This window comes from Streptomyces sp. NPDC093085 (genome assembly GCF_040683935.1).
GTDB lineage: Bacteria > Actinomycetota > Actinomycetes > Streptomycetales > Streptomycetaceae > Streptomyces.
Genome location: NZ_JBFBFB010000001.1, coordinates 1,435,527 through 1,547,899, shown reverse-complemented (window position 1 = coordinate 1,547,899; position 112,373 = coordinate 1,435,527). Strand labels below are relative to the sequence as shown.

Sequence of the window (112,373 nt, the reverse complement as noted above, 5' to 3'; positions counted from 1 at the left end):
TCGGCGGGGGCATCGCGGGCGTGAGCGCCGCCGCCGCCCTGCGTTCCCAGGGCTACGACGGCGAACTCACCCTCGTCGACGGCGGCGAGTTCCCCTACGACCGCCCCCCGCTGTCCAAGGACTTCCTCTCCGGCGCCAGAACCCTGGAACAGATCGCCCTCCAGCAGCCGTCCTGGTACGACGACCAGCGCATCCGTCTGATCAGCAACACCAGCGTCATCACGCTGCGCCCGGGCGAGGGCAAGCTGGAGCTCTCGGACGGCATGCTGCTGAGCGCCGACCGCGTGGTGCTCGCCACCGGAGCCGGCGCCGCCCGCCCACCGATCCCGGGCTCGTACAGTCCGCGCGTCTATGTGCTGCGCACCGCCGAGGACGCCAACCGGCTGCGCTCCGCCCTGGTCCCCGGCGCCCGGCTCCTGGTCGTCGGCGCCGGGCTGATCGGGGCGGAGAGCGCCTCCACTGCCGTACGCCTGGGCTGCGAGGTCACCCTCGTCGACCCGCTGGCCGTACCGCTCAGCACCGTCCTCGGACCCGAACTCGCCGCGTGGGTCCACGGTCTGCACGCCCGCAACGGCGTCACGACCCGGCAGACGGTGGTGGAGTCCTTCGCCGACCTCGGCGCCGCCGGCATTGAGGCCCGGTTCGCCGACGGCGGCCCGGCGCACACCTACGACGCCGTCCTGATGGGCGTCGGCATGGTGCCGCGCACCGGCCTCGCCGAACAGGCCGGGCTCAAGGTCGACCGGGGCATCGTCGTCGACACCGGACAGGTGACCTCCAACCCGGCCGTTCTGGCCGTGGGCGATCCGGCCAGGGCCCGGAACGCCTACGGTGTGCTGCTGCCACGGGCCGAGCACTGGGAAGCGGCGCAGACGGACGGAGTCCGTGCTGCCGCCAGCATCCTCGGCGCACCGCTGCCACCGGTGACCACCTCGTGGTTCTGGACCGACCGGCACGGCCGGCACATCGAGGGCGTGGGACACATGGCCTACGCCGCCGAGAGCGTCGTCCGCGGCTCGTTCGACGACGCCTCCTTCTCCGTGTTCGGGCTGCGGGACGGACACCTGGTCGCCGCGGCCGCCGTCGACGACTCCGCCGCCGTACGCGCGGCCCGCCGACTGATCGACCGCCGTGTCCCGGCCGATCCCGGTCGGCTGGCCGACCCATCCGTCAACCTCCGCTCCCTCGTGCGGGGCTGACGTGCCGCAGGACGGAACAGCCCGTACCGACCGCAGGCCCGGAAAGGATCGAATGGCCCCGTGAGCACGAGCACCGAACCAACCCGGCACCGCGCGGGAACGCGGGCCGACCACGCCACCCACTTCGAGGTCGAGCAGTTCTACTACGAGGAGGCCGACCTCCTCGACGCTGGCCGCTACGCCGACTGGCTGGACCTGCTGGCCGAGGACCTCGACTACTGGATGCCGACCCGCACCAACCGGCTGCGCCGCCAGCAGGCGCTGTCCGTGGCGGCACGAGGCGAGGCCGCGTTCTACGACGAGACCAAGGAGAGTCTGGCCTGGCGCATCCGCCGCTTCGACTCCGGCATGGCCTGGGCCGAGGACCCGCCCTCCCGCACGCGGCACCTGGTCACCAACGTCCTGGTTCGGCACATCGACCCCGAGGACGACCCGGACTTCACCGAGAGCGACCTCCATGTGCGCTCCGCCTTCCTGGTCTACCGCAACCGCCTGGAGCGCGAGGAGAACGTGTTCGCCGGCGGCCGCACCGACATCCTGCGCCGCACGCCGGACGGGCTGAAGGTCGCGCGCCGCACGATCCTGCTGGACCAGAACATCCTCCAGGCGAAGAACATCTCCACGTTCTTCTGACCGAGCTCCCACCACCCGCCCCGCCCTGCCGATGGGAATCCTGTGACCGACACCGACCTCGACATCGAACTCGAACAGCACCGCGTGAGCACCTCGATCGGGGAGATCGCCGTCGCGGAGACCGGACAGGGACCGGTGCTCGTCATGCTGCACGGCGGCGGGCCTGGGGCCTCCGGCATCAGCAACTACCACCAGAACCTGGCCGAACTCGCACAGCGCTTCCGGGTCCTGCTGCCGGACCAGCCGGGCTTCGGCGACAGCTACCGCCCCACCGAACAGGACCTCGCCGAGAGGTCGATCACCGAGATCACCACCGACGCCCTGTTCCAGGCCCTGGACTTGCTCGGCGTGGACACCTTCCACCTCCTCGGCAACAGCCTCGGCGGCGCCGCCGCCCTCGCCATGGCCCAACAGCGCCCCGAGCGCGTGACCCGCCTGGTGCTGATGGCCCCCGGAGGCGGGTGGCTGCCGTTCGGCCCCACCCCGACCGAGGGCCAGAAGGAGATGTTCCGCTACTACAACGGCACCGGCCCCAGCGAGAAGAAGATGGGCGCGTTCATCCGCACCATGGTCTTCGACCACAAGCAGTTCGGCCCCGACGTGATCAAGGCCCGCTACGAGGCCTCCCTCGACGAGAGTCACATCGCCTTCTACCACCTCTACAACGCCGCCTTCGCCCGCCGCGGCGGCATGGACCCGCTCTGGCGCGACCTGCACAGGATCAAGGCTCCCACCCTGCTGCTGTGGGGCCGTGACGACCGCACCATCACCCTCGACGGCGCCCAGCTGATGCTCAAGCAGATCCGCGACGTCCAGTTCCATGTCTTCAGCCGCTGCGGCCACTGGGTGCAGTTGGAGCGCCGGCGTGAGTTCGAGCGGCTCGTCGGCGACTTCCTCGCCGAGGGGACCTCATGAGCAATGGCTGGCTGGAGGGATACAGCACACTGATCACCGGAGGCGGTTCCGGCCTCGGGCGGGCGGTCGCCGAGCGGTTCGTGGCCGAGGGAGCCTGCGTCACCATCGTCGACCGGAACGAGAGGCGTCTCAACGGGATGGTCGAGGCCTCGGGGACACCGGAACGGTTTCACACCGTCGTCGCCGACGTCAGGGACTCCGCCTCCCTGCGGGACGCCGTCGCGGCCACCGTGGACCGCTTCGGCAAGCTCGACACTCTCGTCGCCAACGCGGGGGTATGGGACTACCAGCGCCAGCTCACCCGTCTGACAGCGGACGAACTCGACGCCGCCTTCGACGAGATCTTCTCCGTCAACGTCAAGGGTTACCTTCTCGCGGCCTCAGCCGCCTGGCCCGAACTGGTCAGGACCCGCGGCAGCATCATCATGACCCTGTCCAACGCCTCCTTCTACGTCAACGGCGGCGGACCTCTCTACACCGCCAGCAAGCACGCCTGTCTCGGCTTGATGCGCGAACTCGCCTACGAACTCGCGCCCAAGGTCCGCGTCAACGGCGTCGCGTGCGGAGGCATGAACACCGACCTGCGCGGCCCCGAGGCCCTCTCCCTGGACGGACGCTCGCTGTCGACGTCCTTCGCGAAACAGGGCCCCGACACTCCGCCTCCGCCCATTCCCCTGCACGACTCCAGCACCGACCCACGCGACTTCACCGGGTCCTACGTCCTCCTGGCCGCACGTGAACAGAGCGGCCCCATCACGGGTCAGGCGATCTCCGTCGACGGCGGGATCGGGGTCCGTGGTTTCGCCAGCGCCGCAGGCGGCGACCACCTCTGAGCTCGATGAGGAGCCCATCGTGACCACGCCCCACCCACAGAACTCAGGCCTCGGGGTCGACCTGAACCCCGCCGTGGCCGTCGCCGGCAACGCCGGCCATTGCGGGGACTCCGTCGTCCTCGACTATCCCGGTGGCAGCCTCACGTACCGGGAACTGGACGACAAGGCCGCCCGACTGGCCACCGTGCTCGCCGACGGCGGCACCCACAGCGGAGACCGGGTCGCCTACCTGGGGCTGAACAGCACCGCGTTCTTCGTCACCATGCTCGCCGCCTTCCGGCTCGGCGCGCTGTTCGTGCCCGTCAACTTCCGCCTGGCCGAGCCGGAACTCGCCCAGGTCCTCGAAAGCAGCGGCGCGGCGACGATCATCTGCGAAGAGGCGCACCGCGCCGCCGTCGACCGGAGCAGCGGCAAGACCGCGCTCACCCGGTTCCTGCTCGTCGACGACGACCCCGAAGCCCCGGCCCTCCCGGCGACAGGCTGGAAGCCCTGGGCGGCGCTCATCGCCGCCGCCGAGCCCATGGCGACCGTGGCCGCGAAGAAGACCGACGACCCGGCCATCCTGATGTTCACCTCCGGCACCACCGGGACACCCAAGGGGGTCGTGCTCACCCACGGCAACATCTGGTGGAACTCGGTCAACGTCGAACTCCGCCTCGACACTCGGCGTGGCGACCTCACCTACGCGGTGGCACCGCTGTTCCACATCGGCGCCCTGAACAGCTTCGCGCTGCGCACCCTCGCCCGCGGCGGAACCGTCGTCGTACGCCGGACCTTCGAGCCTCAGCAGTGTGCCGAGGACCTCGCCCGCCTGAAGATCAACTCCATGTTCGGCGTGCCGCAGATGTTCGCCGCGCTCGCCCGCGTGCCGGGCTTCTTCGACCAGGACCTCTCCGCCCTGCGAGCCGTCGTGGTCGCGGGGGCCCCGGTGCCGCCGTCGCTGCTCCAGCAGTACGCCGACCACGGTCTTCGGCTCCAGCAGGCCTGGGGACTGACCGAGACCGCGCCGTTCGCCACCCATCTCCCGGCCGAGCGCACCCTCGACAAGTGCGGCTCGGCAGGCATTCCCATGCCGTACACCCAGGTCCGCGTCGTGGACGTCCTCACGCGGGAGTCGGCCGCAGCGAACACGCGCGGCGAGGTCGTCGTCCGGGGCCCGAACGTGGCCGCCGGCTACTGGAACAACCCCGAGGCCACCGAAGCCGCCTACGACAGCGAGGGTTGGTTCCACTCCGGGGACATCGGCTATCTCGACGACGAGGGATACCTGTACATCGTCGACCGCCTCAAGGACATGATCATCAGCGGTGGGGAGAACGTGTACCCGGCAGAAGTCGAGAACGCCCTGATCACCATGCCGGGTGTCCTGGACGTCGCGGTGGTCGGCGTGCCGGACCCCCAGTGGGGCGAGACCGTCGCCGCGGTCATGTCGGTGGCACCCGGCACCCGTGTCACCCTCGACGAGGTACGCGACCATGCGGCCCTCCACCTTGCCCGCTTCAAACTGCCGCGGCGGCTGAAGGTCGTCGAGGTCGTACCGCGCAACGGCTCCGGCAAGCTGGACAAGCCGGTCATCCGCCGGGTCGCGGCTCAGGGGGAGTGACGTGCTCCCCGTTCCGCCCCTACCTCCCATTGGTCTCGCCGGTGACTGGTGCATCGAGGCGAGTTCCCGGAGCCGCCATGCCCAGGATCTTCGGCTGCAGGGCAAGGGAGGGTCCGCAGAGATCCTCTTTGAGCGCTGCGCTGTCGGCCGGCTGCGCGACGCCTATCCGGTCGGCCTGCACGACGTCGAGGTGCAAGTACGTGCTTGTACCGAGGACATGCTGCCGAGCCTGCTGGTTGCGCTGACCGCTGCGCTCGGCCACGCGGATCCCCGATGTCCTCGCCTCGTACTGTCTCGGCCCGCCGCCGACCGCGCGTTCATCGCCGAAGCGGAGTCCGCCGGCTTCCGTCATGTCGTCGATGTCGACCTCGGAAGCGATGAATGCAGCCTGTTGGCCTGGGAACCGTCATGGGCCTCCCCCGCCGACGCCGACCTCGACCGGGTCCCGGGAACTTGAGGCGGAGCCGGGGTTCCCGGGCCTCCAGCAGCCGAGTGGGCGGTTCGTAAGGTGATATCCGTTTCTGGGTGAGATGGCAGCAAGGACGCTGGTGGAGGTCCTGTCGGCATCTGCCTCCTGGAGAAGTTGCCGGTGTCGGCCTCGGTGAGGATCCCGAGTGTGACCAGGCGTTTCAGTTTGGCGCGGGTGCCTTCGACGTTCTTCGGCCGCAGTTCGTGGCCGAGGGCTTCGCAGACGTCCTTGGCCCGTAGCGGCCCGGTCGCGTGGTTGAAGACGGCGAGAATGCGGGGTAGTCCGGGGGCTCGGGCAGCCGGGGGCAGGACAGCGAGAACTCCGCACGCCGGCCGTCGGCATACGGCACGACCGAGCAGTTGCACTCGCCGCCCCGACCACCACCTTCCCCCCGGGAGCGGTTGAGGGCAACGTCACCAGGATCAAGCTGCTGAAGAGACAGATGTACGGCCGGGCCAACTTCGGCCTCCTGCGACGCCGAATCCTCCTGTCACCTTGATCAACTAGCCGCCAACCCCCAAATCAGCGACAGAGCCACAACTTGGTCCAGACCACCAAAGAAGTGCTTACAAACAGAACCATCTTGGTCAGCATCGGCAGACCGACCACCGACAGGCCCGCCAGCGCGATACTGACTTCGGCTCGTCAGGGTGAGGTCGGGTTGCCGAGGGCGAGGCCGGTGCCGGCTATGAAGCCGTCGAGAATTTCGGGCCGGTACTCGAGTCGTTTGAGCCGGTTGCGGACGAGTGCCTCCAAGCGGTCCAGGGCGACTACGGCGAGGTTGGCCAGGCTGCGCTTGACGTGGGCCCACACACCCTCGACCGGGTTCAGGTCGGGCGAGTAGGCGGGCAGCAGGAACACCGTCAGCCTTCCGTGTGTCGATCAACTCTCGCATCGTTCGGGAGACATGGGTGTTGAGCCGGTCCCAGACCAACACCATCGGTGCCTTGATGAGCTGGTGAGTGCCGTGGACCAGAGCCATGAAGTCGCGCTCGCCCATACTGCGGCGCTTGCCCTGCCCACGGGGTGGGCGATCAGCCGATGGCACAGCCGGGTCCGTGAGCCGGGCCGCATCGCAATCAGCCCAGCCACCGACAGCCGCCCCGAGCGGCGTCCACTCACCGTCACGACCGGGGTGTGTCCGCGTCGCCCCCAGGTACGGCCTCGGGGCGGTCGGCGGGTGAAGTCTGCTTCGTCTTCGAAGCAGATGTAGCCCCCGCAGGCCGCCCGGGCCCTTTTACCTCCGCCCAGGTCGCCTCCTTCCACACCTTCACCGCCTCCTCGTCGCGCTCGGCGACCCGCCGCACGGGGACCTGTAGGGAAAACCCGAGCCGGTGCATCAGCCGGGTGGCGCGGGAGACGCTGTAGGAGACGTGGAACTTCCGGCCGATCAGCGTCGCCACCCGCGCAGCGGTCCACACCTGATCCTCCACCCAGCCGTGCACGGCCGGCTCCTCCTCCAGATACGCGGCGAGCTTCTCCAGACAGCGCTGAGACAGACGACACCGTGATCCGCTCGGCCCGCGCGAGACCAGGGCCGCGATCCCGCCGTCCCGCCACAGCTGGTGCCACTGGCAGGCCGACTTCCGGCTCACTCGGAGCCGCTGGGCGACCTCCAGCGGCTTGATCTTCTGCTCGAACAGCCCGGCCGCCTGCCGCCGTTCGGTTTCCCGACGCCGCCGCCCCGCAGAGGTCAGCCCGCCCCCATCCGCATATCTCACACAGCACGAAATACAGCCCGCGCCCCTGGCCCATCAGGCACATCGGCAAAGATCACCCTGCCGAGCCGAAGTCAGTAACGACGGTCAGGCCCGCGAACACGACGGCCGAACCGGCTGTACCGGCGGCAAGACCGGCAGCCTCCTGAGGCCCATGAGCGTTGGCGCGTTCCTCCCGGTAGCGGGAGACCACGAACAGCGCGTAGTCGTTCCAACCGCCAGCCCAGCATCGTGGCCAGCGTCCCAGTGGTCAGGGACAGGCCGAAGACACTCCCCAGAGCCAGGATGGACGCCATGCTGATCCCGACACCGACGACGGCGGTGAGCAGAGGGAGCCCGGCCGCCACGGGGGATCCGAAGGTGACCAGCAGGACGACGGCAGCGAGGGCGATACCGATGGCCTCGGTGGAACCGCCCGCCGCAGGCTGCTCCGCGAGGGCGTTTCCGCCGACCTCGACCGTGAGACCGGAGGCACGGGCCTCGTCGACAGCCCGCTCCAGTGCGGCCTTGCCCGCGTCAGGGAGATCGCCGGCTGCCTCCCTGAAGCTCACTGTCGCGTAGGCGGTGGAGCCGTCCTTGCTCACAGCGCCTGCCGTGAACGGGCTCACGGCATTGGCGACCTCTGGCCGGGCTACGGCTTTCGCCACGAGCGCGTCAACGGCGGCGCGGTTGCCTGGCCCGGTCACCTTCTGGTTACCGGGCGCGACGAACACGATGCGTGCACTGGCGCCGTTGGCGTCCGTGCCGGGGAAACGGTCACCGATCAGGTCGAAGGCCTTTTGCGCCTCGATGCCCGGCATGAAGGACGTGCCGTCGTCGCAAGCAGCCGGGGCCTTGGCGGCGCCGAGGCCGACGGCACCGAGCAGCACGACCCACAACGGCACGACGAGCCAGCGTCGCTGGAAGGCGGTACGGCCCCCATCCAGTAAACGAAGGTAGCCAAGGGAAACGGATCTCCAGGTCTGGGGTCGGGTAGATCACCAGACTCGCCCGACAGAGGGCCCCGGAGCACCGTGCCGACGCTGTCACTTCGGCCTGGTGCCACTGCACGAGACCGCGTGCCCGTACCCTCTTTGAGGAGGAGGACCAGGCTGGACGTAAGGATGACGCCGCTCCGATTTCCGAATGAACGGCTTCGGCACAACTGCTTCACGCCTCGTGTGGGTGCGACGATTCAGAGCGCCAGACGTCCCCAATTTCTCACCCATGACTTTGCTCTGAAGTGCTGCCTCTGCCTCCTCTTGGGTGGTTCACGCAACTTGCCGACCTGCAGCTGCGGCTGGGATTCGCCTGGGGCTGCACAGGCTTACAACGGCTAACACAATAAGTTGAGTTGTCGGTGAGTGATGAGGTGGTGTTTCAAGCCGGCCCGGCCCCGGTCGACCGGCGAGGGGCCCGTGTGGATCCCCCTTGTAGCACTCTGACGTGGGATGAGTCGACCACGCAGCGGGACCGGTCCAGCCGCAAGGCTGCGTTCAGTTCGGCGCGCAGGACCTCGTGGAGCCGCTGCCAGACGCCGGCCTCGTTTCAGTCCCGAAGGCGGCGCCAGCAGGTCATGCCCGAACCGAAGCCCAGCTCCTTCGGCAGGTACTCCCACTGGATCCCGGTGTGCGGCACGTACAGGATCCCGCACAGTACCTCCCGGTCCGGCAGCGGCTTGCGGCCGGGGTATCGGAACCTGCGCTCACGATATGGCAGCAGCGGCTCCAGACGGTCCCACAGCTCATCCGACACGATCCAGGGCGACATCCCCATACCGAGCCGAACGCTCAACTGCCGCCCCGGACACGGCGGTCAGGACAGATACACCTCATTGTGTTAGGCGTTGTCAGGGCGCCGACTTACACGGCGTTTGTCCAGTTCGGTTTCGTCGCGTTCGGTTACCGACCAGGAGCAGCATGATGCCGATGTCCTTGTTGCCTGCCGAGTGCCGGACGAGGCGTTCTGGTCGACGACGATCCACGCGGATTCAAGACAGCGCTCGCAGCTCTCCCCGCCGGGTGCCAACGGCCACGGTATGTGCGTTGCGGGCGCAGACAAATGGGAGCCGACCCATCAGAAACCGCCTCGCCAAACCCTCCAGACTCTGCGGCTACGAACAGTGCCGTTGGCCCTACCCAACCCAGTCGAGGTCTCGCTCAACCGACAACCAAGATCCGGACCATATGCGGGCCAGAGACCACCAGATCCACATCAGCCGTCACATTCGCGCTGGTCAGCGCCATGCAAGCCGTGTACCACCAGCAGACGAAGAATCTTCTGGTGTCGTACTCGCCGAAGAAGCTGGGCTTCTTCTAGGCCGTACAGGCCGGCACGGTCACCCCAAGGGCTGCGATCGCGGCGTGTTCCGTGGGGGGGGAACCCGTCTCCGTTCAGTTGGTGCCCGGCTGGAGGAGTTCGAAGATCAGACGTGCGGCGGTGCGTCGGGCTGCCTGGCGCAGGCGGACCGGAGCCGGGGGGACGTGGAATGGCCGTGGTGCGGCGGTGGCGAGGCGGGGGAAAAGGGCTTCGGCGTTGGTGCGGTTGACGGCTGTCAGCATGCTGGTGCCGACGTTGCTGTCGAGGCCGCTGGTGAAGTACTGCCCGGCGCGGGCTGGTGCGAAGGGCCAGTCGCTGCCGAACAGGATGCGTTCGGGGCGGGCGAAGGCGAGGAGGGTGGGCAGGGCTGCCGGGCTGGAGGACAGGGCGGTGTCGAAGTAGAAGGTCCGGAAGTCGTCAAGGACGTCCAGGGGGCTTCGGCGGGTGTCGTTGGCGAGGGTGACGGCCATGCGGTGGCTGGCGTAGGGGAGGAAGCCTCCGGCGTGGCCGAGGATGAACTTGATGCGGGGGTGGCGGCGAATGATTCCGTTGCGGACCAGGAGGTAGGCGGCCCGGGTGGTGTCGAGGAGAAAGTCGGCGGCGAAAGAGGGCACTCCGTCGACCGGAGGGGCGGGGAGTTCGGCGGGGTGGACGAACACCACCGCACCGCGCTCGTCGAGGGCCTGCCACAGGGGCTCCTGGCCGGGGGTGCCGAGGTAGGTGCCCTGGTTGTTGGCGAGCAGGATGACGCCGTGCGCGCCGAGGGTGTCCAGTGCGCGGACGGCTTCGGCCGTGGAGGCGGAGGGATCGGGCATGGGGAGAGTGGCGAAGTAGCCGAAGCGGCCTGGGTGCTCGGTGGCGACGGTGGCGAGGTGGTCGTTCAGTCGCTGTGCCAGCGCGGTGGCTTCGTCGGGCGCGTCGAGGAAGCTCGTGCCCGGTGTGGAGACGGACAGGACGGCGGTGCGGACGTTCAGCAGGTCCATCGTGTTCAGGGCGGCGGCGGGAGTCCAGTCGGGAAGGGCCCGTCCGCCGGCCTGGGTGACTGCCGCTCTGGTGAGTGCTTCCCGGTAGAAGTCCGGCAGGGCGTGCTGGTGGACGTCGATGCGCTGGGGTTCCGGGTCTGTCACGTGGTCTGCCTCGTCCGTTGATCGGAGTCTTACCAGCGGGTGGTTGCTACGGGATCTGCTGCGCGGAAGGGGACACGGGACTGTCCCAGGTGCCGGGTGGCCGGCCCGTTGCCAGGCGGCCGGGTGGGTCAGGTGCTCCGGTCGGCCATCCGGCGGGCCGCTTCGTGGACGAGCTGGGCATGCAGTTCGAACAGGGGGACCAGGTCGACGGTGTCACCGGTGATCTCCCGTTGCACGAACAGTCCGTCGGCGCCGGCCATCGTGTAGCTCGTCAGTGTCCGCACGGCGTGGTCGTCCAGGGCGGGGAACAGTTCGGGTAGCACCTCGGCGATCCTGGCACGGGCTGTGTCGCGGACCTGGAGGAAGACGGCCCGGCCGCGAGGCTCGGCGGGACGCCGCTCCAGGGCGAGCATGAGGCCGAGCCGCAGGAAGTCGGGGGCATCCATCAGGGATTTCGCCAAGCCGGCCGCCATGGTGGTGATCCGTTCCAGGACGGTGCCTGTTTCCTCGGGTGGCAGGCTCACGGTGGCCAGCCAGGTGTCGAAGCTGCGCTCGATCACCGCGGCGATCAGGTCGTCCTTGTCCTTGAAGTGCCAGTAGATCGAGCTGGCGGGCAGTCCGCAGGCGGCGCTGACCGCAGCGATCGAGGTGCCTTCGTAGCCGCGTTCGCCCGCGATCCGCGCGGCGGCGTCAAGGATGCGCTGCCGCGACTCCACCCCGTTGGCCCGCTTCTTCCGTACCCCTGCCGCTTTCGGCATGTCTTCCCTCCTGGTGCGGTGCGCCCTGCGCGACACCTTGACCGCGAGTCTTCCACCCTCTTAATGTAGCAGTCATTCCAATTGTAGTGATCGCTATATGAAGTATGCGGGTCCGGGACGACAGCGAGGTGGCCGGTGAGGGACGACAGCCAGAACAGCGCCGGGAGCGAGCCGTACGACGTGGCGGTGATCGGCTACGGGCCCACGGGCGTGACGGCCGCGAATCTGCTGGGCGCGATGGGGCTGAAGGTCATCGTCATGGAGCGCGACGGCGAGATCTTCACCCGGGCCCGCGCCATCTCCACGGACGAGGAGGTGATGCGGATCTGGCAGCGGGCGGGGCTGGCCGAGCGGCTCAAGCAGGACATGCTGACCGAGCGGCCCGTGGCGTTCGTGGACGCGGCCGGGCGCTCGTTCATCGACGCCCGTCCCGCCCCGCGCGGCCACGGGCATCCGCCGCAGATGTTCATCTACCAGCCGGCCATGGAGCAGGTCCTGCGCGACGGGGTGGAGCGTTACCCGAACGTGGAGATCCTGCTGCGCCACGAGTGTCTGCGGGTGCGCCAGGACGCCGGTGGGGTGGAGCTGACCGTGGCCGGTACGGCGGACGACTCCGTACGGCGGCTGCGCGCTTCCTACGTGATCGCGGCCGACGGCGGTTCGAGTCTCACCCGCGCCCAACTGAACATCGGCTACGAGGGCCGTACGTACGGGGACCGGTGGGTGGTCATCGACACGAAGATGCTCCGGCCCTGGCCCGAGCACGACAAGCTGCGCTTCCACTGCGACCCGGCCCGGCCCGCCGTGGACTGCCCCACCCCGCTGGGCCACCACCGCTGGGAGTTTCCCCTGCTGCCCGGTGACGACGAGAAGGAGCTGACGACCGAAGCGGCCGTGTACCGGCTGATCGCCCGCTACGGGATCGCTCCGGACCAGGTCGAGATGGCGCGGGCCACCGTCTACAGCCATCACGTCCGTTTCGCGACCCGGTTCCGGGCCGGCCGCGTCTTTCTGGCCGGCGACGCCGCCCACGCGATGCCGCCGTGGATCGGCCAGGGCATGGCCGCAGGGGTGCGGGATGTGGCCAACCTCTGCTGGAAGCTCGACGCCGTCCTGCGCGGGCACCTGCCCGAAAGCCTGCTCGACAGCTACGAAGCCGAGCGCAAACCGCATGTGAAGGAGGTGACGAGACGGGCGGTGCTGGTCGGGCGGATCATCACCGAACGCCGCCCCGCGGTGGCAGCGGCGCGGAACACGGCCGGCCGTGTGCTGAACCGGCTGCCGGGACTCGCGGACCGCTTGCAGGACGCCCACTGGATTCCCGTGGCCCGGTACGGCACTGGGTTCCGGGCCGCTGCGCGGACCAAGGCGTCGGGTCACCAGATTCCCCAGCCCCACGCCATCGGCGCGGACGGCGCCCGCGTCCTCCTGGACGACGCGCTCGGGGGAGGCTGGATGGTGCTGCGCACCCGTTCGGCCGCGCCTCAGCCCGCCTGGGACCGCCTCGGAGTGCCGCACCTGACCGTCACGCCGGCGGACAGCCGTCCGGCCGCCGGCACGGTTGTCGACACCGAGGGGATCCTGTCGCGGTGGATGGGCCGGCACCGCGCGGCCGTACTCGTCCTGCGCCCCGACAGCTATGTCTACGCCGCCGCACCGGCCGGTGCCCTCCTTCCTCCCCCACCTGCCGGTTTCACCCCTGCCGGGGCGTCCAGCCCGGCCGCCATCAGCGCTTGATCGAGGAACGACATGACCACACCCCCCGCCCTGCCGGTGATGCAGGAAACGACGTACGACGTGAACGGGAAGAAGATCTTCGTCGCCGAAACGGGTGACGGTCCGGCGCTGTTGCTGCTGCACGGCGGCGGCCCGGGCGCCTCCGGCGTGTCCAACTATGTCCGCAACATCGGCGCGCTGGCCAAGGAGTACCGGGTCATCGTCCCGGACCTGCCCGGCTACGGCCGCAGCACCAAAGGCATCGACGGCTCCGACCCCTTCGGCTACCTCGCCGGCCACATCCGCGGCCTGCTCGACGGACTCGGCCTGGACAAGGCCCACCTGGTCGGCAACTCCTACGGCGCCTCCTGCGCGCTGCGCCTGGCCCTGGACACCCCCGGCCGTGTCGACCGCATGGTCCTGATGGGACCCGGCGGCATCGGCACCACCAGGGCCCTGCCCGCCCCGGGCCTCAACAGCCTGCTCGACTACTACAAGGGCGAGGGTCCGTCCCGGCTGAAGCTGGAGAAGTTCATCCGCAACTACCTTGTCTTCAACGCCGCCGAAGTCCCGGACTCCGCGATCGAGGAGCGGTACAGGGCCAGCATCGACCCCGATGTCATCGCCGCACCACCGCTGACCCGCCCGTCAGGGCCGGGAGCGGCGCGCACCGTGTGGCGGATGGACTTCACCCGCGACCCGCGTCTGAAGCGGCTGCCGGTTCCGACGCTCGTGATGTGGGGGGCCGCAGACAGGGTGAACCGGCCCTCCGGCGGCCGGATGCTGGCCGCCCGCATGCCCGACTGCGACCTGTATGTGGCCGCCAACACCGGCCACTGGGTGCAGTTCGAACGCGCCGCGCTGTTCAACCGCATGTGCGCCGATTTCCTCGGAGGCCACCGATGACCACCACCGCCTCGGTCTTCGGCGCGGTCCACCTCGGGTACATCGTCATCGAGACGAACCGCTTCGCCGACTGGCGGCGCTTCGGCACCGAAGCCATCGGCATGCACCACGACGCCCTCTCCCGTGACGTCATGCGCTTTCGCCTCGACGGCCAGGAGTGCCGCTTCCTGCTGCGCCGTGGGCCCGCCGAGGACGTCGTCACCACCGGCTGGCACATCGACGACCACACCGCATTCGAACAGATCGAAGCCCGTATCCGCGCCCACGGCGTACCCCTTGTCGCCGGGTCGGACGAGGAGGCCGCCCTGCGGGGCGTGGAGCGCCTGCTGCGCTTCCCGGGCCCCAAGGGCATCACGCAGGAGATCTACACCACCCCGCGGGTATCCGCGGAGCCGCTGCGGATGCTCGCCTCCGGCTTCGTCACCGGCGATTCCGGCATGGGCCACGTCGCCCTGACCTCCACCAGACCGGCGAGGATCCGCGGCTACTTCAACACCGTCTTCGACGCCCGGCTGACCGACTACATCGACGAGACCATCTGCGGAGTCACACTCAAGATCCGCTTCCTGCGCGTCGACGAGCGCCACCACTCCATCGCGGTGGCCGCCACACGCGGCCTGCCCATCGACCCGGTCCGCACCCGCGTCCAGCACCTCAACATCCAGGCCGCCACCCTCGACGATGTCGCCCGCAGCTACCAGCGCGTCCACGAACTCGGCTTCGGCATGGCCCTGTCCGTCGGACAGCACACCAACGACCGCGAACTGTCCTACTACGCCCGGACCCCCTCCGGCTTCGAGTGGGAGGTCGGCTGGAACCCCCTCGTCATCGACGAGAACACCTGGGAACCCAGCACCCACCAGGGCATCAGTGTCTGGGGGCACCTGCCCGTCGGCCAGACCATCGTCACCAAACTCGCCCAGTTCCAGGCGGCAGCCCGCTCCCTGACGCGCCCCGAAAACACCGTGCCCGCGCTCAGCGGCACCGGCATCCCCGACGACTGACCGGCAGGACAGCGAAACACCGCCCACCGCCGCCGCGCAGTCACGCCCCTCCCGGAGGTCTCCGCATGCCCGCACCACACCCGCACACCACACCATCCGGGGGCCGGGCGTGAAGACCCGCGAACCCACCGGCCCTGTGACCGCAGCAGCAGACCTCCTGGCCGAAGCCGCCCGCAGCGCGAGACCGTGCCCGCCGATCCGCCCGCTCCTGGACGCGGGAGACATCGACGCGGCCTACGCCGTACAGCAACTGCACACCGAACGGGCCCTCGCCACAGGCCGGCGGCCGGTCGGACGGAAGATCGGCCTCACCTCACCCGCGGTCCAGCACCAGCTCGGAGTCGACCAGCCCGACTTCGGTGTCCTCTTCGCCGACATGGCCGTCCCCGAGGGACAGCCCGTGCCCGCCGGGCGCCTCCTCCAGCCGAAGGTCGAGGCAGAAGCAGCCCTCGTCCTGGGCACGGACCTCCCCCACCATGATCCGACCGTCGCGGACCTGCTGCGGGCCACAGCCTTCGCCCTGCCCGCTCTGGAGATCGTCGACAGCCGCATCGCCGACTGGGACATCACCATCGTCGACACCGTCGCCGACAACGCCTCCAGCGGCCTGTACGTCCTGGGCGGCACACCGGTTCCCCTGGACCGGGTCGACCTGCGCGCGGTGACGATGACCCTCACCAGGAACGGCGGGACCGTCTCCCAGGGCACCGGCGCCGACTGCCTCGGCAGCCCGCTCACCGCCGCCCTCTGGCTCGCCTCCACCCTCGCCCGCCTCGGCGAACCCCTGCGCGCCGGCGACATTGTCCTGACCGGAGCCCTCGGCCCCATGGCCGCCGCAGCGCCCGGGGACCAGTTCACCGCCCGCATCGACGGGCTCGGCACCGTCAGCACCGCTTTCGCCCCCGCCGCACCAGGAGCCGCAGCATGACCACGAACGTCGCCGTCATCGGATCGGGCAACATCGGCACCGACCTGATCATCAAAATCCTACGCCTGTCCTCATCCCTGAAGATCATCGCCATGGCGGGAATCGACCCGGACTCCGACGGCCTGGCCCGAGCCCGCCGCCTGAAGATCGCCACCACCCACAACGGTGTGGACGGCCTCGTCGCCATGGACGAATTCGCCGACGCGGAGATCGTCTTCGACGCCACCTCGGCCGGCGCCCACCGGCGAGATCGCCCACGGCGACGGCCTGGCAGGCTCCAGCATCACCTACGGCGTCGGCACCCACACCGACTGGGAATGGATCGAAGCCGTCTGCGACACCCTCACCCACGCCATCCCCACCACACTGCTGCTCCCGGGCATCGGCACCCTCCACGACCTGAAGCAAGCCCACGCGCTCGGCATCCGCTCCGTACGCGTGGCGACTCACTGTACCGAGGCCGACATTTCCGCCCAGCACATCACCACCGCCCGCGAACTCGGCATGGACGTCGCCGGATTCCTCATGATGTCCCACATGGCCGAACCCGCCGAACTCGCCCGGCAGGCCAAACTCATGGAGTCCTACGGCGCCCACGCCGTGTACGTCACCGATTCCGGCGGGCGCCTGACCATGAACGATGTCCGCGACCGCGTCCGCGCCTACCGCGACACCCTGGCCCCCTCCACCGGCATCGGCATCCACGCCCACCACAACCTCGGCCTCGGCCTCGGCGTCGCCAACTCCGTGATCGCCGCCGAGAACGGAGCCCGACGCATCGACGCCTCCCTCGCCGGACAAGGCGCCGGAGCCGGAAACTGCCCCCTCGAAGCCTTCATCGCCGTCGCCGACCTCATGGGCTGGGAACACGGCTGCGACCTCTTCCCCCTCATGGACGCCGCCGACGACCTCGTCCGCCCCCTCCAGGACCGCGAGGTCCGCGTCGACCGGGAAACCCTCACCCTCGGCTACGCCGGCGTCTACTCCAGCTTTCTCCGCCACGCCGAGACAGCGGCACACCGCTACAACGTCGACACGCGCGCCATCCTCGTCGAAGCCGGCCGACGCGGCCTGGTCGGCGGCCAAGAAGACATGATCGGCGACATTGCACTCGGCCTCGCACCAGAGGGTACGAACAGCGCTCCTGAGGGCCGCATCCGGTAGGTGACACCCTCAGGAGCGCGAGCTCAGCCGAACTTCCGTGGCGCGGCATCCAGCAGGACCGTCTTCGGCTCCAGGTAGGCCCGCAGTCCCTCCGTTCCGCCCTCGCGTCCGATGCCCGACTGCTTGACGCCGCCGAAGCCGATCGTCCCGTCGGTGCGGGGGCCGTTGTGGCCCACCGTTCCGGAGCGCAGCCTGCGGGCGATGGCGTAGGCCCGCTCCACGTCGTCGGTGTACACCGAGGCGTTGAGGCCGTAGACGGTGTCGTTCGCCTTGGCGATGGCCTCGTCCTCTCCGTCCGCGGCGATGACGGTGAGGACCGGCCCGAAGATTTCCTCCTGCGCGATCACCGACTGGTTGTCGACATCCGCGAACACGGTCGGCTCGATGTAAAAGCCCCGGTCGAGGTGGGCCGGACGGCCGCCTCCGGTGGCCAGCCGGGCACCGTCGGCGCGCCCCTTGGCCAGGTAGCCTTCGATGCGGTCGCGCTGGCGTGCGGAGATGACGGGTCCCATTTCGGTGGCAGGGTCGAGCGGGTCACCGACCCTGGTCGAGCCGAAAGCGCCGACGAGTGCGTCCACGAAGGCGTCATGCCGGTGGCGGTCAACGATCAGCCGGGTGGTGGCGTAGCAGACCTGGCCGCTCAGGTGGCGGGTCGAGGCGGCGACGGTGCGGGCCGCTTTCTCCAAGTCGTAGTCGTCGAGGATCAGCGCGGCCGACTTCCCGCCGAGTTCCAGGGTGACGCGCGCCAGCCGGGAAGCGCAGACGGTCGCGATGCCGATTCCAGTGGCGTTCGAGCCGGTGAAACTCACCTTGTCGACGCGGGGGTCCCGGACGAGGGCGGCGGACGCGTCGCGGTCCGCGGTCACGATGTTGAGCACACCGGCCGGCAGTCCTGCCTCCTCGGCGACCTCGGCGAGTACGTAGCCCGCGCTGGGGGCCTCCGGGGGCATCTTCAGGACGACGGTGCAGCCGGCCAGCAGCGCCGGACCTGTCTTGTAGGCACCGATCACCGCGGGGCCGTTCCACGGAACGATCGCGGCGACCACGCCGACCGGCTCCTGGACGAGCAGCCCGGTACCGCCGCCACCGGTCGGTCCCGGGACGTGCCGTTCCACAAAGGGAAAGGTGTCCGCCATGTCGGCGAAGGACCGGAAGACCGGGCCGAGCATCGAGGCAGACTGGTGGGCGAGGGCCCTGATCACACCGGATTCCCGGGGTGCGAGGGACGCGAGGTCGTCGGTGCGCCGGTCGAGGCCATCGGCGATCCGCCGCAGACAGTCGGCGCGCTCGGCTTGTGTCATACGCGGCCACGGGCCCTGGTCGAACGCCGAGCGCGCCGCCGTGACCGCAGCGGCGACATCCGCCTCACTCGCCTCGGCGACCCGGAATCCCACCTCCTCGGTCGCTGGGGTGATGACATCGAACATGGCGTCGCCGGACGGCTTGGCCCACCGGCCGCCGATGTACAGGCGATCCGGGTGCCGCAGCGAAATATCGACGGCGGGCGTCATTGCCATGAAGGTTGCTCCGTTCTGATCATGCTCTCCTGGTTCGTGTTCGACGCTACGACCGCCCGGCCGGACGATCCATGCAGTAGCGTCCGAGAAAATTGCAGTATCGTCCGAGCATGGATCCGTTGTCCGACGCACTCGACGTATTCGAGCTGGCTTTGACCTCCTCGACACGGTTCGAAGCGGCCGGCCGCTGGGCACTCTCCTTCGACCGGCACGACGAGATCAAGGTCGGGGCCGTACTGTCCGGCACCTGCTGGATCGACGCCGCTGAAACCGGCGCCACGCAACTGTCGGCCGGTGAGTGCTGGCTGCTCGCGGGCGGCCCGAAGTTCACGGTCTCCTCCTCCCCGGGCGTCCCTCCCCTCCCCCAGGAGCAGGCGCTGCCCGGCCCCTGGTCCAGCACCGTGCACTACGCACCGGAGGCCGACACCGACAGCGGACCCGCCAGGCCCAGCGTCATCGTCAGCGGCAGCCTCACCCTCCACAGCGACGCCACCGAACTGCTGCTTGCCTCCCTGCCCACGCTGACCCGGATCTCGGCACACGACGAGGGCGCCAGAGCGATCGGTCCGATCCTCGAACTGCTCAACGGAGAGTCGGCGGTCGACCAGCCCGGCGGCACCGCGATGCGCCGCCACCTCGCACACGTCCTGTTCCTCCACGCCGTGCGGACCGTCTACCGGACCGGCAGGAAGAGAACCGGCCGCGACTGGCTGGCAGCCCTGGCCGACCCGATGATCGGGCGGTCCCTTCAGGCGGTGCACGAAGATCCGGCACGCAAGTGGACCGTCGCCGGCCTCGCCCGGCAGGCCCGGATGTCCCGCAGCGTGTTCGCCGAACGCTTCCACGACCAAGTCGGCCTCCCGCCCGCCGAGTACGTCTCCCGTTGGCGGGTGCGCGTCGCCGCTCACCGGCTCCGCACCGGCGACCACCGCGTGGCGGAGATCGCCGCGGACCTCGGCTACAGCTCCCCGTCCGCCCTGAGTTCGGCCTTTGCCCGACTTCACGGATGCTCACCCGCGCAGTACCGGGCCGCCCGTCATTCCTACCAGGAGCCCTCCTCCGCCTGCGCTGATCGATGACACGATCGGACCGGTGCCGTCGGCCGTGGCGCCCGGGGCTCGGCAAGGTCCGTGCGGTGGCGGAGTGGCCCTTCGCTCGGCCGCACATCCTCACCGATCAGAAGTCAGTTCAGAAGTCAGTGCTGCCTGCACCACCAGCAGACGAGGAATCTTCTGATGTCGTACGCGCAGAAGGAGCCGCGCTTCTTCCAGGCGCCCTCTTCGCCGTATGTCCGGGCGGCGGGGCGGCGGGGCGGCGGGTCAGCGCGGTGCGGGCGCGGCCACGGCCTCGATGCCGGCGGTGAGGAAGGCCATGGCCACGCCGACGGCCTGGTCGCGCTCGGTTCCGTCCGGGGACTGGAAGATCTCGGTGACCATCGCCGCGGCGGCGGTGGCGACGAGGCGGGAGGCGATCCCGTCCGGGGCCCGGCCGGTGGCCTCGGCGATGACGCGGGCCCCCTCCTCCATGGCCGCCGCCATCCGCGCGGCGCGCACCGCCCGCAGTTCCGGGTTGGCCTCGAACATGCGCAGTTCGAGTTCGCGGGTCTCGTCGTGGCAGGCCGTCCCCGCGCGCAGCCAGCCCTCCAGGGCGTGGACGACGCTCTCCCCGGCGGCGCGGTCGCGCAGCGTCTCGGTCAGCCGCAGCGCCGAGGCGTCGAAGTCCGCGAAGGCGATGTCCTGCTTGGAGCGGAAGTAGAGCGTCACCGTGCGCGGGGACACCTCGGCCAACGCGGCGATCTCCGCGATGGTCGTGGCGTCGTACCCCTGCGCGGCGAAGAGTTCGAAGGCCGCGCGCGTGATCGCGGCCCGCCGCTTGGCCTTGCCGCGTTCGCGCAGGCCGTCCCCCGTCGCACCACTGTCCATGACATCAGCATAGCGGCGGGCTGCATTTTTACATCACGCGGTAAAAATGCATTACGCTGTAAAAATCCTGCCGGGCCGGCAGCCGCCGGCCCATGAGACGGAGGAGCCCCGCCATGACCACCGCACCCAGCACCGCACCCGGCGAGTGGAAGATCACCGATATCCCGGACCAGAGCGGTCGCACCGCAGTCGTCACCGGCGGCAACAGCGGTATCGGCATCGCCACCGTGGAGGCGCTGGCCGCCGCGGGGGCCCATGTGGTGCTCGCGGTACGGGACCCCGGACGCGGCGAGGCCGCCGCCAAGAGCGTCGCCGGTAGCGTGGAGGTACGCCGCCTCGACCTGGCCGACCTCGCCTCCGTACGCGAGTTCGCCACCGCGTGGAAGGGTGATCTGGACCTGCTCGTCAACAACGCCGGCGTCAAGAGCACCCCGGAGTCCCGCACCAAGGACGGCTTCGAAACGCAGTTGGGAACCAACCATCTGGGCCACTTCGCCCTGACCAATCTGCTGCTGCCGCACATCACCGACCGTGTGGTGACCGTGTCGTCCGATGCGCACAAGAGGCCGGGCACCCCGCGCATCCACTTCGACAACCTCAACCTGGCCGGCGAGTACGACCCGGTGAAGGCGTACAGCCAGTCCAAGCTGGCCAATCTGCTCTTCACCCTGGAACTCCAGCGCCGCCTCGCCGCCGCGCACTCAGCCGTGCGCTCGCTGGCCGCCCATCCCGGCTGGGCCACTACGGACATCCAGCGCCACGACGGCAACGCGCTGACCCGCACCGTCGTGCGCATGGTCGGCCAGGACAGCAGGGCGGGCGCGCTGCCGACCCTGTACGCCGCCGTCCAGGACCTCCCGGGCGCGAGCTTCGTCGGCCCGAGCGGCCGGGGCGAGCTGCGCGGCGCCCCGGCCCTGGTGGGCCGTACCGCGGCGGCCAGCGACCCGGTGACGGCCCGGCGGCTGTGGACGGTCTCCGAGGAACTGACCGGCGTCACGTTCCCGTAGAACCGTCGAATCACACGGCGGGGCGAGGAGGAAGGCCGCCGCGGCGAGCGGGCGGGCTGGGCGACGCGACGGGCCGACCATGTTCGACGCGCGCCCGCGACCCGTCGTACGACCGGCGCGCCGGTGCCGCTGCTCAGCGCCTCGTCTCGTACCTGGACAGGACCACGCCGCCGGTAAACGTCCGCGTCTCCACCAGGTTCAGGTGCACCCAGCCGTCCAGCGCGGTGAAGAACGGTGTACCCCTGCCCACCAGGACCGGATGGGCGACGATCACGTACTCGTCGATCAGTCCGGCGCGCATGGCCGCCCCGGCGAGTGTCGCACCGCCGATATTCATCGGGCCGCCGTCCTCGGCCTTGAGCCGGGCGATCTCGGTGGCCGCGTCTCCGGTGACCAGACGGGTGTTCCAGTCGGCCTTGCCGATCGTCGAGGAGAACACCACCTTCGGTGTGTCCCGCCAGTTCCGCGCGAACGCGATCTCCGCCGGAGTGGCGTCGGGCCGCTGGTCGCCGGTCGGCCAGTAGGAGCTCATCGTCTCCCACAGCTTGCGCCCGTACAGCGACAGGCTGTTCGCCTGCTCGTGGTCGAGCCACCACTGGAACAGCTCCTCGCTCGGCGGTCCGCTCCAGCCGATGTCGTCGCCCACCGCGGCGATATAGCCGTCCAGGGTCAGGTTCATTCCGTAGATCAGTTTGCGCATGGCCGGCCTTCCGTCCGTGGGTGTCCGGCGTATGGACCGGTGCGGCGCGGAAAACTCATCGGTGCCATCGGTGCGCGATCTGGTCGGCACCCGTACCCGGCTGGTGGCGCGGGCGTCGAAGGCTCCTGCCGAGGACTGGGAACGGTGGAGCCCCACCACCGTCGGTGGTGGGGCTCGGGACCGATGTGCTCCGGCCGTGTCGGAGGTCGAGCCCGTTCGGGGAGTCCGGCCTCCGTGGGTGGTGCCGGCCGAGGCTCAGTGGGGCGGTGTGAGCACACCGTTGATGATGTAGACCGTGCCGTTGGCGGTCTTGATGTTGCCGCAGGTGATGCTCGCGGTGTCGTTCACCTTGAAGGAGGTACCGGACCCGGACGTGGTCAGCGTCGATCCCTCCTTCGTGGTGAAGGTGCCGTGGGGCAGTTGGTCGGGGGTGATCTTCTTGCTCACCACGTGGTAGGCGAGCAGTTTCTTCAACGCCCCGGTGTTCGCGAGGAGTTTGCTCAGCTTTTCTTTGCCGAGGCTCTTGAAGGCCGTGTTCGTGGGAGCGAACACGGTGATGTCGTGGCCCTTGTCGAGCGATTTCGTCAGCCCGGCCTTCTTCAGGGCGCCGGCCAGAGTGGCGAGCTCCGGGTTGTGCGAGACGGCGGTGGCCAGCTTTTCCGAGGCCATCTCCTTGACGCTCCCGGAACCACTCCGGGGCAGCTTGGAGCAGCCCGCGCCGAAGGGCTTCTCCGCGCCCGGTGCGGAGGAGGAGACCGAAGTGCTCGGTGTGGGGGTGTCGGCGGCCGCGGCAGGTGCGGCCAGGACCGCTGACGCGGGGAGCATGGCTGCCGTCACGAGGACGGCGACGTGTGAACGTTTCCTGTGCATGTTGGCTCCTCCAGACGTGCCCGGAAGGCAGGGCACACCATAGGGGACGTCCACGCCGGACCGATGTCTCTCTCCCGGAGGGGAGGACGGCGTGTGTGTGTGGCGGAATCGCGACAAGATCCGCGTTGTGCCGTACCCGATGCCACTGCCGGCGCTCTCGGGCCGCTCACCACCGTAGGCGAACCTGCCTGCCGCCGCACCTCGAAGAGTCCGCGGGGGCGGGTCCCGGGCGGCCGGCAGGGTGCGCGGGCACGGTGATCGCTCCGGCCTCGGGGCGCCGAGGCGTCCGTCATCGCCGGGTGTGGCCACCGGGAGTCTTCTTCGCGGGGAGCGAAGGACGGTGGCGGTGGAAGTGGCAGTGGCAGTGGCGGCTCCCGTAGGGCTCGGCTGTGGGAACTCGCGCGCCGGTACAGGTGTGTTCGGTGTGCTCGCGCCGCCAGGCGTCGGCATCGATCGGGTTCCGCCCGGACGAACCACGCCCGGGCACTGCGGACTTCGCCCCTCCGAGTACGGCATGAGTTCGGGGCACCTCCAGCCCCTCATGTGAGGAATGTGCTCAGGGGTCGACGGTTCCGTCGCGGTGGTCGGGGTGAAGTGGGCTTCAGTCAGCGGAAGGTGCGGAATGTCGCACGGGGCGCGGGGATCGGGGCCGCTGGGCCGGTGGGGGCAGCGCGCCGGCCGCCACGCAGTGGTCCAGGCAGCGGAAGAACAGGTCGCGGTCGACGGGCGGGCAGGTGATCCCGCTGCCCTCCAGGCCGGCCCGGACCCGGTCGGCACGGACGTGACCGAGACGGAGATCGGCCGGGACGGCCGGCCGGGGCGGGCCTCCGTCGGCGGAGGCGGCGGAGGAGGCGGAGGCGGAGTCGAAGAAGGCGAGGGTGGTGGCCGCCACGTCGGCCGAGCGCGGCAGTCGTTCCCGCCACCGGGCGAGCGGCAGGGCCCGTACCGGATAGCCGTACGCGCGTACCCAGTCGTAGACGTCCGCGAGGCGTACCCGGGGCAGGGTGGCGTGGTGGAAGACCGGGCCGGTGGCCGTCGGGTCCGACTGCCCCAGGCAGAGGTGGACGAGGGAACGCGCGACGAAGTCCACCGGGGTCCACACCTCGTCCTCGAACAGCTCCGGGACGATGCCTGCGGGGATGCCCGCGCGCAGCACGCTCCACAGGAAGTCCGACTCGTTGACGTATCCCGTGCCGGCGGGCCCCACCACCCGGCCCAGGCGGTGGACGGTGACGGGGAGACCGCGCTGGGCGGCCTGTTCCAGGAGCCGTTCGGAGGCCCACTTGGACTGCTGGTAGCCGTAGCGCAGTCCCTCGTGGAGCGGGAGGAAGTCCTCCGGGACCTCGGGGCGAAGGCTCGCCGGCGGGGCCACGGAGAGGGTGGAGATGTAGTGCAGGGGGGTCGTGTTGACGGCGGCGAGGCGCAGGAGTTGCCGGGTGGACTCGGTGTTGGCGGCGCGCAGGGTGGCGTAGTCGCGCATGATGCTGACGGTGGCCGCGTTGTGGAAGATGGCGTCGCAGGTGACGGCGAGGCCGGACAGGGTTTCGCGGGGCAGTCCGAGGCCGGGGCGGGCCAGGTCGGCGGGCAGGGCCGTCAGTCGGGCCGCCATCCGGCGGTCGGGCGTGATGCCGTGACGGGTGAGGGCTTCGTGGACGCGGGTGGTGGCTTGGGGCAGGTCGGCGGCGCGTACCGGGCAGACGATCTCGGCGTCCGTGCCGGCCAGCAGCCGGGCCAGCAGGTGCGCGCCCACGAAGCCGGTGGCTCCGGTGAGCAGGATACGTCCGGGCGTGACACGCGGGGTACGGCGGATACCGGGCCGGATGCCCGGATCGAGCTCGGAGTCGGTGAGGAGGGCCGGCGGGAAGGTGGCGGGGGCGCCGGTCGCGGCCTCCGTTCCCGTTCCCGCCCCCGCTCCCGCTCCCGTTCCCGCTTCGGTGAGGAAGCGGGCCAGGGCCGTGGCGGTCGGGTGCTGGAAGAGCCAGGCGACCTTCACATCCCGGCCGAGTTCGACGCCGAGCCGGTTGGCGGCCTGGATGGCCTGGAGGGACTGGGCACCCAGGTCGAACACGTCGTCGTCCACCGTCATGGTGTCGTTTCCCAGGAGCTCTCCCCAGATGCCGGTGATGGTCAGTTCCAGGGGGCTGCCGGTCGTGGGTGCCCGGTGGGCGGGCGGCTCGGCGAGCGCGTTCCGGTCGATCTTTCCGGAGGCGGTGCGGGGCAGCCGGTCCGTGAACTCGATCGCCGAGGGGACCATCGCCGCGGGCAGCGACGCCCGCAGATGGTCTCTGACCTCGGCGGCGGACGGTGCGGGGGCTTCCGCCACGACGTGCGCGGCCAGGCGTCGGGTGCCGTCCGGCAGGGTCCGCCCGGCGACGGCCGCCTCCCTCACCCGGGGATGGGTGAGCAGGGCGTTCTCCACCTCGGCGGGGTGCACCCGGTGGCCGCTGATCTTGAACTCGGTGTCGGCCCGGCCCAGGTAGCGCAGTTGACCGTCCTCGCCGACGCGGACCAGGTCTCCGGTGCGGTAGGCGCGGGGGGCGTCCGGCAGGGCGGTGAGCGGGGCGAAGCGGGCGCTGTCGGGTACGTCCGGCCGGTATCCGTCGGCGAGGGCGGGGCCCAGCAGGTACAGCTCGCCGTCGACCACCGCCACCCGGGTGCCGGGCAGGGGCCGGCCGATGGGGACGTCTCCTGCGGCGAGTTCGGGGGCGTGCAGGTCGGCGACGGTGGCGACCACGGTGGCCTCGGTCGGGCCGTAGGTGTTGAGCAGGGCGACCGAGGTGCCGACCGCCGCGCGCCAGCGCCCGACGCGTTCGGGCAGGGCCGCCTCGCCGCCGATGACGACGGTGCGTACGGTCCCGGGGAGTGCGGTGGCGCCGGTGGAGACCGCGTAGGCGAGTTCGTGCCAGTAGGCGGTGGGCAGGTCGAGGACGCTCACCCGCAGCCGGGCGCAGGCGTCGAGGAAGCCCGGGACGGACTCGGTCATGTCGTCGGCGCGGATCACCAGGGTGGCTCCGGCGCACAGGGTCAGGAAGATCTCCTCCACGCTGGTGTCGAAGTGCGGTGGGGCGAAGTGCAGGACGCGGTCCTCGCGGCGCAGTCCGTAGCGGTGCGTGGCCCCGGCGACGAAGTGGGCCAGCGCGGCGTGCCCCACGGCCACGCCCTTGGGCCGGCCGGTGGAACCGGAGGTGTGCAGGACGTACGCGAGGTCCGCCGGTCCGGGTGGCACGGTGACCGTGGAGGTCCCGGGGTCCCGCTCGTGCGGCGGGGGCAGCGGGAGTACGGCGTGCTCCGCGAAGTCGGCCGCTCTGTCGCCGGTGGTCAGGACGAGCGCGGGGGCGGTGCCGGCCAGCAGGCGGGCCGTTCGGCCGGCCGGCGCCTCCGGGTCGAGGGGACAGTAGGCGGCGCCGGACATCAGCACGCCGAGGACGGCGGTGACGGCGGCCACGCCCCGGGGCAGGGCCACCGCCACCACATCGCCCCTGCCGACCCCTCGGGCGGCCAGCGTGCGGGCGATCTCCCGTGCCGTACCGAAGAGTTGGGCGTAGGTGAGGCTTTCTCCGGCCTGCTCGACGGCGATGGCTCCGCCTCTCCGGGCGGCGTGGCCGGCGATCAGGCCGAGGACCGGGCGTGCCGGGGACGGCAGGGGGCCGCCGTCCAGGACGGGAACGGCCTGGTGTGCCCGGGGCCCGCCGAGCGGCCGGTCCGGGTCGGTGAGCGCCTCGGTCAGCAGGGCGAGCAGGTCCTCCTGGAAGGCGGTTGTCCCGGCCTTCGTGTACAGGTCGGGATGGGTGTCGACGGCGACGCGCACTCCGGTGCCGTCGCCGCGGTCGTAGACGTTGACGGCGAGGTCGTCGACGGGACCGGCGGACACGTTGTGGACGGTGCTGGGATGCCCGGCGAACTTCAGGTCGTACGCGAACGGCATGATGTTCACGCCCGGCCCGGAGAGCCGGCGCCGGCCGCCCACCAGCTTCAGGTCGCGGCGCAGTTGTTCGTAGCGGTAGCGCTGATGGGGCAGTCCGGCGCGCAGTTCGCGCGAGAGGCGGGCGGCGAGAACGCGCAGGCTGTCGTCGGGAGCGACGGGCACGCGCAGCGGCAGGATGTTGCGCACCACCGCGGGTACCCGCAGGGAGACCGACCCCAGGCGGCCCATCGTGGGCAGGCTCAGCACGATCTCCGGTGCCCGGGTGAGCCGGTGCAGGTGGGCGACGGTGACCGCGAGCAGCACCTCCGACCAGGTGACCGACAGTTCCCGGGCGACCGTGCGCAGTCGGTCTGCTGCCGACGGGTCGAGGTCGGTGACATGGCGGTGGAAGGTACGGGCGGGCAGGGCGGAGCGGCCCGCCGGGGTGGCCACGGGCGGGTGGTCGGCGTAGCGGTCGCTCCAGTAGGCCCGGTCCGTGGTGTGGTGGACGGATGCGCGGTAGGCGGCTTCTTCGGCGAGGACGGACTCCAGGGTGCCGAAGCCGCTCTCCGGTACGGGTTCGCCCGCCATGAGGGCGCTGTACACCTCGGCCACACGGCGGGCCACGAGGGAGAGGCCGAAGCCGTCGAGGGCGATGTGGTGGACGCGGTGGTACCAGAGGAATTCCTCCGGCCCCGTTCGCAGCAGGGCGTGGCCGAAGACCGGGCCCCGGGTGAGGTCGACGGGACGGGCCATGTCCTGGTCCATCCAGGCCAGGGCGGTGGCGTGCGGATCGGGTTCGGCGGTGAGGTCGGCGAGGTGGGTGCGCCAGTCACCGGCCGGGGTGTCCGTCTGGCGGGGGCGGCCGGTGTCGTCGGTGTCGAAGGTGACGTTCAGCGCCTCGGTCTCGGCGACGACGTGGTGCAGCGCCCGGTCGAAGACGGCGGGGTCGACCGGGCCGGTGATGCGCAGGTATTCGGCGGTGTTGTAGGCGGGGCTGTCCGGGTCGAGTTGCTGACCGGCCCAGATGCCCTCCTGGGCGGCCAGCAGTGGTCGACGGCCCGTCATGTCCGCCGCCCTTGACGCTCGGAAAGAAGTTGCCACCACTGGGCGAACGTGGTGCGCTCGGCGAGTTCGACGAAGGTCACCGCGGCGCCCGCCGCCTGCCAGCGTTCCAGCAGGGTGACGATGCGCAGCGAGTCCACTCCCGCGTCGAGCGGGCTGTCCGCCAGGTCGACCTCGCCGGGGTCCAGGAACAGGCACTCCGCGAGATCCGCGCGGAAGCCGTCCAGGGTGAGGGGTTCAGGCATGAGGGCTCTCTCTCGTGGCTCGTCCCGTGAAGTGGCGTTTGTGGACCGGTCAGTTGACCTTGCGTGCGGAGTCGCTCCAGAAGCGGTCTCGCAGTTCACGGCGGAGGATCTTGCCGCTGGGGTTGCGCGGGACGTGATCGGTGAACTCGTAACTCGCGGGCAGCTTGAACGCGGCCAGGCGTGGGACGAGGAAGGTGTGCAGGTCCCGGGGACCGGGCCGCTCACCGGCCGCGGGGACGACGAAGGCGTGCACCTTCTCGCCCCACCGCTCGTCGGGGATCCCGACGACGACCGCCTCCCCCACTCCGGGGTGGTGCTCCAGGACGTTCTCGATCTCGGCGGGGTAGACGTTCTCGCCCGCGACCAGGATGGCGTCCTTGATCCGGTCGTGGATGAAGACGTAGCCGTCCTCGTCGAGGAAGCCGGCGTCCCCGGTGTGGATCCAGCCGTCGACCAGGGTCTCCGTCGTTTTGTCGGGCAGTCCCCAGTACGCGACCATCCGTGCGGGGGTGTGCAGGCAGACCTCGCCGACCGCGCCCGGGGGCAGTGCGCGCCCCTGACCGTCGATCACCTTGGCCCGTACCCCCGGGTACGGGCGGCCGGCGGCCTGCATCAGCGGACCGCCCGGGACATGGGCGGCCGGGGGCAGGCAGACGGCGGTGTTGCCGGTCTCGGTGAGCCCGTAGATCTGGGCGAACTCGCAGTCCAGGACGGCGAGGCTCTCCTCCAGCAGGGTCTCCGAGATCGGGGAGCCGCCGTAGACGGTCTTGCGCAGGGTGGTGAAGTCCTCGGTGGTCACCCCGGGTTCGTTCAGCATCATGCGGAGCATGGCGGGGACGACGCAGGCGGTGGTGATGCCGAGGTCGCGGATGAGATCGACGGCCTGCCGGGCGGCGAAGGCACGCATCGCCACCAGGGTCGTACCGGCGTTGAAGTTCTGGGTGGCCCACCACAGGCCGCCGACGTGGAAGCCGGGGATGCCGACCAGGGCGATGTCGCCCGCCCGCCAGTCGATCCAGTCCAGCCCCGCGCTCGCGAGCCCGTCACGGATCGCGAAGAAACTGCGGTGGGCGAGAACGACGCCCTTGGGCAGGCCGGTGGTGCCGCTGGTGTAGAGCTGGGCGACCGGAGTGTCGGGGGTCGGCGCGAACTCCGTTTCGCTGTCCGGGTGCTGGGAACGCCAGGCCTGGATAGACGTGACCCGTACGACGGTCTCCGGTGGCTCGGCGGGCATGCCCGCGACGACCGCGGCGAACTCGTCCTCCAGGAGGAGCAGCCGGGTGCCGGAGTCCTGGAGGATGTGGCTGACCTCGGGGGCGGTGAGCCGCCAGTTGACCGGGACCAGCACGGTGCCGGTCTTGGCGCAGGCGAACAGGGCCTCGTAGTAGTGCTCGGACTCCTTGCCCAGGTAGGCCACCCGGTCGCCGGCACCGAGTCCCGCGGCCCGCAGGGCGTGTGCCATGCGGTTGCTGTGGAGGTGCAGGTCCGCGTAGGTCAGGGCGCGGTCCTCGCAGATCACCGCGGCGGCCTCGGGCCGGCGCGCGGCGTGGAAACGGGTGGTGTGGACGAGGGTGCTCAGTTCGGGGTGGTGGACTCCGGTGCCCCGGCGGCGCGGCGCCGCGGATGTCTCCATAAGACCTCTGCCTCCGGTGGGTCAGGGAACGTTGACGAACGCGAGGGTCGCCTCGCCGTCACACCGGCCGCCGTGGGCGTCCCGGTAGCGGAAGACGGTCTGGGCGTGGAGGAACGGACGGCCGCCTCCGGGGGCGCGCCGGGTCACCGAGCGGAACTCCATCTCCCCCGTGAAATCACGGGGGTCGACGGGCCGCCGGAAGTTCGAGGCGATACGGGCGATGAGGATGTCCGGGAGCTGGTGACGCCAGAAGTCGTCGAGGGTCCACTCCTCGAACCCGGTCAGCAGCCGTTCCTGAACGGACTTGGCGACCAGGTAGTACATCATCTGGTTGTAGGCGATGTTGGCCTCGACCGCGTTCAGATGGCCGGTGTCGTCGATGTAGCAGGACTCCGGTATCACGAACGCGCAGCGTGCGGAGGACAGTTGGGCGGTGGCCGTGACCTCGGCCGACCGCAGGTACCTGCAGTGCGGCTTGTACGGCGTCAGGACCCGGGCCAGCAGGTCCTCGTCAGTGGGATACGACCGCCGGGGCGCGGCGGCGTCACCCCCGACGGCAGGCGCGGTCCCGGTGGCGGAGGCGGTCCCGGTGGCGGACGCGGTCATGCGGCGCGCATCCCGTCGTACAGCCCGCGCTCGTCATGGACGGTGACGCGGTGGGAGACGGTGGGTTCCGGGGTGGTGGTGTGGCGGGCGCGGTGGATGAGGCTGCGGTTGTCCCAGACCAGCAGATCGCCCTTCTCGAAGCTCTGCAGGTGGATGCCTTCGTGCTCGAAGGCGTCGTCGAGCTGGCCGGTGGCCTCGAAGAGCCGCTTGAGCAGTTCCCCGTCGAGCGGTTCGCCGGCCTGGTTCTCGATGCCGACGGTGAAGCCCTCGCTGACGTAGAGGACGGTCTCGCCGGTCATGGGGTGGGTGAAGGTGGTGGGCCGGACGACGGGCGGGGTCTTCGTCTCGACCTCCTCGATGATCTCGGAGATCGGGCGGTAGACGTCGTGCGGGCGGATCTTGAAGTACTTGCGCACCGAGTGCCGGCAGCGCGTCCCGGCGATCTCCTCCCTCAGCTCCCGGGACAGCCGCTCGTACGCCGCGCCCATGTCGATGAAGTACGTGCCCCGGTCTCTCTCCGGGACGACCTGCGGGTGGATGAGGGTGATGCCGAAGGGGTCCGGCATGAACTGGTAGTCGGCGTGCCAGAACTTGCCGGTCTTCGGCACACCTACCTGTCTGCCGTTCTCCGGGACGTTGGAGGAGACGAATATCTCCGGCACATCCGGGTGCTGGTACATCGGCTCGTAGTACGTCTCGGGGCGCCCCAGCCGCTTGCCGAGGGCGAGGAACTGCTCGGGGACGAGGTCCTGGCCCTTCAGAACGGCGATCTTCTTCGTGTAGACGGCCGCCTTGAGGACCTCGATGTCCGCCTCGGAGGCCGTCGTGTGGTCGAAGTCCTCGACGGTGACGCCGAGCGCGGCGCCCGGCTGGTCCGTGATCCGCATGTCTGTCGGTCCTTCCGTTCGGTTCAGACGGTGGTGGTGCGGCGGGAGTCGGTCGCCGGTGGGGAGACGCCCGCCGCAGGCGGCCCCGGTGTTGCGGACCGCGTCCGCGTCGGCGACACAGCGCTCCCCCGGCAGGCCGAGGTCGTCGGCGACGGAGTACGGGACGCGGAGGTCGGCCCGGTGGGGCACGCATTTGGTCGGCCTCGTCGGTCTTCCGGCCGGCTCCGGTCGGCGTCCTCCGTCTGGGGTGCCATGCCGACTCCTCCCGGCCGCCGCCGTCGTGGCCGGCCGCTGGGCCGGTGTCGCAGTAGGAGTCGGGCGAAGCGGCCGGGGAGTTCCCGCGACGTTCCGTCAATTCTTCAGCGCACCGGAGGAGTCGCACCGAGCGCCGTACCGCCGGCGGGCCGAAAGCCTCCTGGTGCTGTGCTCGCCGAGGCCGTGGTGGCCCAACAGCCGTGACGGGCCTCGCGGATACCCGCGGCCGCCGGGACCGCGCGACGGCCACGGCGGCCGGGACCTTCCCGCCCGCGCGGCCGCCCGGGACGCTTCCGTCCCGCACAGGCGGTCGCCTGCCGGGGCGCTCCGGTTCCCGTGCGGTGCGGGGAGAATCGTCACGTGCGGGAGGAGGGCGGAGGCGGGTCCGCGGGGGTTTCACCGTGTCAGCATGGTGGCCGCGGGGCGCACCGCGCATACCCGCCGGATCTTCGTGTTTACCCCACACTCTCCCCGTGTGTGACCGCGGGCCTCCTTCCCGTGTGCGCACCGCGGGCCTCCGTCCCTGGAGTGGCGATGGCAGATCAGCAGCACCCCCGTTCCCGTGTCTCCGCCGTGCTCTGGCGGTGGGTTCCGCCGCCCGCGCTCACCGGGTTCCTGGTGCTCCTCGTCGCCGTGTTCGGGGTCGCGTACGGGGTCGGATCGGCCGTCGGGCCGGTCGCCCCCGGGATGCGCCCCGGTGCGGTCTACGACGACGGCACGCCTACGGAGCGGCAGGACGGCGGCGGGATGGACGACATGCACTCGGGCGGTGGGCGGTGACGGGGGACCCGGCCGGGACTCTGGCCACCACGGATCTGATCGTGGGCGGTATGACCTGCGCGGCGTGTGTCAGCCGGGTGGAGAAGCGGCTGGCCAAGCTGGAAGGCGTCACCGCCACGGTCAATCTCGCCACCGGGCGGGCCAGGGTGACCCATCCCTCCGGTGTCGCCGCGGAGGAGCTCGTCGCCGCGGTCGAACGCGCCGGATACACGGCCGAGCTGCCGCCGCCCCCGGAGCCGGCGGAGGAGACGCGGCCGGCGGGGCCGGAGGCGGCTGACAGCCGCGCGGGACGGGAGGAGCGCGACCGGCTGGTGATCACCGCGCTTCTCTCGGTGCCGGTGCTGGTGCTGTCGATGGTTCCCGCCTTCCAGTTCCGCAACTGGCAGTGGCTCTGCTTCATGCTCACCGCGCCGGTGGTGGTCTGGGGGGCCTGGCCGTTCCACCGGCGGGCGCTGCTCGGGCTGCGGCACTCGGCGGCGACCATGGACACGCTGGTCTCCCTCGGTGTCGTCGCCTCCTTCTCCTGGTCCACGTACGCGCTCTTCCTCGGCGGCGCCGGGGAGTCCGGCATGCGGATGCCGTTCACCCTGCTTCCCTCCGCCGGCGGAGAGGTCGCGCACGTCTATCTGGAGGCGGCGGTCGCCGTACCGCTCTTCGTCCTGACGGGCCGCTTCCTGGAGGCCCGTGCCAAGCGCGGCACGGGGGAGGCGCTGCGCTCGCTCGCCGGGCTGGCGGCCAAGGAGGTGACCGTCCGGGAGAACGGGCAGGAACGGCTCATCCCCATCGCGCAGTTGCGGGTGGGGCAGGAGTTCATCGTCCGCCCGGGAGAGCGGGTCGCGACCGACGGGGTGGTGATGAGCGGCAGTTCGGCGCTGGACCTGTCCCTGGTCACCGGCGAGAGCGAACCCGTCGAGGCCGGTCCCGGCACGGCGGTGATCGGGGCGGCCGTGAACGTGGGCGGTCTGCTGCGGGTACGGGCCACCGCGATCGGCGCGGAGACCCAGCTCGCGCGGATCACCCGCCTCGTCACCGAGGCCCAGGCCGGGAAGGCCAGGGCACAGCGGCTGGCCGACACGGTGGCGGGCTACTTCGTGCCGGTCGTGCTCTCCCTCGCCGCCACCGTGCTGGGTTTCTGGCTCGGCGCCGGGGCCGAGCCGCAGGCGGGCGTCACCGCGTGCGTCGCGATCCTGGTCGTCGCCTGCCCCTGTGCCCTGGGCCTCGCCACCCCCACCGCCCTGCTCGCGGCCACCGGCCGGGGCGCCCAGCTCGGCGTCCTGGTCAGGGGTCCGCAGTCGCTGGAGGCCCTCCGCCATGTCGACACGATCGTCCTGGACAAGACGGGAACCCTGACCACCGGTCATATGACCGTCACCAAGGTCACGCCGGTGCCGGACGGGATCGGCCAGGAGGCCGCGCTGCGGCTGGCCGGTGCGGTGGAGCGGGGCTCCGAGCACCCGCTGGGGCGCGCGATCACCACGTACGCACAGCGGGCGCGCCCCGAGCGGCCACTGCCCGAGGTGACCGGGTTCCGCTCCACCGCGGGCTTCGGTGTCGCCGGCCGGGTCGAGGGCCACCGGGTCGAGGTGTGCACGCCCCGGGACGATCCGGCCGAACCGCTGGCACGGGCGCTCGCCGAGGCCGAGGCCGCCCTCCAGACGCCGGTCCTGGTGCGGGTGGACGGGGCCGACGCGGCCCTCGTCGCGGTGGGCGACGTCCTGCGGCCGGGCAGCTACCGGGCCGTGCGGCGGCTGCGCCGCCTGGGAGTGGAGCCGGTGCTGGCGACCGGCGACCGCGAGGCCACCGCGCGGGCCGTCGCCGCCGAACTCGGCATCACCGAAGCGCACGCCCGCTGCACCCCGGAGGAGAAGGCGCGGCTGGTGCGCCGGCTGAAGGACGAGGACCGCAGGGTCGCGGTCATCGGCGACGGGGTGAACGACGCGGCGGCGCTGGCCGGTGCGGATCTGGGAATCGCGATGGGCAGTGGTACGGACGTGGCCATCGGCGCCGCCGATGTGACGCTGGTACGCGGGGACATCGAGGCCGTCGCCGACGCGGTCCTGCTCGCCCGGCGCACCCTGGGCACGATCCGGGGCAACCTGCTGTGGGCCTTCGGCTACAACGCCGTCACGGTGCCGCTGGCCGCCGTCGGCTGGCTCAACCCGATGGTGGCAGCCGCCGCGATGTCGATGAGTTCCCTGCTGGTGGTCGGCAACAGTCTGCGGCTGCGGGCCTGGCGGCCCTCGGCGCCGCGCGCCGCGCGCACCAGGAGGCCGGGCATCCGAGGAGTGATGGAGCGATGACGAAAACCGGACCACGTCCCGCAGCGGGGCCTGACGAGCGTTCCGCAGCGACGGGATGGCGGCCGACGCGCGAGCGTCTGCGCGACACCTTCCTCGCCGCGGCGGCCCCGGTCGTCGCCAGTGCGGTGGCCCTGGGCGCGCTGACCACCTGGACCAACTCCGGGGCTGCGGGCAGCGGGCCGCGGATCGGGATCAGCGACTCCCGTATCTTCCTGCCGTACGGCGGCGCCCAGTACACCTCGGTCTACTTCCGGATCGCCAACAGCGGCGACGCCGACGACGAGCTGACCTCCGTGTCCTCTCCGGAGATGGCCGAGGCGATGCTCAGCAGGGACCGGGAGAACGGCGAGGGGGCGGCCTCCATGGCCATGGTGGAGTCGGCCACCGTCCCCCGGGGAGGAACCCTGGACATGTCACCGTACGGGCTCAACGTGATGGTGAAGGCGAAGACCAGGACGGACTGGCAGCTCGGCGACACCGTCCCGTTCGTCCTGCACTTCCGCCACAGCGGTCCCCGCGACGCCCTGGCCGTCGTGATCCGGCCCACCGGCGACTGACGCCGCGCGGACGCCTCCCGGCGGCGGGACTGCCGTTGCGCGAGGAGCGACCGGATGCCGGCGGAAGACCGGGTGGCCGGATCCAGGGTGCCCGTCGGCTCGGCGCGCCTGCCGCTGGAGAGGCGGGTGGGCGCCGCCCTGGGAAACCCCGTCCGTCTCGACCGGGCCCGCCCGTCACGGTGCGGGCCCGGACCACACCGCCTCCGGCACCGGATCCGGTGCGCACAGTGGTACACAGGGGGGCACCCGGGCGGATCCTGGCAGCGCTCACCCCGATCCTCGCGGTGGTCGGCTACTCCGTGCCCCCGCTCGGGATCTCGCTGCTGTTCTTCCTCGTACTGGACCTCGCCCCGGGCGTAACGCCGGCGAGCGGACGGGCGCCGTAGGTGATGCGGATGACACCGTCGGCGTGCCGCCGGGTGCCGGCGCTGACACCGAAGACACCGGCGAGGATCTGCGGGGTGAGCACGTCCAGGACCGGGCCCGCGGCGACCACGGATCCCTCGTGCAGGACGACGAGGTGGTCGCAGAGCCGGGCGGCGAGGTCGAGGTCGTGCAGGACGGCGAGGGTGGTGACACCGGTGGCGCGGATGAGGTCCAGCAATTCGAACCGGGCCCGGATGTCGAGGTGGTTGGTGAGTTCGTCCAGGACCAGGAGCCGCGGATTCTGGGCCAACGCCCTTGCCAGCAGCACGCGTTGGCGTTCACCTCCGGACAGGGAGGCGTAGTCGCGGTCCGCGAAGGGCCGTACCCCGCAGCGGTCCACGGCGTCCGCGACGGCGGTGCGGTCCTCCGTTCCGTCCCGGCCGAGCAGCCCGTGGTGGGGAGCGCGGCCGAGGGCCACGATCTCGGCGACGGTCAGGCCGGTGGTGTGGGAGCCGGCGTCCTGGAGGACGGCCGCGGTACGGCGGGCGGCGGCGCGGGGCGAGAGCTCCCACACGTCGTCCTCCCCCACGCTGACCACCCCGCCCGCCGGGCGCAGCGAGCGGTAGACGGTGCGCAGGAGGGTCGATTTGCCGCTGCCGTTGGGCCCGACGAGGCCGACGATGTCGCCCTCGCGGGCCTCAAGGCTCACGTCGCGCAGGATCGGGGTGTGGTCCAGGGTGACGTGGAGCCGGTCGACGGTGAGTTTCATACGGTCAGTCCAAACCCTTGTCGCGGCGCAGCAGCCACAGGAAGAAGGGGGCGCCGAGCAGGGCGGTGAGGATGCCCAGCGGCAGTTCGTTGGGGCGGTCGAGGGTGCGGGAGAGCAGGTCGACGAGGACGAGGTAGAAGGCCCCCAGCAGGGTGGTCAGGGGCAGCAGGCGGCGGTGGTCGGCGCCGGTGGTCAGCCGCACGAGGTGCGGGATCATCAGGCCGACGAAGCCGATACTGCCCGCGACCGCGATGACCGTACCGGTGAGCAGGGCACTGAGGACGAGCAGGACGGCGCGCAGCCGGTTGACGTCGACGCCGAGCGCGGTGGCCGACTCGTCGCCGGCCAGCAGAACGTTGAGGCGGCGGCCGAACAGCGACAGCAGGGTGGTCGCGGCGAGCACCACGACGGTGACCGTGGGGATCTGCTCCCAGGTCGCTCCGGCCACGCTGCCCAGCATCCAGAACATCACCGTCCGCAGTTCGGTCGGGGTGGCCTGGAGCTGGACGAAACTGGTAGCCGACAGGAAGACGTAGCCGACGGCGACACCGGCCAGCACCAGCCGGACCGGTGCGAGCCGTCCCCGCCGCTGTCCGAGCGCGAAGACCAGCGTGCCCGCGACGACCGCGCCGAGGAAGGCCGCGCCCGACACGCCGAGCCCGGCGAGCGCGGCGCCCCCGCCGAGGGTGATGACGAGGACCGCGCCGAGCGTGGCGCCGTAGGAGAAGCCGAGCACCACGGGGTCGGCGAGCGGATTGGACACCACGGTCTGCAGGACCGCGCCGGTCACCGCGAGGCCCGCGCCGACCAGGGCCGCCAGGACCACCCGCGGGGTGCGGAAGTTCCAGACGATCTGGTCGAGCGCCGGGTCGGCGGGCGCCGCGCCCGCACCGGTGACATGGTGCAGCACGATCCCCCACACCTCGCCCAGCGGGACGTTGACGGCCCCGATACTGATCGCCACGATCATGGCGGCGGCCAGCGCGACGGACAGGAACGTGAACGTCAGCGGGGTCCTGAGGACCTTCAGCCGGGTCAGAAGGCGTCGGGGTGCAGCATCTTCGCGACCTTCTCCACCGCCAGGTCGTTGCTGGGGCCCAGGTACATCGAGTCGGACAGCGTCACGTACGTGTTGTTCCTGGCGGCCGGCCACTGGGGGAACTCCTTGAGCAGTTTCTCGGCGTAGGCCGCCGGATCCGGGTCGTTGTAGCTGATGACGACGAGAGCGTCGACGTCGGTGGCGGCCACCTTCTCCTTGCTGAGGTCGGCGAAGGTGGCCCGGGTGGTGCCGGAGAAGGCGTTGGCGCCGCCCGCCCGGGCCAGGATGTCGTTGGCGATGCCATGGGCGAGGACGGAGCTGAAGTCGTTGCCGCCCATGGACATGTTGGAGAACAACACCATGACCTCGGGCTTCTTCTCCCCGGTGCCCTTCGCGGCCTTTTCGAGCGTGGCGGAGACCGCCGCGATGTGCTTCTCGGAGGCGGCGATCAGCTTCTCCGCCTTGTCGCTGACGTCGAAGACCTTGCCCATGTCGCGCAGCAGCCGGTAGCTGTCGGCGACGGTCATCCTGGAGGGGTCGTCGTCGCAGCCCTGCGGGGAGACGTAGCTGTTGGCTCCCGCCTGCCGCAACTGGTCGCGGGTGGCGAAGCCGTTCTTCTGGTCGAACCCGTACGTGGTGACGGACAGGACGAGGTCGGGGCGCAGGCCGAGCATCGCCTCACGGGGGATGTCGTACGCCTCGTTGAGTTCGATGTCGCCGGTGGGCAGCTTCTTGATGGCGGCGGCCCGGCCGGGGACCTCGGACATGCCGTAGCCCTGCTGGTTGGCGACGATCCTGTCGCCCAGGCCGAGGGCGAGGAGCGTGGAGACCTCGGCGACGGAGGCCCCGTTCATGACGACGACCCGGCTGGGGGCCTGCTCGAAGGTCTGCTTCCGGCCGCAGTTGTCGAGGGTGACCGGGTAGCCGCCCTTCGACACGGCCGCCTCGGTCGTGCCGCCGCTCGCCTTCCCGTCGGAGGAGGAGCCGCACGCCGCCGTGAGGAAGCAGAGGGGCGCGGCCAGGGCGGTGGCGACCGGCCGGTTGATCGACATGCGGGCTCCTTGGGTGAGGGCGGTGCTCAGGGGCTGATGTGCTCTGTTGCAGTAGTCGGGGCGAAGTGGGTTCGAGTTCCCGGCAGTTGCCCGCCGTTTCGCGGGCACCCCGGAACGGGACACGGGCGGCAGCGCGGGCGGGCGCAGCACACCCGCCGTCACGCGGTGGCCCGGGCGGCGGAAGGACCGGTTCCCGGCCGCACGGCCCCTCGCGGGAGCCGCGCCGCCGGGAGGTCCCCCGAAGTCAGGCCGGCTGGACGCCCGGCGCCTCGGACTCGCGTACCAGTCGCTCCAGCGCGGTACGGGCGCGGGAGACCCGCGAGCGGACCGTGCCGACGGGACAGCCGACGAACCCGGCCGCCTCCTCGTACGACAGCCCGACCACCTGGGTCAGCACGAACGCCTCCCGGCGTTCCTCGGGCAGGGCCTCCAGCAGGTCCAGCAGCGCCACACCGTCCTCGAAGCCCGGCAGGCCGCGCGGCTGGGCACGCTCCTGCGCCGTACGCCAGTCGACGCAGTCCGCGATACGGGGGCGGACCGCGGCCCGGCGCAGGCTGTCGGCGACCGCACGCCGCGCGATCGACAGCAGCCACGTGCGGGCCGAGGCCCGGCCCTCGAAGCGGTGCAGGCTGCCGAGGGCCCGCGCGAAGGTGTCCTGGGTCAGGTCGTGCGCGGTCTGGGGATCACCGCTCAGATAGGTGACGTAGCGCAGCACGTCACCGTGGAGAGCGCGGACGAAGCGGTCGGCCGCTTCGGGGTCCCCGCCCCGGGCGGCCAGCGCCCAGGCCGTCGCCGACGCGTCAGCGGTTTCGAGGTCCGCGCCGGGCGCGGGCAGGACAGAGATCATCACGTGATGTCCTTCTCGGGTCTTCCGGTGTCCGGCCCGCACGGGGGCGCGGTTCACCGGCACATGGGGTGCGTCCGTACGCGAGAGGTACGGCGATGCCCGGAGCTCCTGAGGACCACGTGCCCGCCATGGCACGGCGGCGGCACGCGAGGGCCCGCCACGGACCCGCGCGCTGTCGCGTCACGGGGCGGGAGGGGGGAAGGCTCCGGGGTGGATCCGGCTGTCTCAGACGACAGCGGCACCCGCGGGCGGCCCGCGGAAGGTGAGGGAGGAACAGAGGAGCAGAGAGACCGGGGCGTCGGCGGCGGTCCGGCGCGGGTGCGGGGCAGGACGGTCCGCGGCCACGGGCGGGACCAGCAGCAGCCGCAGGGGTGCCACCAGCCAGGCCGCAGCCGCCCGCAGGACACGGAAGACAGCCCGCTCGCCATGGGCCAGCCAGAGCCCGCAGAGGACCGCGGCGAGCAGGTGCGCGGCGAACATGCCGGCCGAGGCGGCACCGCTCATACCGTGCGCGAGATCGGGACCGGCCATGCCGTGGAGGGCGTGGGCGCCCGCCCCGCCGTCCATGCCGGCCATCGGAGCCATGCCCGTGGCCCCCATGGAGTGCGTGTCCATGGATGCCATGCCCGTCGGGACGTCCGAGGGGTGGGAAACCGGCAGGGACCCGAACTTCTGCGCCTGCTCGAAGGTTTCGTGGAGCACGGCCTGCGCGGCGGTCACGACCGTGACGATCGCGGTCCGGCCGCGCTCGCGCCCGGCGAGCAGCCAGCCCGCCACACCGGTCACGGCCGCTCCGGCCCCCATGGTCCACCAGGGGACGGGGACGCCCGACATGGTCGCGTGCGCGAGGGCCGCGAGCAGCACACAGGCGGCGGCGAACACGCCGGCCCGCACCGTGCGGCACCACCCTCGGACAGTCATAGCCCGCTCATCCTCGCACCCGGCGCCCGATCGTCGTGAGGGGGTACGTACGGCCCCGCACCCTCCGACTCACGCACGAGGAGGTGATTCACATCACGGCCCGCGCACGCACACCGGCCTTCTCCGCACGACCTTCACATCCGGGGCCGGGTTGCCTCGGACCGGGCCGATGGAGGATGGTTGCCGGACGGCAACATTTTCTCGACTGGATGAGGTGAGGGGTTCGCACAGCGGGCCTCCCGGCCATATGACTTCCGCTCAGCAGACTCCCGCTCAGCAGACTCCCGCCCGCAACGGTTCGCCCGTGCCGCCCCTGGTCTGGGCCTCGGTGCCGTACCCCGTCCTGATCGCCGACCCGGCCGGGGTGGTGATCCACGCCAACCCGTTGGCCGCCGCGCTCCTTCCCGGCAGCGGCCCGGGTACCACCCTGGCCGAGCGCGCCCCGGCCTGGCTGGCGCGTGCCCACGCCGAACGGGTCCGGGCCGGCTCGGCGCGGGCCGGCCTCGTCTCCGGGATGGTGGACGAGCGGAGCTTCGAGGCGTACCCCACTGTCCGGGACGACGGGTCCGTCGTGTGGTGGTTCGTCGACGACACCGACCACCGGCTCGCCCGTGAGGCCCTGCGGACCGAGCGTCGGCGGACCGCGTTCCTCGCCGAGGCGTCGAACACGCTGCTGTCGTCACTGAACGTGGAGCGGTGCATGGACGCCACCGCGCAGCTCGCCGCCGAGCACCTCGCGGACGCCGCGGTCGTCGTCGCGCCGCGCACCGGCCGCCTGCTCCCCGCGGTCTCCTGCCTCCGCGACGGAACCCCGCGGAGGTCCCGGCACCAGGCCGACCCGGCCGGCGTGCCCGGCCTCGCGGAAGCCCTCCAGGGGTTCCCGCCGGTGCCGTCGCGGTGGATAGATCCCGCCGGCGCCCCCGCCTGGCTCATCCCCGACGGGTTCGGCCCGGCCGGCTCGATCGTCATCACCCCCCTTCCCGGCCACGGCGTCCCGGCCGGTGCGCTGGTCCTGCTGCGCGGCACCGGCGAGGCGGCCTTCACCGAGGACGAAGAGGTCTTCGCCCGCCTCTTCGCGGCCCGCGCCGGCGCCGCCCTCTCGGCGGCCCGCCTCTACGCGGAGCAGTCCTCGCTCGCCCGCACGCTGATGCGGGACCTGCTCCCGCCGGTCCTGCGCCACGTCGACGGCGTCGACTTCGCCGGCGGCTACCGGCCCTCGAAGGGCCACGAGCGGATCGGCGGCGACTTCTACGACGTCCACCCCGCCGCCACCGACGGAGAGCCGTCCCTCGCGGTGCTGGGCGACGTGTGCGGCAAGGGTCTGGAGGCGGCCGTCCTGACGGGCAAGATCCGCAACACCCTCCAGGCGCTGCTCCCGATGGCCGACGACCACCAGCGGGTCCTCGGGCTCCTCAACGGGGCCCTGCTCAACTCCCATCACACGCGGTTCGCGACGATGGTGATGGCGTCGGCCGTCCGCGAGGCGCGGTCGGTGCTGCTGCGCGTGACGAGCGCGGGGCATGCGCCCCCGCTGGTCGTGCGGCAGGACGGCACCGTGGAGCAGGTGGACTCCCGTGGCACGCTGATCGGGGTGCTGCCCGAGGCGCACTCCACGACGGCGGAGGTACGGCTCGCGCCGGGCGAGTTCTGCGTACTGTTCACCGACGGGATCACCGAGGCCAAGGGCGGCCCTCTCGGTGACGAACTGTTCGGCGAGGACCGGCTGAGGGAAGCACTGGCCGACTGCGCGGGGATGCCTGCCGAGGCGGTCGTCGAGCACGTGCAGATGCTCACCGCGCAGTGGCTGAACGGCCGGCCGCACGACGACATGGCCGTCATGGCCGTCGCCGCGCCCCGCACCCAGCACCTGGGCGCGGTGAACGAACACACCCGGGGCAGGTTCACCACATGAGCACCGCCGTCACCGCGGTCGGCCCCGTCCTGGTCGACCGGCTCTGGGACGCCGTCCTCGCCGGCGACGAACACGGCGCCGCCGCCACCCTCTTCGCCGCCCTCGGCGACGGTGTGCCGGCCGAAGCGGTCCTGCTGGAGCTGATCGCCCCCGTCCAGCACAGGATCGGCGCGGAGTGGGCCGCGAACCGCATCACCGTCGCCCAGGAGCATGCCGCCACCGCCATCAACGACCGCGCCCTGGCCGCCCTCTCGCTCCACCGGGCCGCCGCCGACGACGACCGCACCGGGGCCCCGGCACGGGGGAGGGTGCTGGTGGCGTGCGTGGACGAGGAGTGGCACTGCCTGCCCGCCCGCCTGGTCGCCGAAGTCCTCAAGCTGCGGGGGTGGACGGTCGACTACCTCGGCGCACAGGTCCCCACCCCGCACCTGATCAACCACATCCACCAGACCGGCCCCGACATCGTCGCCCTCTCCGGCTCCCTCGCCACCCGCCTCCCCCTGGCGCACGCGGCGATCACCGCCGTGCAGGCCACCGGCACCCCCGTACTGGTCGGCGGGGCCGCCTTCGGCGCGCACGGCGAGTACGCCCGGCTGCTGGGCGCGGACGCCTGGGCACCGGACGCCGCGACGGCCGCCGACGACCTGGCACAGGCGCCGCCCGCCCGGCCCGGCCCGGCGCACCAGCCGATCGACGACCTCCCGCACCTGGCCGACCAGGAGTACACCATGGTCACCCGGACCAGCACCGCTCTGGTCCGTACCGTCATGGACACCCTCGCCGACCGCTTCCCCGCGATGCGGGCGTACTCCGCCGCACAGCGGGCCCGGACCGCCGAGGACATCGCGCACATCGTCGACTTCCTCGCCGTCGCGCTCTACACCGACGACGACGCCGTGTTCAGCCGGTTCCTCACCTGGACCGCCGGCATTCTCACCACCCGCGGCGTCCCCGCCCACTCCCTCGTCCCCGCCCTGCGGATCCTCGGCGAGGAACTCAAGGACTTCGACCGGGCCTCCCGCATTCTCCGCCGAGCCCTCGGCCACCTCTCCCCGGCGGCCGAACCGGCGGCGGCTCCCGACCCCAGGACCCCCGCATGACTACCACGCCCGCGCACCGCACCGACGGCTTCTCCCTGACCGCGGCGACGAGCGACGGGGGAACCGTCCTGCGTCTGGAGCTCCACGGGTACCTGGACCACGACACCGCCGACCGCTTCCTCGCCGACGCCACCGCGCGCCTGACCGACGCGCCGGACGCGCGGCTGCTCCGCCTGGACTGCGCCGGGCTGGGAGGACTCGACTCCATGGGGCTGAGCGTCCTCCTCATGCTCCACCGCCGCACGGCCGCCGCCGGCGTCCGCCTCCGCCTGGACCACCGCACCGCGGCCCTGGAACGGATGCTGACCGTCACCGGCACCCTCGACCACCTCGCCCCCGGCCACCACTCCGGCCACGGCGGCTGACGCCGCTCACCCGGCCGCGTCGGTGTCGCGGCACCATGCCCGGTAGGCCGCGACCGCCGTCGGCAGGGTGGGGAAGATGTGCTCGGCGCCGACGGAATCGGCGAGGCCGTACGCCGTGAGGTCGTCCAGCAGGTCCTGTTTGACCCGGGCGAGGGCGAAGACGACGCCGCGCTCCGTCATCCGGCGGCGCAGGTTCTCCACGGCGTCGAGCGCCGTGATGTCGACCTCCACATTGGCCTCCGTGTTGAGCACGAACCAGCGCACCGGCTCGCTCTGCGCCGCGACGGCGGCCAGGGCCCGGCGGTGGAAGTCCTCCGCGTTGGCGAAGAACAGCGGTGAGTCGTAGCGGTAGACGAGCAGCCCGGGGACGGTCCGCGCCTTCGGGTAGTCGTCCACGTCGTGCATGCCCGCCACGCCGGGCACCAGGCCCTCGACCGCGTCGTGCGGGCGGGCCACCCGGGTGAGCAGCTCGGCGACCGAGAGGCCCACGGCCACCAGGACCCCGTACAGGATGCCCAGGGCGAGCACCCCCGCCAGACAGCCGAGGGCGAGGAGCACTTCGCGGCGGCGGAAGGCGGCGAGTCGCCGGAACCCCGCGAGGTCGATCAGGCGCAGCGCGGCATAGACCACGAGCGCGCCGAGCACGGCGGCCGGGGTACGGGTCAGCAGCGGTCCGAGGAAGAGCAGGACGGCGAGTACGACCGCCCCCGCGACCAGCGAGTAGAGCTGGGTGCGGGCGCCCGCCGAGACCGCGAGCGCGGTGCGGCTGGCGCTGCTGCTGACCGGGAAGCCGTGCAGCAGGCCGGCGCCCAGGTTGACCGCGCCCAGGGCCAGGAACTCCCGGTCGGGGTCGGGCGTCCGGGCCTCCGGGGGGTCGTCGCGGGCGAACGCCCGGCCGGTCAGGATCATGTCCGTGTACGCCACCACCAGCACCCCGAGGGCGGGCAGCGCCAGGTGCGGCAGCTCCCCGAGGGCGGGGAGCGCGAGCTCCGGAAGGCCGGTCGGCACCGCGCCGATCACCGCGACGCCGTACCGGGTGTCGAGGCCGAGGACGGCCACGGCGGCCGTCGCCAGCGCCACGGCGAGCAGCGGCCCCGGGAGGGCGGGCCGGAGGCGGGCGACCGCGAGGAGGAAGGCGAGGGCGGCAGCGGACAGGAGCACGGTCGCCGTGTGGAGGTGGGAGAGCCCGGTGACGAAGGAGGCCGACTGCGGGAAGAAGGCCGTCCCTTCGACCGGGACTCCGGTCAGCCGGGTCAACTGGTCGGCCACCATGATCAGGGCGACTCCGGCGAGGTAGCCGATCAGCACCGGGCGGGAGAGCAGGTCCGCGAGGAAGCCGAGCCGCACCGCCCGCGCGGCCAGGCAGAGCAGCCCGACCGCAATCGCGAGAGCCGCCGCCAGCGGGGCGTAGCGGCCCGGCTCCCCGGCGGCCAGGGGGCCCACCACCGTGGCGGTCATCAGCGCGGTGGTGGACTCGGGGCCGACCGACAGCAGGCGGGCGGTGCCGATCAGCGCGTACAGGCCGAGCGCGGGCAGGACCGCCCACAACCCGGCGACAGGCGGGACCCCGGCGACCACCGCGTACGCCATGACCTGGGGCACGAGATAGGCGGCGACCGCCAGACCGGCCGGGAGGTCAGCGGCGAGCCGGTGCCGGATCCGGTGCCGGATCCCGGGCGGGTGCCGGAGCCGGAGCCGTCGCCACGCGCGGCCGTACGGGGCGCCGTGGCCGGCGTGCGGGGACCGCCGCCCAGGGCCCCGCCCGCCCGTGCCCTCCGCCATGCGCGCCGTCCCTCGCGTTCCGCTTCCCGCGACCGCTTCCCGCGACCGCCCGGTGCCGGACCGCGCCGGTTCCGGACCGCGTCCGGGGGCCGGTCGGCCCCGCCGGGGGACCTGTGGCCCCTGCCCCCGAAGGCACCGGCCCCTCAGGCTGGTAGGCGGATTCCTCGTTCCGGGAGGTGGCGGCCATGACCCGTACCATCACCGTAGGTCTCGACGGCTCGCCCGAAAGCCGGGCCGCCGCCGAATGGGCGGCCCGGGAGGCGCGGCTGCGCGGTCTGCCGCTCAGGGTTCTCTACGTCTTCGAGTCCTCCGCCCTGTTGTTGGGGCAGGCACCGCTGCTGGGCGCCGAGACCGTCCAGAAGTGGGCCGAGTGGGTGCCGTTCGAGACCGTGGAGGGGCTGCGCCTGCGCCACCCCGGTATCGAGATCTCCACCGAACGGGGCCGCGGCGACCCCGCCCGGGTGCTGGCGGAGGCCGCGGACGACGCGGAGCTGCTGGTGCTGGGCTCGCGCGGGTTCGGCGGGGCGCACGGGTTCTTCACGGGCTCGGTCAGTCTCTCCGTCGTCGCCCGCACCACCCGCCCCGTGGTGCTGGTGCGGGCCGGGGAAGAGGCCGTCGACGAACACCGGATGGACCCGGTGGGCATCCCGTCGACGGCGGCCCCCTTCCGGCCCGTCGTCGTCGGTCTGGACACCGGGGGCGGCGCGGACGGTGGGGGCGGGTCCGGGGGCGGGGACGCGGGCGAGGCGGTTCTGGAGTTCGCCTTCGACGCCGCCGCGCGGCGCGGCGCGCCGCTGCGCGTCGTCCACGCCTGGCCCGCGCCGCCCCTCGCCGTCCGGAGCTTCTACGGCGACGCGGAATCCTCCGCCCTCGCGCGGGAGCGGGCGGCGGCCCTGAGCGAGACGGTGCGCCCCTGGCGGCAGAAGTTCCCCCAGGTCGAGGCGGTCGAGGCGAGCCGCTGCGGCAGCGCGGCACGGGTGCTCGTCACCGCCGCCCGTGACGCTTCCCTCGTCGTCGTCGGCCGCCGGATCCGTACCGCTCCGTACGGGCCCCATGTCGGCCATGTCGCCCACGCCGCGCTGCACCATGTGGCGGCGCCCGTGGCCGTGCTCGCGCACTGCTGACCCCGGGGACCGAAGGGCCCGCCCGCGACCGGGGTGGGCCGGGTGGGCCCTTCGGTCCCCCGATCGGCCCCGGTGGCCCTGCCCGGAGGGTCCCCGCCGCGTCAGGGTGGGGAGGACGGGCCCCACACCCCGGTGGCCGTCGTCGGTCGTCGTCAGCCGTCGTCAGGAGGCAATGTCATGGGCAGCGTCGCACAGGGAGCGTCCAGGCTCGGTCCGGTCGTCGTCGGTACCGACGGTTCCGAGGAGGCGACGAAGGGGGTGGAGTGGGCGGCCGGCGGGCGGCGCGCGGCGAACCGCTGACCATCGTCCACGCGATCGGCATCGAGCAGGCCGCCTACCTGGTCCACGACCCCGAACAGCGGATCCTCGGCACGGCGAGGAGCATGCTCGACGACGCGGCGGGGCTGGTGGCACGGACGCATCCGCGGGTGACCGTCTCGACGGTGCTGAGCCGGGCCGAGCCGGCCGAGAGCCTGCTGGAAGCGGCGGCCGGCGGCGGCACGATCGTGGTCGGCTCCCGGGGTCTCGGCGGTTTCGCCGCGCTGCTCGTGGGGTCGGTGGGGCTCCGTGTCGCCGCCCGCGCGCACGGGCCCGTCGTGGTCGTACGGGACGGGGCGTCGGCCCCGACGCAGGTCGTCCTGGTGGCGGTACGGGACGACGGCGACCGGGACACCCTGCGGTTCGCGGCCCGGACCGCCCTGGCGCGGGGCGCTTCGCTCTGGGTGATGAGTGTGTGGAGGTTCCTGGAGAACGTGGGCTCCATGGTGACCATGGTCGACGATGTGAGCGAGCTGGCGCGGGCGGAGGCCGACGCGACCACCGGCACGGTGACTCCGATCCGGGCGGAGTACCCAGAGCTGGCGATCAGCGAGGAGACCGTACGGGCCGTCTCCGTCGCCGGACAGTTGGCCGAGGCGTCCCGGCGGGCGGACCTCCTGGTGGTGGGCGCCCGCAGGCCCGCCCATACGATCGGCTCCCCGCTGGGGCGGGTCGCGCACGCTCTGCTGCAACACGCCCACTGCCCGGTGGCGGTGGTTCCCCGCTGAGGCCCGGCGCCGAGGCCGGGCGGCTGACCTGGCGCGGGCCCCGGCGCGGCCGGGGGCCTCGACCGCGTTGCTGAGGACTCGACTTTCCGCGTGCCGTCAGCGCGTCGGCGTGCCCGCGTCCGGAAGGCTCTCCTCCGTGACGCTCCCCGCCGGGACGACGGCGACCGGGCACGGCGCGTGGTGGAGCATCGCGTGGTTGACGCGGCCGAGTTGCATGCCGACGGCTCCGTGCCGGCGCTTGGCACCGACCACCAGCAGATCGGCTTCGGCCGTCTCCTCCAGCAGCGTCTGGTGGGTCGTTCCGTGTACGGTCTTCCGCTCCAGGCGGACCTCCGGGTACGTGGCCACGACGACGTCCACCACCCGGTCCAGGCACTCCTCCGCCCGCCGGCGGCAGGCCGCCTCCGCCTCGCCGCCCGGCTGGGGGTACGGCATGTTCTCGCGCGCCGGGCTCCGCCAGGCGCGTACGGCGAGGAGTTCGCACCCCCGGGCGCGCGCCGCGCGGAAGGCGAAGTGGGCGGCGGCGGTGGACCCGGTGGACTCCCCGACGCCCAGGACCACCCGCCCGTACTCGCCCCGCCGGCTGGGCTCCGCGCCACGGGCCACCACGACCGGGCAGGCGGCTCTGGCCGCGACGGCCAGGCCCACCGAACCGAGCAGCATGCCCGTGACCGTGCCGCGCCCCCGTGGCCCCACCACCAGCAGGGCCGCCCCCCGGCCCGCCGCGACCAGCGCCGCCACGGGGTCCTCCGGCTGTACGTCGGTGGAGACCCGTACGTCCGGGGCGAGCACATGGACCCGCTGCTCGGCGGAGCCGACGAGGTTCTCGGCGTAGATCTGCTCGGACGGGCGGTCCGTGGTGGACCGGGGGAGGATCCCCTCGTACCGCTCCCAGAGCGACGCGTGGATCAGCCGCAGCGGCAGGCCGCTCCGGTCCGCCTCGGCCGCCGCCCAGTCGACCGCCCACAGGCTGCCGTCCGATCCGTCCACCCCCACCACCACGGGATGTGCCATCGTTCCCGCCGCCTTTCCCGTCCGCTTTCTCGGTCCGCGTCCGCTTTCCCGGTCCGCCGCCTTTCCGGTCCGTCTCCCAGCGTGACGGCGGGGGCGGGGCGCCGACAGGGCCGGTGGGTCCCCGTCCGGAGACCTACCGGCCCGGGTGGGGGCCGGGTGGCTCATGCCGCGCGCCCTCGGTCGCGCGGATCCTGGAGAGGTGGCCATGGCACACGCGGTCCGCGGCAGGGCCGGGTTCCGTGGCGAGCCGGAGTCCATGGCAGGAAAGGGAGTGAGGGGACATGGAACACCGGAGAATCGGTGAACTCATGACCCACGATGTCGTGTGCGTACGACTCGGTACACCGTTCAAGGAGATCGCCCGAACACTGGCGGACCACGGTGTGAGCGCCGTACCGGTCCTCGACGAGTCCGGCCGGCCCGCCGGGCTCGTCTCCGAGGCCGACCTGCTGCGCAAGGCCGCCGGCCGGCCCGACCCGGCGGGTCTGACGCCGCTGCCCCCTCGTGAGGCGTGGGAGCGGGCCAGGGCCGAGGGGCGTACCGCCGGGGAGATCATGTCCGCTCCGGTGATCTGCGCGCGCCCCGAGTGGACCGTGGTGGAGGCCGCCCGTCTCATGGCGGTGCAGAACGTCAAACGGCTGCCCGTCGTGGACGAGGCGGACCGGCTGCTCGGCATCGTCAGCCGCAGCGATCTGCTCCGGGTCTTCCTCCGGCAGGACCGGGCCATCCAGGAGGAGATCTCGCAGGATGTCCTGCGGCGGACGCTGGGGCTGGCGCCCGGAGCCGTCGCCGTGGACGTCAAGGAGGGCCAGGTCATGCTCCGCGGCCGGGTGGCGGAGAAACGGCTGATCCCGGTGCTGGTACGGCTCTGCGCCGGCGTGGACGGCGTCGTGTCGGTCTCCCACGAGGTGACGTACGAGGTCGCACCGGAGGCGGCGCGCGAGATGGCGCACGGCATGGCGCACGGGATGGCGCACGGTACCGCGCGCACCGGCCCGGGCCCGTCGGCCGACGCGCCGGACGGAGCGCCGGGCACGGCGGCCACGGCCCCGGAAGCCCCGGAAGCCGCCTCCCCGGACACGTCAGGAGGCGCGTCATGAAGGCGCTGGTCTTCCACGGTCCCGGACACTCCTCGTGGGACGAGGTCCCGGACCCCGCGATCAAGGACCCGGCGGACGTGATCATCCGGGTCGACGCCGTCACCATCTGCGGCACCGACCTGCACATCCTCAAGGGGGACGTGCCCGAGGTCGCCCCCGGCACCGTGCTCGGGCACGAGGCCGTCGGCGAGGTCGTCGAGGCCGGGCGTGACGTGCACACCGTACGTCCCGGAGACCGGGTGCTGGCCTCCTGCATCTCGGCGTGCGGGCGCTGCCGGTACTGCCGTGAGAGCCGTTACGGGCAGTGCCTCGGCGGCGGGGGCTGGGTGCTGGGCCATCTGATCGACGGGACGCAGGCCGAGTACGTACGGCTGCCCTTCGCCGATCTCAGCGTCCACCCGCTGCCCGGCGCCCTGGCGAGCGAGGACGCCGTCCTCCTCGCCGACATCTTCCCCACCGCTTACGAGGTCGGGGTGTTGAACGGCCGGGTACGGCCGGGCGACACCGTCGTGGTGGTCGGCGCCGGCCCCATCGGTCTCGCCTCGGTCGCGGCGGCCGGGCTCTTCAGCGCGGGCCGGGTCGTCGCCGTCGACCTGGCGCCCTCCCGGCTGGAGGACGCGCGCCGGCTCGGCGCCGACGCCGTGGCGAACACCGCCGAGGACCCCGAGGGCCTGGTCGGTGAGTTGACCGGGGGCACGGGGGCCGATGTGACCATCGAGGCGGTGGGGGTCCCGGAGAGCTTCGAGATGTGCACACGCATGGTGCGCCCCGGCGGCCATGTCGCCAATATCGGGGTCCACGGCCGGCCGGCGATGCTCCATCTCGAAGACCTCTGGATCAAGGACCTCACGCTGACCACCGGGCTGGTGGACACCTTCTCCACCCCGACGCTGCTGCCCCTGGCGCAGGCCGGCCGGCTCCCCCTCTCCGAACTGGTCACGCACCGTTTCGCCCTGGACCGGATGGAGGAGGCGTACGGGGTCTTCGCGGACCCGGCCGGCAGCGGCGCCCTGAAGGTCGTCCTGGAGCCCGCCGCCGCGTGACGGAGGCGGGCCCGGCGCCCGAGAGGCCGGAACCCTGGAGGACCGGGAAACCCCGGGAAAGGCAGACAGACGGAAAGACGGACAGAGAGACCCGAGAAGGAAAAAGAACCGGAAAGAACCGAGAAGAGGCGGACACCATGCCCGAACAGCCAGGAGCATCCCCGGGCCGGGGCTCTCCGGGGGCCGTGCGCCACCGCTCCGACCTGGGCCGCCGGGTCGCGGCCCGGCGCGAGGAGCTGGGACTCACCCGGGAGGACGTGGCGGCCAGGGCGGGTTCCGCCCCGGGGTACCTCCAGTATCTGGAGGAACGGTCGGCGGCCCCCGGCATCGGCTTCCTGCTGCGCCTCGCGGACGCGCTGGAGACCACGGTCGCGGAGCTGATCGGCGGCACCGCCGATCTTCCCCCGGGCGTCGGTGAGGCCGCCCGCTGCCCGGCGTTCACCGCACTGAGCGAGGCGGAGTGCCGTGCGTTCCTGTCGACCCACGGGGTGGGCAGGGTCGCGGCGACCCTCGAAGGGGAGCCCGCCGTCTTTCCGGTCAACTACATGGTCGACGGCGACCTGGTGGCGTTCCGTACGGCGCCGGGGTCGGTCACCGCGACGGTGGCGGGCCGGACGGCCGCCTTCGAGGTGGACCACATCGACTGCGCGTTCAGCGAGGGATGGAGCGTCCTGATCACCGGCGAGGCCCGTGCGGTCACCGCCGGGGACCAGGTGGAGCGGCTGGAGCGGGCGGCGCACACCACGCCGTGGGCGGGCGGCGACCGTAACCTCTGGATCGTCATCACCCCGCACCGGATCACCGGCCGGCGCATCCTGGTCCCCGGCGGCCACGCCGGGCGTGACCGCACCGGTGACGGCCACGCCGGTGACGGCCGCACCGGCCGCGCCCCCTGACCGCATGACCGCACCGCCCCCGGTGCGGTCACGCCCGGCCGGGCGTTCCGGGCCGGCCTGGTCCGGCCGGGCGGTCCGGGCCGGCGCGTGGTGCCGGGTCGGCGTCGTCAGGGCACACGCCGTGGTCAGGGCACGCGCCGTGGTCAGGGCACCGTGGTCCGAGCCGGGCGGGATTCAGACCGGGCGGGATTCAGACCGGACGGGCCGGACCCGCCAGTTGGACGATGTCGTCGGAGGCGACATCGTGCATGCGGATGGCGAGGTCCTCCAGGGCGCGGCTGGCCGCGAGTTCGTCACCGATCTCCGGGACGGAGCGGTCGACCGGATTGCGTCTGGCGGACCCGTGTCCCGTGATGTGCGAGGTGTCCCGCGTCGTCAGTACCGCCCGGGCCCGGGTGTTGTCGTCGTCTTCCGTCAGGTAGATCTGTACGCTCCACCGCTTGGTCTGCACCGTCATCGCCTCCTTCGGGCTCTCCCCCGGCTTCGTTCCCTACCCGGCCAGTCTTCGCCTCCGGGCGCGGCGGCGGTAGGGCCGACCGGACCGGTACCGGCTCCGGGCGCCCGGCTCGGGATGCGCGGAGACCGGTGGTCGCTACCGTGAAGAGGGGGCCCCGGTGACGGGGCGGCCCCTCAGCAGGGCCGGGACCACGTCGCAGGGCCGGGGATCACGTCCGGGGGGCTCCTGGCGGAGGAACCGTGGCCGACGACGTGGCCGACAGCACGGCCGGCGGCGCGCGCCCCGACCGTGCCGCGAGCACGCCGCAGGGGACGGCCGCGCTCCCGCCCGAGCTGCGGGCCCGTCTGGACACCGTACGGCGGGAGGCGCCCGAGTCGGCGCGGGGTCTGCTGGAGGCCGTTCTCTCGATCGGGCGCGAACTCGATCTGACGCAGGTCCTGCGGCATATCGTCCGGGCGGCCGTGGTCCTGGTGGACGCCGAGTACGGCGCGCTGGGCGTCGTCGGGGAGGAAGGGAACGGGCTCTCCCGGTTCGTGCCGGTCGGACTCGCCGAGGAGCGGATCCGGGCCATCGGTCACTTCCCCGAGGGCCACGGGATCCTGGGCGAAGTGATCCGGCACCCGGAGCCGCTGCGGCTCGGGGAACTCGCCGACCACCCGTCGGCGCGCGGATTCCCCCCGCACCATCCCCCCCATGCACTCCTTCCTCGGCGTACCGGTCCGGGTACGGGACGAGGTCTTCGGCAACCTCTACCTCACCGAGAAACGCGGGGGCGCGGAGTTCGACAGCGCGGACGAGGCGGTGCTGTCCACGCTGGCCGAGGCGGCCGGGGTGGCCATCGGCAACGCCCGGCTGTACGAGCGCTCCCGCGAGCGGCAGCGCTGGCTGGAGGCGAACGCCGAGATCGTGGCGAGCCTGCTCTCCGGGGCGGACGAGACGCAGGTGGTGCCGGTGATCGTGGATCGCGCCCGCCGTATCGTCGCCGCCGACCTGGGGGTGCTGGCGCTGCCGGAACCGGCCGGTGACGCGCTGCGGGTGGCGCGGGCCGCCGGGGTCGACGCCGAGGCCCACGACGGTCTGGTGCTGCCGCGCGAGGGCTCCTTCGCCGGGGCCGCCCTCACCGCGGGGCACCCGCTGATCAGCCCCGACATCGAGCACGACCCCAGGGTCACCGCCGGGCCTCCGCGCTGGGCCGGGCTGGGGCCCGCGGTCGCGGTGCCCATGGCGGCGGGCGACGGGGTACGGGGGGTCCTGCTGCTGGCCCGGGTGCGCGGCGGGCCCCCGTTCACCGAGGCGGGGACGGCGCCGCTGCGCTCCTTCGCCGGGCAGGCCGCGCTGGCGATGGAACTCGCCCGCGCGCGGCGCTCCGCCGAGCAGCTCACCCTGCTGGAAGACCATGACCGGATCGCCCGTGACCTGCACGACCTCGCCATCCAGCGGCTGTTCGCCACCGGGATGACGCTCCAGAGCGCCGTACGGTTCGTGGACCATCCGGCGGCGCGGGAGCGGCTGCTGCGCGCGGTGGACGACCTGGACGAGACCATCAAGATCATCCGGTCCACCATCTTCGGTCTGCGCTCCCGCTCCACCGGCGCCACGCGGCAGGGGCTGCGGCTCCGTATCACCCTCCTGGTGGAGCAGGCCGTACGCGCCCTCGGCTTCACCCCCTCGCTGCGGATGGAGGGGCTCGTCGACACGGATGTGCCGCGCGAGGTCGCCGACCACGCCGTCGCCGTGGTCAACGAGGCGCTGAGCAATGTCGCCCGGCACGCACACGCCACGCGTGCGGAGGTGGCCGTGGTCGTACGGGACGGCCGGCTCACCCTGAGCGTCGCGGACAACGGCACGGGGCTCGCGCCCGGGGGCCACCGGGGCGGCCTGGAGAACCTCGCGGGCCGGGCGCGGAGCCTGGGCGGGGAGATGACGGTCGGCACGCGGGAGGACGGCGGCGGCGCGCGGCTGGTGTGGAGCGTTCCGATCGGCCCCCACCGAACCGGCTCCGTACCGTAGCGGGCCGTACGGCAGCGGTCCGTACAAGGCGCGGTCAGGGCGGGTGGTGGTCAGGGCGGGTGGTGGTCAGGGCGGCACAGGTCGGGCCGGCCGTGGTCGTACGGTGGGGTCCGGTGCTCAGTGTCCCGGTGCTCAGTGTCCCGGTGCTCAGTGGGCCGGTGCTCAGTGGGGGACGGGCCCGTGCTCCGGGGAGTGCTGTCCGGCCTGGGTGGCGAGGACGGCGGCCTGGATACGCCGTTCCACACCGAGCTTGGCGAGGAGCCGGGAGATGTGGTTCTTGACCGTCTTCTCCGACAGATAGAGACGGCGGCCGATCTGGCGGTTGGTCAGCCCCTCCCCGATCAGCCCGAGTATCTCGGCCTCCCGGGGGGACAGCCCGCTCAGCGCGTCGGGCTCTCGCGGCTCGTCGGCCTCCTCGCCGCGCAGGCTGCTCATCAGCCGCGCCGTCGTCGCCGGGTCCAGCATGGACCGGCCGGCGGCCACCACGCGTACCGCCGCCACCAGGTCCGTTCCCTTGATCTCCTTCAGTACGTATCCGGCCGCGCCCGCCATGATCGCGTCGAGCAGCGCCTCGTCGTCGTCGAACGAGGTGAGGACGAGACAGGCGAGCCCCGGCAGACGCGAGCGCAGCTCCCGGCAGACGGTGATGCCGTCGCCGTCCGGCAGCCGTACGTCCAGCACGGCGACGTCCGGCCGGAGCGCCGGCCCCCGGGCCAGCGCGCGCCCGGCCGACGCGGCCTCGCCCACCACCTCGATGTCCTCTTCGGCGTCGAGCAGGTCCCGTACGCCGCGCCTGACCACCTCGTGGTCGTCGACGAGGAAGACCCGGACCGGCCGCCCCGGTGAGCCCGCCGGTACCCGGTCCGGCGTCCCGCGCGGCCTCCCGCCCGGTGTCTCCTGCCTGGCGTGTGCCTCGTCCATGTCCCTGGCGTGTGCCTCGTCCATGGCCTGCCTCCGCGCTCTCCGGGTATGCCGCCGTAGCTCCCCGTGTGCCCCGGTGCCTGCCCCGGTGCCCGGACTCCTCTCCCCCATCGTGACCCGCGCCCCGGGGGTCCGCCAGGGCCGACCGGTCCCGCCCCGGCCCCCGGACGGCCCTGTCACCGGTCCGGACCGCTGCCCTGCGGCCCGTAGAGATCCAGCAGCCGGTGCCGGCTCGCCCGCAGCCGCTGGGCCACCACCTCGGCGACGCCCTGGTAGACGGCGCGCCCGAAGACCGGGTCCGCCTCGCAGAGCGCCCGTACCACCGTGGCGTCGAACTGCTCGGCCTCGACCCGGCGGACCGCCTCGGCGCCGAGGTGCCAGGTGTACGGGGGCAGGAGCCAGGACCAGCCGAGCAGATCGCCGGCGCCCAGGGTGCCGACCACGGCCGCGTGCCGGCCGGGAACGTGCAGGTCGAGCGCTACCTGGCCCTGGATGATGATCCAGAACCGGTCGGCCCATCTGCCCTCCTCGAAGATGCGCGCGCCGTCCGGGAAGGACACCCGCACGGCAAGTCGCCGCAGCCGCTCGCGCCCCTCGGCCGGCAACTGGTCGAAGACGTACCGCGTTGTGGTCATGGCCTGCACCTCGCCCTCTGCGGACCGCCCCATGGACCGGGCGTCGCCTCCAGGGTCCGGCGCGGGCGGCGGGCACCGCATGGGCCGACCGGGGTGGATCGCGGGACCGCCCCGCCCCATCCCACCCCGCACACCCGACGCATCCCCATATGCCCGATGCGCCCCTGTGTGCCCGGTGCGACGCTGGAGGTACGTCCACCCCGTGGTACGTCCACCCCCGTGGAGGCACGCATGCACGCGACCACACCAGCCGCATCCGCCTCGCACATCCCGCCCGTATCCACGCCCGTACCCACGCCTGTCGGTGACGAGGAGCTGGCGGCGCTGGTCGCCCACTGGCGGGCCGCCAACTATCTCGCGGCCGGGCAGATCTATCTGCTGGCCAATCCGCTGCTCACCGAAGCGCTCCGCCCCGAGCACATCAAACCCCGGCTGCTCGGCCACTGGGGCACCTCCCCGGGGCTGAACCTGGTGTACACCCACCTCAACCGGGTCATCAGGGCGCGCGGGCAGGACACGCTCTGTGTCTGGGGCCCCGGCCACGGCGGCCCCGCGGTGCTGGCGAACTCCTGGCTGGAGGGGAGTTACACCGAGGTCTACCCGGACGTCGGCCGGGACACGGAGGGCATGGCCCGGCTCTTCCGGCAGTTCTCCTTCCCGGGCGGGGTGCCCAGCCATGTCGCGCCGGAGACGCCCGGCTCGATCCACGAGGGCGGCGAGCTGGGGTACGCGCTCGCGCACGCCTACGGTGCCGCGTTCGACAACCCGGAGCTGCTGGTCGCGTGCGTGATCGGGGACGGGGAGGCGGAGACGGGACCGCTGGCGGCGTCCTGGCACTCCGACAAGTTCCTCGACCCGGTGCGCGACGGCGCGGTGCTGCCGATCCTGCACCTCAACGGCTACAAGATCGCCAACCCGGCCGTGCTCGCCCGCGTACCGGAGGCGGAGCTCGACGCGCTGCTGCGCGGCTACGGCCACGAGCCCCTGTACGTCACCGGTGACGACCCGGAGACCGTCCACCGCGCCCTGGCCGGCGCCATGGACACCGCGCTGGACCTGATCGCCGGAATCCAGCGCGCCGCCCGCGAGGAAGGCGTCACCGTACGCCCCCGCTGGCCCATGATCGTCCTGCGTACGCCCAAGGGCTGGACCGGACCTGTCACGGTGGACGGGCTGCCGGTCGAGGGGAGCTGGCGCGCCCATCAGGTGCCCCTGGCCGAGGTCCGCGAGAACCCCGTCCACCTGCGGCAGTTGGAGGCCTGGCTGCGCTCCTACCGTCCTGAGGAACTCTTCGACCACGACGGGCACCCGCTCCCCCGGGTCCTCGCCTGCGTACCCGGCGGGGCGCTGCGGCTGGGCGCCACCCCGCACGCCAACGGCGGGGTGCTGCTGCGGGAGCTCCCCGTACCGGCCCTGGAGCCGTACGCCGTGCCGGTGGCGCGGCCGGGGGCCACGGCGCACGAGCCGACCAGGGTCCTGGGCGAGATGCTGGAGGCGGTCATGGCGGCGACGCGCGAGCGCCGGGACTTCCGGGTCGTGGGCCCCGACGAGACGGCCTCCAACCGGCTCCAGGCGCTGTACGGGGCGACGGGAAAGGCGTGGCAGGCGGAGACGCTCCCCACCGACGAGGACCTGGACCCGCACGGCCGGGTGATGGAGTTCCTCTCCGAACACACCTGCCAGGGGTGGCTGGAGGGGTACCTGCTCACCGGCAGGCACGGGCTCTTCTCCTGCTACGAGGCCTTCGTCCATATCGTCGACTCGATGGTCAACCAGCACATCAAGTGGCTGAAGGTCTGCCGGAACCTGCCCTGGCGCCGCCCGGTCGCCTCGCTCAACTACCTGCTCACCTCGCATGTCTGGCGCCAGGACCACAACGGCTTCTCCCACCAGGACCCGGGCTTCGTCGATCACGTGCTCAACAAGGCTCCGGAGGTCGTCCGGGTCTATCTGCCGCCGGACACCAACACCCTGCTCTGCGTGGCCGAGCACGTCCTGCGCAGCCGCGACTACGTCAATGTCGTGGTCGCCGGGAAGCAGCCCTGCTTCGACTGGCTCACCCTCGACGAGGCGCGCTCGCACTGCGCGCGGGGAGCCGGGGTCTGGCCGTGGGCCGGGACGGAGCGGGAGGGCGAGGAGCCCGATGTGGTGCTCGCCTGCGCGGGGGACGTGCCCACCCAGGAGGTACTCGCCGCCGCGCTGCTGCTCCGCCGCCATCTGCCCCGGCTGGCGGTCCGCGTCGTCAACGTGGTCGACCTGGCCCGGCTGCTGCCCGCGTCGGATCATCCGCACGGGCTCTCCGACCGCCAGTACGAGGCGCTGTTCACCCGCGACAAGCCGGTGATCTTCGCGTATCACGGCTATCCGTGGCTGATCCACCGGCTCGCCTACCGCCACCCCGGCCATCCGAACCTGCACGTACGGGGATACAAGGAGTCCGGCACCACCACGACCCCCTTCGACATGGTGGTCCGCAACGACCTGGACCGCTACCGGCTGGTCATGGACGTCGTCGACCGTGTCCCCGGCCTCGCGGTACGGGCCACTCGGACCCGGCAGGCCATGGAGGACGCCCGTCTGCGCCACCACGCCTGGATCCGCGAACACGGCACCGACCTCCCCGAGGTGGCCGAGTGGAGGTGGCGGCCGGTGCCCGTGAACGGGGCCGGGTCCGGGTCCGGGTCCGGGTCCGGGTCCGGGTCCGGGTCCGGAGGGCCGTCCGCCGGGGCGCTGTGATGGACCGTCACCCGGGCGCTGTGCCGGCTCCGCGCTCCGTGCGCGCCGTCGGCTTCGACACCGACGGGGTCGTCACCGACTCCGCCGGAGCGCACGCGGCGGCGTGGAAGGGCGCGTTCGACGCCTGCCCGGTACCGGCCGGCCTGTCCCCCTTCGACCCGGTGGACGAGTACCGCCGCTCTGTGGACGGCAGGTCCCGCCGGGACGGGGCCGCGGCGTTCCGCGAACCGCTCCCGCCGGGCGGTGGGGAGGGATGACCGTACGGGCCTGGGAGTGGACGTACGAGGGGTACGACCCGGGGACCGAGCGGGTGCGCGAGGCGCTCTGCACCCTGGGCAACGGCTACCTCGCCACCCGGGGCGCGGTGTCCGAGTGCCCGGCGGGGCCGGTGCACTACCCGGGGACGTACGCGGCCGGCTGCTACGACCGGCTGGTCTCCACCGTCGCCGGACGCCGGGTCGAGAACGAGGACCTGGTCAACCTGCCGGACTGGCTGCCCCTGCGCTACCGGGTGCGCCCGGAGGGCGGGCCGCCGGGCCGCTGGCTCTCCCCCGACAGCCCCCACCTGGCCGCCCACCGCCGGACGCTCGACCTGCGCCACGGCACCCTCACCCTCCGCTCGCGCTACTCCGGTCCGGCGGGGCACCGGCTGACCGTGGAACAGCACCGCCTGGTCCACCGGGGAGATCCCCATCTGGCCGCGCACCGCACCTCGTTCACCGCCGACGGGTGGTCGGGCGCGGTGGAGGTGGAATCACGGCTGGACGGCGATGTGCGCAACGCGGGGGTGGAGCGGTACGAGGCCCTCGCGCAGCGGCATCTGACCGACTGGCGCACGGGCCGCGACGACAGCGGCGGCAGCGGTGATCACGGCGGCCGGGCGGGCGGGGCCGGTGACCGGGCGGGCGGGGCCGGTGACGGGGCAGGCACGGGCGGCGACACGGTGTGGCTGAGCTGCCGTACCGGCGACTCCGGCATCCGGATCGCGCTCGCCGCGCGCACCCGGGCCCCGGACCACCCCGGCCTCGGGATCCGCACCCGGCCGGCGGAGCGGCAGACCGTCCAGACCCTGCTGCTCCCCGTCACGAACGGCCGGAGCGTGGCCGTCGACAAGACCGTCGCGCTGTACACCTCCCGCGACCGGACGGTCGGCGGCCCCCGGCGGGCCGCCCTCGCCGCCGTACGGAACGCGCCGGACTTCCCGGAACTGCTCGCCTCCCACCACCGCGCCTGGGAGTCCGCCTGGCGGCAGGCCGTCCTGGAGGCCCCCGGCGAGGCGGGGCGGATTCTGCGGCTGCACCTCTTCCACCTCCTCCAGACGCTCTCCCCGCACACCGCCGAACTGGATGCCGGTGTGCCGGCCCGGGGGCTGCACGGCGAGGCGTACCGGGGGCATGTGTTCTGGGACGAGCTGTTCGTCCTGCCCTACCTGAACCTGCATTTCCCCGAGGTCTCCCGGGGGCTGCTCGGCTACCGGTACCACCGGCTCGGCGCGGCGTGCCGGGCGGCGGGCGCGACGGGCCGCGACGGCGCCATGTACCCGTGGCAGAGCGGCAGTGACGGCCGGGAGGAGACCCCCGCTCTCCATCTCAACCCGCGCTCGGGACGGTGGCTGCCGGACCACTCACGGTTGCAGCACCATGTCGGCTCCGCCGTGGCGTACAACGTGTGGCAGTACTGCCAGGCCAGCGGTGACACCACGTTCCTGTACACCCGGGGCGCCGAGATGGTGCTCCAGATCGCCCGCTTCTGGGCGAGCGCGGCGACCTGGGACCCCGTCCTCGGCGCGTACCACATCCCCGGGGTCATGGGCCCCGACGAGTACCACGACGCCTATCCGGGGGCGGCGGCACCCGGCGTCGACGACAACGCGTACACGAACGTCACCGCCGCCTGGGTGCTCGCCCGCGCCCTCGACATCAGCCGGGCACTGCCCGGCCCCCGGCGGCGGCGGCTCTTCGAGCGCCTGCGGATCGACCCGTCCGAACCGGAGCTCTGGGAGGAGACCGCCCACCGGCTCCATGTGCCCTACCACGACGGGGTGATCAGTCAGTTCGCCGGGTACGGGGAGCTGGCCGAACTCGACTGGGACGGGTACCGCGCGCGGTACGGGGACATCCGCCGGCTCGACCGGCTGCTGGAGGCCGAGGGCGACACCGTCAACCGCTACCAGGCGTCCAAGCAGGCGGATGTGCTGATGCTCGGCTGTCTCTTCTCCCCGGCGGAGCTCGCCGCCCTCTTCCGGCAGCTCGGCCACCGGCTCGACGACGACACCTGGCGGGCCACCGTCGACCATTACCTGCGCCGCACCAGCCACGGCTCGACCCTCAGCGCCCTGGTCCACGCGTGGGTGCTGGCCCGGGTCGACCGGGACGCGGCCTGGACATACGCCGAGGAGGCGCTGACCGGCGATGTGGCCGATGTCCAGGGGGGCACCACGGGAGAGGGCGTGCACCTCGGCGCGATGGCCGGGACCCTCGACTTCGTCCAGCGCGGTCTGACCGGTCTGGAGACCCGCGACGACGCGCTGTGGCTCGATCCGGCGCCGCTGCCCCAGTTGTCGAAGTTCCGGATCGCGGTCCGCTACCGCGACCACGGGGACATCGACCTCCGCTTCCGCGCCCAGCGGGTCCGGATCGCCGTCCCCGCCTCGGCCCAGGCCCCGGTCCGGGTCGTCCTCGCGGGCCGTGCGCACGCCGTCGCCCCGGGCACCGCCCGCTGGCTCGCCCTGCCCGGCGGGTGACGGGTGGTGTCCCGGGGCGGTGTCCCGGGGCACTGACGCGGGGCGCTGGCGCGGGGAGCGCCGGGGGTGCCGGGGTGCCACCGGCCACGGCTCAGAACCGAGGCTCCGGGCGGGGCGTCTCCAACGTGTCGGCGGGCCGCCGGACCAGGTCGCAGCGGACCTCCACGACGCCCTCGACCGCCCGCGCCAGCCGCGCGGCGACCGGGACGAGCGCCGTGTCACCGACCTGACCGCTCAGGGTGACCACGCCGTCGGTGACGGACACGTCCACGCTCTCCCGGGAGACCCGGAAGAGCCGCTCGACCACGTCCCGCCGTACCTCTTCCGCCAGCTCCGCGTCCGGCCGGAGAAACACCTTGAGGAGATCCGAACGGCTCACGATTCCCCGGAGCATTCCCTCCCCGTCGACGACGGGCAGCCGCTTCAGCGCGCCCCGCGCCATCGTCCGGGCGGCCTGTGCGAGGGTGGCGTCCTCCCGTACCGTGACGGCGGGGACGGTCATCAACTCCTCGGCGGTCACCGCGCCCGCCTTGCGCGACTCTCCGGGGTGCCGCGTCCGCTCCGTACGGTCGGGACCCGCGCGCTCCGCCTCCTTGGCCAGCAGATCGGCCTCCGAGACCACCCCGACCACCCTGCCGTCGCCTTCGAGGACCGGCACGGCACTGACCTTCCACCGCTTCAGGGTCTCCACGATCTCCTTGAACCCCGCCCGTGGCCCGACGGCGACCACCGGGTTCGTCATGACATCGCCCACCACACACGGTGTGTGCCGCATGGCCTCTCCTCTCACGAGCGCCGGGGAGACCGCCCGCACGGTCCCTTCGCCTCCCAGCGTGAACCGGCCGCGACCCCCGTGGCCGCTCTCCCCGGGCTGGATGCTCTCGCGGGGGCCAATCCGCTCGTCCTGGCGGCGGGCGTCAATCCTGCGGCGCTGCTCTCCGGAGGGTCCCCGCTCGGCGCCATCGGCGGCCACGGCGCGTCCCCGCTCGGCGCGCGGCCGGCGCCCCGCAGGACGCGGCCGCGCTGATGACGGGGCTGGCGGGCTGCCGCGGCAACTGGGCCAGCTCACCGAGGCGGTCACCAAGCTGATGACCCTGCTGGAGGGCCTGAAACTGCCGGCCGCCGCGCTGGCGGGCAAGAAAGCCGCTCAGCCCGCGTCGAGGAACTCGCCGTGTCCGTGCGACGCCGCCAGCGGCGCGCGACCCCCGCCGACGACCCCGCGGACGAGCGGCGCCGCGCCCGGGCGGTCCGCCAGGCGCTGGAACGGCTCGGCCCCTTCTACGTCAAGCTCGGACAACTCCTGTCCGCCCGTCCGGACATGGTGCCACCGGCGATGATCGCCGAACTGGAGAACCTCCACGACCAGGTGGAGGTCCTGCCGTTCACCCGGCTGGAGACGGTCCTCGAACAGGATCTGGGCCCCGGCTGGCGGCGCCGCTTCCAGGACATCGACACCGCGAAGCCCCTGGGATCCGCCTCCATCGCCCAGGCCCACCGCGCGACGCTGACCGGCGGCCGGCCCGTGGTCATCAAGATCCAGCGTCCACCTGGCGCGCGAATACTCCTCACCCCAGCAAATGGCCCGCAACTGGATGGAACTGCTCATCGGCACGACTTCCGGCCTGAAGCACCTGCGCGGTCTCGCCAAGGACGCGTCCAACCAGCCGCGGCGTGCCTCATGGACCTGCGCCGCAGAAACCGGTGAGCCAGGGGGCGAGTTATATAGTCCGCAGGGCACGCGTCCGTTGACGGCACAGGGCACTTCCGGTGTCTCTGAGCAGGGAGGTCTGCTGTGGAGAAATACCACTACATAGTGGTCGGAGCGGGCACGGCCGGGTCCGTTGTGGCGGCCAGACTCAGTGAAGACGCCTCGGTGAGGGTACTTCTGCTGGAGGCGGGGTCCAGTGAACGGCCCGGGGACGAAAAGGGCGTTGTCGATCTGTGGGGAAGCCGGTTCGACTGGGCTTTCAGCAGTGTGCCGCAGAAAGGTCTTGACGGCGTGACGGTGCCTGTCCCGCTCGGGCGGGCACTGGGCGGGTCGAGTTCCATCAATGGCCTTTACCATATACGCGGCCACCGTTCCAGTTACGATGCCTGGGCGGAATCCGGGGCTCAAGGGTGGGATTTCGAAGCCTTATTGGACTCCTTCCGGCGGAGTGAGCGGACCACCGGGATGGATCCTCAGTGGCGCGGGACCGATGGGCCCATCGTCATCGAGCCTCCGACACCGCTTTCCCATGACGCTTTTTACCGTGCAGTCCTGAACGCGGCGGAAGAAGCCGGGCACAAGAGTCTCGTCGACGGGAACGGTGCCGAGTCGGAGGGGGTGACGCCGACCGAGATCAACCTGGTGCGGGGGAAACGCCAGAGCGCGGCGGACGCGTATGTGCGGCCCGTCCAGCACCGCCCCAACCTGACCGTGACCACGGATGCCACCGTCCATCGGCTGGTCATGGAGGGCCGCCGTTGTGCCGGTGTCGAGTACGTCGTCGACGGCCGGAGCGTCCGGGCGGTGGCCGACCGCGACGTCGTGCTGTGCGCCGGGGCCGTCGGGTCGCCTCACCTCCTACAGCTCTCGGGGATCGGTCCTGGCGCTCATCTCCGCGGCGCGGGGGTCGAGGTCGTCCACGATCTCCCGGGGGTCGGCGGCAATCTCCAGGACCACACCTATGCGCATGTCGGGTTCGCCACGGCGGCCCCGGTTCCGGCGACCAGTCCGTACCCGCCGCGCGTTCTCACCCGCACTTCACCGACGGCCGAGCCCGATCTCCAACTCGTCGCCGTGCCGCTGCTTCTGCCGGTACGGGGCGCTGACGCGCGACGCGAACCCTGGGGCAGTGCCGCGTGGGCCCCCTCCGGTGTGCACGGCTACTCCATCGCCTTCTCCTCTATGCGCCCCGAGAGCCTGGGTTCGGTGCGGCCCGCCGGCCCGGACCCGGCCGCATCCCCCCTGATCGACCTGGGGCTCTACACCGAACCCCGTGACCTGGATCGCATGGTGGCCGGTCTCCGCGCCGCGCTGGCCATCGGCCGTGCCGATGCCCTGGCCCCATGGCGCCGGGGCGAGGAGGCTTTCGGCCATCCGCTGGAAACGGCGGATGATATGCGGGAGTACGTCAAACGCGCGACGGGCAGTTACTTCCACTTGGCCGGTACCTGCGCCATGGGAGCGGGACGGCAGGCTGTGGTCGGCTCGGACCTGAAGGTGCACGGCATTCAGGGAATCCGGGTGGCCGACGCGTCGGTCATGCCGTCACTTCCCTCGGCGAATACCAACGCCACTGTCCTCGCCGTCGCCGAACGAGCGGCTGAACTCATACGGACCTGAGGCCGCTCGCCCCGAGACGGATTGACATCGCTCTTCAAGACGGGCCATCGGATGGATCAGTTCCTGCCCTCTCTCCTCGCCCGCTGCCCCTTCGCCCGCTGCCCCTTCGCCCGCCGGCCGGTCACCCGCCGGCCGGTCGCCCGCTGTCGGCGTCCGGGTCGAGCAGGATTCCCTCGTAGGCGAGCCACTGGGCGAAGGCGTGCAGGCCGCGCGGTCGGGGCGTCGCGGGTGTCCAGCCCGGGGGGCGTGCGGCGTCGGGCGGGATGGGCCGGCCGGGGTGGGCGTGCGGGGCCGTCCGGATCGGTACGGGGCGCACGATGTCCCGTACGGACTGGGCCACTTCGGCTGCCGTGCACGGTTTCTCGGGCGCGACCGTGAGCGTGTGGTTCCGTGGGCGGGATCTCAGGACCGCCGCGATGGCGTCGGCAAGGTCATGGACGTATACGGGGTGCACCGGGGCGTCGGGGGCGCCTTCGACGGTGAGGGGGCGGCTGCGCAGCGCGTCCCACACCATGCGGCCGATCGGGGTCCGGTGCGAGCACCCCGGACCGTAGACCTCCCCGACACTCAGGGTGTACGGGACCGGATCTCCCGCCGGACGGATGGTCACCTCCGGCCGGGCGGAGCGGAGGCGGGTCAGGTCGACCACCGCCTCCGACCGCTCCCCCAGATCGGCCAGCCTGCGCGCCAGATGCTCACCCAGGGGGTTCTCCGCGCCCCGCCATACCAGGCCGCTCGGCCCGCGGGGGCGGCGGTGCCGCCCGGCGGCGGCTTCCGCGCCCGCTTCCCGGCCTGCCGCGAGTGCTCTCCGGGCCACCTCGGCGAGCGGTTCGCGGCGGCGCGCGAGGTGTTCCTCCGTGGAGGTGTTGCTGATGCCGCCCGGACCGATGGTCGCCAGGGCCTCGGCGTGCGCGTCCGTCTCCGGGGGCAGGTCCGGGGGCGGGGCGGCGAGGCCGGTGCGGGCGGCCTCGTACCCCAGGGCCAGCGCCGTCAGCCAGGTCCCCCGTACGTCCTCCGCGACCGGTCCCGCGCCGGGCGGGCGGAGCAGCGACGGCGGCACTCCGGCGCCTTCGAGATACTGCTCCGTGTCCAGGTGCAGCCAGTGCTCGGGGCCGGTCCCGGGGGCCCGTACGGCGCACCGCGCGACGCCGTACTTGAAGAAGGGCAGCACCGTCAGGCCGGTGAGGGCCCGGCTCTCCCGGGCCGGCCGGTCCTCCGGCAGGAAGCAGACGGAGCGGCGCGGGCCCCGGAAGGCGTTCCCGGAGAGGGAGCCCCGGTCCTCGTGCTCGGTGAGGTTGGGGACGGCGACGTAGCGGGGTACGCCCTGGTCGTACAGGTAGCGGTGCATGAGGATGTCGTCGGGCCAGCCGCCGAGCCGTTCCCTGCCGTACGCCGCGAAGCCCTCCGCGTACCGCCTCGGCAGCACGATGGCCACGCAGGGGAAGTACTCGTTGACGGCGCCGACCCACCGGGCGCCCGCCATCGCGCCGATCCGGACGGCGGCGCCGTTCCTGGAGTCCCAGAGGGCGAAGAGGGCCAGCGCCGCGTCGGGCCGTTCCTCGATCGCGGACCGGACCCGGTCGAAGAAGGATTCGGTCAACACCATGTCGTCCTGGATCACCAGTTGATGCGTGGCGCCGTCCTCGATGGCCGACCATGCGGCGAGCGCGGTGCGCAGCACCGAAGGGGTGCCGGTGGGATCCGGGTCCATGACCACTCTCAGGAGGCCGGACGGCGCGTTCAGGGCCAGTCGCTCGGCCGCTTCGCGGCGCCGGGGATGGGTCATGACCACCGCGCTGAGCCGTTGACGCATACGTCCTCCTCGCTCCGGGGCGGCCCCGGACCGCACCGGGTGGCCGCGGGCCCCCGGGTCCGTCGGCCGGTTCCGGACAGTACGGGCGGTGCCGGGAGCCCGCAAGAGTGCCGAAATGGCCCTCTGGCAGGGCGGCGAAGGTCCCGTGGATGCTAGGACCTGTCTTCAAAGTCCCGCCTGCCCAGCGGGCGGACGGCGCTACGTTGAAGACAGGCCCTGGGCCCTGTCGACCTAGGGTCCGGCACGCCGGGGCCCGTGGAACCGCGTGTCTCCCCGACGCCGGAAAGAGGCTTCCATGCCCGCGCTGCCCCACGCGACCGCCACCGCCGCCCAGGCCGGTGAGGAGACCATCCGATCACGGCTGGAGAAGCTCCATCACGCGCGTGTCGTCGTGACCGGTGGCGGCGGACTCGTCGGCAGCAGGCTGGTCGCGCTGCTCTGCGAGGCGGGCGCGGCCGTCACCGTCCTGGACCGGATGGACGCCTACCCCGAATCCGGTCACGAGACCTTCGGGGTGGCCCGCAGCGGCGCCCGGCTGGTCGTCGGTGACGTTTGCGACGCCGCCACCGTCGGGGCGCTGCTCCGCGACGCGGAGTTCGTGGTCCACGCCGCCGCCTACGCCGATGTCGCGGCCTGCGACCGGCGCCCGGACATCGCGTTCCGCGCCAATGTCGAGGGCACCCAGGTCGTCCTGGAGCAGGTGGCGCGCTTCCCCGTACGGCGTCTCGTGATGGTCTCCTCCGCCTCCGTGTACGGGGACGGGCTGCCGGGCGTCGAGGGGCCGCAGGTCTTCCACGAGGACCAGCCGCTCTTCCCGGTCTCCGTGTACGCGAACTCGAAGCTGTGGGCGGAGCACCAGACCCGGCTGATGCTGGGCGCGTCGAGCGGGACGGAGTACGCGGTGGTGCGCTACTTCTCCGTGTACGGCGAGCCGCAGCTTCCCAAGCCGGGCAGTCACTCGTGGATGGTGCCGTGGCTCTCCCAGCAGGCGCGCCTCGGCCGGCCCATGCGGCTCAACGGCGGCGGGATCCAGGTCCGTGACCTCGTGCACGTCGACGACATCGCCGAGGCGACGGCGCTCGCGCTGACGGAGGAGCGGATGGCCGGGCGGACGGTGAACATCGGCACCGGGCGGCCGACCTCGGTCCGTGCGGTGGCCGACCTCATCGCCGCGTACTTCCCGGGCGCGCGGCGGGTCTCCACCCCGCGCCCGGAGGGGGACCCGCTGGGCGGGTACGCCGCCACCGAGCGCTCCCGCGACCTGCTGCGCTGGCAGGCCCGGATCACGGTCGAGGAGGGCGTCGAACGGTACGTACGGTGGCTGCTCGCCACGCCGGACGCCACGCCGCGCTGGCTCGCGGAGGAGCTGCACGGGGCGTGACACGCTGCGCACCGACGGGCCCTGCGGGGCCGAGGCGCGAGGACGAGGGTGGGACGTACGCGATGGGTTACGCCGGTTCGTACATCTGGTCGCTGCGGCAGCGGGTCGGTTCCCGGAAGCTCCTCGTGCCCGGGGCGCAGGTACTGCTGCTCGACGGCGCGGGGCGCGGCCTCTTCCAGCAGCGGGCCGACACGGGCGTCTGGGAGCTGCCGGCCGGGGCCTGTGAGGAGGACGGCGACTTCGCCGACGCCGCCGCGCGGGAGCTGCTGGAGGAGACCGGGCTGCGGGTGGCGCGGGAGGACCTGGAGGCGTTCGCGTCGCTCTCCGATCCCCGGGTGCACACCTTGACGTATCCGAACGGGGACGTGACGCACTGCTTCGCGCTGTGCTTCGTCGCCCGGCGCTGGTCCGGAACGCTCGCCCCCGGTGCCGACGAGGTGCGGCAGGCGCGGTTCCTGCCGCTCGACGCCCCGCCCCGGCCGCTGCATCCGCCGACGGCTCTGGTGCTGTCACTGTTCGAGAGGTTCCGTACGGAGGGAAGGTTCCAGGCACGGTGAACGCCATACACCCGATACGCGCGGTGGTGCCCTGCCGGGCCTGTCTCTCCGGTGAGGACCTGGACTGGCTCGGCGGCGGCCGCTCGGTGAGCCTCGCGCTGGATCTGATGACGACCGTGGAGGTCGGCGCGGGACAGACCCCCGAGGGGCGGGCCGGGGCCGTCTGGGGCGGGGAGGTGTGGGCGTTCCTGCGCGCGCGGCTGCCGGGGCTCGCGGCGCGCCCGCCGGTGGTCACGGTGCGCAGCGAGGCGCCCGCGGCAAGCGGTCTGTCGTCGTCGACGGCGCGGATCGTGGCGCTGTTCCGGGCCTTCGCGGACGCCTCGGTACGGGGGCACCGCGTCCCGGACGCCACGCTCACCCGGTGGGCGTACGAATTCGAGTTCGCCGTGTTCAACGGTGGCGGCATGGACCATCTGGCGGTCGTGGAGGGCGGGGCGCTCCTCCTGGAGGGGCGCGAGCGCGGGCTGCCCGCCATACGGGAGCGGCTGGAGTTCCCGGCCGAGTGGCGGGTCATCGTGGTGGATTCCGGCACCCGCAAGGACACCCGGCACCATATCCGGGACGTACGGGCGCGGCTCGCGGCCGGGGACCCGGCGCTCACCGCCTACCGGGCCGCCGCCGACGAGGCGTCGGGGCGGGTGTGGGAGGCGCTGCGCGGCCGGGACCTGGCGGCGCTCGGGGCGGCGATGGCCGACGCCCACGCGGCCATGCGGGACCATCAGCGGATGTCGACGCGGGGCCTGGAGGAGCTGCGGGAGACCGCGCTGGCCTCGGTCGGGCTGCCGCTGAAGCTCAGCGGGGCCGGCGGGGGCGGGGCGCTGGTCGGGGTCTGTGCGGCGGAGGAGGTGACGGAGACCGTGGCGCGGCTCGCGCGGGCGCTGCGCGTACGTCATCCGGCGGCCGGGGTCATCCCCACGTCGGCGGTGCCCGGTGTCCGGCGGGAGCCGGTGCCGGGACGTCCGGGGGGTCAGAGGAAGGGGTCGTAGTCCTCCGTGAGCGGGGGTTCGCCGCTTCCGGTGGCGATGTGTTCGAGTTCCAGGTTGGAGCGGTGGCGGGCGCAGTGGAACCGGCAGTCCTGGCTCGGGACGACGATGCCCCGGTCGGACGTACGCCAGATGGAGGCGAGGTCGTCGGTGACGGCGTCGCCGATAAGGGCCAGCGGGTTGCCCCGGTGGTAGGAGCACACGTACACCCCGGACGGGGTGATGAGGGTACGGAGTTCGGCGACCCGGCAGCGGTCGTACTCCTTGGGCTGGACGGGGCCGACGTGGCCGCGCAGCGAGGTGAGGGTGGACGAGTTGATGAGCTGGAAGCGGTCGCTCTCCAGCCGGGACGCCTCGGCGAGCTGCCGGTCGACGGAGTCCAGCAGCGCGCGGGGCACCTGCACTATGTGGTGGTCGTCGTCGAACATCGCCTTGGTCTCGAAGTAGTCGCAGCCGATGTCGTGGGCGAGTTCGGCGGCGCGCAGGACCTCGTGGTGGTTGGTGACCGTGGTGCCGTCCGGTTCCTGACGGGACATCACGAGGAAGGAGTAGCCGAGGGCGCCCTTCTTCTCGGCGGCGAGCAGCCGCATGTTCCCGATCACCTTGTCGAAGACGCTGCGGCCCTTGCGGTCGGGGCGGAACCTGCCGTACGTCTCCGGGGAGCCGGCGTCGACGGAGACCCGGACCCAGGTGGCGTACTCCGCCAGTTCGGCGAGGTTCTGCCGGATCATCGTGCCGTTGGTGACGACGCCGACGGCGAGTCCCGCCGCGCCGAGGATGCGTAACACCCGGCGGGTGCCGCGGTGGGCGAGGGGTTCCCCGCCGCCGATGAGGACCACGGCCCGTACGGAGAGGGCGACCAGTTCCTCGGCGAGGGCGGCGAGCCGTTCCGGGGTGAACCGGCCCTGGTTGAGGAGCTTTCCGCTGATGCACTCGGGGCAGGCGAGGTCGCAGAAGGTGGTGGGGTCGAGGTCCACGACGAGCGGGGCGCCCGTGGGCGAGCCGGACGCCGCCTCCAGGATCCGGGGCCAGCCGGTGGGCTGGTAGAGCTTGGAGACGAGGTCGAGGCGATCGTGCGGCACGGGGCTCTCCTCTGGGTGGGGGACGTATGTCGTCGGCGGGCCGCGCTGTTCGGCCGGATGCTGGTCAGCCCTTGACCGCTCCGGTGGCGAGCCCTGCGGCGATCTTGCGGTGGACGGTCAGGAAGAAGACGACGACGGGCAGGGCGGTGAGCGTGGCGCCCGCCATCAGACCGCCGTAGTCGGTGCCGAAGCTGGTCTGGAAGGAGACCAGCCAGATGCTGAGGGTCTGTTTCTCCGGGGTGGAGAGCAGGACGTAGACGAGGACGTACTCGTTCCACGCCTGCACCATCGCGAAGACGGAGGTGGCGACGAGCCCGGGGGCGAGCAGCGGCAGGACGACGCGGGCGAAGGCGCCGAGCCGGCCGCAGCCGTCGACCATCGCCGCCTCTTCGAGTTCGACGGGGATCGCCGCGATGAAGCCGTGCAGCATCCACACGGTGAACGGCAGGGTGAAGACGAGGTAGACGAGGATGACACCGGCGATGCTGTCGGTGAGCCCGGCCTCGTTGAGGAGCAGGTAGACGGGGATGACGAGAGCGGCGAGCGGAATCATCTGGACGGTGAGGATCACGACGGTGAACGCCTTGCGCCCGGTGAAGCGGAAGCGGGCGAGGGCGAACGCGGCGAGGGCGCCGACCAGCAGGGAGACGAGTACGGTGCCCAGGCCGATGACGGCGCTGGAGCGGACGTTGGCCCAGAACGTGCCGGTGTGCAGGGCGCGGGTGAAGTTGGCGAGGGTGGGGTGGCTCGGCCAGAACTCGGGCGGGAGCTGGAGGATCTCGGTCGCGGGCCGGAACGCGGTGAGGACCATCCAGTAGACGGGGAAGCCGATGACGGCGGCGACGAGGAGACCGAGGACGTCATGGCGGCGCCGCGTCCCCGGGCGGCGCGCTCTCTCCGTACGACTCATTCGGCCTCCTCCCGCCTCAGCGTCTGCCGCAGGTACAGCGCGGCCCCGGCGAGCAGCATGGCGACGGTGACCAGGGCGATCGCCGCTCCGGTGCTGTAGCGGTTGACGGCGAACGACTCGATGAACGAGTAGACGCCGAGCAGGTAGTACTCACGCTCGGGCTGGCCTCCGCGCATCAGCCATATCTGGTTGAAGACGCCGAAGTCCCAGATCGCCATCAGCGTGGTGACCGTCACGAAGACGGGTCTGATGGCGGGGAAGGTGACGTACCGGAAGACCTGGGAGGGGCGGGCGCCGTCGATGAGCGCGGCCTCCGCCACGTCGGGCGGGGTCTGGGCGAGCGCCGCGTGGAGGCTGATCGCGGCGAACGGCAGGGCGCCCCAGACGACGACCAGGGTGATGACGGCGAAGCCCTGCCAGGGGTCGGTGAACCAGTTGTGGCGGGCGAGATCGACGCCGGGCAGGGTGGAGAGCAGCCAGTTGACGAGGCCGTAGTCGGTGTCGAAGAGCCAGCGGAAGACGGCCGCGGCGACCATCACCGGCATGGCCCAGACGGCGACGAGCACCCCGGCGACGGTCGCCCGGACCCAGGGCGAGGTCCGCCGCATCAGCAGCGCGACGAGCAGGCCGCAGGACATGGTGAGCGTCACGCAGACGACGGTGAACAGCGCCGTGCGGGCCACGACCGTCCAGAAGAACGCGTCGCCGAAGAGCGTACGGAACTGTCCGAGCCCGGCCCAGGGGGGCGCCGCGCCGCTGAAGAGTTCCTTGCGGGTCATGTCCTGAAAAGACAGCTCCACCATGTCGGCCAGCGGGTAGCCGAGGACGACCACGAGGGCGAGGAGGGACGGTGCGATCAGCAGGTAGGGCAGGAGGGGACGCGGCCGTCGCCCGGCCGGTTCAGCGCTCATTGATCACGGCGTCTGTCCTGCGGTCCGCCTCGCGGGCGGCGTCCTCGACGGACGCCTTGCCGGTGGCGATGCGTTCCAGGGCCTCGGGCAGGATGTTGGACTTCTCCACCGAGGCCCAGCCGGGGGCGAGCGGGGTGACCCAGCCCCGGGCGGCGGCCTGGGCGGCGGGTCCGTTGATGCCGCCCGCCGCGACATCGGCGAGTTGGACGGTGTTGTTGGGAAGGGTGTTGGCGGCGATGAGCCGCTTCTGCGACTCCCGGTCGGTGAAGATCCGGATCCACTCGGCCGCCAGCCGCTGGTTGCGCGACTTGGCGGGTACGGCCAGGGTCGACCCGCCCAGGAACGGCGGGAGCAGCTCTCCGGACGGCCCGGGGAAGGCGAAGGTGGCGAACTTGTCCTTGAGCCGCGGGTCACCGCCGGACCGGGCGTCGGCCGCGGCCTCCGCCTCCCAGGTGTTGCCGTAGAAGACGCCGACCTTGCCCTGCGCGACGACGGCCGGCTGGTCGCCGTTGTCCTTCGCCCGGTCGCCCACGTAGTAGGCGTCCATGAGTTTCTTCCAGGCGGTGAGCCCGGCGACGGACTTCGGCGAGGAGAGGGCGCCGTGCCAGCGGCCGTCCTTCTCGACCGCTATTTCGCCCCCGGCGTCCTTGACGAAGCCCATGGCGGCGGACCAGTAGCGGCCCGGCAGGTAGAGGGCGGAGAAGCCCGGGTCCTCGCCCCCGTAGTGGGCCTTGAGCCGGTCGAGGGCGGAGATCAGCTCCGGGTAGGTGCGCGGGGCCCGGGTGACACCGGCGCCCTGGAAGTAGTCCGTACGGTAGACACCGACGCGGGCCCCCGCGTAGTACGGCACGCAGTACGTCCGGCCGTCGAGGCGGCAGGCGTCGGCGAGGGCGGGCAGCCACTGCCCGGACCGGTCGAAGGTCTCCGGCTCCAGTGGTGCGAAGGCGTCGTTGACGATGTAGTTGGTCGTCTCGCTGTTGCCCATCTCGACCACGTCGGGCACGTTCTGCCCGGCGAGAACGGCGTCGAGTTTCTGGTTCTTCGTCGTCCACTGCTGGTACCGGACATCGACCCGCACACCGGGGTGGGTCTCCGCGAAGCGGCGGTTCGCGGCGGCGACCATGTCCGGCCAGCTCTCGCGGGCGTCGACTGTCAGCCACACCGTCAGCCGTCCGTCCCCATCCGCCGGTCTTCCCGGTGTGCCGCCGTCACCCGAACCGCATGCCGTCAGCGCGAGCAGCAGGGCTCCCAGGACCACGGAACGGCAGGGCAGACGCAGGGACATGGCTTCCCCCTCGCGGGACGCGTCGGGACGAACGGGGCTTCGGTGACGGTCTTGTCCCTACCCCGCCGGTCGCACACTTCGCCGTATCGCGGATTTTCGGCCGGAAGATGGCGGTAGGCGTATTTCGCAGAGCCGGCCTCCGCCCTGCTGCGCTGCGCCGTTGTCGCGGGGCGCGGTGGCGGCGGGGCCACGCTCAGGCCACGTTGGCGCGAAACGTACGGTGGGTGACGGGGTGATTCTTGACGGTGACGGCCCGTCGGCCGCACTTTGGCCCGTGCGGTACTCCACGTCCCCCAGCGAAGGATGCGTACGTGACCGAGCAGAGGACGACCTCCGCACAGGAACGCCCCGCTCCCGGCTCGCCCGCCTCGCCCGGCGCCTCCGAACGGCCCGTGCGGGTCAACGCGTGGAACGGCTGGGACCCGTTGCGGCATGTGATCGTCGGACGGGCCGAGGGCACCGTGGTGCAGGCGCCCGAGCACGCCGTACGCCGGGACTACCCCGACGACGGGTTCCCGCGGGGGACGTACGGTCCGATGCCGGCGGAGATGGTGGCCGAGGCCGATCAGCAGCTCGACGACTTCGCGGAGATGCTGCGGCGGCGCGGGGTCCGGGTGGACCGGCCGACGCCGCTCGACTTCACCCGGCGGGTGTCCACACCGGAGTGGGAGCACGAGTCGATGTTCGGGTGCATGCCGCCCCGGGATCTGCTGCTCACCGTCGGCAACGAGGTCCTGGAAGCGACCATGTCGTACCGCAGCCGCTGGTTCGAGTACCTCTGCTACCGGCCGGTGCTCCAGGGCCTGTTCGAAGCCGACCCCCGGATGCGGTGGGAGGCCGCGCCGAAGCCGAGGCTCACGGACGCCTCGTACCGGACCGGGTTCTGGGACACGTACAACGACCTGTCGGTGGCGGAGCAGCTCGCCCGCGTGCGTGACTACGATCTGGTGCTCACCGAGGCGGAGCCGCTGTTCGACGCGGCGGACGTGGCGCGGTTCGGCAAGGACCTGTTCGTGCAGCTCTCCTTCGTGACGAACCGTGGCGGGTACGACTGGCTGCGGCGCCACTTCCCCGACCACCGGGTGCACGCGGTGACCTCGACCAACACCCATCCGCTGCACATCGACGCCACCTGGGTGCCGCTCCGTCCGGGCCTGGTGCTGCACTGCGGGGAGCGGCTCGCCGACGCGGAGTTGATGGAGTTCTTCAAGCTGAACGACTGGGAGATCGTCGAGGCGGTGCAGCCGGCGAGCTGGGACCATCCGCCGAAGCTGTCGTTCTGTAGCCCGTGGCTGGCCGGGAACATGCTGAACCTCGACGCGAACACCCTGTGTATCGAGGAGAAGGAGGTGCGCCTCGCGGAGCAGCTCTCCTCGTACGGGTTCGAGATCGTGCCGGTGCCGTTCCGCGCGGTGGGGCCTTTCGGCGGCGGACTGCACTGCGCGACCGTGGACATCGAGCGGGACGGCGCTCTGGAGGACTACTTCCCCCGCAGGTACGGCCGGTTCTAGGAGGGCCCGTGGTGCTGCCGGCCGGCATCGGCGCGGTCGTTCTCGACTTCTACGGGACGCTGGTACGGATGGTGGAGCCGCTCCCTCCGGACCATCAGGGCATCTTCGCGCGCCGGGGTCTGGCGGAGCAGGGCGGAGCGTGGGGCGACCAGTGGTCGGTGGGCCCCGGTGAGGGCGAGGAACACACCGCGCACTCGGCCGACGAGCGGGCTTATGTGAGGTGGGAGCGTGACCGGCTACGGCGCAGGGCGCGCTCCTGCGGCGTACCGGAGGAGGCGCTCGACGGGCTGGTCGAGGAGCTCGACCGGGCGATGAAGGCGGTCCGTCTCGCGCTCTTCCCGGAGGTACGGGAGTCGCTCGCGGCGCTGCGCGGGCGGGGGCTGCTCGTCGGGGTCTGCTCCAACTGGTACTGGGACCTGGAGGAGCGCGTCGCGGAGGTGGGGCTGGACGGCGCGGTCGATGTGGTGGTGGGGTCGGCCCGGACGGGAGCGCGTAAACCGCATCCGCTGATCTACCGCGCGGTGCTCCGGCGGTGTGCCCTGCCGGCGGAACGGGTGCTGTTCGTCGGGGACATGTGGGTGCCCGATGTCCTCGGCCCGCTGGCGGCGGGGATGCGGGCGGTCCATCTGTGGCGGCCGGACCGGGCGGTGGAGGGGAGCGCGCCGCCCGTGCCGGCGGGGGCGGCGCGGATCGCGGGGCTGCGGGAGCTCATTCCGGCGGCGGCCCCGGCCGGCTCTCCGCGTGATCTCGGTGTACGGAGTGGTTCCGGTGGCCTGGGTGGCCTGGGTGGCCCGGGTGGCCCGGGTGGCCTGGGTGGCTCCGGTGGCGGAGGCGGTCGAGCAGGTTGCGTGTGACGCGGACGACGGCGGGGTCCTGTTCATGGCCGCAGACCACGGGCCAGTCGGTGGTGCCGGCGGTGAAGACGGTGCCGCCGGTGGGGCCCGGTGCGGTGTACAGGCCCATGGTGGCGGCACGGGGGCTGGAGACGGCCGGCTCGCGTACGACGGTGTTCCAGTGTCCCCACCGGAAGTGGTGGAAATCCTCGTGCACCGGTTCGAGGACATGCATTCCGAGGATGAGGAAGGAATCCGGAGTTCCGTCCTCGCCGGTGGCCCGGGCGATCCCGTCCGTACCATAGGTGTAGGCGGCGCCGTCGCATTCGTATCCGATGAGCGGGGTGCCGGCGCCGAGCCTGTCGGGGGTTCCGCCGTCGCTTCCGTCGCGTAATCCGGTTCCCTCGTATATCCAGTGGCCGGCGTGTTGCACGGTGTATCCGGCGCGGGGGCGGTCGCCGGGCCACTCTTCCGCCGCCCACATTCCCCCGTTGCGGAAACTGACGCCGGTGAGGGAATTCTCGGGGTTTCCCACGCCGTCGGGTTCGGGTGTCCACCATTGGTCGGTCGCGGGAAGATGCGGGTATTCCTCGCCGACATGGTGGTCGGTGTCGGAGACGAACGCGGTGTTGTCGTCGGTGAGATGGATACGCCACCAGCAGGTGTTGGCGCTGAGGAACATGATGTTCCCGCCGTCACGGACGAACGATTCCGCGTGGTCGCGCATCCGCTCGCTCCAGTATTCGTCGTGGCCGACGCTGAGGAGGAGGTCGTAGGAGGCGAGGAGGCCGGGGTCCTCGTGCAGGTCGAGGTCGGTGGCGTATTCGACGCCGTAACCGTGGCGCTCCAGCCAGCCGATGAAGGGGGCGTCCCAGTAGGCGAGGTCGATCACTCCGCCGGGGCGGTGGAGGCTGACCTTGTGACCTCGGGGTCGGCCGCTGTCTCCGGCCCGGTGGACGGGGTGGTCGTACAGGCTGACGGCCCGTTGGAGGCCGGGGCGGTCGGACCGGTTGTAGGCGTGGCGGGTGAAGGTGGACTTCTTGTAGAGGATGCGGGAGCGGCTGCCCGGGGAGCGGGGGCGCACGACGAAGAACTCCCGTGCGTGCCCTTCGAGATGCGCCAGATCGAGGAGCGGAGGGCTCTCCCTCCCGTCCGTCCCGCCGCTCCCGTCACTCTCGACGAATTCGACGAGATGGATTCCATCGGTCCATGTGCCGGGCACGGTGAGGGTGATGGGCGGCCACGTCCAGTCGTCGGCGGGAGAGGCGCGCCCGGGTAATCCGTCGGGATGGCCGGGGGCCGGATGCTCCCCTCCCTCGAATTCGCCGGATTCGCCGACGAAGGAGAGGGTTTCGCCGAGCCGGTAGAAGCGGAGACGGAATCGAGGGGCGTCCGTGGAGACATGCAAGGTCATTTCCCCGCCCAGGGCGACGCTTTCTCTGCCCAGATATCCTTCGATCATGCCGGCCATGCTAGGGAGACAGGAGTGCGACGGACAACAACGCCTCCAACAAGCCATCCGGAACGGCTTTTCGGCCATGCGAGAGAGAGCGGGAATTCCGGTCCGAACGGCTGGGTAGTGCGCAATCCGACAGAGATGGTTCGATCTCCGCCGATCGGTGAGGGTGGCTATGGCCGGTGAATTCCGCGTACGGGAACTGGTGCTGGGGATCGAGGGGCTCGCGCTGCTGCGCCACGCCGTGGACGGCGACGAGACCTTCCTCAAGGAGCGGTTGGCGGACATCCGCCGCTTCGCGCTCGCGGAGCCCGGCGCGGAGAGACTGCCCGACGGGGGCGCCACCGTCAGCGAACTCGGCGTGGCGGAGGGGTACGCGGCCTGGTCGGCGGCGTACGACTCGCTGCCCAGTTCGTATATCGAGGTGGAGGAGCCGGTCGTCGGGGCGATCCTCGACGGCCTCGCGCCGGGCGTCGCCCTCGACGCCGCCTGCGGCACCGGACGCCAGACCCGCACGCTCACCACGTACGGACACCGGGTCATCGGCGTGGACCAGTCGCCCGAGATGCTGGAGAAGGCCCGGGCACACTCCCCCGAGGCCGATCTCCGGGTGGGTGACCTCGAACGGCTGCCGCTCGACGACGGTTCCGTCGACCTCGCCGTCTGCTCGCTCGCCATGACCCATCTGCGGGACCCGGCGCCGGGCGTCGCCGAACTGGCGCGCGTGGTGCGGCCGGGCGGCCGGATCGTCGTCACGGATGTGCACCCGTTCGTGATCGCCCTGCAAGGGCAGTTCCTCTTCGTGAACGGCAGCCGGGAGCTGGCCTTCGTCCGCAACCACGTCCATCTGCCGGGCCGCTACCTGGAGGCGTTCGGGGCGGCGGGGCTGCGGGTGCGCGCCTGCCACGAGCCGTTGTTCAACGGGCGGCTCGCGCCCGGCGGTTACGAGGAGGCCATCGGGGAGGCGGCCCGGGCGGCCTGGGCCGGCCTGCCGATCGTGGTCGTCTGGGACCTGGAGGTCCTGGACCGCGCGGAGAACGCCTGATGTCCCTGGCCCTGGTCCGGTACGCGGAACGTCCCGAGCTGTGGGAGCGCATACCGGAGCGTTTCGCCGGTGTGGTGCCCGAGTACAACCTGCACGGCGACATCAACGGCGACTACTGGAACCGGCTGTTCACGGAGTTCCCTGAGTTCCAGTTCGTCCTGTACGACGGCGAGCGCGACGTGATCGCGGGCGCGGGCCGCTCGCTGCCCCGCTCGTGGGACGGTACGGCGCGGGATCTGGGCCCGGGGCTGGACGACTCGATCGCCCGGGCCTTCACGGACCGCGCTGCCGGCCGGGCGCCGGGCGCCCTGTGCGCGCTCGGGATCGAGGTGGCCGAGGAACACCAGGGCCGGGGTCTGTCGAAGCGGCTCCTGGAGGCGATGACGGAGACGGCCCGGCGCGCCGGGCTCGGAACGGTCCTGGTGCCGGTGCGGCCCACTTGGAAGGACCGGTATCCGCTGGCGCCCATCGAGCGGTACGCGGCGTGGACCCGGGACGACGGGAGCCCGTTCGACCCGTGGCTCCGGACCCAGGTGAACGCGGGCGGCACGATCGCGGCGGCCTCCGCGCGCTCCTCGCGTATCACCGGGACGGTCGCCGAGTGGGAGGCGTGGACGGGCCTCGCCCTCCCGGAGGACGGCGCGTATGTCTTCCCCGGCGGCCTCGCCCCGCTCCGGGTGGACCGGTCACAGAACCGTGGCGCGTACTGGGAACCGGCGGTGTGGGTCACCCACGGGACGCCCCTCCCGGCACGGCACTAGGGCCTGTTTCGAAAGTCCCGCCTGCCCGGACGGCGCTCCTGGCCAGGGCCGTCATCGCGCGGACCTCGTCCGGTCCCGCGTCGGGGCGGCGCTCGGGCGGGAGCCCGGCAGGGCCCGCGGTGGCCAGGGCGGAGCGCCGCATCCGGTCGAGCGCCCCGGCCGGTATGCCGTCCGGGGCCGGTCCGAGGCCACGGGCCACGTGGGCGGCCTGCCGGCCGAGCAGCAGGCAGTGGGTCCACAGCTCCTCGGCGAAGGGCATGCCGAAGGTGCGGGCCACCTCCCCGGCGACCGCTCGCGGCAGATGCGCTTTCCGGGCGGCGCGCACCGCTTCCTCCGTCAGGCCCGTGGCCGGCAGGGCGTCGCGCCAGCGGTGGTGGTGGCCGCGCCCCTCGTCGGGGCCGTGTTCCTGGCCGGCCAGCCGGATGTACCCCTCCCCGTACCGCATGTACGGGATCCACCCCGGCTCCTCCAGGACGCGGCCCCGGGCGAGCAGGGGTGCGGCGTCGGCGGCCGAGGTGGGGCACACGGCGAGGCGGATGCCCTGCGCGGCATGTCCGTTGATGCTGCTGGTGCCGGTGTGCTCGACGATGTTCGGCACGGCGAGCAGGCTCATCCTTCCGCGCCCCCGGAAGAAGACGGAGAGCACTTCGTCGTCGTGGCGTTCCGCGCTGTCGCGGGCGAAGGCGCGGAAGGCGGCGGCGGTCCCGGTGGGCAGGCAGACGGCGAGGGAGGGGGTGAACTCGTCGGGGACGGCCCGCACCCAGGACGCCCCGGCGAGGGCGGCAAGCCGGGCGGCGGCGCCGTTCCTGGCGTGCCAGTTGGTGTAGAAGACCAGCGCTTCTTCGGGGAACCGGGCGGCCGCCCTGGCGACGATCTCCAGGAGTTCGGCGGGCGCGTCCACGTCGTCCTGGACGACGAGGTGATGCCCGGCTCCCGGCACCGTGGCCCCCCACGCGACGAGGGCGGTGCGCAGGGCGGACGGCGGGCCGTCCGGATCGGGGTCGAGGGCGAGGCCGTCGAGGCACAGCCGGGCGACGAGGTCCCGCGCCTGGCCGAGGCGCACGGGGTGGGTCATGACGGCCGAACTCACCTGTGGCGTGGTCACACTGCGCTCCGCTCCTCGGCAGGGGTGATCGTCGGTCATCGTCGCAGAGACGGCCCGAACAGACCTTGCGGTAAAGGGAGTTTGGCCGGATCACCGGCCGTGGCGGCTCCAGTGGGAGCGGGCGACAGGATCGCTGTCGGTGGAGTACCGCACGGCGCTGTGCCGCCGGGGCCCCGGAACCTCGCCGCGTACCGCCTCCGGCTCCCCGACACAGTCGAGGAGAAGGACGGCGGCGACGAGCCAGCACACACCCACCACACCGTCGACGTACAAGGCGACGGGCAGGGGCAGCGAGGCGAGTGTGTGCACAGCGGTCACCACGAGGGCCGAGCAGGCGGCTCCGGCACCGAGCAGCGCGTAACGCCGAGTTCGCCGCATCAGGAGCACCTCTCTTCTGTTGTACGTCTCGTCTGTTGCCGGTCTTACGAAAAGTGAACGACCGGCCATCGCATGACGTGACGCCCCATTCCGGCCAGGGTCCGCCGGGCTACGGGGCGTACTCCGTGAACGGTTCCGTTCCCGGATGCCTCGGCGGCGCGGTCACCCGGGCGGCTGTCGTCAAGGACGAGGCGGATGTCGCGGTGCCGCTCACGGCCGGGGACCGGGGGGTCCTGGCGACTTGACAAAGCGGAGCGTTGTTCCGGATTTTAAATGGAGCGATGTTCCGCTTCAAGTCCAGAAGGGCCACCACCGCATCATGAGCACGCCCACCGCCACCACCCCCGCGACCGCCGACTTCCTCGGCTCCCCCGTCCCGGTCCTCTCCTACAGCCCGGTCACGCTCTCCGTCCCCGGGCGCCCCGTCGACCTCCAGGTGCGCGTCTCCGCACCCGAGACCGGGACCGGGCTTCCCGTGATCCTCCTCTCCCACGGGCAGGGGCCCTCGAACAACCTCTCCTCGCTCAACGGTTACGCCCCGCTGGTCAACTTCTGGGCCTCCCAAGGATTCGTCGTCATCCAGCCCACCCACCTCAGCTCCAGGACGCTGAGCCACCTGGTCGCCGACGCCCCCGGGGCCCCCTTCTTCTGGCAGTCGCGCTCCGAGGACATGAGCCACATCCTCGACCGGCTCGACGTGATCGAGAAGGCCGTACCGCTGCTCGCCGGGCGGATCGACCACACCAGAATCGCCGCCGCCGGGCACTCCTTCGGCGGCTTCACCTCCAGCCTCCTGCTCGGCGCCCGGGTCACCGACCCCGACACCGGGAAGGAAGTGGACCTCACCGAGCCCCGGATCACGGCGGGTGTACTGCTGGCCGCGCCCGGCAGGGGCGATGTCCTCAACGGACCCATGGCCGACGCGCTGCCGGTCCTGAGGACCATCGACTTCTCCACGATGACCGCGCCCGCGCTGGTCGTCGTCGGCGACGAGGACGACTCGCCGCACTTCACGGACATGGGGCCGGCGTGGCACGCCGACCCGTACACCCTCGGTCCCGGGCCCAAGTCGCTGCTCACCCTGTTCGGCGCGGGGCACGCGCTCGGCGGCATCCCCGGACACGACGTCGCCGAGACCACGGACGAGAGCCCCGAACGCGTCGCCGCCGTCGGCCGGCTCACCTCGGCCTACCTCAGCAGCCGGCTCCACCCCGGTGACCACGCCTGGCTGACGGCCCGCGAGGCGCTGGCGGCCGACGCCGACCCGGTCGGACGAGTCGAGACCAAGTAGGTACGGGTCGGCACCGGCCCCTGACCGGCCCGGTCCCGGCCAGGCACCGTTCGCCCCACGGTGTCGACGGCGCGTCACGGCGCGTCACAGTACGCCAGGGGTGCCACATCGCGTCAGGGGGTGCCGCTGAGGTGGTTCATCACCTCCACGACCTGCCCCTCCGTCAGGGGCCCCGCGGGCAGCGGCCGGGCGGCCTCGCTCCGCAGGCCGTCGAGCATGAAGGCGACGCCCCGGCGCCAGGCGTCCGGGGAGGTGTCCTTGGCGGCGCGGGAGAGCAGGGCGTTGGTGCCGAAGAGGAAGAGCAGGTCCTGGCGGGTGAAGTCGGGGCGCAGCGCGCCGGCGCGCTGGGCGCGTTCGATGACGCGGGTGGCGGCGTCGTGGGAACGGGCGCAGACGGCCATCAGGCGCGCGGCGTCCGGGTAGCGGCCGGTGACCACGTCGCTGATCGCCGGATCGGTGAACTGGAGTTCGCAGACCGTCTCGATGTAGTACGCGAACCCGTCCCAGGCGTCCGTACGGGCCAGCGCCTGCCGCGCCGCCTCCTCCAGCCGGTCCGCGGCCAGGTCGGCGATCACCTCGTCGATCAGGGCCTCACGGGAACCGTAGAGGTTGTAGAGGGTCCCGTGGCTGACCCCGGCGCGGCGGGCGATCTCCTTCAGCGAGACCTGGAGACCGCGCTCGCGGAAGAGTTCGGCCGCGGCCGTCCGCAGCCGCTCCGCGTTCCGCCGCGCGTCCGCTCGCATCCGGTGTCGCTCCTTCGCGTGTCGGGGGTTGTGGAGTGTCCGTCGTGGGGCGTCCATGGTCGCATTCGCCGACCGAAGTAAGTCGACCCATGGGTCAGGTTATATGTTACGGTCGGAATCGAACTTGACCCGTGGGTCACGATAGCCGCGGGGCGCCGCTGCCGGCGACGTGACGACGAAGGGACGCGACATGCCCGATCACCTGCTCCACGACGCCCCGACGGGCCGGCCGCCCGCCGCCGCGACCCCGATGACCGGCGCCCCCGCGTCCGTCGGCACCGCCCAGGACCCGGCGCCCGCCGAGGTCGCTCCGACGGAGGCAGCTCCGGCTCTCGTGGCCCTCGGCTCGCCGGACGCGGGCGTCTGCGTGGACGGGGTGTGCACCCTGTGAGCGCGCTCCGTATCGATGTCTGGTCGGACATCGTGTGCCCCTGGTGCTACATCGGCAAGCGGCGTCTGGAGTCGGCGCTCGGCCGGTTCGAGCACGCCGACGAGGTCGAGGTCCACTGGCACAGCTTCCAGCTCGACCCGAGCCACCCCCGGGGCGAGCGCCGTCCGGTCTTCGAGACCCTGGCGCGGAAGACCGGGGCGCCGCTCGCGCAGGTACGGGGGATGACGGCGCAGGTCACCGAGCTCGCCGCCGCCGAGGGGCTGACTTACCACCTGGAGCACGCCGTCTCCGTCAACACCATCGACGCCCACCGGCTGAACCATCTGGCCGAGACGCACGGGCTGGGGGCCGCGATGCACGAGCGACTGCTCCGCGCGCACCTCTGCGAGGGCGAAACCGTCGACGACGCCGACACGTTGGTACGGCTGGGCACCGAAGTCGGCGTCCCGGGGGAAGAGATCCGGCGGATGCTCGACGGAGACGACGGCGGCGACGGAGACGACGGCGGCGACACGTACGCGAAGGCCGTGCAGGCCGACTTCGACGAGGGCCGCCGCTACGGCGCCTCGGGCGTCCCGTACTTCGTCCTCGACCGCGCCTACGCCGTCTCCGGCGCCCAGCCCGCCGACACCTTCCTCTCCGCGCTGCGCACGGCACACGCGAACGGAGACCGGGCCGCCCGATAAACCGGACGCCCGCCCCCTGACGCGCCCGTCACCGGCGGCATGACGCGTCTCCGGGCCCCGTTCGGTGGGCGGGATCCCGCCCCGCCCACCGAGGTGGCCGCGAGGTTCTCCGGCCGAAACTTCCCCTGGTGGGTGACCCGGGGCCACGCGATCGAACGCGCGGTGGGCCACCCGTTCCGGAGCCACGGAGACATCGATGTCCAGGTGCTGCCGCCGCCGATCGCGGTGGCGATGAGGCGCCGGCGCCGGGCCTCGGTGCGGTCCGGGGGTTCGGTGGTGTGCCGGGCGCGGCTGAGGGCCACGGCGCCTTCGACGGCCGCGACGATCACCGTGGCGACCTGCGCGGCCTCTGGCCCCGGGCCCAGACCCGACACACGTCAACCGGTTGACCGGATCTCTCAGCTCCGGCCGAGGTTGGCCCGCAGCCGCGCCGTGGCCGAGGCCATATGGGCGTGCATCGCCGCCCGCGCGGCCTGGGGGTTCCGGGCGGTGACGGCCTGGAGCACGGCGTCGTGCTCGGCGAGCTTCCCCTCCCCCGGCCGGCGGATGTTCTGCTTGATCCAGACCGCGACCAGGGACTCCAGCCGGGCCTGGAACCCTGCCAGGGCGCTGTTGTGCGAGGCCTGGGCCAGGGCGCGGTGGAAGGCCAGGTCGGCCTCGACGTACCGGGCGGGGTCGTCGTGGGTGGCGCGCATACGGGCCAGATGGGACCCCAGGGCGGTGAGGTCGTTCTCCGTACGGCGGAGCGCGGCCAGTTCCGCCAAGTCCACCTCCACACAGGCGCGCGCCTCCAGGAGTTCGTCCATGGTCTGGTCGCCGATCATCAGGCCCCATTCCAGGACCTGCGGCAGGAGGTCCGACGTGGCGCCCCTCACATACGTCCCGTCGCCCTGTCTGATCTCAAACAGGCCCAGCAGCGAAAGGGACTTGAGCGCCTCCCGGACGGCCGAGCGGCCGACACCGAAGGTCTCCGCCAGCTCCCGTTCCGGCGGCAGCCCGTCACCGGCCCCGAGCCGGCGCGAGGTCAGCAGATGGTCGAGCAGGCGGCGCGCCACCTCCACCGCGGGAGCGGTCGGCTCCTCCCGCTCGATCCGCTTCAGCCCGGCCATGGGCACAGCCTCCCTGTAGTCGATGGTCGACGGTACGGCCGCGCCGTCGTGCACACCTCACACGGACGCGTCCCCCGGGACGGTGACGACGATCTTGCCGACCTGGCCGCCGGCCTCCAGGGCGCGGTGGGCGTCGGCGATGCGCTCCAGGGGGAAGACCGTGTCGATGGTGGGGGTCAGTTCGCCCGTGGCGAGGCCGTCACGGACATAGCCGACCGCCTCGGCGCGGCGCCGGTCGTCGGTGGTGATCTCGAAGAGTTCGAACCCCCGGATGGTGAGGTGCTTGAAGAGCACCGTGCCGACGTCGAGCGGCGTGGGGGTGCGGTCCAGGAGACCGTAGAGCACGATGGTCGCCTCGTGGGCGGCGGAGTCGATCAGATCGGCGAGGGCCGGGCCGCCGACGGGGTCGAAGACGATCCGGGCCCCCTCGCCCGAGGTCAACTCCCTTACCCGTGCGGCGACATCCTCCTCGGCGGTGGCGATGACCTCGTCGGCACCGGCGTCCAGGAGCCGCTGCCGCTTGGCGCCGGTACGGGTGAGGGCGACGGGCCGGGCGCCGGCGCGGCGGGCGATCTGGATGGCGGCGAGGCCGACGCTGCTCGACGCGGCGGAGATCAGGACCGTGTCGCCCGCGCGGACCCCCGCGAGGTCGACGAGGCCGCCGTAAGCGGTGATGAACTGCATCCACACCGAGGCCGCCTCCTCGAAGGAGAGCCGTTCCGGGTGGACGACGACCGCGTGCGCGGGGGCGAGGACCGCCTCGCCGTGCACGGGGTACTCGGTCATGGAGAAGGCCGGCACGACGCTGACCGCGTCACCCACGCCCACCCCGCTCACCCCGTCCCCCAGGGCCTCGACCACCCCGGCGGCCTCGTACCCGACGCCGGACGGGAAGACGGGGTCGGTGCCGTACTGCCCCAGCCGGAACATCGACTCCGCCCGGTTGAGGCCGAGCGCCCGGGTGCGGATCAGGACCTCGCCGGGCCCTGGCACGGGGAGGGGGACCTCCTCCAGGCGCAGGACCTCGGGTCCACCGGTCTGATGGAAACGGACGGCGCGGTTCATCAGGGGGCTCCTCGCTGCTCGTACGGACGGCCGTGGAGCGGTGCCCGGGGTGCCGGGAGCACCGGTCGGCCCTCTCTCCCTCCACCGTGCCTCAGAGTTCGACGTGCGTCAAATTACGAGCACCATCGAAGAAGCGCCCGAGGGGCCGGCCCGGTGGTCGGCGAGGTGTCAGCGCGTGTCAGGCGGTCGCCCGTCCGCCGCCGCTGCCGCTGCCGCCGCTTCCGCCACCGTCGGCGGAGGCAGCGGGGGCGGAGCCGGAGGCGGAGGCGGAGGCGGAGGCGGAGGCGGAGGCGGAGGCGGAGGCGGTGGCAGCGGCGATCACGGCCGTGAGCAGCCCGGGAAACCGCGCCTCCATCTCGTCGGAGCGCAGTGTGTTCAGCTTCGTCGTTCCCACGTAGTACTGCCGGATCACACCGGCCTCACGCAGGACGTTGAAGTGGTGTGTCAGTGTGGAGAGCGACACCGGCGCGTCGAAGGTGCCGCAGCTCAGGTCCTCCCCCGCCGCCGCCAACTGGCGGACGACACCCCGCCGTACGGGGTCCGTCAACGCCTCCATGACCTGTTGCAGCGAGACCGCCGCCGGATCGGGGTGGTCGACAGTCCGGGCGGCGGAACGGGGGCGGGCCACAACGGCTCCTAGGGACGGCGTCAGTACCATCCCATAATAACGATTGCCATCGAAATACGGCCCGCCCTCGCCCCCCGGCACCCGGCCCTCGCCCCCGGCGGCGGCGCTCCTCCGTCAGCGGGCGAGCAGGGGACCCGTCAGCGGGCGAGCAGGGGGACCCCGACGCGGGCGGCGAGTTCGTCGAACGACGGGCCGGTGAGGTCGTACACGTGCACAGGGCCGCCGTCCCGGGCAGCGGCCAGGTCGAAGGTGGCGATGTCGGTGTAGACCCGGTCGACACAGCCGAGGCCGGTCAGCGGGTAGGTGCAGGCGCCGACGAGCTTCGCGGCGCCGTCCCGGGTGAAGAGCGACATCATCACCCAGATCCGCTTGGCCCCGATCGCCAGGTCCATGGCGCCGCCGACGGCGGGTATCGCGTCCGGCTCGCCGGTGTGCCAGTTGGCCAGGTCCCCGTTGGCGGCGACCTGGAACGCGCCGAGCACACAGACGTCGAGGTGGCCGCCGCGCATCATGGCGAAGGAGTCGGCGTGGTGGAAGTAGGCGGCACCGGGCGGTTCGGTCACCGGGACCTTGCCCGCGTTGGTGAGATCGGGGTCGATCGCGTCGCCCCGCGCGGCCGGGCCCATGTTGAGCATGCCGTTCTCGGTGTGCAGCACGACGCCCGCGTCCGGCGGCAGATGGTCGGCGACCAGCGTCGGCTGCCCGATGCCCAGGTTCACATAGGCGCCGGGCGGGATGTCGGCGGCGACGGCCGCCGCGATGGCGTGCCGGTCGCGCGGGGCGCCGGGGGTGCTCGTGGTCATGCGCGCTCCTTCGGGACGACCCGGTCGATGTAGATGCCCGGGGTGACGACGGCCTCCGGGTCGAGCCCGCCGGCCGGGACGACCCGGTCGACCTGGGCGATGACGGTGCGCGCGGCGGTCGCCATCACCGGGCCGAAGTTACGGGCCGTCTTGCGGTAGACCAGGTTGCCCAGGGTGTCGGCGACATGGGCCCGGATGAGCGCCACGTCCCCCTTGATCGGGTATTCGAGGACATGGGTACGGCCGTCGATCTCCCGGGTCTCCTTGCCCTCGGCGAGCGGTGTGCCCGCGCCGGTCGGGCAGAAGAACGCGCCGATGCCCGCGCCGGCGGCCCGCATCCGCTCGGCGAGATTGCCCTGGGGCACGACCTCCAGTTCGATCTTCCCGGCCCGGTAGAGGCCGTCGAACACCCAGGAGTCGCTCTGCCGGGGGAACGAACAGACCACCTTGCGCACCCGCCCGGCGGCGAGGAGCGCGGCGAGCCCGGTGTCGCCGTTGCCCGCGTTGTTCGACACGATCGTCAGGTCGCCGGCGCCCTGCCGGATCAGCGCGTCGATCAGCTCCACCGGCATGCCGGCCATGCCGAAGCCGCCGACCAGCACCGTGGCGCCGTCCTCGACCCCGGCGACGGCGGCATCGTACGAGTCGAGGACGGTCACCGCGCTCATCGGGCACCCGCCACGTTCTCCGCGCCCGCCGTGTGCTTCGCGCCCGCCGTGTTCGCCGTGCGCGACACACCGTCCGTGCCCGACACACCGTCCGTGCCCGTCACGTTCTCCAGGACGACGGCGAGGGCCTGGCCCACGCCGATGCAGATCGCGGCGACGCCCCAGCGCTCCCCCGACGCGGCGAGCCGGGCGACGAGCGTGCCGATCAGCCGGCCGCCCGAAGCGCCCAGCGGATGGCCCAGGGCGAGCGCCCCGCCCCGGGCGTTGACGATCTCCGGGTCGATGCCCCAGGCGTCGACGCAGGCGAGCGACTGGACCGCGAACGCCTCGTTCAGTTCGACGGCGGCGACATCGTCCCAGGTGATGCCCGCCCGGCGCAGTGCGCGCCGGGCCGCCTCGACCGGCGCGAAGCCGAAGTCCCGCGGGTCGAGGGCGAAGGCGGCGCGGCCGGCGATCCGGGCCGCCGGGGCGATGCCCAGCCGGCCGGCCGCCGCCTCGCCGCCGACCAGTACGGCCGAGGCACCGTCGTTGAGGGGGCTGGCGTTGCCCGCGGTGATGGTGCCGCCCTGCTCCAGGGTGCGGAAGGAGGTCTTGAGCGCGGCGAGTTTCGCCAGGTCGGTACCGGGGCGGACGCTCTCGTCCCGTACCAGGTCCACGCCCTCGACCGGCACCACGAGCCCGTCGTAGAACCCGGCCTCCCACGCGGCGGCGGCCAGCCGGTGCGAGCGGACGGAGAACTCGTCCTGCCGCTCGCGGGAGATCCCGAAGCGCTCGCTCAGGTGCTCGTTGCACTCGCCGAGGGAGGCGGTCCACTCGGCCGGCATACGGGAGTTGACCAGCCGCCAGCCGAGCGTGGTCGAGGCGGCGGTGAGGTTGGCGGCGGGGTACGCCTTCTCGGGCTTGGGCAGCACCCAGGGCGCGCGGGTCATCGACTCGACCCCGCCGGCCACGACGATCCCGGCGTCGCCGGTCTCGACCGCCCGGGAGGCCTGGATGAGGGCGTCGAGGGAGGAGCCGCAGAGGCGGTTGACGGTGGTGGCCGGTACGGAGGTGGGCACTCCGGCCAGCAGCACCGCCATCCGGCCGACGTTGCGGTTGTCCTCCCCTGCCTGGTTGGCGCAGCCCCAGACGACATCGTCGATCTCCGCGGGATCGAGGCCCGGGGCCTTGGCGAGCACACCGGAGAGGGCGGTCGCCGCGAGATCGTCGGGACGGCTCCCGGCCAGCGCGCCGCCGAAGCGGCCGAACGGGGTCCGGGCGGTGGCGTAGACGAAGCTTGTGGTCATGTACGGCACGGTAGGCGCGGCGATTGATGCAGTCCAATACTCAGTAGCGCCGCACCCATAATCTCAGCCTTATAATAAAACGCATGGAAATCCGCCATCTGCGCGCCTTCCTGGTCCTGGCCGAGGAGCGTCACTTCAGCCGCGCGGCGGCCCGGCTCCATATCGCCCAGCCCGCGCTCTCCCAGCAGTTGAAGACATTGGAGCGGGAGGTCGGGACGGTGCTGCTGGACCGGTCCACGCGCCATGTCGACCTGACCGAGGCCGGGCGGCTGCTCCAGGAGCGGGCCGCGCGGATCGTCGCCGCGCTCGACCGCACCCGCGCCGATCTCGATCTGCTCGCGGCCGGTCTCGCCGGCAAGGTCCGGCTCGGCTTCGTGGGCACCGCGACGTACGACGTGCTGCCGCAGGCGGCCCGGCGGCTCCGTGCCGAGCTGCCCGAGGTCCACCTCGACCTGCGCGGCGAGCTGCTCGGCCCCGACCTGCTGGACTCCGTGCGCGAGGGGGTGCTCGACCTCGCCGTCCTGCGGACCGCCGCCGCGCAGGACGGCGACGGCCTGACGCTCCACCACCTCAGGGAGGAGCCGCTGGTGGCGGTCCTGCCCGCCGCCCACCCGCTGGCCGGCGCCCCGGCGGTGGAGCTGGCCGCGCTCGCGGGCGAGGCGTTCGTGACACATCCGGCCGGGCACCGCTCGACGATGCAGCCGCTCGTGCTCGACGCCTGCCGCCGGGCGGGGTTCGAACCGGCCGATGTGGTGGAGGTCGGCGAGACCGGCACACTGGTCGTCTTCGTCGCGGCGGGCATGGGCGTGGCCCTGGTCCCCGCTTCGGTACGCGCCCTGCGCCTGGACGGCGTCTCCTATGTCCCCCTGACCGGCCCGCCGCACCGCACCTCCCTGGTCCTCGCCGAGCGCCCGGACGCGCCCCGGGTGGTCCGGCGCGTGGCCGAGATCGTACGGTCGGTGACCTCGGCCTAGCGCGTCGGCATGGACGGCAGGGATACCTCCCCCGCATTCCTGAGCATGGAGCCGTCACCCCTCGGAGGGGCCGGCGGCCCCTCCGCGTGGCGCCCCGCTCGCCACCCCGCTCCCCGCCCCGCCAGCAGTCCCGCTCGCCGTTCCGCTCGCCGTTCCGCTAGCCGTTCCGCTCGCCGTTCCGCGCCGCGCTCCGGGACGGGACAGCAGGACCCCCGTCAGGACCAGGGCCACCCCGCACAGTTGCCGGGCGGTCAGCGCGTCCCCGGCGAGGCAGGTGCCGAGCAGGACGCCGGTGACCGGGTTGAGCAGGCCGATCAGTCCGACAGTCCCGGCCGGCAGGTGCCTCAGTCCGGTGAACCAGGCGGCGAAGGCGAGCGCGGTGGCCACCGTGGCGACGTACCCGAAGGCGAGCAGCGTCGGCGCGGGGAGCGCGGGCGGCGGGCCCTCCACGGCGGCGGCGACCGGCAGCAGGAGCAGCCCGCCCGCCGTGAGCTGCCAGGCGGTCGACGCCAGGACATCGGTGCCGGCGCCCCACCGTTTGGTGAGCAGGTGCCCGAAGGACGAGACCAGCAGGGCGGCGGCCGAGGCGAGGATCCCCGGGAGGCTCACCCCGTCCGTCCCGGTGAACACCATGAGGCAGACCCCGGCGATGGCGATCACGGCGCAGAGCAGATGGCGGGGGCGGGGGCGCTCGGCGACCAGGGGCCAGGCGATGAGCATCATCGTCAGCGGGGAGAGCGCCATGACGGTCGAGGCGATGCTCGTCGGGAGCAGTTGGGACGCGGCGTAGACGAGAACGAAAAACACGCCCATGTTGAGCACTCCGAGCACGGCGGAGCGCCACCACCACGCGCCGCGCGGGCGCCGCCGGCGCACCGCGAGCAGGATCAGCCCGGCGGGCAGCGCCCGCAGGGCCGCCCCGTAGAGCGGGCGGTCGGCGGGGAGAAACGCGTGGGTGACGAAGTAGTTGGTCCCCCACGCCACCGGTGCCACCGCCGTCAGGGCCATCCAGCGCATATTAGCTTCCATGGAAGCCAATATAACTTCCTGGGAAGCTATCATGGGCGCATGGAACACGGTGAACCGATGGACCGCGTGGCCCGCATCCAGGACGACTGGCGCCGTGAGCGCCCCGACCTCGACATCACCCCCCAGGGAGTGATCGGCCGGCTGCACCGCCTGGCCGACCGGCTCACCGAGGAACTCTGCCTCGTCTACGGCCGGTACGGCCTCAGCGAGGGCGAGTTCGACGTCCTGTGCGCGCTGCGCCGGGCCGGGGAGCCCTACGAGCGGGCGCCCGGCGAACTGGCCGCGCACACCATGGTCACCACTGGCGCGATGACGAAGCGGATCGACCGTCTGGAGCGCGCCGGGCTCGTCACCCGGCGCCGCTCCGACGACGACCAGCGCGGCCGGATCGTCGCCCTCACCCGGCCGGGACGGGAGCTGATCGACCGGGCGTTCACCGACCACATGCGGAACGAGCGCCGGATGCTGGATCTGCTGACGCCCGCCGAGGCCGCGTCACTGGAGCCGCTGCTCACCGCCTGGCTCTCCCGTGTGGAGCGCCCCGGCCCCGTGGCTCCTCCCGGTGGCGGTGAGTGATCCCTGGCCGGTCAGGGGCAGCCAGACCCGCATCGCGCCCGCGTCGCGGTTGGCCCAGGCGTAGTACGGCACCGCCGTGACACGGACGCGCTCCCCGGACGTACGGGTGGTGACGTACGGCCGTTCCCCGTACGGCCGTTCCCCGTACGGCCGCTCCCCCGCCCCGTACGGGGGCTCCCCCGCCCCGAGTGGCCGTTCCCCGGCCCCGAGCGGACGGTAGGGCCAGTCGGCGGCGAAGCCGTCCCCGTCCGGTTCCTCCTCCTCGGCCCTCCGCCGTCCCACCGCGCTCACCGTGCTGACACCACCGAGAAGGTCGGGCCGCCGCTCCACGGTCAGCGGGGCGTCCGGGTCCAGCGCGAAGTCGTCGGGGTCCAGGCCGCCGGGCTGGTCGGTCTGTTCGAGGCAGTACACCAGCGGCCCGCGTTCGATGGCGGCACACCCCCGGGCGGCGTCGACCCGCGGGCCGGCGACGGTGAGCCGGGGCTCCATGGCGAGGTCGAGCCGGACGGTGTCGCCGGGGGCGAAGGCGCGGGTGACCCGCAGCCAGCCGGACTCCGGCGCGCCGTCCAGCGCGGTGCCGTTCAGGGCGAGCGTGTACCGCGGACACCAGGCGGGCAGCCGGAGCGCGAGGGCGCGCGGCCGCTCCGGGGCGGCCTCGACGTTCACCGTCACGGTGCCGTCCCACGGATAGTCGGTCGTCACCCGTACGGTGAGGCCGTCGCTGCCGAAGACCCCGGTGGCGTACTGGTGCAGATACAGGCCGTCGCCGCCGGTGGTGGCGGCGTAGTGGGGCAGGGCGGCGAGCAGGCGCATCACGTTGGGCGGGCAGCAGGCGCAGCGGAACCACGGGGTGCGGTGCGCGCTCTGGTCGCCGGGGCGCTGGTGCGGACGGGCCCGGCGGTGCAGCGGGTTGACGTACAGCCAGGTCCGTCCGTCGAGTCCGGCGCCGGCGAGGAAGCCGTTGAAGAGGGTGCGTTCGACGAGGTCGGAGTAGCGGGCCTCGCCGGTGAGCAGGGCCATGCGCCAGGAGAAGTGGACCGAGGCGATGGCGGCGCAGGTCTCGGTGTAGGCGCGGTCGGCGGGGAGTTCGTACGCGTCGCCGAAGGCCTCCCCGTCGTGCCGGGAGCCGACGCCCCCGGTGAGATAGGTCTTGGTGGTCACCATGTCCCGCCAGAGCCGCTCGGCCGCCGCGCGCAGTCCGGGGTCGCCGGTCTCGGCGGCGCAGTCGGCGGCCCCGGCCAGCAGATAGAGCTGGCGTACGGCATGACCGGTGACCTCGTCGGCGGCGCGTACCGGGGTGTGGTCCTGCCAGTACTCGGGGCCCGGGTCGTGGCCGTGGCCCCGGTCGGCGCCGGCCGAGAGGCTTCCGTGGCCGCGCCGGTCGAGGAAGTAACGGGCCAGTTCCAGGTAGCGCCGCTCCGAGGTGGTCCGGTACAGCTCGATGAGCGCGGTCTCGGCCTCGGGGTGGCCGCAGACGGTGTCGACGTGCTTGCCGGGGCCGAAGACGGAGTCGATGTGGTCGGCGAACCGGCGGGCCACCGCCAGGAGCCGCCCGGAGCCGGTGGCGCGGTGGTGGGCGACGGCGGCCTGGATCAGATGGCCCGCGCAGTACAGTTCGTGGCCCCAGCGCGGTTCGGTCCAGGGCTCGCGGCCGCCGAGTTGGTAGTACGTCTGGAGGTAGCCGTCCTCGCGCTGGGCGGCGGCGATCACGTCGACGACGGCGTCCACGGCGGCGGCGAGGCGCCCGTCGTGCCCGTCGTGCCCGTCGGGAGTGTGCCCGTCGGAAGGGTCTCCATCGGAGGTGTCCGCCATCTGCCAGCAGGCGGCCTCCAGCCACTTGTAGACGTCGGAGTCCTGGAAGGGGAAGTCCCCGGCGAAGTCCGGGGGAACGGCTCCGCCGCCGGTGCGGGCGAGCGCGGCGGCGCGGAAGTTGGCGAGATTCCCGGCCGCTTCGAGCCGCTCCGGGCCCTCGGCGAGGGAGACCTCGGCGTTGACCCGACGTCGCTCGGCCCAGAAGCCGCCGTCGATACGGGCGAGTCCGGCGGGGCGCGCCGGGGAGACGGCACCGGGGGTGGGGCGCACCGGTCCGGAGAACATGGTGTTCAGGGGAGCCTCCGAGGGGACGCCAAGGGATTCCGGCAACGTGTTCCGCCCCCACGGTAGAAACCGATCCCACCCGGGTCAACGCCCCGACGTGACACGGCCGTACACCCGGAAGCCGGCCATCCCCTCCCCCTCCGCTCCCCCTCCGCTCCCCTCTCTCCCTCCCCTCGCCGCTGCACCCTTGTGGATCCGGTCGCTCCGGCCGTACGGTCCACGGCAAACGTTCCCTCCCCCATCGCACCCCACCCCATCGCACCCCGCCGCACCGCACCGGACGGTGATACGACACATGGACGTCCCCGGCCCGGAACGGATCCGGCTCTTCCACACCCTCCTCGGGCCCGCGGCGGGGCTCCCGCTCCTTCTGGTGCACGGCTGGGGCGGGGACGGCCGTGAGTGGGCCCCGCATGCCGAGGCGCTCGCCGGGCCGTTCCGGGTGGTCGTGCCCGATCTGCGCGGCCACGGCCGCTCCGAGGTGCCGGCGCGGGGCAACACCCCGGTGGAGATGGCCGATGACCTCGCCGCGCTGCTCGCCGGGCTGGGTACCGGGCCGGTGGTCGCCGTGGGCCATTCGATGGGCGGGCAGGTTGTCAACCTGCTCGCGGTACGGCATCCGGGCGCCGTCCGGTCCGTCGTCGCGCTCGACCCGGCGCACGGCGCGCACGGTGCCGAGGTGGCGGAGATCCCGGAGCGACTGGCGCGGTACCGGGCGGGCGGGGCCGGGGCGGCGGCGGCGTTCCTCTCCGGCGCGTTCTCGCCGGGCGCTCCGGTGGGGCTCCGTACGGCGCATGTCCGTACCCTGCTCGGCACCCCGGACCATGTCATCGCCCAGTCCTACGCGGGCATGTACACGGAACCGGGCGCGGTGGGCGTCCGGCCGTACAGCGAGGCGTATCTGCGGCGCCGGACCCGGCCCGCCCTGACCGTGTGGACCTCGGCGGAGGCCGCCGCGTGGGAGCGCTCCACCCTGCGGGTCCCCGGCTCCCGCGTGGACCACTGGCCCCGCACCGGCCACTACCTGCACGAGGAGCGACCCGAACGTACGGTCCGCCTCATCCGGGAATGGGCCGCCCCCGGGGGCCGGTGACAGCCCCCGGGGGCCGGTGACAGCCCCCGGGGGCCAGTGGCGACGGGAGGGTTGCCCGTACGGCCGCACGAGGGCGCCGTACAGTCGTACGAACGGCGTCGTACGGCCGTACGCGGACTCCGTACGGCCGGGGTCAGTCGCCGCTCGTCCGTACGAGCGCCCCGTGTTCGTTGCGCTCGTACGTGCGCAGCCGGTTCTTCTCGATCTTGCGGGCGACCTCCGCTTCGAGGTCCAGCCCGTTCATCTCCGCCACGGCGGTCAGATAGAGGAGGACGTCGGCCAACTCCTCGCCGAGGTCGGGGAGGCCCTTGCGCCAGGCCGTGAACGCCTCGCCGACCTCGGCGGTGAGAAGCCCGAACTCCACTGCCACATCGGTGGTGTTGAAGCCCTTCGCCAACTTGTTCTCCCAGGCGAGCCGCTGGGCGGTCGAGATGTCCACGAGGCCTCCAAGACGGTGCGGCGGGTGCTGCCGCAGGATAGCCGGGGGCGGCGGCCGAGGGGGCCGTACGGATCCGGAACCGGCCGTCGGGCGAGCGGCCCGGTCAGGGGGCGGTGTGGCAGACCGTCACATGCTTGACGCGGGTGTAGTCGTCGAACCCGTACCGGCTCAGATCGCGGCCGGTGCCCGACTGCTTGTAGCCGCCGTGCGGCAGCTCCGCCAGGATCACCTGGTGGCAGTTGAGCCAGACGACGCCGAAGTCCAGCTCCGCGCTGATCCGGGTGGCCCGGCCGAGGTCCGCGGTCCACACGCTGGAGGCGAGCCCGTACGCGACCCCGTTGGCGAGGGCGACGGCTTCCTCCTCGGTGTCGAAGGGCTGGACGGTGACGACCGGGCCGAAGGTCTCCCGCTGGACCACCGCGTCGTCCTGGCGCACCCCGGAGACGACCGTCGCGGGGAAGAAGAAGCCGGGCCGGTCGAGGCGGGTCCCACCGGTCTCCACGACGGCGTGCGGCGGCAGTCCGGCGATGACCGAGGCGACCTGTTGGGCGTGGGCCGCGCTGTTGAGCGGCCCGTAGAAGGCGTCCTCGCCGGGGGCGCCGGTGGGCGTGGCGCGGGCCGCGTCGGCCAGCGCGGCGAGCAGCGCGTCGTGGGCCTCGCGCTGGACGAGCACCCGGGTGACGGCCGTACAGTCCTGGCCGCCGTTGAAGAACGCCGCGTCGGCGAGGGCCCGCGCGGTGCGCACCGGGTCGACATCGGCGAAGACGACGGCCGGGGCCTTTCCGCCGAGTTCGAGGTGGATGTTCTTCAGGTCGGCCGCCGCGGCGGCCATGACCTGGGAGCCGGCCCGGGTGGACCCGGTGAGCGCGACCATGTCGACATCCGGGTGGGAGACCAGGGCGCGGCCGGTCTCCCGGTCGCCGCAGACGATGTTGACCACCCCGGGCGGGAACGCCCGCGCGGCCAGTTCGCCCAGCACCACCGTGGACCACGGTGTGGTGTCGGAGGGCTTCAGGACGACGGTGTTCCCGGCGGCGAGGGCGGGGCCGAGTTTCCACACCGCCATCATCAGCGGGTAGTTCCACGGGGTCACCTGGCCGATCACACCGACGGGTTCCCGCCGGACGTACGAGGTGTGTCCCGCCGCGTACTCGCCCGCGGCCACTCCCTCCAGCACCCGGGCCGCCCCGGCGAAGAAACGCAGTTGGTCCACGCAGCGGTCGAGCTCAGCGACCCGGGTGGTGGCCGGTGGTTTGCCGGTGCTCCGTACCTCCGCCGCGAGCAGCCGGCCGGCGTTCTCCGCGACGAGGTCGGCGAGGCGGAGCAGCGCCGCCTGGCGGGCGGCCGGGGTGGTGCGCCGCCAGGTGGTGAAGGCGCGGCGGGCGGCGGCGACCGCGGTGTCGACATCGGCCGCCGAGGAGCGGGGCGCGGTGCCGTAGATCTCACCGGTTGCGGGGTCGGTGAGGTCCATACGCGCCGTGACCTCGGCCGTCTCGCCGTCGACGAGGTTGTGCAGGGTCAGGTCGGACATGCGAGGGGTGCTCCTTGTGGATCGGGCGTCGTGGACGGTGCGTCGTGGACGGGTGGGTCATGCACGGGTGCGTTGTGCACGGGCGCGTCGTGCACGGGTGCGTCGTGCACGGTGCGTCGTGGATCGGTGGGTGTGCCGGGGGAAGCGGGTGGAGCGGTGTGTTCGGGGGCGCGGGTCAGGGGTGCCGCGCGGGGGCCGGTGTGGCGGCTCCGCCGGAGGGTGCCGGGTCTCCGGCGTACCGTCGCGGTTTCGCCGCGCGGGAGCCGCCGACCGTGCAGGCGGCCAGCGCGACGAGGAGCAGGGCGACGCCCCAGGAGGCGCCGTCGGCCGCGTCGACCAGCCAGGCCGAGACGAGCGGCAGGAACCCGGCGGCCACCCCGGCGATGTTGTAGGAGAGCGCGACCGCGCTGTACCGGAACGCCTCGGGGAAGAGACCGGAGATGACGGCGCCGATCGGCGCGTACGGGATGGAGACGGCGCCGACGCCGACGGCCACGCCGAGGATCACCCACCCGGTCTGCCGGGTGTCGATCAGCCAGAAGACCGGGAAGGCGAGCAGCATGGTGATCACCCCGCCGCCCGCGCACACCTTCCACGCGCCGATCCGGTCGGCCAGCCGCCCGGCCACCACCAGGACGGCGATCTCCACGACCGATCCGGCGACGGTGGCGCCCAGCATGACCGACCGGTCGATGCCGAGCCGCTCCGTACCGTACGAGATGACGAAGGTGCTCAGGACGAAGAAGCCGCCGATGCCGAGAAGTGCGGCGGCCACCGCGACGGCCATCCGCCCCCGGCTCCTGCGGAAGGCCTCCAGGAGCGGGGCCGGCGGCGGCCCGGTGCGCTCCGCCTCCTCGGCCATGGCGCGGAAGACCGGCGACTCCTCGATCCGCAGCCGGAGGTGGAGGGCGAAGGCGAGGAGGCCGAAGGCGGCGAGGAACGGCAGCCGCCAGCCCCAGGAGTGGAAGGCGTCGTCGGGCAGGAGACCGGCCAGGGCGAACGCCCCGCTGGAGAGCAGCGTGCCCACGGGCGAGCCGAGCTGGGGGATGGCGGAGTAGCTGCCGTGTTTCTCCTTCGGAGTGTGTTCCAGGGTGAGCAGCATGGCGCCGCTCCACTCGCCGCCCACCGACACCCCCTGGAGGAAGCGCAGGGTCACCAGGAGCAGAGGCGCCCAGACTCCGATCGCACCGTACGAGGGGAGCAGGCCGATGGTGCCCGTGGTGACCCCCATCAGGACGACGGTGAGGATGAGCGCGGCCTTCCGTCCGTACCGGTCGCCGATGTGGCCGAAGACCGCGGCGCCGACCGGGCGGGCGATGAAACCGACGGCGAAGGTGCCGAAGGAGGCGATGGTGCCGGTGACCGGGTCGAGGCCGGGGAAGAAGATCCGGTTGAAGACGAGGGCCGCCGCGGTGCCGTAGAGGAAGTAGTCGTACCACTCCAGCGCGGTGCCGATGAAGGAGGCCGTGAGCAGCCGCCGGATGTCGGCCGGGCTCGCGCGACGGGTCGGGTGCACAGCCGTAACCTCCAGATGGGTGGGGCGTCGGGTGGGGTTCGCCGGATTTCCTCAGCATTCCGGTACGGCGGAGGGCCGCCAACGTTGAAACATCGCCAAAGCCGGGGGCAGGATTGTGCACATGCACGATCACCTCCAGACCCTGCCCGCCCCGACGCCCCGGGTGGTCCAGGTCGCGAAAGAGTGTCTCGACGACATCGACCTGCTCACCGGGGAGTGGATCGATGTCGTCCGCCCGGTGCGCTCCGCCTACGCGGACCGGGTCCCCGACGAGGAGTTCCGAGGCGCCGCGCGGGACGCCTTCGAGCTGCTGCTCCGTACGGTCGCACAGCTCCGGGTCCCCGAGGATGTGGCGTCGGTCTCCGAGCGGGTCGGCGAGCGGCGGGCGCGCCAGGGGGTGCCGCTGGAATCGCTGCTGGACGCCGCCCGGCTGGACTTCCGGGTGGTGTGGGGGGCCATGGTGGGCCGGACGGACCCGGCGGACATGGCGCAGCTCGTCGCGTCCGCGTACCACGTCTGGGAGGCGGTGGAACGGCATGTGACCGGCATCATGCGGGCGTACCAGCGCACGGTGCTGGAGATGGGCCGACGGGCCGAGGACGAGCGGCGGATGTGGTTCTCGCGGCTGCTGGACGATGCGGGCCGTAACCCCACGGTGGTACGGGACGCGGGGCTGGCCCTCGGTTTCGACGGCGCCGGCCGCTTCCTCTGCGCGGCGGCGGCCGCCCCCGACGGGGCCCGGCTGCTGCGGGCGACGGCAGCGCTGCGGGGTGCCGGGGCGGTGCTCCAGCAGCAGCCCGTCGCCTCGGACGAGGTGCTGACCGTGCAGTTGGGGCCCCGGGTGACGGTGCGGAGTGTGCTGGCCCATCTGGGCGAGGTGCCGTGCGGGGTGTCGCCGGTGGTGACGGGGGTGGCCGCGGTGCCGCGCGCGGTGCGGCTGGCCACCGCGACGGCGCGGGTGCTCCCGGCCGGGGCCACGGGGCCGCGCCGGCTGGAGGAGAGCTGGCTCGACGTGGTGGCGCACCGTACGGAGGAGCTGAGCGCGGAGCTCGCCGAGGATGTGCTGGGCGGGCTGCGGGCGGAGGGGACGACCGAGGCGGAGACGGCGCGCCTGCTGGAGACGGTACGGGTCCATCTCGCCGGCAGCGGCTCCATCGTGGACACGGCCACGGCCCTGTACTGCCACCGCAACACGGTGCAGCAGCGCTTCAGCCGGTTCCATGAACTGACCGGGCGGGACGTACGCCGCCCCGAGGACGCCGCGCTGATCGCACTCGCGCTGCGCGTCTGGGGGCGGCGTCCCGGGGCGGTGTGAGGGGGGCGGTGTGACCGGGCGGGGCTGTGCGGCGGGGCCGCGGTGCGGCGGCTCGGCGGCACATCCCGGTCCCGGTACGGCGCCGGGGTCACCCCAGGTGGAGGAGGCCCTCCAGGGGCGACCCCGCCCTGATCCGGCGGAGCAGCTCCGGTTCCGCCGCGTCCGAGCGTTCGGCCCGGGGCAGCACCTCGGCCAGGGTCTCCGGCGCCAGCGCGACCACGCCGTTGGCGTCGCCGAGGACGATGTCGCCGGGCTCGATCCGTACCCCGCCGATCTCGACGGGGACCTGGTGGCGTGCCCGCGTCCCGTCGAGCCGCTTGGTGGTGCGGCAGCTCGTGCCCCGTGCGTGGACGGGGATCCCCGTCCCGGGGTCGCGGAGCGCGTCCACGTCGGTGACGGCTCCGTCGACGAGGATGCCCGCCGCCCCGCGGGCCCGTGCGGCGGCGGCCGTCACCGCGCCGACGACCGCGTGGGTGTGGTCGCCGCCGACGCCGATGACCAGCACCTCGCCGGGGCGCAGGGCGACGACGGCGCGGTTGACCGCGGTGGCGTCCGGGGCGCCGAGGACGAGGGTGGCGGCGGTTCCGGCCATCCGCCGCTCCTGGCCGGTCCTGCGGATCGCCGGATCGAGGAAGCCGTCCTCCAGGAAGTGCCCGAGGGTCGGGAAGTCGACACCGGCCGCGCGGGCCAGGAGCGCGGCGGGGGTGGACAGACCGGAGGGGGCGGTGCGCGCGGATGGGTCGGTACGGCCGGAGGGTCCGGGGGGCGGGGTCATCGGTCCGCTCCTCCTTCCCCGGCGGCGTCGGAGGCGCCGGCGGTGTCCGGGGCGCCGGCGACGACCGCGATGCAGTCGATCTCCATCGAGACCCCCCAGAGCCCCACGCACACGGTGGTGCGCGCGGGCCGGTGGCCGGCCATGAACCGGGCGTACTCCCGGTTGTAGACGTCGAGTTGGTCCGGGGAGCTGAGATAGGCGTTGACCTTCACGATGTGGTCCGGCCCCGATCCGGCCGCCGTCAGGACCGCGGCGAGATGGCCGAGGGTCGCCCGTACCTCGTCGGCGAAGGTGCCGATCCGCTCCCCCGGGGCCGCCGGGATCTGGCCCGTGGTGAAGACGAACCCGCCGGCCGAGGTGGCCTGTACGTACGGCCCGACGGCGGCCGGTACCCCGGGGGCCGAGGCGAAGCGTGCGATGCCGCTCATACGACGGCCTCCTTCGCCGGGCTCCCGGCCTCGGCCGGGTCGTCGTCCTCGCCCAGGGAGCCGAAGCGGGTCTCGGAGAGCAGGAAGAGCGCCGTCAGGGAGACCAGCGCCGCGCCGAGGATGTACCAGGCGATGGAGGCGCTGTCCCCGGTGAGGGAGAGGAGCCAGACGGTGATCGCCGGGGTCGCCGCGGAGCCGAGCAGGCCGGAGAGCATGTACGCGACCGAGAGGCCCGAGTAGCGGACCCGGGTGCCGAAGAGTTCGGCCAGGAAGGTCGCGATGGGGCCGTAGTTGGCGGAGAAGGCGACCGTCATCAGGCCGTACCCCAGAAAGAGGAGGGGCGCGGAACCGGAGTCGAGGAGCCGGAAGAACGGGAAGGCGAACAGGGCCTCCGCGGCGATCCCCGCGTAGATCACCGGCTTGCGGCCGAAGCGGTCGGAGAGATGGCCGAAGAAGGGGATGAGGACGAAGGCGAGGGCGCAGGAGGCCATGACCACCGAGAGCATCAGATTCTTCGGGTGACCCAGCTCCTGGGTGCCGTAGGAGACGCCGGAGGTGATCATCAGGGTGAAGGTCGACCCGGTGGAGAGGGTGGCGATGCCGCCCAGCAGGACCTGGCGCCAGTAGTGCCGCATCAGGACGTAGAACGGGATCTTGGCCTTCGTCCCCGTCTCCCGGACCGCCTGGAAGGTGGAGGTCTCCTCGATGTGCAGCCGGATGTAGATGCCGACGGCGACGAGGGCCGCCGAGACCAGGAACGGGATGCGCCAGCCCCAGGCGAGGAGTTGCCCGGTGTCGGTCACGGTGGCGACCAGCAGGAAGACCGCGTTGGCGAGCAGGGTGCCGATGGGCACCCCGATCTGGACCGTCGAGCCGAAGAAGCCCCGCCGGCCGTCCGGTGCGTGTTCGACCGTCATGAGGACGGCGCCGCCCCACTCGCCGCCCAGTGCGAGCCCCTGGACGACCCGGAGGGCGAGCAGCAGGAAGGGGGCGGCGACGCCGATGGTGGCGTAGTCCGGTACGAGACCGATGGCGAAGGTGGCGGCGCCCATCGTCATCAGGGAGATCAGCAGCATGGACTTGCGGCCGACCCGGTCGCCGAAGTGGCCGAAGAGGACGGCGCCGGCCATCCGCGCCAGATAGGCGGAGGCGAAGGTGAGGAAGGCCAGGATCGTGCCGACCGTGCCGTCCAGCTCGGGAAAGAAGATCTTGTCGAAGACGAGCGCGGAGGCGGTGCCGAAGACGAAGAGGTCGTACCACTCGACGGTGGTGCCGATCACGCTCGCCACGGCGATCCGGCGCATCTTCCGGGGCTCGGGCCGGCCCCCGGAGCCGGGCAGGGGCGGGGCGGGCTCGGGGAGAGCGGGGGCGGGGCTGGGGGTCGTCATGGGGCGCTCCGTTTCGGGCACGGGTCGTCGACGGCCGCTTGCGCGGAAGAGACGGGAAGACGGGGGCTGGGAAAGAAGAGGGGGACTGGGAAAGGGGGGTGGGAAAGGGGGGTGGGAAGGGATTGGTCAACTTTGTGGTGTGCCCGGGGCTGCCGCAAGGAGCATTCGTACAGGGCTGACGGCACGGCGGTGTGCATGTGCCCAGCACTGTGCATGTGCACAGTGCTTGGCCCCGGACCGGGATGAGTTGGTCCGCTGTCACACGGCCGGCGGGTTCCGAAGATGGAAGGGCAGTGTGGACCCGTCGAAGGAATGAGCAGCGATCGTGCGTGTCGAAACTCCCCCGCGGCCGGTGTCGGCCGGCCATCTGATCGTCCGGCAGTTGGAGCGCGAGGGCATCCGCCGGGTGTACGGCGTCCCCGGGGAGTCCTACCTCGATGTGCTCGACGGCCTGTACGGCGCGGACATCACGACGGTGGTGACCCGGCACGAGGGGGGTGCGGGGTTCATGGCGCTGGCCGAGGGCCGGCTGACGGGGCTGCCCGGGGTGGCCCTGGTCACCCGGGGCCCCGGCGCGGCCAACGCCTTCATCGCCGTGCACACCGCCCATCAGGACGCCACGCCCCTGCTCCTGTTCGTGGGGCTGATACCGGTGGCGGACCGGGGGCGGGAGGCGTTCCAGGAGTTCGAGCTCGCGGGGTGGTTCGGGAGTACGGCGAAGAAGGTCGTCACGCTGGACGATCCGGCCGCCGCGGCCCGGGTGGTCGCCGAGGCCGTGCACACCGCACGCAGCGGACGGCCGGGCCCGGTGGTGATCGGCCTCCCCGAGGACGTCCTCGCCCGTACGGCGGGCACGGCCACCACCGTCGCACCGCTCCAGGTGGCACGGCCGCGCGCGACCGGGGCCCAGTTGGCGGAGCTCACCGGCCGGGTCGGGCGGGCCCGCAGGCCGCTGGCGGTGGTCGGCGGCGAGGGGTGGAGTGCCGAGAGCGGCGCCGCCCTGGTCCGGTGGGCGGCGGCGCACTCGGTGCCCGTCGTCTCCGATTTCCGCGCGTACGACGCGGTGCCGCACCACCTCGACGGCGGCGACGCCTATGCGGGGAGCCTCGGGTACGGCCGCGCGGACCACGCCGCCGCGCTGCTGGACGACGCCGACCTCACCGTCTTCTTCGGCACCGCGCGCACCGATGTCCTCAGCGACGGCTACCGCCGGGGCGTGGACGCGGAGACGGTGCTGGTCCTGCCCGGTGAGGCGGTCGGCCACTGCGGCCGGATCGACCAGTTCATCACGGCGGACGCGCCGGGCCTGGCCCTCGATCTCGCGGAGCTGCCGGCGCCCGCGGAGCCCCTGGCTCCGGCGGCGGACCCGGGCCGGCTGGAAAAGGCCCGGGAGGCGTACCTCCGCTTCAGCACCCCGGCCCCGTACGACACGCGGCACAGTTATGTGGACCTGGACGGGGTGATGGAGGTGCTGCGCGCGGAGCTGGCCCCGGACGCCGTCATCACCTTCGGCGCCGGGAACCACGCCCTGTGGCCCGCGCGCTATCTGCCGCACCGCTCGCCGTCCTCCCTCGTGGCGCCCCGGAACGGCGCGATGGGGATGGGCGTCCCGGCCGCCGTGGCCGCCGCGCTCGCCTTCCCGGGGCGCGAGGTGGTCTCCGTGGCGGGCGACGGCTGCTTCCTGATGAACGGCCAGGAACTGGCGACGGCCGTGGGGTACGGTGCCGCCCCCATCGTGCTCGTGGTCGACAACGGCTGCTACGCGACGATCCGGGAGCACCAGGAGGGCACGTATCCGGGGCGTCCCTCCGGTACGCATCTGACCAATCCGGACTTCGCCGCCTGGGCCCGCTCCTTCGGTGCCTTCGGCGCGACCGTGCGCAGGACCGAGGAGTTCCGCGCGGCCTTCCTGGCGGCCCGCGCGAGCGGTCTGCCCGCCGTGCTCCACCTCTTCCAGGACCCGGCCGTGCGCGCCCCGTCCCCGGCGCTCTGAACACCGCCGCACGCCATCACACCCGCACGCCATCACACCCGTACGCCCCGAGAGGAAGCCACCATGACCCCGCCGACCGCCCCCGCCGACGCCGCCTCCCCCCGCCCCGGATTCACCCCCGCCGACGAGGCGTTCGTCCAGGACTTCGCCACGATGAGCGCCTTCGGTGCCACCCCGGCCGGCGGGGTGGACCGGCAGGCGGCGAGCCCGGACGACGTGCGCCAGCGGCGCTGGCTGGCCGGGGTGCTCGAAGCGCGCGGGCTCCGGGTCGTGTACGACAGGATCGGCAACCAGTTCGGGCTGCTGGAACGCGTTCCCGGGGCCCCGTACGTGCTCATCGGCTCGCACATGGACTCGCAGCCGACGGCGGGCCGGTTCGACGGCGCGTACGGGGTGCTGGCCGCGGCGCACGCCGTGTTCCGGCTCGCCGAGGAGTGGGAGCGCTCCGGCGGCGTACCGCGGTTCAACCTCGCCGTCGTCAACTGGTTCAACGAGGAGGGCTCCCGCTTCGTCCCGTCCATGATGGGCAGTTCGGTCTTCACCGGGAAGCTGCCGCTGGAGCAGGCCCTCGCGACCCGGGACCGGGACGGGGTGTCGGTACGGGAGGCCCTGGAGCCGACCGGGTTCCTGGGGGACGGCGCGGGCCCGGCGGCGGCGTTCTGCGCGGAGATCCATATCGAACAGGGCCGGGGCCTGGAGAACGCGGGCATCGCCATCGGTCTGGTGACGTCGAGCTGGGCGGCGAACAAGTACACGTTCATCGTCAACGGCGACCAGGCGCACTCCGGCGCGACGGTGATGGCGGACCGCAAGGACGCGCTGCTCGGCGCCTCCCTGCTGGTCGTCGCGGCCCGCGAGGTCGCCGACCGGTTCCCGGGCGTCCTGCACACCTCGGTGGGACAGCTCGACGTCTATCCCAACTCACCGGTGGTGGTCGCGTCCCGGGTCTCCCTCCTGCTCGACCTCCGCTCCCCCGACGAGGCGGTGCTCGAAGAGGCCGACGCGCTTCTGCACCGGAGGATCACGGAGATCGAGGAGAGCGCCCGGGTGACGGTCGAGCGCCACCACTCGCACAGCTGGGGCATCACGCCGTACCAGCCGGACGGCGTCGAGCTGGCGCGCCGCTGCGCGCGGCGCCTGGGGCTCTCGCACACCGACGTCATGACGGTCGCGGGCCATGACTCGATCAACATGAAGGACCTGGTGCCGACGGTCATGCTCTTCGTGCCGTCCTCGGAGGGGGTCTCCCACAACGAGCTGGAGTTCACCACCGACGCGGACATGGTCGCCGGGCTCCGGCTGCTGACCGAGGTCGTCCGGTCCCTCGCGAACGGCGAACTCGACGGCTGAACCCGGGGAGCGGCTAGGCTTCCGGGGTGACGCAGCACCCCACAACCTCCTCGGCGACCCGGCGGCGCCCCGCCAACAACGGACCGAAGGCGGCCCCCCGCAACCGGGCCGCGCTGGTCGCCGCCGCGCGGGAGATCTACGCGGAGCAGGGGATGGACGCGCCGCTCTCCGCGATCGCCCGCCGGGCCGGGGTGGGGCAGGGGGTGCTCTACCGGCACTTCCCCGACCGGGCCGCCGTGGCGGCCGCGGTGCTGGAGGAGAACGTACGGGAGGTCGAGCAGGCGGCCGGGGCCGACGCGTTCTCCTTCACGGCCGTGCTCGGCGTGCTGACCTGGCATCTCACCGAGTCGGCCGCGTTCATCGGGCTGCTGCACGCCGGTGAGGCCACCGGGCGCTCCGGGGTCCGCGCGTACGCCCTGATCCTCTCCCAGCGGGTCGAGCGCGCCCTGCGGAAGCGGCTGCCGGAGGACCATCCGCTGGCGGCGGGGGGCGATCTCATGCTGGCGATCGCCATGGTCTCCGGCGCCGTCTCCGGGCCCACCCGCGCGGAGCGGGAGCGCCGGGCGCTGGCGGCCTGGCGGCTGCTCGGGGTCGCCGCGGAACCGGTGCGGCCGTTCGGCGGGTGAGAGCCGGGGCGTACGGGCGGGGCGGGGTCAGCCGCCGTTGGACTGGCGGATGCCGTCCGCGAGGGCGTCGAAGGTGTACACGTACCCGCCGGCCGGGCCGCTGACCGTCATGTACGCCTTCCGTCCGCCCGGGGTGATCGCCACGTTGGTCGCCATCTCGACCCCCTTGGTGCGGGCCGGAACCTCGATGGTCGCCAGGCGCTCGCCGTACTTGCTGTAGACGAGCATCGCGGCCCGGCCGTGCAGCGCCTGGTAGAGGTTGCCGTCGGCGTCCACGGCGATCGAGTCGGTCTCGGCGAGCCCGCCGTCGACCTGGATCGCGGTGTGCCGGGCGGTGACCGCGCCCTCGGCGTCGAGCCGGAGGTAGGAGATCCGGTTCTGGGTGAGTTCGCTGATCCACAGCCCCCGGTACTCCACGTCGAACGAGATCCCGTTGGTCGCGGCCAGGTTCTCGGCGAGGACGGTGGTCTTCTTCCCGTCGCGTGAGATCCGTACCACCCGGCCCTGTTCCAGGCCCTGGGTCAGACCGCGCGAGTCGCTGATGTACAGGTTGCCCTCCTGGTCGAAGGCGAGGTCGTCGGGGTTCATCGGCGCCCCGTCGACCGGTCCCGCGAAGAAGGTGCGCCGGTCGCCGCCGCCCGGGGCGAGGCTGACGATCTCGCCGTGCGCGAAGTCGGTGAGGTAGAGCCGGCCGTCGTAGGGGCTGAACTGGGCGGACGTGTAGGCGCCCCGGTCGTCGGTGTGGACCGCGCGCGAGGTCTTCTTCCCGAGGTCGACCCGGATCACCTTCGGCTTGCCCGCCGGCGCGGTGACGTCGACCAGGAGGAGCGTGCCGTCCGTGTCCAGGACCGGGCCCTCCAGCAGGGTCATCCCGGTCTCCTCGTGCGGCTGGGTCACCCGCATGACCTGCTGCGCGGTGATGGTCCTGGGCGCTCCGGCGGTGGCGGAGGGCCGGCCGGCCGGGCCGCCGGGTTCCGTACCGCATCCGGTGAGCGTCAGGGCCCCGATCGCGGTGAGGGCGGCGAGGGTTCGGGTGGGGCGTCGTCGCATGGGGAGGGGTTCACTCTCTCCGTCCGCTCTGCGCGGAGGGCGTCGGCACGAGGCTCCCGGGCGCCGCCGCGCGGCCCCGGACTCCTACCGGACACTGTTGTCCGGTTGTTGCTACGGTAGCGGACGGCCGCCCGATCCGTGCGGCCGGTACGACCGCGGATCCATCCGACCGAGAGGCCCCCACATGACGACCCCTCACACCCCGGCCCCCGCCCCCGCCGCCGCCCCGACCTCCGACGATCTCGCCGCGCTGCGGCGGCGGTACCACGCCGAGCGCGAGCGGCGGGTACGGCCCGACGGCGCCGCCCAGTACCGCGCCACCGACGCCGAGTTCGGCTACTACGCCGCCGACCCGTACGCCGGGGAGACCGCCGAGCGGGAGCCGCTGCGCGACACCGTCGACGTGGCCGTCGTCGGCGGCGGCTTCGGCGGCATCCTCGCCGGGGCCCGGCTGCGGCAGCAGGGGGTGCGGCGGGTCCGGATCGTCGAGCAGGGCGGCGACTTCGGGGGCACCTGGTACTGGAACAGGTATCCGGGCATCCACTGCGACATCGAGTCGCACGTCTATCTGCCGCTGCTGGACGAGACCGGCTACGTACCGGAGTGGAAGTACTCCCCCGGCGAGGAGATCCGGCAGCACGCGGTGCGGGTGGCGCGGCAGTTCGATCTCTACGCCGACGCCCTGTTCTCCACCTCGGTCACCTCGCTGAGCTGGGCGGAGGAGACCGAGAGCTGGCTGGTGACGACCGACAGGGGCGACGCGTTCCGGGCCACGTACGTGGTCACCTCGACCGGCACCCTCTCGCAGCCGAAGCTCCCGGGGATCCCCGGCATCGAGACCTTCCGGGGCCACACCTTCCACACCTCGCGGTGGGACTACGCGTACACCGGGGGCACCCCGGAGGGCGGGCTCACCGGCCTGGAGGGGAAGCGGGTGGGGATCGTCGGCACCGGCGCCACCGGGATCCAGGTCATCCCGAAGGTGGCCGAGGACGCGGGGCATGTCTATGTCTTCCAGCGCACGCCCTCCACCGTGGACGTACGGGCCAACCGGCGCACCGCCCCGGACGATGTCGGCGCCGGCCGGGACGGCTGGGCGCGCGACCGCCGCGAGAACTATCTGCGGATCGTCTCCGGCGAGCCGGCCGAGGAGGATCTCGTGGCGGACCGCTGGACCGAGTCGGCGGGGCTGCTGGAGAAGCTGCTGCCGAGCTTCCGGCGCCCCGCGGACCGGGTGGCCTTCGAGGCGGCGTACGAGGTCGCCGACGCGGTGAAGATGGACGAGCTCCGTACCCGCGTCGAGCGTTCGGTCACCGACCCGGAGACGGCGGAGCGGCTCAAGCCCTGGTACCGGTACGGCTGCAAGCGGCCCGCCTTCTCGGACGCGTACTACCCGGCGTTCAACCGCCCCAATGTCACCCTGGTCGACACGGCGGACACCCATGGCATCGAGCGCGTCACCGAGGACGGTGTGGTGGTCGGCGACACCGCCTATCCGCTGGACTGCCTGATCTTCGCCACGGGCTTCTCGGTCGGCACCTCCGGCATCCTCTCCGGCAAGCTGCCCGTCCACGGCCGGGACGGCACCCCGCTGCTGGCGTCCTGGGGCCGGCAGGGGCCGCACACGCTGCACGGCTTCACCAGCAACGGCTTCCCGAACCTGATCATGATGGGGTCGCTCCAGAACGCCAGCAGCGTCAACTTCACGCACATCCTGGACGAGCAGGCCGTGCACGCCGCCGCGCTGGTCGCGGCGGCGGAGGCCAAGGGCGCGATCGTCGAACCGTCCCGGGAGTCCGAGCGGGAATGGCTCGCCGTGATGTCCGACGGGGCCCCTGATCACGAGTGGTTCCACGCGGAGTGCACCCCGGGCTACTACAACGCGGAGGGGCGCGGCCGGCCGAACGCGCCGCGTGCCTTCCCGCACGGGGCGGTCGCCTTCCACGCGCTCCTGGAGCGGTGGCGGGCCGAGTCCCTGGACGTGATCCTCCAGGCCAGGAGCGAGCCCACGGACTGAGCCGCCACCGGGAACTCCGGGGTGTCCGGGGCGCCGTACGGAGCGCGTGGGCCATGCCGGTTCTTCCGCGCTCCGTCGGCGCACCACCGCTCGCGCCGTCCCCCGCCAGGCCGTAGGACGGAGAGAGCGGCGGGCGCGGAGGAGGCCAGGATGCAGGTCGTTGTCGACCTCAATCGCTGCCAGGGATACGCGCAGTGCGCCTTCCTGGCCCCTGAGGTGTTCGAACTGCACGGCGAGGAGGCGCTGCTGTTCCGGTCGGCCGTCCCCGACGGGCAGCGCGAGCGGGTGCGCCGGGCGGTGGCGGCCTGTCCGGTGCAGGCGATTCTCGCCGGGGAGCAGGCCGGTCCCGGAGAGCAGACCGGCCCCGGAGAGCAGGCCGGTCCGGGGGAGCAGGCGGCGCCCGGAAAACAGGCGGGCCCCGGAGAGCAGGCGGCGCCCGGTGTCCAGTGAGCTGCGGGACGGCCGGATCGTCGTCGTCGGCGCCTCGCTGGCCGGGCTGCGGGCCGCCGAGGCGCTGCGCGAGGAGGGGTTCACCGGGTCGCTGACGGTGGTCGGGGAGGAGCCGGAGCCGCCGTACGACCGGCCGCCGCTCTCCAAGCAGGTGCTGCTCGGGCGGGCGGGCGCGCGGGACGCCGGGCTGCCGCGCCGCCGCCCGGTGGACGCGCGGTGGCGGCTCGGGGTACGGGCCGATGGGGTCGACCCGGCCGGCAAGCGGGTGCTCCTCTCCGACGGGGAGCGGCTGCCGTACGACCGGCTGCTGATCGCCACCGGGACCCGGGCCCGCCCCTGGCCGGACCCGGCGGAGGCCCGCCTCGACGGGGTACTGACGCTGCGGACCGCCGAGGACGCGGCGCGGCTGGTCGAGCTGCTGGACGCGGGGCCGCGCCGGGTGCTGGTGATCGGCGCCGGGTTCACCGGATCGGAGATCGCCTCGGTCTGCCGGGAGCGCGGTCTCGCGGTGACGGTCGCCGAGCGCGGCCCCTCCCCGCTGGTGGGGGCGGTGGGCGGGGTGCTCGGCGGGTTCGCCGCCCGGCTCCAGCGCGCGCACGGGGTCGATCTGCGGTGCGGGGTCACGGTCACCGCGCTGAAGGGCCGGCACGGCAGGCTCACCGGCGCCGAGTTCTCCGACGGCGGGCGGATCGAAGCGGATGTCGCGGTGGTCGCCCTGGGCGCGCTCCGCAACACGGAGTGGCTGGCGGGGTCGGGGCTCGCGGCGGGGGTACGGGGCCTGGCGTGCGACGCGGGGTGCCGCGCCTTCGACATGTACGGGATCGTCACGGACGATGTCTTCGTCGCCGGGGACGTGGCCCGGTTCCCGCATCCGCTCTTCGGCTACCAGATGCTGGCGCTGGAGCACTGGGGCAACGCGGTGGCACAGGCGGAGGTGGCCGCGCACAACATGGTGAGCAGGGGGCCCGACCGGCGTCCGCATCTGGCGGTGCCCGCCTTCTGGTCCAGCCAGTTCGGCCTCAACATCAAGTCCGTCGGGGTGCCGACCTACTCCGACCAGGTCGTCATCGCCCAGGGGTCGCTGCGGGAGGGCCGGCTGGTCGCGGTCTACGGCTACCGGGGGCGGGTGACGGCCGCGGTGAGTGTGAACCGGGCCAAGTGGCTGGAGCACTACCAGTACCTCATCGAGACAGCGGCCCGCTTCCCCCCGGAGGGCGCCGCCGACCGGCCGCCGTCGGCCCGGCCCGTCCCCTCCGACGTACCGGATCCCCAACTCCTGTCGCACGGACCGACGGTGGCCCTCACCGGCCATCTGCCGGACCGGCGTCTCGCCCTGGTGGGGACCGAACCCCCCACCGGGGCCGCCCCGTTCCCTCCGTAGTCCCGTGAGGAGCCCCACGCATGTCCGCGGACACCCTGTTCGAGCGCATCGCGGCGTACGAGAACCGCGCCGACCCCTATCCGCTCTACGCCGAACTCCGTGAGACCGGGGTGGCGCCGCAGCGTGACGGCAGCTATCTGGTGGGTACTTACCACGAGATCGTCACGCTCCTCCACGACCCGCGGGTCAGTTCCGACCTGCGCAACCGCAGCGATCCCCGGAGCATCCCGGAGTTCCGGCGGAAGGAGCGGCAGCCGTCCTTCATCGGCTACGACGACCCCGAGCACGACCGGCTGCGCCGGCTGGCGATGCGCCCCTTCGGCCCGCCCCACTCCCCCGGCCGGGTCGACGCGCTCCGTGCCGACATCACCCGGATCGCCGGTGAACTGGTCGACGGGTTCCGGGAGAAGGAACGGTTCGACGTGGTCGCCGACTTCGCCTACCCGCTCCCCGTCACGGTGATCTGCCGGCTGCTGGGCGTCCCGCACGCGGACATCCCCCGGGTGCGGGGATGGACGAACGAGATCATCGCCAGTATCGACCTGACCCCCGGGGAGAACTCCGGGCACACCCCGGAGTCGGGGCTGGAGGCCCGGCTGGCGATGGGCGAGTACATCGGGGACCTCGTCGATCTGCGCCGTACCGACCCGTCGGACGACCTGCTCTCCGCCCTCGTCCACGACACGGGGCCGGACGGCCGGCTCACCCGGGACGAGCTGATGGCGACCGGGACGCTGCTGCTGATCGCCGGGCACGAGACGACGGTCAACCTGATCGCCAACGGCGCGCTCACCCTGCTGCGCCTCCCCGACGCGTACCGGCTGCTGCGCGACCGGCCCGAGCTGCTCCCCGGCGCGGTGGAGGAGCTGCTGCGGTACGAGCCCCCGGTCCAGCTCCTCCCCCAGCGCACCCCGCTCGCCGACCTCGACATCGCCGATG

Annotated in this window: 94 protein-coding genes and 10 pseudogenes (2 of these 104 cut by a window edge); 54 read left to right on the top strand and 50 right to left on the bottom strand. The window is 72.5% G+C overall.

Annotation, left to right across the window (positions count from 1 at the left end; genetic code table 11):
• The 6 genes in view from AB0O07_RS06455 to AB0O07_RS06430 are tightly spaced (at most 60 nt apart) and all read left to right on the top strand, a layout consistent with a single transcriptional unit that may run on beyond the window.
• Nucleotides 1-1,199, top strand: partial view of an FAD-dependent oxidoreductase gene (locus tag AB0O07_RS06455; RefSeq protein WP_365627666.1) — the 3' portion only. 16 nt of this gene lie to the left of the window's left edge; the window shows 1,199 of its 1,215 coding nt (coding positions 17-1,215); its start codon lies off the left edge, out of view; it ends in the stop codon at nucleotides 1,197-1,199.
• A gap of 60 nt (nucleotides 1,200-1,259) precedes the next feature.
• Nucleotides 1,260-1,832, top strand: a complete 573-nt coding sequence (locus AB0O07_RS06450; protein WP_365627663.1) for a 3-phenylpropionate/cinnamic acid dioxygenase subunit beta — start codon at nucleotides 1,260-1,262, stop codon at nucleotides 1,830-1,832.
• A 42-nt stretch (nucleotides 1,833-1,874) separates the two neighbouring features.
• Nucleotides 1,875-2,747, top strand: coding sequence for an alpha/beta fold hydrolase (locus AB0O07_RS06445; protein ID WP_365627660.1), 873 nt, complete (start codon nucleotides 1,875-1,877; stop codon nucleotides 2,745-2,747).
• Nucleotides 2,744-3,580 (top strand): SDR family NAD(P)-dependent oxidoreductase, encoded by an 837-nt coding sequence (locus AB0O07_RS06440; RefSeq protein ID WP_365627658.1) that lies wholly within the window; start codon nucleotides 2,744-2,746, stop codon nucleotides 3,578-3,580. The genes AB0O07_RS06445 and AB0O07_RS06440 overlap by 4 nt, the downstream gene beginning before the upstream one ends.
• 19 nt (nucleotides 3,581-3,599) lie before the next feature.
• A complete protein-coding gene (locus tag AB0O07_RS06435; RefSeq protein WP_365627655.1) occupies nucleotides 3,600-5,183 on the top strand; it encodes a long-chain fatty acid--CoA ligase in 1,584 nt (527 codons plus the stop codon).
• Nucleotide 5,184: 1 nt separating this feature from the next.
• Complete coding sequence (locus tag AB0O07_RS06430) at nucleotides 5,185-5,640, top strand: hypothetical protein (protein WP_365627652.1); 456 nt, start codon at nucleotides 5,185-5,187, stop codon at nucleotides 5,638-5,640.
• 801 nt (nucleotides 5,641-6,441) lie between these two features.
• On the opposite strand, the pseudogene AB0O07_RS06425 reads toward AB0O07_RS06430, so the two are convergent.
• The 6 genes and pseudogenes from AB0O07_RS06425 to AB0O07_RS06400 form a co-directional block, all read right to left on the bottom strand.
• A pseudogene (locus tag AB0O07_RS06425) lies at nucleotides 6,442-6,534 on the bottom strand (transposase); the annotation flags it as partial.
• A 242-nt stretch (nucleotides 6,535-6,776) separates the two neighbouring features.
• Complete coding sequence (locus AB0O07_RS06420; RefSeq protein WP_365628071.1) at nucleotides 6,777-7,349, bottom strand: winged helix-turn-helix domain-containing protein; 573 nt, start codon at nucleotides 7,347-7,349, stop codon at nucleotides 6,777-6,779.
• Nucleotides 7,350-7,449: 100 nt separating this feature from the next.
• Nucleotides 7,450-8,313 (bottom strand): annotated as a pseudogene (locus AB0O07_RS06415) (MMPL family transporter); the annotation flags it as partial.
• A gap of 399 nt (nucleotides 8,314-8,712) precedes the next feature.
• A pseudogene (locus AB0O07_RS06410) lies at nucleotides 8,713-9,125 on the bottom strand (transposase); the annotation flags it as partial.
• A 617-nt stretch (nucleotides 9,126-9,742) separates the two neighbouring features.
• Nucleotides 9,743-10,795: an amidohydrolase family protein gene (locus AB0O07_RS06405; protein ID WP_365627649.1), complete on the bottom strand. Its 1,053-nt coding sequence runs from the start codon at nucleotides 10,793-10,795 to the stop codon at nucleotides 9,743-9,745.
• A 128-nt stretch (nucleotides 10,796-10,923) separates the two neighbouring features.
• Nucleotides 10,924-11,553 carry a TetR family transcriptional regulator gene (locus tag AB0O07_RS06400; protein ID WP_365627646.1) on the bottom strand — a complete coding sequence of 210 codons (630 nt, stop codon included), beginning with the start codon at nucleotides 11,551-11,553 and terminating at the stop codon, nucleotides 10,924-10,926.
• Nucleotides 11,554-11,688: 135 nt separating this feature from the next.
• On the opposite strand from AB0O07_RS06400, the gene AB0O07_RS06395 reads away from it, so the two are divergent.
• The 6 genes and pseudogenes from AB0O07_RS06395 (at nucleotide 11,689) to dmpG (ending at nucleotide 17,271) form a co-directional block, all read left to right on the top strand.
• Complete coding sequence (locus AB0O07_RS06395; RefSeq protein ID WP_365627643.1) at nucleotides 11,689-13,290, top strand: bifunctional 3-(3-hydroxy-phenyl)propionate/3-hydroxycinnamic acid hydroxylase; 1,602 nt, start codon at nucleotides 11,689-11,691, stop codon at nucleotides 13,288-13,290.
• 12 nt (nucleotides 13,291-13,302) lie between these two features.
• Entirely contained in the window at nucleotides 13,303-14,175 is an 873-nt protein-coding gene (locus tag AB0O07_RS06390; RefSeq protein ID WP_365627640.1) for an alpha/beta fold hydrolase, read from the top strand.
• Complete coding sequence (locus AB0O07_RS06385; RefSeq protein WP_365627638.1) at nucleotides 14,172-15,179, top strand: VOC family protein; 1,008 nt, start codon at nucleotides 14,172-14,174, stop codon at nucleotides 15,177-15,179. Before AB0O07_RS06390 ends, AB0O07_RS06385 begins: the two co-directional genes overlap by 4 nt.
• Nucleotides 15,180-15,315: 136 nt before the next feature.
• A complete protein-coding gene (locus AB0O07_RS06380; protein WP_365627635.1) occupies nucleotides 15,316-16,107 on the top strand; it encodes a fumarylacetoacetate hydrolase family protein in 792 nt (263 codons plus the stop codon).
• A pseudogene (locus AB0O07_RS06375) lies at nucleotides 16,104-16,355 on the top strand (acetaldehyde dehydrogenase (acetylating)); the annotation flags it as partial. The gene AB0O07_RS06380 and the pseudogene AB0O07_RS06375, both read left to right, overlap by 4 nt.
• On the top strand, nucleotides 16,273-17,271 hold the full coding sequence (gene dmpG, locus AB0O07_RS06370) for a 4-hydroxy-2-oxovalerate aldolase (protein ID WP_365627632.1): 999 nt from the start codon (nucleotides 16,273-16,275) through the stop codon (nucleotides 17,269-17,271). The pseudogene AB0O07_RS06375 and the gene dmpG, both read left to right, overlap by 83 nt.
• 23 nt (nucleotides 17,272-17,294) lie before the next feature.
• Here the strand turns inward: dmpG and AB0O07_RS06365 are convergent, their stop codons facing one another.
• Nucleotides 17,295-18,788 carry an aldehyde dehydrogenase gene (locus tag AB0O07_RS06365; RefSeq protein ID WP_365627629.1) on the bottom strand — a complete coding sequence of 498 codons (1,494 nt, stop codon included), beginning with the start codon at nucleotides 18,786-18,788 and terminating at the stop codon, nucleotides 17,295-17,297.
• Nucleotides 18,789-18,898: 110 nt separating this feature from the next.
• Between AB0O07_RS06365 and AB0O07_RS06360 the strand changes: the two genes are divergently transcribed.
• Nucleotides 18,899-19,867 carry an AraC family transcriptional regulator gene (locus tag AB0O07_RS06360; RefSeq protein ID WP_365627626.1) on the top strand — a complete coding sequence of 323 codons (969 nt, stop codon included), beginning with the start codon at nucleotides 18,899-18,901 and terminating at the stop codon, nucleotides 19,865-19,867.
• 240 nt (nucleotides 19,868-20,107) lie between these two features.
• On the opposite strand, the gene AB0O07_RS06355 is transcribed toward AB0O07_RS06360, so the two are convergent.
• Nucleotides 20,108-20,710: a helix-turn-helix domain-containing protein gene (locus tag AB0O07_RS06355; RefSeq protein WP_365627623.1), complete on the bottom strand. Its 603-nt coding sequence runs from the start codon at nucleotides 20,708-20,710 to the stop codon at nucleotides 20,108-20,110.
• 113 nt (nucleotides 20,711-20,823) lie between these two features.
• Here AB0O07_RS06355 and AB0O07_RS06350 point away from each other — a divergent pair, with 113 nt between their 5' ends.
• Nucleotides 20,824-21,717, top strand: a complete 894-nt coding sequence (locus AB0O07_RS06350) for an oxidoreductase (RefSeq protein WP_365627620.1) — start codon at nucleotides 20,824-20,826, stop codon at nucleotides 21,715-21,717.
• 133 nt (nucleotides 21,718-21,850) lie between these two features.
• On the opposite strand, the gene AB0O07_RS06345 is transcribed toward AB0O07_RS06350, so the two are convergent.
• The 7 genes from AB0O07_RS06345 to AB0O07_RS06315 form a co-directional block, all read right to left on the bottom strand.
• The gene (locus tag AB0O07_RS06345; RefSeq protein ID WP_365627617.1) at nucleotides 21,851-22,417 is read right to left on the bottom strand and encodes a dihydrofolate reductase family protein; all 567 of its coding nucleotides are present in this window, start codon (nucleotides 22,415-22,417) and stop codon (nucleotides 21,851-21,853) included.
• Nucleotides 22,418-22,672: 255 nt separating this feature from the next.
• Entirely contained in the window at nucleotides 22,673-23,287 is a 615-nt protein-coding gene (locus tag AB0O07_RS06340) for a fasciclin domain-containing protein (RefSeq protein WP_365627614.1), read from the bottom strand.
• A 601-nt stretch (nucleotides 23,288-23,888) separates the two neighbouring features.
• On the bottom strand, nucleotides 23,889-28,259 hold the full coding sequence (locus AB0O07_RS06335; RefSeq protein ID WP_365627611.1) for an amino acid adenylation domain-containing protein: 4,371 nt from the start codon (nucleotides 28,257-28,259) through the stop codon (nucleotides 23,889-23,891).
• Entirely contained in the window at nucleotides 28,256-28,501 is a 246-nt protein-coding gene (locus AB0O07_RS06330; protein ID WP_365627608.1) for a phosphopantetheine-binding protein, read from the bottom strand. The genes AB0O07_RS06335 and AB0O07_RS06330 overlap by 4 nt, the downstream gene beginning before the upstream one ends.
• Before the next feature lie 49 nt (nucleotides 28,502-28,550).
• Nucleotides 28,551-30,134 (bottom strand): long-chain-fatty-acid--CoA ligase, encoded by a 1,584-nt coding sequence (locus AB0O07_RS06325; RefSeq protein ID WP_365627605.1) that lies wholly within the window; start codon nucleotides 30,132-30,134, stop codon nucleotides 28,551-28,553.
• A gap of 21 nt (nucleotides 30,135-30,155) precedes the next feature.
• Nucleotides 30,156-30,740 carry an FcoT family thioesterase gene (locus AB0O07_RS06320; RefSeq protein WP_365627602.1) on the bottom strand — a complete coding sequence of 195 codons (585 nt, stop codon included), beginning with the start codon at nucleotides 30,738-30,740 and terminating at the stop codon, nucleotides 30,156-30,158.
• On the bottom strand, nucleotides 30,737-31,627 hold the full coding sequence (locus tag AB0O07_RS06315; RefSeq protein ID WP_365628068.1) for a TauD/TfdA family dioxygenase: 891 nt from the start codon (nucleotides 31,625-31,627) through the stop codon (nucleotides 30,737-30,739). The genes AB0O07_RS06320 and AB0O07_RS06315 overlap by 4 nt, the downstream gene beginning before the upstream one ends.
• A gap of 789 nt (nucleotides 31,628-32,416) precedes the next feature.
• Between AB0O07_RS06315 and AB0O07_RS06310 the strand changes: the two genes are divergently transcribed.
• Genes AB0O07_RS06310 through AB0O07_RS06300 form a run of 3 tightly spaced genes read left to right on the top strand, consistent with a single transcriptional unit; the run spans nucleotide 32,417 to nucleotide 35,519 of the window.
• Entirely contained in the window at nucleotides 32,417-32,662 is a 246-nt protein-coding gene (locus tag AB0O07_RS06310) for a hypothetical protein (RefSeq protein WP_365627599.1), read from the top strand.
• Nucleotides 32,659-34,962 (top strand): heavy metal translocating P-type ATPase, encoded by a 2,304-nt coding sequence (locus AB0O07_RS06305; protein ID WP_365627596.1) that lies wholly within the window; start codon nucleotides 32,659-32,661, stop codon nucleotides 34,960-34,962. The genes AB0O07_RS06310 and AB0O07_RS06305 overlap by 4 nt, the downstream gene beginning before the upstream one ends.
• Nucleotides 34,959-35,519 carry a copper chaperone PCu(A)C gene (locus tag AB0O07_RS06300; protein ID WP_365627593.1) on the top strand — a complete coding sequence of 187 codons (561 nt, stop codon included), beginning with the start codon at nucleotides 34,959-34,961 and terminating at the stop codon, nucleotides 35,517-35,519. The genes AB0O07_RS06305 and AB0O07_RS06300 overlap by 4 nt, the downstream gene beginning before the upstream one ends.
• A gap of 292 nt (nucleotides 35,520-35,811) precedes the next feature.
• Here the strand turns inward: AB0O07_RS06300 and AB0O07_RS06295 are convergent, their stop codons facing one another.
• The 5 genes from AB0O07_RS06295 to AB0O07_RS06275 all read right to left on the bottom strand — a co-directional run bounded on the left by AB0O07_RS06295 (nucleotide 35,812) and on the right by AB0O07_RS06275 (nucleotide 40,513).
• Nucleotides 35,812-36,654 carry an ABC transporter ATP-binding protein gene (locus tag AB0O07_RS06295; RefSeq protein ID WP_365627590.1) on the bottom strand — a complete coding sequence of 281 codons (843 nt, stop codon included), beginning with the start codon at nucleotides 36,652-36,654 and terminating at the stop codon, nucleotides 35,812-35,814.
• A gap of 4 nt (nucleotides 36,655-36,658) precedes the next feature.
• A complete protein-coding gene (locus AB0O07_RS06290; RefSeq protein ID WP_365627587.1) occupies nucleotides 36,659-37,624 on the bottom strand; it encodes an iron ABC transporter permease in 966 nt (321 codons plus the stop codon).
• 65 nt (nucleotides 37,625-37,689) lie between these two features.
• On the bottom strand, nucleotides 37,690-38,745 hold the full coding sequence (locus AB0O07_RS06285; protein ID WP_365627585.1) for an ABC transporter substrate-binding protein: 1,056 nt from the start codon (nucleotides 38,743-38,745) through the stop codon (nucleotides 37,690-37,692).
• Nucleotides 38,746-38,989: 244 nt separating this feature from the next.
• Complete coding sequence (locus tag AB0O07_RS06280; protein WP_365628065.1) at nucleotides 38,990-39,592, bottom strand: sigma-70 family RNA polymerase sigma factor; 603 nt, start codon at nucleotides 39,590-39,592, stop codon at nucleotides 38,990-38,992.
• A 225-nt stretch (nucleotides 39,593-39,817) separates the two neighbouring features.
• Nucleotides 39,818-40,513: a hypothetical protein gene (locus tag AB0O07_RS06275; RefSeq protein WP_365627582.1), complete on the bottom strand. Its 696-nt coding sequence runs from the start codon at nucleotides 40,511-40,513 to the stop codon at nucleotides 39,818-39,820.
• 169 nt (nucleotides 40,514-40,682) lie between these two features.
• On the opposite strand from AB0O07_RS06275, the gene AB0O07_RS06270 reads away from it, so the two are divergent.
• From AB0O07_RS06270 to AB0O07_RS06260, 3 genes are read left to right on the top strand one after another with little or no spacing between them, the layout of a single operon-like run.
• A complete protein-coding gene (locus AB0O07_RS06270) occupies nucleotides 40,683-42,425 on the top strand; it encodes a PP2C family protein-serine/threonine phosphatase (RefSeq protein WP_365627579.1) in 1,743 nt (580 codons plus the stop codon).
• Nucleotides 42,422-43,525 carry a cobalamin-dependent protein gene (locus AB0O07_RS06265; RefSeq protein ID WP_365627576.1) on the top strand — a complete coding sequence of 368 codons (1,104 nt, stop codon included), beginning with the start codon at nucleotides 42,422-42,424 and terminating at the stop codon, nucleotides 43,523-43,525. The genes AB0O07_RS06270 and AB0O07_RS06265 overlap by 4 nt, the downstream gene beginning before the upstream one ends.
• On the top strand, nucleotides 43,522-43,890 hold the full coding sequence (locus AB0O07_RS06260; RefSeq protein ID WP_365627573.1) for an STAS domain-containing protein: 369 nt from the start codon (nucleotides 43,522-43,524) through the stop codon (nucleotides 43,888-43,890). Before AB0O07_RS06265 ends, AB0O07_RS06260 begins: the two co-directional genes overlap by 4 nt.
• Nucleotides 43,891-43,896: 6 nt before the next feature.
• Here the strand turns inward: AB0O07_RS06260 and AB0O07_RS06255 are convergent, their stop codons facing one another.
• Entirely contained in the window at nucleotides 43,897-45,672 is a 1,776-nt protein-coding gene (locus tag AB0O07_RS06255) for a SulP family inorganic anion transporter (protein ID WP_365627570.1), read from the bottom strand.
• Between the two features lie 185 nt (nucleotides 45,673-45,857).
• Between AB0O07_RS06255 and AB0O07_RS06250 the strand changes: the two genes are divergently transcribed.
• From AB0O07_RS06250 to AB0O07_RS06240, 3 genes are all read left to right on the top strand, one after another.
• Nucleotides 45,858-46,796, top strand: a complete 939-nt coding sequence (locus tag AB0O07_RS06250) for a universal stress protein (RefSeq protein WP_365627567.1) — start codon at nucleotides 45,858-45,860, stop codon at nucleotides 46,794-46,796.
• A 177-nt stretch (nucleotides 46,797-46,973) separates the two neighbouring features.
• Nucleotides 46,974-47,096 (top strand): hypothetical protein, encoded by a 123-nt coding sequence (locus AB0O07_RS06245; protein WP_365627564.1) that lies wholly within the window; start codon nucleotides 46,974-46,976, stop codon nucleotides 47,094-47,096.
• Complete coding sequence (locus AB0O07_RS06240; RefSeq protein ID WP_365627561.1) at nucleotides 47,060-47,842, top strand: universal stress protein; 783 nt, start codon at nucleotides 47,060-47,062, stop codon at nucleotides 47,840-47,842. The genes AB0O07_RS06245 and AB0O07_RS06240 overlap by 37 nt, the downstream gene beginning before the upstream one ends.
• A gap of 96 nt (nucleotides 47,843-47,938) precedes the next feature.
• Here the strand turns inward: AB0O07_RS06240 and AB0O07_RS06235 are convergent, their stop codons facing one another.
• Nucleotides 47,939-48,856, bottom strand: a complete 918-nt coding sequence (locus AB0O07_RS06235) for a universal stress protein (protein WP_365627558.1) — start codon at nucleotides 48,854-48,856, stop codon at nucleotides 47,939-47,941.
• Nucleotides 48,857-49,137: 281 nt separating this feature from the next.
• Here AB0O07_RS06235 and AB0O07_RS06230 point away from each other — a divergent pair.
• From AB0O07_RS06230 to AB0O07_RS06220, 3 genes and pseudogenes are all read left to right on the top strand, one after another.
• A pseudogene (locus AB0O07_RS06230) lies at nucleotides 49,138-49,773 on the top strand (CBS domain-containing protein); the annotation flags it as partial.
• Between the two features lie 179 nt (nucleotides 49,774-49,952).
• Nucleotides 49,953-50,999, top strand: a complete 1,047-nt coding sequence (locus AB0O07_RS06225; protein ID WP_365627555.1) for an alcohol dehydrogenase catalytic domain-containing protein — start codon at nucleotides 49,953-49,955, stop codon at nucleotides 50,997-50,999.
• Between the two features lie 137 nt (nucleotides 51,000-51,136).
• Nucleotides 51,137-51,895 carry a pyridoxamine 5'-phosphate oxidase family protein gene (locus AB0O07_RS06220; RefSeq protein WP_365627552.1) on the top strand — a complete coding sequence of 253 codons (759 nt, stop codon included), beginning with the start codon at nucleotides 51,137-51,139 and terminating at the stop codon, nucleotides 51,893-51,895.
• Between the two features lie 190 nt (nucleotides 51,896-52,085).
• Here the strand turns inward: AB0O07_RS06220 and AB0O07_RS06215 are convergent, their stop codons facing one another.
• Complete coding sequence (locus AB0O07_RS06215; protein WP_365627549.1) at nucleotides 52,086-52,352, bottom strand: DUF1876 domain-containing protein; 267 nt, start codon at nucleotides 52,350-52,352, stop codon at nucleotides 52,086-52,088.
• Nucleotides 52,353-52,684: 332 nt separating this feature from the next.
• Here AB0O07_RS06215 and AB0O07_RS06210 point away from each other — a divergent pair.
• Nucleotides 52,685-54,362: pseudogene (locus AB0O07_RS06210) on the top strand (GAF domain-containing protein).
• Between the two features lie 162 nt (nucleotides 54,363-54,524).
• Here AB0O07_RS06210 and AB0O07_RS06205 read toward each other — a convergent pair.
• Together AB0O07_RS06205 and AB0O07_RS06200 are read right to left on the bottom strand one after the other, a co-directional pair.
• A complete protein-coding gene (locus AB0O07_RS06205) occupies nucleotides 54,525-55,307 on the bottom strand; it encodes a response regulator transcription factor (protein ID WP_365627546.1) in 783 nt (260 codons plus the stop codon).
• 152 nt (nucleotides 55,308-55,459) lie between these two features.
• Nucleotides 55,460-55,918 (bottom strand): cyclic nucleotide-binding domain-containing protein, encoded by a 459-nt coding sequence (locus AB0O07_RS06200; protein WP_365627543.1) that lies wholly within the window; start codon nucleotides 55,916-55,918, stop codon nucleotides 55,460-55,462.
• Nucleotides 55,919-56,149: 231 nt separating this feature from the next.
• Here AB0O07_RS06200 and AB0O07_RS06195 point away from each other — a divergent pair, with 231 nt between their 5' ends.
• The 3 genes and pseudogenes from AB0O07_RS06195 to AB0O07_RS06185 all read left to right on the top strand — a co-directional run bounded on the left by AB0O07_RS06195 (nucleotide 56,150) and on the right by AB0O07_RS06185 (nucleotide 61,397).
• Complete coding sequence (locus AB0O07_RS06195) at nucleotides 56,150-58,654, top strand: phosphoketolase family protein (RefSeq protein WP_365627540.1); 2,505 nt, start codon at nucleotides 56,150-56,152, stop codon at nucleotides 58,652-58,654.
• A pseudogene (locus AB0O07_RS06190) lies at nucleotides 58,654-58,875 on the top strand (hydrolase); the annotation flags it as partial. The gene AB0O07_RS06195 and the pseudogene AB0O07_RS06190, both read left to right, overlap by 1 nt.
• 32 nt (nucleotides 58,876-58,907) lie before the next feature.
• On the top strand, nucleotides 58,908-61,397 hold the full coding sequence (locus AB0O07_RS06185; protein ID WP_365627538.1) for a glycosyl hydrolase family 65 protein: 2,490 nt from the start codon (nucleotides 58,908-58,910) through the stop codon (nucleotides 61,395-61,397).
• Nucleotides 61,398-61,488: 91 nt separating this feature from the next.
• Here the strand turns inward: AB0O07_RS06185 and AB0O07_RS06180 are convergent, their stop codons facing one another.
• Nucleotides 61,489-62,172 carry a CBS domain-containing protein gene (locus AB0O07_RS06180; RefSeq protein ID WP_365627535.1) on the bottom strand — a complete coding sequence of 228 codons (684 nt, stop codon included), beginning with the start codon at nucleotides 62,170-62,172 and terminating at the stop codon, nucleotides 61,489-61,491.
• A 78-nt stretch (nucleotides 62,173-62,250) separates the two neighbouring features.
• On the opposite strand from AB0O07_RS06180, the gene AB0O07_RS06175 reads away from it, so the two are divergent.
• From AB0O07_RS06175 to AB0O07_RS06165, 3 genes and pseudogenes are all read left to right on the top strand, one after another.
• On the top strand, nucleotides 62,251-62,424 hold the full coding sequence (locus AB0O07_RS06175; protein WP_365627532.1) for a hypothetical protein: 174 nt from the start codon (nucleotides 62,251-62,253) through the stop codon (nucleotides 62,422-62,424).
• A 144-nt stretch (nucleotides 62,425-62,568) separates the two neighbouring features.
• Nucleotides 62,569-62,955: pseudogene (locus tag AB0O07_RS06170) on the top strand (AarF/UbiB family protein); the annotation flags it as partial.
• Between the two features lie 234 nt (nucleotides 62,956-63,189).
• Nucleotides 63,190-64,725: a GMC family oxidoreductase N-terminal domain-containing protein gene (locus AB0O07_RS06165; protein WP_365627529.1), complete on the top strand. Its 1,536-nt coding sequence runs from the start codon at nucleotides 63,190-63,192 to the stop codon at nucleotides 64,723-64,725.
• A 121-nt stretch (nucleotides 64,726-64,846) separates the two neighbouring features.
• Here the strand turns inward: AB0O07_RS06165 and AB0O07_RS06160 are convergent, their stop codons facing one another.
• Complete coding sequence (locus AB0O07_RS06160; protein ID WP_365627526.1) at nucleotides 64,847-66,538, bottom strand: hypothetical protein; 1,692 nt, start codon at nucleotides 66,536-66,538, stop codon at nucleotides 64,847-64,849.
• A gap of 295 nt (nucleotides 66,539-66,833) precedes the next feature.
• On the opposite strand from AB0O07_RS06160, the gene AB0O07_RS06155 reads away from it, so the two are divergent.
• The 3 genes from AB0O07_RS06155 to AB0O07_RS06145 all read left to right on the top strand — a co-directional run bounded on the left by AB0O07_RS06155 (nucleotide 66,834) and on the right by AB0O07_RS06145 (nucleotide 69,462).
• Nucleotides 66,834-67,919, top strand: a complete 1,086-nt coding sequence (locus tag AB0O07_RS06155) for an NAD(P)-dependent oxidoreductase (RefSeq protein WP_365627523.1) — start codon at nucleotides 66,834-66,836, stop codon at nucleotides 67,917-67,919.
• 62 nt (nucleotides 67,920-67,981) lie between these two features.
• Nucleotides 67,982-68,476, top strand: coding sequence for an NUDIX domain-containing protein (locus AB0O07_RS06150; protein WP_365627520.1), 495 nt, complete (start codon nucleotides 67,982-67,984; stop codon nucleotides 68,474-68,476).
• Entirely contained in the window at nucleotides 68,473-69,462 is a 990-nt protein-coding gene (locus AB0O07_RS06145; RefSeq protein WP_365627517.1) for a galactokinase, read from the top strand. Before AB0O07_RS06150 ends, AB0O07_RS06145 begins: the two co-directional genes overlap by 4 nt.
• On the opposite strand, the gene AB0O07_RS06140 is transcribed toward AB0O07_RS06145, so the two are convergent.
• The 4 genes from AB0O07_RS06140 to AB0O07_RS06125 form a co-directional block, all read right to left on the bottom strand.
• Nucleotides 69,444-70,541 (bottom strand): radical SAM protein, encoded by a 1,098-nt coding sequence (locus tag AB0O07_RS06140; protein WP_365627514.1) that lies wholly within the window; start codon nucleotides 70,539-70,541, stop codon nucleotides 69,444-69,446. The genes AB0O07_RS06145 and AB0O07_RS06140 overlap by 19 nt on opposite strands.
• Nucleotides 70,542-70,605: 64 nt before the next feature.
• Nucleotides 70,606-71,451, bottom strand: coding sequence for a carbohydrate ABC transporter permease (locus AB0O07_RS06135; protein ID WP_365627511.1), 846 nt, complete (start codon nucleotides 71,449-71,451; stop codon nucleotides 70,606-70,608).
• Nucleotides 71,448-72,362, bottom strand: coding sequence for a sugar ABC transporter permease (locus AB0O07_RS06130; protein WP_365627508.1), 915 nt, complete (start codon nucleotides 72,360-72,362; stop codon nucleotides 71,448-71,450). The genes AB0O07_RS06135 and AB0O07_RS06130 overlap by 4 nt, the downstream gene beginning before the upstream one ends.
• A complete protein-coding gene (locus AB0O07_RS06125; protein WP_365627505.1) occupies nucleotides 72,352-73,647 on the bottom strand; it encodes an extracellular solute-binding protein in 1,296 nt (431 codons plus the stop codon). Before AB0O07_RS06125 ends, AB0O07_RS06130 begins: the two co-directional genes overlap by 11 nt.
• Nucleotides 73,648-73,958: 311 nt before the next feature.
• Between AB0O07_RS06125 and AB0O07_RS06120 the strand changes: the two genes are divergently transcribed.
• A complete protein-coding gene (locus AB0O07_RS06120) occupies nucleotides 73,959-75,158 on the top strand; it encodes a serine/threonine protein kinase (RefSeq protein ID WP_365627502.1) in 1,200 nt (399 codons plus the stop codon).
• Between the two features lie 8 nt (nucleotides 75,159-75,166).
• Nucleotides 75,167-75,772: pseudogene (locus AB0O07_RS06115) on the top strand (HAD family hydrolase); the annotation flags it as partial.
• A gap of 94 nt (nucleotides 75,773-75,866) precedes the next feature.
• On the opposite strand, the gene AB0O07_RS06110 reads toward AB0O07_RS06115, so the two are convergent.
• Nucleotides 75,867-77,453 carry a N,N-dimethylformamidase beta subunit family domain-containing protein gene (locus tag AB0O07_RS06110; protein ID WP_365627499.1) on the bottom strand — a complete coding sequence of 529 codons (1,587 nt, stop codon included), beginning with the start codon at nucleotides 77,451-77,453 and terminating at the stop codon, nucleotides 75,867-75,869.
• Nucleotides 77,454-77,622: 169 nt separating this feature from the next.
• Here AB0O07_RS06110 and AB0O07_RS06105 point away from each other — a divergent pair, with 169 nt between their 5' ends.
• Complete coding sequence (locus AB0O07_RS06105; RefSeq protein WP_365627496.1) at nucleotides 77,623-78,492, top strand: class I SAM-dependent methyltransferase; 870 nt, start codon at nucleotides 77,623-77,625, stop codon at nucleotides 78,490-78,492.
• Nucleotides 78,492-79,253, top strand: coding sequence for a GNAT family N-acetyltransferase (locus AB0O07_RS06100; RefSeq protein ID WP_365627493.1), 762 nt, complete (start codon nucleotides 78,492-78,494; stop codon nucleotides 79,251-79,253). Before AB0O07_RS06105 ends, AB0O07_RS06100 begins: the two co-directional genes overlap by 1 nt.
• Here the strand turns inward: AB0O07_RS06100 and AB0O07_RS06095 are convergent.
• Together AB0O07_RS06095 and AB0O07_RS06090 are read right to left on the bottom strand one after the other, a co-directional pair.
• The gene (locus AB0O07_RS06095) at nucleotides 79,219-80,358 is read right to left on the bottom strand and encodes a hypothetical protein (protein WP_365627490.1); all 1,140 of its coding nucleotides are present in this window, start codon (nucleotides 80,356-80,358) and stop codon (nucleotides 79,219-79,221) included. The two genes, AB0O07_RS06100 and AB0O07_RS06095, sit on opposite strands and share 35 nt — an antisense overlap.
• Nucleotides 80,359-80,448: 90 nt before the next feature.
• Complete coding sequence (locus AB0O07_RS06090) at nucleotides 80,449-80,736, bottom strand: hypothetical protein (protein ID WP_365627487.1); 288 nt, start codon at nucleotides 80,734-80,736, stop codon at nucleotides 80,449-80,451.
• 319 nt (nucleotides 80,737-81,055) lie between these two features.
• Between AB0O07_RS06090 and AB0O07_RS06085 the strand changes: the two genes are divergently transcribed.
• Nucleotides 81,056-82,027 carry a chlorophyllase gene (locus AB0O07_RS06085; RefSeq protein WP_365627484.1) on the top strand — a complete coding sequence of 324 codons (972 nt, stop codon included), beginning with the start codon at nucleotides 81,056-81,058 and terminating at the stop codon, nucleotides 82,025-82,027.
• 113 nt (nucleotides 82,028-82,140) lie between these two features.
• Here the strand turns inward: AB0O07_RS06085 and AB0O07_RS06080 are convergent, their stop codons facing one another.
• A complete protein-coding gene (locus AB0O07_RS06080; RefSeq protein ID WP_365627481.1) occupies nucleotides 82,141-82,770 on the bottom strand; it encodes a helix-turn-helix domain-containing protein in 630 nt (209 codons plus the stop codon).
• Nucleotides 82,771-82,960: 190 nt separating this feature from the next.
• Between AB0O07_RS06080 and AB0O07_RS06075 the strand changes: the two genes are divergently transcribed.
• Complete coding sequence (locus tag AB0O07_RS06075; RefSeq protein WP_365627478.1) at nucleotides 82,961-83,161, top strand: hypothetical protein; 201 nt, start codon at nucleotides 82,961-82,963, stop codon at nucleotides 83,159-83,161.
• Nucleotides 83,149-83,847, top strand: a complete 699-nt coding sequence (locus tag AB0O07_RS06070; RefSeq protein ID WP_365627475.1) for a DsbA family oxidoreductase — start codon at nucleotides 83,149-83,151, stop codon at nucleotides 83,845-83,847. Before AB0O07_RS06075 ends, AB0O07_RS06070 begins: the two co-directional genes overlap by 13 nt.
• A gap of 398 nt (nucleotides 83,848-84,245) precedes the next feature.
• On the opposite strand, the gene AB0O07_RS06065 is transcribed toward AB0O07_RS06070, so the two are convergent.
• The 6 genes and pseudogenes from AB0O07_RS06065 to AB0O07_RS06040 form a co-directional block, all read right to left on the bottom strand.
• Nucleotides 84,246-84,956: a FadR/GntR family transcriptional regulator gene (locus AB0O07_RS06065; protein WP_365627472.1), complete on the bottom strand. Its 711-nt coding sequence runs from the start codon at nucleotides 84,954-84,956 to the stop codon at nucleotides 84,246-84,248.
• 57 nt (nucleotides 84,957-85,013) lie between these two features.
• A complete protein-coding gene (locus AB0O07_RS06060; RefSeq protein WP_365627469.1) occupies nucleotides 85,014-86,021 on the bottom strand; it encodes a zinc-dependent alcohol dehydrogenase family protein in 1,008 nt (335 codons plus the stop codon).
• Nucleotides 86,022-86,328: 307 nt separating this feature from the next.
• Nucleotides 86,329-86,577, bottom strand: a pseudogene (locus AB0O07_RS06055) (ArsR family transcriptional regulator); the annotation flags it as partial.
• Between the two features lie 209 nt (nucleotides 86,578-86,786).
• Nucleotides 86,787-87,452, bottom strand: coding sequence for a CoA-transferase (locus tag AB0O07_RS06050; protein ID WP_365627466.1), 666 nt, complete (start codon nucleotides 87,450-87,452; stop codon nucleotides 86,787-86,789).
• Entirely contained in the window at nucleotides 87,449-88,120 is a 672-nt protein-coding gene (locus AB0O07_RS06045) for a 3-oxoacid CoA-transferase subunit A (RefSeq protein WP_365627463.1), read from the bottom strand. Before AB0O07_RS06045 ends, AB0O07_RS06050 begins: the two co-directional genes overlap by 4 nt.
• Nucleotides 88,117-89,406, bottom strand: a complete 1,290-nt coding sequence (locus AB0O07_RS06040) for a thiolase family protein (RefSeq protein ID WP_365627460.1) — start codon at nucleotides 89,404-89,406, stop codon at nucleotides 88,117-88,119. Before AB0O07_RS06040 ends, AB0O07_RS06045 begins: the two co-directional genes overlap by 4 nt.
• Nucleotides 89,407-89,489: 83 nt before the next feature.
• On the opposite strand from AB0O07_RS06040, the gene AB0O07_RS06035 reads away from it, so the two are divergent.
• The gene (locus tag AB0O07_RS06035; protein WP_365627457.1) at nucleotides 89,490-90,380 is read left to right on the top strand and encodes a LysR substrate-binding domain-containing protein; all 891 of its coding nucleotides are present in this window, start codon (nucleotides 89,490-89,492) and stop codon (nucleotides 90,378-90,380) included.
• Between the two features lie 54 nt (nucleotides 90,381-90,434).
• Here the strand turns inward: AB0O07_RS06035 and AB0O07_RS06030 are convergent, their stop codons facing one another.
• A complete protein-coding gene (locus AB0O07_RS06030) occupies nucleotides 90,435-91,409 on the bottom strand; it encodes an EamA family transporter (RefSeq protein ID WP_365627454.1) in 975 nt (324 codons plus the stop codon).
• A gap of 39 nt (nucleotides 91,410-91,448) precedes the next feature.
• On the opposite strand from AB0O07_RS06030, the gene AB0O07_RS06025 reads away from it, so the two are divergent.
• Complete coding sequence (locus tag AB0O07_RS06025; RefSeq protein WP_365627451.1) at nucleotides 91,449-91,985, top strand: MarR family transcriptional regulator; 537 nt, start codon at nucleotides 91,449-91,451, stop codon at nucleotides 91,983-91,985.
• Here the strand turns inward: AB0O07_RS06025 and AB0O07_RS06020 are convergent.
• Nucleotides 91,905-94,082, bottom strand: a complete 2,178-nt coding sequence (locus AB0O07_RS06020; protein ID WP_365627449.1) for a beta-L-arabinofuranosidase domain-containing protein — start codon at nucleotides 94,080-94,082, stop codon at nucleotides 91,905-91,907. The genes AB0O07_RS06025 and AB0O07_RS06020 overlap by 81 nt on opposite strands.
• A gap of 295 nt (nucleotides 94,083-94,377) precedes the next feature.
• Between AB0O07_RS06020 and AB0O07_RS06015 the strand changes: the two genes are divergently transcribed.
• Nucleotides 94,378-95,175: an alpha/beta hydrolase gene (locus AB0O07_RS06015; protein ID WP_365627446.1), complete on the top strand. Its 798-nt coding sequence runs from the start codon at nucleotides 94,378-94,380 to the stop codon at nucleotides 95,173-95,175.
• A gap of 133 nt (nucleotides 95,176-95,308) precedes the next feature.
• Here the strand turns inward: AB0O07_RS06015 and AB0O07_RS06010 are convergent, their stop codons facing one another.
• The 3 genes from AB0O07_RS06010 to AB0O07_RS06000 form a co-directional block, all read right to left on the bottom strand.
• Complete coding sequence (locus AB0O07_RS06010) at nucleotides 95,309-95,614, bottom strand: MazG nucleotide pyrophosphohydrolase domain-containing protein (RefSeq protein ID WP_365627443.1); 306 nt, start codon at nucleotides 95,612-95,614, stop codon at nucleotides 95,309-95,311.
• A 103-nt stretch (nucleotides 95,615-95,717) separates the two neighbouring features.
• On the bottom strand, nucleotides 95,718-97,145 hold the full coding sequence (locus tag AB0O07_RS06005; RefSeq protein ID WP_365627440.1) for an aminobutyraldehyde dehydrogenase: 1,428 nt from the start codon (nucleotides 97,143-97,145) through the stop codon (nucleotides 95,718-95,720).
• A gap of 175 nt (nucleotides 97,146-97,320) precedes the next feature.
• Nucleotides 97,321-98,661: an MFS transporter gene (locus AB0O07_RS06000; RefSeq protein WP_365627436.1), complete on the bottom strand. Its 1,341-nt coding sequence runs from the start codon at nucleotides 98,659-98,661 to the stop codon at nucleotides 97,321-97,323.
• Between the two features lie 121 nt (nucleotides 98,662-98,782).
• Here AB0O07_RS06000 and AB0O07_RS05995 point away from each other — a divergent pair, with 121 nt between their 5' ends.
• A complete protein-coding gene (locus AB0O07_RS05995) occupies nucleotides 98,783-99,976 on the top strand; it encodes a helix-turn-helix domain-containing protein (protein ID WP_365627434.1) in 1,194 nt (397 codons plus the stop codon).
• An 88-nt stretch (nucleotides 99,977-100,064) separates the two neighbouring features.
• Here the strand turns inward: AB0O07_RS05995 and AB0O07_RS05990 are convergent, their stop codons facing one another.
• The 3 genes from AB0O07_RS05990 to AB0O07_RS05980 are packed head-to-tail and all read right to left on the bottom strand — an operon-like array spanning nucleotide 100,065 to nucleotide 102,567.
• A complete protein-coding gene (locus AB0O07_RS05990) occupies nucleotides 100,065-100,751 on the bottom strand; it encodes an RraA family protein (RefSeq protein ID WP_365627432.1) in 687 nt (228 codons plus the stop codon).
• Nucleotides 100,748-101,179, bottom strand: coding sequence for a RidA family protein (locus tag AB0O07_RS05985; RefSeq protein ID WP_365627430.1), 432 nt, complete (start codon nucleotides 101,177-101,179; stop codon nucleotides 100,748-100,750). The genes AB0O07_RS05990 and AB0O07_RS05985 overlap by 4 nt, the downstream gene beginning before the upstream one ends.
• On the bottom strand, nucleotides 101,176-102,567 hold the full coding sequence (locus tag AB0O07_RS05980; RefSeq protein WP_365627427.1) for an MFS transporter: 1,392 nt from the start codon (nucleotides 102,565-102,567) through the stop codon (nucleotides 101,176-101,178). Before AB0O07_RS05980 ends, AB0O07_RS05985 begins: the two co-directional genes overlap by 4 nt.
• Nucleotides 102,568-102,892: 325 nt before the next feature.
• On the opposite strand from AB0O07_RS05980, the gene AB0O07_RS05975 reads away from it, so the two are divergent.
• The 3 genes from AB0O07_RS05975 to AB0O07_RS05965 all read left to right on the top strand — a co-directional run bounded on the left by AB0O07_RS05975 (nucleotide 102,893) and on the right by AB0O07_RS05965 (nucleotide 106,536).
• Nucleotides 102,893-104,560: a thiamine pyrophosphate-dependent enzyme gene (locus AB0O07_RS05975; protein WP_365627424.1), complete on the top strand. Its 1,668-nt coding sequence runs from the start codon at nucleotides 102,893-102,895 to the stop codon at nucleotides 104,558-104,560.
• A 63-nt stretch (nucleotides 104,561-104,623) separates the two neighbouring features.
• Nucleotides 104,624-105,910, top strand: a complete 1,287-nt coding sequence (locus tag AB0O07_RS05970; RefSeq protein WP_365627421.1) for a M20 family metallo-hydrolase — start codon at nucleotides 104,624-104,626, stop codon at nucleotides 105,908-105,910.
• A 26-nt stretch (nucleotides 105,911-105,936) separates the two neighbouring features.
• A complete protein-coding gene (locus AB0O07_RS05965) occupies nucleotides 105,937-106,536 on the top strand; it encodes a helix-turn-helix domain-containing protein (RefSeq protein WP_365627418.1) in 600 nt (199 codons plus the stop codon).
• A gap of 27 nt (nucleotides 106,537-106,563) precedes the next feature.
• Here the strand turns inward: AB0O07_RS05965 and AB0O07_RS05960 are convergent, their stop codons facing one another.
• On the bottom strand, nucleotides 106,564-107,586 hold the full coding sequence (locus AB0O07_RS05960; RefSeq protein ID WP_365627415.1) for an SMP-30/gluconolactonase/LRE family protein: 1,023 nt from the start codon (nucleotides 107,584-107,586) through the stop codon (nucleotides 106,564-106,566).
• Between the two features lie 184 nt (nucleotides 107,587-107,770).
• Between AB0O07_RS05960 and AB0O07_RS05955 the strand changes: the two genes are divergently transcribed.
• The 4 genes from AB0O07_RS05955 to AB0O07_RS05940 form a co-directional block, all read left to right on the top strand.
• Nucleotides 107,771-109,603 (top strand): NAD(P)/FAD-dependent oxidoreductase, encoded by a 1,833-nt coding sequence (locus AB0O07_RS05955; RefSeq protein ID WP_365627412.1) that lies wholly within the window; start codon nucleotides 107,771-107,773, stop codon nucleotides 109,601-109,603.
• 150 nt (nucleotides 109,604-109,753) lie between these two features.
• Nucleotides 109,754-110,053 carry a ferredoxin gene (locus AB0O07_RS05950; RefSeq protein WP_365627410.1) on the top strand — a complete coding sequence of 100 codons (300 nt, stop codon included), beginning with the start codon at nucleotides 109,754-109,756 and terminating at the stop codon, nucleotides 110,051-110,053.
• Nucleotides 110,043-111,434, top strand: a complete 1,392-nt coding sequence (locus tag AB0O07_RS05945) for an FAD-dependent oxidoreductase (RefSeq protein WP_365627407.1) — start codon at nucleotides 110,043-110,045, stop codon at nucleotides 111,432-111,434. The genes AB0O07_RS05950 and AB0O07_RS05945 overlap by 11 nt, the downstream gene beginning before the upstream one ends.
• A gap of 20 nt (nucleotides 111,435-111,454) precedes the next feature.
• Nucleotides 111,455-112,373, top strand: the 5' portion of a protein-coding gene (locus tag AB0O07_RS05940) for a cytochrome P450 (protein ID WP_365627404.1). The gene runs 299 nt beyond the window's last position; only the first 919 of its 1,218 coding nucleotides appear in the window; it begins with the start codon at nucleotides 111,455-111,457; its stop codon lies beyond the right edge, outside the window.

Bases quoted from the DNA above. Each gene is read 5' to 3' on its own strand.
- AB0O07_RS06360 (WP_365627626.1), top strand. From the start codon at position 18,899: ATGGATCCGTTGTCCGACGCACTCGACGTATTCGAGCTGGCTTTGACC.
- AB0O07_RS05980 (WP_365627427.1), bottom strand. From the start codon at position 102,567: ATGACGACCCCCAGCCCCGCCCCCGCTCTCCCCGAGCCCGCCCCGCCC.
- AB0O07_RS06280 (WP_365628065.1), bottom strand. From the start codon at position 39,592: ATGATCTCTGTCCTGCCCGCGCCCGGCGCGGACCTCGAAACCGCTGAC.
- AB0O07_RS06260 (WP_365627573.1), top strand. From the start codon at position 43,522: ATGACTACCACGCCCGCGCACCGCACCGACGGCTTCTCCCTGACCGCG.
- AB0O07_RS06335 (WP_365627611.1), bottom strand. From the start codon at position 28,259: ATGACGGGCCGTCGACCACTGCTGGCCGCCCAGGAGGGCATCTGGGCC.
- AB0O07_RS06185 (WP_365627538.1), top strand. From the start codon at position 58,908: ATGACCGTACGGGCCTGGGAGTGGACGTACGAGGGGTACGACCCGGGG.
- AB0O07_RS06285 (WP_365627585.1), bottom strand. From the start codon at position 38,745: ATGTCGATCAACCGGCCGGTCGCCACCGCCCTGGCCGCGCCCCTCTGC.
- AB0O07_RS05970 (WP_365627421.1), top strand. From the start codon at position 104,624: ATGACCCCGCCGACCGCCCCCGCCGACGCCGCCTCCCCCCGCCCCGGA.
- AB0O07_RS06295 (WP_365627590.1), bottom strand. From the start codon at position 36,654: ATGAAACTCACCGTCGACCGGCTCCACGTCACCCTGGACCACACCCCG.
- AB0O07_RS06155 (WP_365627523.1), top strand. From the start codon at position 66,834: ATGCCCGCGCTGCCCCACGCGACCGCCACCGCCGCCCAGGCCGGTGAG.
- AB0O07_RS06200 (WP_365627543.1), bottom strand. From the start codon at position 55,918: ATGACCACAACGCGGTACGTCTTCGACCAGTTGCCGGCCGAGGGGCGC.
- AB0O07_RS06195 (WP_365627540.1), top strand. From the start codon at position 56,150: ATGCACGCGACCACACCAGCCGCATCCGCCTCGCACATCCCGCCCGTA.
- AB0O07_RS06100 (WP_365627493.1), top strand. From the start codon at position 78,492: ATGTCCCTGGCCCTGGTCCGGTACGCGGAACGTCCCGAGCTGTGGGAG.
- AB0O07_RS06270 (WP_365627579.1), top strand. From the start codon at position 40,683: ATGGAGGATGGTTGCCGGACGGCAACATTTTCTCGACTGGATGAGGTG.
- AB0O07_RS06315 (WP_365628068.1), bottom strand. From the start codon at position 31,627: ATGCGGATCACGGACCAGCCGGGCGCCGCGCTCGGCGTCACCGTCGAG.
- AB0O07_RS06040 (WP_365627460.1), bottom strand. From the start codon at position 89,406: ATGACCACAAGCTTCGTCTACGCCACCGCCCGGACCCCGTTCGGCCGC.
- AB0O07_RS06245 (WP_365627564.1), top strand. From the start codon at position 46,974: ATGGGCAGCGTCGCACAGGGAGCGTCCAGGCTCGGTCCGGTCGTCGTC.
- AB0O07_RS06080 (WP_365627481.1), bottom strand. From the start codon at position 82,770: ATGCGAGCGGACGCGCGGCGGAACGCGGAGCGGCTGCGGACGGCCGCG.
- AB0O07_RS05985 (WP_365627430.1), bottom strand. From the start codon at position 101,179: ATGAGCGGCATCGCACGCTTCGCCTCGGCCCCCGGGGTACCGGCCGCC.
- AB0O07_RS06390 (WP_365627640.1), top strand. From the start codon at position 13,303: ATGACCACACCCCCCGCCCTGCCGGTGATGCAGGAAACGACGTACGAC.
- AB0O07_RS06160 (WP_365627526.1), bottom strand. From the start codon at position 66,538: ATGCGTCAACGGCTCAGCGCGGTGGTCATGACCCATCCCCGGCGCCGC.
- AB0O07_RS06135 (WP_365627511.1), bottom strand. From the start codon at position 71,451: ATGAGTCGTACGGAGAGAGCGCGCCGCCCGGGGACGCGGCGCCGCCAT.
- AB0O07_RS06105 (WP_365627496.1), top strand. From the start codon at position 77,623: ATGGCCGGTGAATTCCGCGTACGGGAACTGGTGCTGGGGATCGAGGGG.
- AB0O07_RS06130 (WP_365627508.1), bottom strand. From the start codon at position 72,362: ATGAGCGCTGAACCGGCCGGGCGACGGCCGCGTCCCCTCCTGCCCTAC.
- AB0O07_RS06330 (WP_365627608.1), bottom strand. From the start codon at position 28,501: ATGCCTGAACCCCTCACCCTGGACGGCTTCCGCGCGGATCTCGCGGAG.
- AB0O07_RS05995 (WP_365627434.1), top strand. From the start codon at position 98,783: ATGCACGATCACCTCCAGACCCTGCCCGCCCCGACGCCCCGGGTGGTC.
- AB0O07_RS06440 (WP_365627658.1), top strand. From the start codon at position 2,744: ATGAGCAATGGCTGGCTGGAGGGATACAGCACACTGATCACCGGAGGC.
- AB0O07_RS06090 (WP_365627487.1), bottom strand. From the start codon at position 80,736: ATGCGGCGAACTCGGCGTTACGCGCTGCTCGGTGCCGGAGCCGCCTGC.
- AB0O07_RS06275 (WP_365627582.1), bottom strand. From the start codon at position 40,513: ATGACTGTCCGAGGGTGGTGCCGCACGGTGCGGGCCGGCGTGTTCGCC.
- AB0O07_RS06290 (WP_365627587.1), bottom strand. From the start codon at position 37,624: ATGATCGTGGCGATCAGTATCGGGGCCGTCAACGTCCCGCTGGGCGAG.
- AB0O07_RS06355 (WP_365627623.1), bottom strand. From the start codon at position 20,710: ATGGACAGTGGTGCGACGGGGGACGGCCTGCGCGAACGCGGCAAGGCC.
- AB0O07_RS06215 (WP_365627549.1), bottom strand. From the start codon at position 52,352: ATGACGGTGCAGACCAAGCGGTGGAGCGTACAGATCTACCTGACGGAA.
- AB0O07_RS06385 (WP_365627638.1), top strand. From the start codon at position 14,172: ATGACCACCACCGCCTCGGTCTTCGGCGCGGTCCACCTCGGGTACATC.
- AB0O07_RS06265 (WP_365627576.1), top strand. From the start codon at position 42,422: ATGAGCACCGCCGTCACCGCGGTCGGCCCCGTCCTGGTCGACCGGCTC.
- AB0O07_RS06235 (WP_365627558.1), bottom strand. From the start codon at position 48,856: ATGGCACATCCCGTGGTGGTGGGGGTGGACGGATCGGACGGCAGCCTG.
- AB0O07_RS06005 (WP_365627440.1), bottom strand. From the start codon at position 97,145: ATGTCCGACCTGACCCTGCACAACCTCGTCGACGGCGAGACGGCCGAG.
- AB0O07_RS06300 (WP_365627593.1), top strand. From the start codon at position 34,959: ATGACGAAAACCGGACCACGTCCCGCAGCGGGGCCTGACGAGCGTTCC.
- AB0O07_RS06025 (WP_365627451.1), top strand. From the start codon at position 91,449: ATGGAACACGGTGAACCGATGGACCGCGTGGCCCGCATCCAGGACGAC.
- AB0O07_RS06345 (WP_365627617.1), bottom strand. From the start codon at position 22,417: ATGCGCAAACTGATCTACGGAATGAACCTGACCCTGGACGGCTATATC.
- AB0O07_RS06205 (WP_365627546.1), bottom strand. From the start codon at position 55,307: ATGGACGAGGCACACGCCAGGGACATGGACGAGGCACACGCCAGGCAG.
- AB0O07_RS06325 (WP_365627605.1), bottom strand. From the start codon at position 30,134: ATGGAGACATCCGCGGCGCCGCGCCGCCGGGGCACCGGAGTCCACCAC.
- AB0O07_RS06110 (WP_365627499.1), bottom strand. From the start codon at position 77,453: ATGATCGAAGGATATCTGGGCAGAGAAAGCGTCGCCCTGGGCGGGGAA.
- AB0O07_RS06340 (WP_365627614.1), bottom strand. From the start codon at position 23,287: ATGCACAGGAAACGTTCACACGTCGCCGTCCTCGTGACGGCAGCCATG.
- AB0O07_RS06060 (WP_365627469.1), bottom strand. From the start codon at position 86,021: ATGAACCGCGCCGTCCGTTTCCATCAGACCGGTGGACCCGAGGTCCTG.
- AB0O07_RS06035 (WP_365627457.1), top strand. From the start codon at position 89,490: ATGGAAATCCGCCATCTGCGCGCCTTCCTGGTCCTGGCCGAGGAGCGT.
- AB0O07_RS06085 (WP_365627484.1), top strand. From the start codon at position 81,056: ATGAGCACGCCCACCGCCACCACCCCCGCGACCGCCGACTTCCTCGGC.
- AB0O07_RS06150 (WP_365627520.1), top strand. From the start codon at position 67,982: ATGGGTTACGCCGGTTCGTACATCTGGTCGCTGCGGCAGCGGGTCGGT.
- AB0O07_RS06030 (WP_365627454.1), bottom strand. From the start codon at position 91,409: ATGGAAGCTAATATGCGCTGGATGGCCCTGACGGCGGTGGCACCGGTG.
- AB0O07_RS06350 (WP_365627620.1), top strand. From the start codon at position 20,824: ATGACCACCGCACCCAGCACCGCACCCGGCGAGTGGAAGATCACCGAT.
- AB0O07_RS06045 (WP_365627463.1), bottom strand. From the start codon at position 88,120: ATGAGCGCGGTGACCGTCCTCGACTCGTACGATGCCGCCGTCGCCGGG.
- AB0O07_RS06050 (WP_365627466.1), bottom strand. From the start codon at position 87,452: ATGACCACGAGCACCCCCGGCGCCCCGCGCGACCGGCACGCCATCGCG.
- AB0O07_RS06125 (WP_365627505.1), bottom strand. From the start codon at position 73,647: ATGTCCCTGCGTCTGCCCTGCCGTTCCGTGGTCCTGGGAGCCCTGCTG.
- AB0O07_RS06365 (WP_365627629.1), bottom strand. From the start codon at position 18,788: ATGGCAATGACGCCCGCCGTCGATATTTCGCTGCGGCACCCGGATCGC.
- AB0O07_RS06320 (WP_365627602.1), bottom strand. From the start codon at position 30,740: ATGACCGCGTCCGCCACCGGGACCGCCTCCGCCACCGGGACCGCGCCT.
- AB0O07_RS06400 (WP_365627646.1), bottom strand. From the start codon at position 11,553: ATGCCGAAAGCGGCAGGGGTACGGAAGAAGCGGGCCAACGGGGTGGAG.
- AB0O07_RS06250 (WP_365627567.1), top strand. From the start codon at position 45,858: ATGACCCGTACCATCACCGTAGGTCTCGACGGCTCGCCCGAAAGCCGG.
- AB0O07_RS06255 (WP_365627570.1), bottom strand. From the start codon at position 45,672: ATGGCGGAGGGCACGGGCGGGCGGGGCCCTGGGCGGCGGTCCCCGCAC.
- AB0O07_RS05950 (WP_365627410.1), top strand. From the start codon at position 109,754: ATGCAGGTCGTTGTCGACCTCAATCGCTGCCAGGGATACGCGCAGTGC.
- AB0O07_RS06065 (WP_365627472.1), bottom strand. From the start codon at position 84,956: ATGGCCGGGCTGAAGCGGATCGAGCGGGAGGAGCCGACCGCTCCCGCG.
- AB0O07_RS06180 (WP_365627535.1), bottom strand. From the start codon at position 62,172: ATGCGGCACACACCGTGTGTGGTGGGCGATGTCATGACGAACCCGGTG.
- AB0O07_RS05955 (WP_365627412.1), top strand. From the start codon at position 107,771: ATGACGACCCCTCACACCCCGGCCCCCGCCCCCGCCGCCGCCCCGACC.
- AB0O07_RS06310 (WP_365627599.1), top strand. From the start codon at position 32,417: ATGGCAGATCAGCAGCACCCCCGTTCCCGTGTCTCCGCCGTGCTCTGG.
- AB0O07_RS06020 (WP_365627449.1), bottom strand. From the start codon at position 94,082: ATGTTCTCCGGACCGGTGCGCCCCACCCCCGGTGCCGTCTCCCCGGCG.
- AB0O07_RS06015 (WP_365627446.1), top strand. From the start codon at position 94,378: ATGGACGTCCCCGGCCCGGAACGGATCCGGCTCTTCCACACCCTCCTC.
- AB0O07_RS05960 (WP_365627415.1), bottom strand. From the start codon at position 107,586: ATGCGACGACGCCCCACCCGAACCCTCGCCGCCCTCACCGCGATCGGG.
- AB0O07_RS06220 (WP_365627552.1), top strand. From the start codon at position 51,137: ATGCCCGAACAGCCAGGAGCATCCCCGGGCCGGGGCTCTCCGGGGGCC.
- AB0O07_RS06075 (WP_365627478.1), top strand. From the start codon at position 82,961: ATGCCCGATCACCTGCTCCACGACGCCCCGACGGGCCGGCCGCCCGCC.
- AB0O07_RS05990 (WP_365627432.1), bottom strand. From the start codon at position 100,751: ATGACCCCGCCCCCCGGACCCTCCGGCCGTACCGACCCATCCGCGCGC.
- AB0O07_RS06225 (WP_365627555.1), top strand. From the start codon at position 49,953: ATGAAGGCGCTGGTCTTCCACGGTCCCGGACACTCCTCGTGGGACGAG.